Below are 115,343 nucleotides of genomic sequence, written 5' to 3' on the forward strand. Positions count from 1 at the left end.
GGTGTCGGCCATGGCCTCGACCTCGGTGTACAGCTCGGCGTCGGCGCGCAGTCGTGCGGGCCAGGAGCGGATCCGGTCCTCGAACTCGGGGTCGGGTCCGGTCCAGGAGGTGCCCAGACGGGCCTCGCGGGCCGCCTTGATCAGGTAGGAGACCAGGCGTTCGTCCTCGATGGGCCAGGCGCCCAGGAGGGTCTGCCAGCCGAGCAGGTCGAGGGCGGGTTCGGGCAGGGGTTCGCGGGCGCTCCAGCGGCGTACCGCGTCGGCGAGGTCGTCGGGGATCTCGGACAGGACGGCCAGGCGGGCGCGCACGTCCTCGGAGCGTTTGGTGTCGTGGGTGGACAGGGTGGTCATGGTGTGCGGTTCGGAGGCCTCCCTGCGCAGTTGCGCGGTGTGGAGTTCGGCGACGGTGCTCCCGAACGAGGCGGGGTCCCCGCCGACCTCGTTGAGGGCGATGAAACGGGTGCCCCGGTAGAAGGCGGTGTTCTCGGTGCCCATGGCCACGACCATGCCGCTGGTCTGTTGGATCCGGCGGGCGAGTTCGCCGTGGGGTTCCTCGCGGACGGAGAGGTCGATGGTCTTGAGGACGGGTTGCAGGTCGGGGCGGCGTTCGACGGCGACCCCCACGGCCCTGGTCCAGGCGGGTTCGGCCTCGGGCAGGTAGGAGCGGTACACGTCGAAGGAGCACAGGAGCTCGGCCACGGCCTCCTCTGTGGTCCAGGGGTCGTTCGCCCCGTCGTCGTGGGGCGGGACGAGCGCGGCGATCCTGCGTACCTCGGCGCGCAGGAGGTCGGCGGCGGCGTGGCCCCGAGCCCTCAGGTCGATCTCGGCGACGTCGGTGGCCACCCCGTGTTCGCGGGCCAGTGCGGTGAGCGCGGGCTCGGCCTCGGGGTCGACGAACACCCCGCAGATCTCGCGCAGGGCGTCGTAACCGGTGGTGCCGGCGACCGGCCAGGAGGAGGGGAGGGTCTCGTCGGGGGCGAGGATCTTCTCCACGACGATCCACCCGTCGAAGCGTTCGGAGAGGCGGCGCAGGTAGCCTCCGGGGTCGCTGAGTCCGTCGACGTGGTCCACGCGCAGTCCGTCGACGACCCCCTCCCGCCCCCAGCTCAGGATCTCGGCGTGGGAGGCGTCGAAGACGGCCGGGTCCTCGACCCTGACGGCGGCGAGGTGGTCGACGTCGAAGAAGCGGCGGTAGGTGAGTTCGGCGTCGCCGCGCCGCCAGGACACCAGCCGGTAGTGTTGGCGCTCGTGCACGTCGAGGACGTCGTCGCCCGGGGAGTGGGTGCCCGGGGCCAGGGGAAGGCGCAGGTCGAAGTGGACGAGGTGACCGTCCGCGATGGTGAGCCCCTCGAGCGCGGCGCGCCCGCCGTCCCCGTCGTCGGCCAGGACCGGGATGGGGATCGGGCCCGCGTCGAAGTCGATGTCGAAGCAGCGCGCGTGGACGGAGTCGCGTCCGTGCTCCAAGACGTCCCACCACCAGGGGTCGGCGTCGGGTCGGGCCACCGACATGTGGTTGGGGACGATGTCGACGACCACGGAGAGGCCGAGGGCGTGGGCTCGTTCGGAGAGTTCGACGAGGGCCTTTCGACCGCCCAGGACGGAGGAGACCCGTGTGGGATCGACCACGTCGTAGCCGTGGTCGGATCCGGGGGTCGCGGTGAGCACCGGCGAGAGGTAGACGGCTCCCACGCCGAGCCGTTCCAGGTGTTCCAGGAGGGCGGTCGCGTCGGCCAGGGTCAGGCCCTGGTTCAACTGCACGCGGTAGGTCGACGTCGGGGTCGCCGGACCGTTCGGGGACGTTCTGTGCTCGCTCATCACAGAGTTCACTGCCCCTGCCCCGGGCGTGTCATGCGCCCGGGATCGACGCTGGTCACAAGGGTGTCGGAACGGCATGAAACGTTCCGATCCCGCCAACTTTCACCGCCCGAAAACCCCTTGTTCACCTTTTGTCCATCCACAGTCCCCCAAGGCGCCACGGATACGTCCGGTTCGGCACACACCCGCGTTGGGGAAGGTGGTCGGACAATGGTTAAATTCTTCGGCGGTGTTCCATTACCAGCGACAACGCGCCGGTGACCGGCTGCGAACGGTGAAGACAATGAGGACCACCGACACCGACGAAGGGGATAGAGGCAGCGTGCTCCCGTCCAACAAGCGCACCCGTACCCAGGACGACCCCCGGCGCCGGGCCCACGCCTCCAGGGGCGTCGCTTCGGCCGCGCTGGCCGGGCTGATGCTGGCGACGACCGCCTGCGGCAGCGACGACGCCGTCCAGGGCGCGGCTCCCGCCGTCCCCGACGATCTGGAGTGCTTCTCGGGCAGCCTGCACGGTTCGGGTTCCAGCGCCCAGGAGAACGCGATGACGACGTGGATCGCGGGCTTCCAGTCGGCCTGCGAGGACGCGCGCATCTACTACGACTCGATCGGCTCCGGCGGCGGCCGTAACCAGTTCATCGACGGCGCGGTGTCCTTCGCCGGGACCGACGCGGCCCTGGACCCGGAGGAGAACGCCGACGCCATGGAACGGTGCGGCGGTTCCGACACCATCAACCTGCCCACCTACGTGGTGGCCATCGCCGTGGTGTTCAACCTGGAGGGCGTCGACTCGCTCGACCTGTCGCCGGACACGGTCGCCCGGATCTTCGACCAGGACATCACCCGCTGGAACGACCCGGCCATCGCGGCGGACAACCCGGACCTGGACCTGCCCGACCTGGCGATCACCCAGGTGACGAGGGCCGACGACTCCGGTACCACGGAGAACTTCACGAACTACCTGTCGCAGGCCGCGCCGGATTCCTGGCCGCACGAGCCGGGCGGCCAGTGGCCCATCACGCCGCGCGAGTCCGCCCAGGGCAACAGTGGTATCGCCGACACGGTCTCCCGGGCCGACGGCGCCATCGGCTACGTGGAGATGTCGCACCTGCACGGACTGCCGGCGGCGAACATCGGCGTGGGCGACGAGTTCGTGCCGATCTCGCCCGAGGCGGCGGCCAAGGTCGTGGCCGACTCCCCGCGCCGCGAGGACAACACCAGCGAGTTCGACCTGGCCCTGGACCTGGACTACGGGACCACCGAGGCGGGAAGCTACCCGTTGGTCCTGGTCAGCTACGAGACGGTCTGCCGGGACTACCCGGACGAGGGCGAGGCCGACCGGGTCAAGGCGTTCCTGCGGTACGTGGTGAGCCCCGAGGGTCAGGAGGAGGCCTCCGCCGAGACCGATTCCACCCCGGTCAACGACGATCTGCGGGCCGAGCTCCTGAGGTCCATCGAGGCGATCGGTTCCTGACCTCGCACGTTCCGTGTCCCGGCCGGGCCGGGACACGGGGCTTCCGGGCGCGTGGGCCCACCGCGCGCCCGTTGTCGTATAGGGATCCGGTACCTTGAGTGCGGACCGTAGCGTTCTCGGTCACTCGTGTGACGGACGGCCGTGCGGTGGGCGACGGGGTCCGTCCCCGTCCGGGTCGGTGTCTTCCCCCATCGACCCGGCCGAGGTCGGGCCTCCGGCCCCCGCCCCGAGGTCCTCGTCGTCATCGGGCATCTCCCGCCCCGACGCGCGGCAGGCCCGGTACCAGAGTGAGCGGATCCGCGCGCGAAGCGTGCGGCGCGGTCTCCGCTCCTCCACCGGCTCCTCCTCGACCGGTGCGGGCTTCGCCGGGGTCTCGACGACCTCGCGGGGCTCCACCGGTTCGGGGACCCGTTCCGCCTCGGGCACCGGCCTGGGGATCGGAGGGACCGAACGGTGCAGGGTCAGGTCGGTGAGCGTGCCCTGGCCCCCGTGGATCCGGTAGCGGCCGTGCAGTTCGTCGACCACCTCGGACAGTTCCTCGCCGGGGCCGTGGACCCGCATGGCGCGGGCCAGGGCGCGGGTCCGCCACAGGCGCACGCCGGTGTCCTCCCAGGAGGGCGGCGCCGCGGGCAGGAGTTCGGTGAGCCCCGATCGGGAGCGCTCGGCGCCGGCCAGCAATCGGGACAGCGCCAGCTCGCCCAACCCCCAGGCCACGGGCACCTGGAGGAGGAAGGGCGAGGGGAAGCCGGTCCTCGGCGCGGTCGAGGCGAAGGAGATCCTGGGTTCTCTCAGGTAGTTGGCCTGGATCAGGCGCAGGTCCAGGTCGATGGGCTGGGTCCGGACCCCCTCCCAGTCGGCGACCAGGGTGATCGCCAGGTCCGTCTCGGTTCCGCGGAGGAGACGGTCCACGCACCCCCGCACCAGGTCGTAGGAGGCCCCGGTGACGTCGACGACGGCGTGCACGAGCGGGATGCGGCGGCGCGGGTCGGGGACGCGTTCTCGGTAGGCGTGCGGGTGCGGCATGAGTTCGGCCAGGATCTCCGTGCGGAAGCGCTCGGAGGGCAGCCGGGTGCGCGCGGTGGAGGCGACGCCGACGTGCCAGGCGGTGGCGGAGCGTTCGGGCACCATGACCGCTCCGGCCTGCCAGAGCCGGTAGCCGAACTCGGTGTCCTGCCCCAGGTCGAGGTCGGGGTCGACGCCGCCCGCGGCCTCGTAGAGGCTGCGCCGGACGGCGGAGGCGGCGCCGACGTGGGCGTGGAAGCCCAGGTGGTCGGCGTCGCGCAGCAGGTCGCTGCTCTCGATGAGGTGTTCCACCCACTCGTGCCGTCGGTCCCCGGTCAGGACACGGGTGAGATCGTCGGAGCGGATCGCGTCCAGAAGGTCCTCGGGGCTCCGCGGTTCGGTGTCACTGAAGCGGATCCGGCCGAGGGTGACGCATTCGGCGTGCGCGTGGTGCCAGCGGGCCTGGGCCTCGACGAACTCGGGGCAGGCGATCATGTCGGCGTCCATCCACAGCAGGATGTCGCCGGTGCTGGCGTGGGCTCCGTAGGCGCGGGCGTAGCCGGCGCCCCAGCCGCCGTCGGGCGGTGAGACGATCTGGCAGCGGCGTGGACGATGTTCGGGCAGACGCAGGGGCGGTGAGGAGTGGTCGTCGACGACCACGACCTCCAGGAGGTGGTCGGGATAGGTCTGGACGGACAGGGAGGCCAGGGCAAGGTCGAGACCGTCCTGACCACCTCGGGCGGGGATGACGACACTGACCCCGAGCTCCGGCGTCCAGTGGCCGGTCACGGGGGGCGTCAGCGCGCTCCAGTCGTTGCGGAAGACCCGGGCCTCGACCCGTTCCACCCGACCACGGTGTGACACACCGTCTACATGGGACCCTACGTGCTTATTCAGTGACACAGAGTCACTATATCCGTGTTCCCCTACAGAGCGTGAGTGCCGACCCTCGCGAAGTGTCGGATTCCCACCGAATCTTCCGACGGGGCCTCAACGACGGGCCTCGGTCCGCAGCATCCTGATGCCCAGGAAGACCACGCCGATCACCAGAGCGATCATCACCAACCACACCAACAGGCCCACCAGCATCGACAGGATCCAGAACACCGCGATAACGGCGGCGATACCCGCGACGACCTTGAGAAGAAGACGACCCATGCGGGGAAGGATACGCGTCGGCCTCCGCCGGAGACACGTCGGTCCGCCCCGAACGGATCGGGGCGGACCGGACGGGAGGGGTCAGCCCACGCGGACGGCACCGGTGAAGACGCCGTCCCAGTAGGCGGCCAGGGAGACCTCCTCCAGGGGCTTGGAGGGGTTGGAGCCGTGGATCATCTTGCCGTTGCCGGAGTAGATGCCCACGTGGCTCGGCGCCGAGGCACTGTAGAAGAACAGCAGGTCACCCGGCTGGACCTGGTCGCGGGAGACCGGGGTACCCACGTTGACCTGGTCATAGGTGGTCCGGGGCAGGCTCACGCCCGCCTGGGCCCAGGCGGCCTGGGTCAGACCGGAGCAGTCGTAGCCGTCCGGGCCGGTACCGCCCCAGACGTAGGGCTTGCCGATCTGGGCGCGGGCGAAGTCGAGGACGGCCTGGACGTCGCCGGACACGGCGGCCGAGCCACCGTCGGCGGAGCCGCCCGTCGCGCTGTCGGCCGCGGCGCCCTCGTCCACGGTCGGGTCGACCCCGCCCAGGCTCTCCAGGACCTCGGCCTGCTCGTCCAGCGCGCTCTCGCCCTGGGCCTGGGCGTCCTCGGCCTCGCTCAGGGCCTCCGCCGCGCTCTCCTCGGCCTCCTGGGCCTCGTTGTACAGGTTCTCGGCGTGCTCGGCGTCGACGATGTAGTCGGCGAGCATGTCCTGCTGTCCCTGGGAGATGTGGTCCAGGTCGGCGATGTTCTGCAACGCGTTGTCCGCGTCGCCGCCGAAGAAGATCTCGAAACTGTCGCCGGAGGTGCCGGTGTAGGCGCTCTGCACGATGGTGGAGATCCGGCCCGAGCGCTCGTCGAGCTCGTCCCGGGCCTCCTCCCACTGCTCCTTGAGGTCGTCCCTGCGGGCCTCGGCCGCGGCGTGGTCCTCCTTGGCCGTGTTGTAGGCCTCGTTCAGTTCGGACAGCTCCTGCTGGAGCTCCTCGTAGCGCTGCCGGGCCTCGGACTCGGAGGGGTCGGCCAACGCCACACCGGAGGAGAGCACCACGGCGCCCAGGGCGACGAAGCCGACCGTCGTGAGGCGACGGGTGGATTCGGGGTTGCGGGTCAAAGCACCGACCGCCTTTCTCCCATGCCCGTTTACCGTCACAGGGCACCCCGAGGACACGCCGATGGACGGCGTCGGGATGCGCGAGAGGGGATCCGGCGGGCGGGGGTGAAGGTTCCGCGAGGGGTCGCCGGGTGTCGCGACGGCCTCTGCTCCTGGGAAAGGACGGCTGTAGCACGAGACGAGCAGAGTGCGACGGGCGGACGGAACGCTGTCACCTGGTGGTGACGAACCGGGGCGTACCGACCTGGGGGAACACTAATTCATCCGGCGCACTCGACGCGACCCTTTCGTGACCTTCCCTTGGTCGACCACGATGACCTGCGAAGGGAGTCTTCTTCCCCGGGAAGGCCCACGAGTGCGCGAATGAGGGCGCATTCTTCCCGAGGAGAGCGGGTCAAAACCGGACCAAGCCCCGAGTTGACCGTGACACGTATCACAATAATCTCGGGAAGGGGGTCCCCCGAACGCCGGCGGAGCCGGACACGAGCGTGTCCGACCCCACTACGGTCACCGGTCGGAACCGGATCACAGGTGACGGTCCCACCAATCGAGGATCGCCTCGAAACGGGCCACCCGGTGGCTCGGCAGCCCCGAACGCGACAACTCGTGGCCCTCGCCCGGGAACACCAGCATCTCGGTCTCGTGCCCGCGCTTCTTGAGCTCCACGAACAGACGCTGCGCCTGTTCCAGCGGGCAACGCCAGTCCTGCTCGGAGTGGATGATCAGGAACGGCACGTCGATCCGGTCCGCGTAGGTGATCGGACTCTGCTCGACCCAGTTCTCCCTCGGCCCGTACAGCGGTTCGACGAAGTGCGCCCCGATGTCGGAGGAGCCGCGGAAGCTGTCGATGGCGTTGACCGCCCGCTCGCTGATCGCCGCCCGGAAACGCTCGCCGTGGTTCCCCGCCAGCCAGGTCGTCATGAACCCGCCGTGCGAACCGCCCAGCACGCCGACCCTGGAGGAGTCCAGACGCTCGTCCTGGAGCACCTCGTCCAGGAAGGCCAGCAGGTCGGTGGAGGAGGAGGCCCCCACCGAACCGATGATCGCCCGTCCGTGTTCCTGTCCGTAGCCGGAGGAACCGCGCGGGTTGCAGAAGGCCACCGCGTAGCCCGCGGCCGCGTACACCTGGGTCTCGTCGAAGAGCCAGTGCCCGTACTGGGCGAAGGGGCCGCCGTGGATCATCAGCAGCACCGGGTGCGGCCCCTCCCCCTCGGGCACCGTCAGCCAACCGTGGACCGGATATCCGTCCGGCGCCTGGGCCGTGACCTCGGCGACCGGCAACGGGTCGACGCCCTCGAAGAAGGAGGTCAGGGCCCGGGGTCCGTCCTCGGAGACGAGGTACAGCTCACCGCTGTCGCGCTCGCCCGCGGCCACCGCGACGGTGACGCCTCCGGCGTGGTCGAACGACTGCACCTGCCGTTTTCCGCCCAGCAGAGTGGTGCGCTCCCCATCGGAGGAGACCAGGTACAGCTCGACCGCGCCGCGGTTCTCGCCCAGGACCAGGGCGCCCCGGTCGATGCCCTGGGCCCTCTCCCCGGTCATCCTCGGGTCCTCGGTACCGGTCAGACGCGCGGGCGCCTCGGAACCGTCGAGCGGCACCGACCACAGACCGCTCTGCCGGCCGACGAAGTCCCGTCCGGTCGAACCGATCTCGTCACCGACGAAGTAGACGGTGGCGCCGTCCTCGGAGAAGCCGATCGACCGGGCGTTGAGGTCGCCCCGGGTGACCCTGCGAAGCTCGGCCCCGGCCTCGGGGGCACAGGCCCACACGTCCTGGTACAGGTCGAGGTCGCGGTCCTCGTGGAGGGAGGCGCCGAAGACCAGGGTCGTACCGTCGGGGGTCCAGATCGGGTTCCCGTGGTCGGCCTCGGCCGTGGTGACCCGTGTCGGTTCCCCCGCCTCACCCGAGGGGTCGATGGGGGCACCGACGAAGATGTGCTGCCACCGGTCGGTGTAATACCCCAGGCCGTCGAACTGGTACTTGAGGGTGCTGATCCGGCGCGGCGGCTCCTTGCCCGGGACGACGTCCACGTAACGGCCGTCCTCGGGGATCCGGGCGTTGTAGGCGAGCCGGGTGGAGTCGGGGCTCCAGGCGTGTCCGCTCACTCCGAGGGGGTGATCGGTGATCCGCCACGGATCGCCGCCCTCGGTGGGCAGGACGTGGAGCTGAGGCCGCTCGTTCTCGTCGGGGCGCAGGAAGGCGATCCAGCGCCCGTCCGGGGAGTGGAGCGGGGCACGGTCGCGGTCGCCCCGGGTGAGCCTTCGGGGTTCCTCGGAGCCGTCGGTGGCCACGGTCCACAGGGAGCCGAGGTAGGCGTCCTCCTCCAGGTCCGGTCGGACGACGGAGAAGACGGCACGGGAGCCGTCGGGTGACAGGGACGGTGCGCCGATGCCGTGCAGGTGAGCGATGTCAGCGGGTTTCATACATGGTGGCGGGCGGAGTGGGGGCCGCCCGCCGTCTCCTTCCCTAGGTCACGGGGGTCCCGTCTCCCGGATGGGTGCCGGTCGAGGGGCGTCCTTTCGGGACCTTATCGACGCTCAATACGGAAAATCCATGACTATTCCACCTTTTTCATCAGCGCTTCGATGACCTATGGACCCGCACTGCACCGACCGACGGGCTCCGCTCAGCGACGACCTCGGTCGGTCTCCAGACGGGTACAGACCCAGCCGCCCTCCTCCCTCCGCAACCGGAAGGCGAACACCCGGGCACGACCCCCGCAGTCGATCACCGCGCTGGCCTCCATGCCCCCTTCGCCCAAGGGCTGGTGGAAGACCCGGGTCAGACGAGGCGCCATCGCGCAGACCATGCTGCCGCGCAGCCGACGCAGCTCCTCGCGCACCGGCACGGTCACGTGGCCGCGCAGCACCTCGGGGGCCCTACGGCCCACCAGGACCTCCGCCATGTGCTGGGCGAGACGATGCACCTCCGCCGGGGTCCGATGGCCGGCCAACAGCGGAGCCCCGCACCGCCCCACCGACATCCTTCGCATCGGGGTCCGGGCCGGGGTGCGCACCGGACGTCGAGGGGTACGGGCCGGGGCCACGCGATCACAGGCGGCGCGACGGCAGCGACGGGGTTCGTAGGCGTGTGACATGAACGGACCACTTCCTTTCGATAAACGGTTCTCCCTCCATCTACAAAGAGGGCGCTCGCGCCTTCCCGTGACACCCGGCATTCCAGGTTTCTCCGGCCGTCGACCCGCCCGTCCACCACGAAGCCCCCGGGCCGCGCAGCCGTCATACTGGCTGACGTGACACACGCGTACCTTTCCTCCCCCGCGCCCGTGGCCCTCGCGCACCGGGGCGGGTGGCTCATCGACGACCAAGGCGTGCGCAGCACCGATCTGGAGAACACGGCCGTCGCCTTCCAGCACGCCGTCGACCTCGGCTACACCTATCTGGAGACGGACGTGCACGCCACGGCCGACGGTGTGCTGACGGCCTTCCACGACAAGACCCTGGACCGCACCACCGACCGCACCGGCGCCATCGCCTCGCTCCCCTACTCCGAGGTCTCCCGTGCCCGGGTCGCGGGCAAGGAGCCGATCCCCCTCCTGGAGGATCTCCTCGGAAGCTGGCCCGAGGTCCGTTTCAACATCGACCTGAAGACGGACCGGGCCGTCCTGCCCCTGTTGAGGGTCCTGCGACGCACCGACGCCTGGGACCGGGTGTGCGTGGGCTCCTTCGACCAGAACCGGCTGAACCGGGCCCGCCGACTCTATGGTCCGCGCGTGGCCACCTCCTGCGGCCCGATCGAGGTGGCCCGGCTCCGGCTCTCCTCCCTGTCCCCGGTCCTGCGCCCGATCGCCGGCCGGACCCCCGTCTGCGCGCAGATCCCGCTCTCCCAGGGAGGCTTCCCCGTCCTGAGCCGGGACATGATCCGCACCGCGCACCGGCTCGGTATCCAGGTGCACGTGTGGACCGTCAACGAACCCGCGGTGATGGAGCGTCTGCTCGACGCCGGGGTGGACGGCATCATCACGGACAACACCGTGGGCCTGCGCGACCTGCTCGTCCGACGCGGCCGATGGAACCGGGAGCTCCCCGAGACCTCGAAGAACGGATAGTCCCCTCCATGCCCACCCCACCCTCTCCCCCGGCGGCGGACAACTCGCCGTCGACCGATCCCCGACAGCGCAGACGCGAACAGCGCGGCTGGTACACCTACGACTGGGCCAACCAGGTGTTCATCACCTCGGTGGTGACGGTGCTCATCGGCCCTTACCTGTCCGGGCTGGCCTGCTCCGAGGCGGGGGCCGGCGGCGACTGCTCGACACCGGGGCTGACGATCCACCCGCTCGGGTTCGAATGGTTCGGCCTGCACCCGAACTCGTTCCACCCCCTGGTGACCACGGTCGCCGGGCTGATCCTCCTGGTGATGCTGCCCATCGTGGGCGCCCTGGCCGACCACACCCGGCACAAGAAGCGGTGGCTGCTCTGGCTGGCCGCTGCGGGGTCGCTGTGCGTGAGCTCGCTGTACTTCACCGACGACTACCGCACAGCGGCGCTGATGTTCATCCTGGGCAACACCTTCTACGGCATGTCCCTGGTGGTGTTCAACGCCTTCCTGCCCGAGATCTCCACCTCCGACGAACGCAACCGCGTCTCCGTCACCGGATGGGCTCTGGCCTATCTGGGCGGCGGGCTCCTCCTCGCGGCCCACATGGGCCTGCTGGCCTCCGCCGAGAGCCTCGGGGTGTCGGAGGGACACGCGGTGCGCATCGCCTTCGCCTCGGTGGGCGTGTGGTGGCTGCTGTTCTCCATCGTCGGCATCCGACTGCTGCGTAACAGGTACGGCGCCCTGGCCGCCGAGAGCGGAGCGCCCCGCCTCGGCGCCTCGCTGAAGCAGTACTGGCGGACGCTGCGCGAGATGCGGAGCTTCCCGAACACGCTGCTGTTCCTGATCGCGTTCGTGCTGTTCAACAACGGCATCCAGGCTGTGATCTACTTCGCGGGCAGCTTCGCGAGCCAGGACCTGGGCCTGTCGCTGGCGATCCTGAGCGCCACCATCCTGCTCATCCAGTTCGTGGCCTTCGCCGGAGCCCTGATCATGGGCTGGATCGGCCGGCGCTTCGGCACGAAGAACACCGTGCTCGGCAGCCTGGTCGTCTGGTGCGGGCTGGTCACCTGCGGCTACTACCTGCCGCCCGGGGACCCGGTGCTGTTCCTCCTGCTGGGCGCGGGCATCGGCATGGTCCTGGGCGGGACCCAGTCGCTCGCGCGGGCCCTGTACTCCCTGCTCATCCCGCGCGGCCGCGAAGCGGAGTACTTCAGCCTCTTCCAGCTCGCCGACCGCGGATCGGTGCTGCTGGGCGCGGCCTCGATCACCCTGGTCGTCAACCTGACCGGCGGTTTCCGCACGGCCATCTTCTCCCTGGTGATCTTCTTCATCATCGGCGGTCTCCTGCTGTGGCGCGCCGACCTGAAGGCGGGGATCGAAGCGGCCGGGAACAAGGTGCCCGACAACCTCTGAAACGGTCCGGAACGTCCTCGGCCCCGGCGATACTGACGTGGTATCGCGGGGCCGACGGCGTTCCGAGGACACGACAGACGCGGGGGGGAGTTCGGTGCGGGTACTGCACGGCGTGTGGTCCGGGGGCACGTTGACGATCTGGGCCGAGGGCGAGGCCCACGCCGACCGTCCCCCGGGTGTCCATCCCTTCACCGCCGGCCTTCCGGACCTGCGCGACCTGGTCGACCGCCTCGGCATCGATCCCTCTTCTCCGGCCGCCACCGAGCCGACCCTGTTCCTGCCCGGCGGCGCGGAGGCCCCCGCGCGCTCCGACTCGACCGACACCACGCCCTCGGAACCCCGCCCCTGGCGTGTCCCGGCCCTGGAACTGTCCCCGGCCGACGCCGACCTCCTCCTGTGCGCGCTCGCGAACCCGTCGTCCGTCGCCCTCGGCCCCGCGCTCGCCCACCTGGGCGCCGTCCACGCCTTCGCCGAACGACTGGTCGGGGCCGGCTGCGTCCTCCCCGACCTGGTCGGCGCCCCGCCCCGGGCCCGATGGCGACCCGCCCCCTCGGACACCGCCGAGGAGCACCTGGCCGCGCTGTCCGCGACGCTTCCCCCCGCCGCCACCGCCCACCTGACGGCGCGGGATCGGGCCGACGCCGACCGGCTCTGTGTTCTGGCGCCGTTGGAACTGCTCACCGACGCGGTCGCGCGCCGGCTGTCCACCGGACGAGGCCGACCTTCCGAGACCGAGGACGTCCCTCCCTCACCGGAGGCCCGCCTCGCCGCCGCGCTCACCGGGTCGCGTACCCGCGTGGACGAGGAGACCGCCGCCGCCCTGCGCGGCCCGTTGCGGGAATGGCGCTCCCGGGTCCGGGGCGCCGGTCGGGCGCGACTGCTGTTCGTCCTGCGCGAGCCCGAACCCGAGGGTCCCCGTCACGGCCCCCGCCCCTGGACCCTGGAGTTCTGGGTGCGCTCGACCACCGACCCCGGTCTGCGACTGCCCCTGGAACAGGTGTGGTCGGGCGAGGGCGGCGCCTGGCTACCCGAGGACGTGGCCTCCACCGCCCTGGCCGACCTGCGTCGGGCCGCGCGCCACTACCCCGCCCTGGGCCGGGTGCTCGGCGCCCTGGCCCCGGACCGGCTCACCATGGACACCCTCGGAGCGCAGGACTTCGTCGGGACCCACGCCGCCCGGTTGGCCGCCGCGGGTTTCTCCGTGGTGCTGCCCGAGTGGAGCGGACGCGACGGTCTCGGGCTGCGCATGACCGTCGACGAACCGCCGAAGCGGCGGGGGCGTGGCGGGGTGAGCCCCTCGGACCTGGTGGACGTCTCCTTCGAGGCGTTGTTGAACGGTCCCGAGAACGAGGCCCCGCTGACCGGGGAGGAGCTCGCCGAACTGGCGGAACTGGCCCGGCTCAAACGTTCCCTGGTGCGGGTGCGCGGACGGTGGATGGAGGTGGACCCCGAGAGTGTCGCCTCCGCCCTGGAACTGATGCGCCGTTCCGGGCGAGGGCGGATGCGCCGCGATGAGGCGCTCCGCACGGCGATCGGCGTCGCCGAGACCGCCCCGCTCCCGGTGACCGACGTGGTGGCCGACGGACCGCTGGGGGCCCTGCTCGACGGCGGGGCCAAGGCCGAACCCCGACCGATGGGCACCCCGGCCGGCTTCGAGGGGAGTCTGCGCCCCTACCAGGACCGCGGCGCCTCCTGGCTCCGGTTCCTGGGGGAGCTGGGCCTGGGCGCGGTGCTCGCCGACGACATGGGGTTGGGCAAGACCGTTCAGCTTCTGGCCCTGCTCACCGACGAACGCGCCGACGGCCCCGCGCCGGGGCCGACCCTGCTGGTGTGCCCGGTCTCCCTCGTCGGCAACTGGCGGCGCGAGGCCGAGAGGTTCGCCCCCGGGCTTCGCGTGCACGTCCAACACGGGCCCGATCGGCCTTCGGGGAACGCGTTGGCGCGGATCGTGGGCCACTGCGATCTGGTGGTGACCACCTACGGCGTGGTGGCGCGTGACGCCGAGGAACTGTCGGGGATGCCCTGGCACCGGGTGGTGTGCGACGAGGCGCAGGCGTTGAAGAACCACGACACCCGCCAGGCGCGGGCGGTGCGTTCCCTGCCCGCCGCGACCCGGATCGCGCTCACCGGCACCCCGGTCGAGAACAACCTGGGCGAGTTGTGGTCGGTGATGGAGTTCGCCAACCCCGGGCTCCTCGGCACCTCCGCCGACTTCCAGCGAACGGTGGCCGGCCGCGCCGAGGCCGAGGGCGGCGAAGGGGAGGGCACCGACCTGGTGCGCCGGTTGACCGGGCCGTTCGTGCTGCGCCGTTTGAAGACCGACCGGTCGATCATCGCCGACCTGCCGGACAAGCACCAGATGCGCACCTGGTGCACGCTCACCCCCGAACAGGCCTCGCTGTACAAGGCCGTGGTGGACGAGATGGGCGAACGCATGGCCGAGGCCGACGAGAAGGAGCGCAAGGGGCTGGTGCTGGCGACCATGTCCCGCCTCAAGCAGATCTGCAACCATCCGGCACAGTTCCTGGGCGACGGTTCGGCGTTGGCCGGGCGGTCCGGCAAGCTGGAGCGACTGGAGGCGATCCTCGGCGAGGCGGTGGCCGAGGGCGATAAGGCCCTGTGCTTCACCCAGTACGCGCGTTGGGGCGAACGTCTGACGCCCTACCTGCGCTCCCGACTCGGGGTACCGGTGCTGTGGTTGCACGGCGGCACCTCCAGGGCCGACCGGGAACGCATGACCGAGCGTTTCCAGACCATGGCCGGCCCCGCGGTCTTCCTGCTCTCGCTCAAGGCGGCCGGGACCGGACTGAACCTGACGGCGGCCAACCACGTGGTGCACGTGGACCGCTGGTGGAACCCGGCCGTGGAGAACCAGGCCACCGACCGGGCCTTCCGGATCGGCCAACGCCGGGACGTGCAGGTGCGCAAGATGGTGTGTGTGGGCACCGTGGAGGAACGGGTGGACGAGATGATCGAACGCAAGAGCGCGCTGGCCGACGGCGCGGTGACCACCGGCGAACAGTGGCTGAGCGGGCTGTCGGTGGAGGACCTGCGCGAGGTCGTGCGGTTGGCGCCCGAGGCGGTGGCGGGATGAGCTGGTCGGAACTGGTCGCCGAGGCCCTCGGCGCCTCCGGTGGGCCACCGGTGGAGCGGCTGCGCGTCCGGCCGGGCGAGGCGCTGGCCCGGGTCGGTGAACACGAGGTGAGCCTCATCCGGACCGTGTGGCCGGATACGGAGTGGTCGCGGGTCTGCGCGGCGCTGGCCTCCCAGCCGATGTTCCGGGCCCGGGTGCTGGCCGGGGAGCTGCCCGAGGCGACGGAGCGGGTGTTCGCCCTGCTGGGTCTGGACCTGGTGCCCGAGGGGTGGGGCGGCCTGGTCGCCACGTGTTCGTGCGACCGGTGGAGCGGCCGCTGTCACCATCTCTCGGCGGTGGTCCGCGCCCTGGGCGAGGAGGCCGACCGGGACCCCTTCGTATTGACGCGGTGGGCCGGCCTGGAGAAACGGTCGGTGATCGAACTGGTCGAGGGGATCGCGGCCGGAACGAAATCCCCCGAGGCCCCCGACCGTAAGAGCGGGGACGAAGACGATTCCCCGCTTTCCCACGAAGGGGAAGATGTTTCCCCGGATGTTTTCGCCTCGCGAGCACGAACGTCGTCCCCGCTTTCACCGCACGCCTTTTGGGGCACTCTCGCCCCACCCCCTCCCCCGGCACTTCCCGAGGGCTCGGGAGATCGCGTCAAGGCCGCAGCCCCAGGGCATGTCGCCGACGAGCTGCCAGGTTTCACCTCTTCTTCCAGGCCCCTTTCCCGGTCGAAGTGAGAGGCGGGAGAACCCGATCGACTTTCTTTCGTGAAACGGCACCGGGACGGGCGGAACACGGTTACGATTCGCCTGACGGCGACCCGCACCACGAGCCCTGATTGGTACCTCTCCTATGGCCGATCTCTTCCCCCCTCGCATCGACATGAAAACTCCCAGCATCGCGAGGATGTACGACTACCTACTCGGTGGGAAGGACAACTTCGAGTCGGACCGGAAGGCCTGCGAAGAGCTCGCCGCGGGTATCCCCGAACTCGTCTCCTTCGCCAACGACAACCGGGCCTTCCTCGGTCGAGCCGTCGAGTACGTGTGCTCGCGCAGGGTGGACCAGTTCCTCGACCTGGGCGCGGGGCTGCCCACCACCGACAACACCCACCAGGTGGCCCAGCGGGCCGATCCCGGGGCACGGGTGCTCTACGTCGACCACGACCCCATCGTGCTCGCCCACGGCCGCGCCCTCCTGGGCGAGAACGGCACGACCGCCTTCCTGCTGGCCGACATCCGCGACCCCGGCCCCATCCTGAGCTCCCCCGAGGCCATCGACCTGCTCGACTTCGACCGGCCGGTCTGCGTCATGCTGGTCTCCCTGCTGCACTGCCTGCCCGACGACAGCGACCCCTTCGGCATGGTGCGCTCGCTCATGAAGCGGCTGGCCCCCGGCTCCGCCGTCATCTACTCGCACATCGTCTCCGACGATCACGAGGCCGCCGCCTGGATGACCGAGAAGATCCTGGGCTTCGGCACCCCCTGGGGCCGCGTCCGCAGCCCCGAGGAGGCCTCCCGGGCCTTCGAGGGCCTGGAGTTGGTCAGCCCCTGGCTCGACGACCGTGACGAGGGCCCCCGGACCGTGGACTGCTCGACCTGGCGTCATGAGGACCGGCCGCCGGTCTTCCGCCCCGAGGCCCCCTCCGTCAAGCGTTGGGAACTGGCCGGGGTCGCCTTCAAGCCATGACCGAGCGGGCCCGGCGCGTCTCGCCGGGCCCGTCCCGTGTCCCTAGGCTCCGTGTCCCATCAGCCGGTCGAGCTCCGATCCGGACAGGGACTCCGTCAGCCCGTCCAGACGCCCGTGCTCGGCGATCTCCCGGGCCGAACGCAACGCGTGGGTCAGCGCGATCTTCGACAGCCCCGACCCCAGGCTCACCCTGCGGGCCCCCAGGGCACCCAGTTCCGCCACCGTCGACCGGGCCGCGGCACCGGCCGCCAGGACGTTCACCGGGGCCTCCACCGAGGCGCACACGCGCCGGATCGCCTCCGTGTCCGGCAGGCCGGGAGCGTACAGCACGTCCGCTCCGGCTCGCTCGAACTCCCGAAGCCGGGCGATGGTGTCCTCCAGATCCGGCCGCCCGTACAGGAAGTTCTCCGCCCGCGCCGTCAGCGTGAACCGGAACGGCAGACGTCGTGCCGCCTCGACGGCGGCCTCGACCCGCTCCACCGCCTCCGCGAGGGGTCGGATCGGCGCTGCCGGGTCACCGGTGGCGTCCTCCACCGACCCGCCGACCGCCCCCGTCGCCCCGGTCAGGGTGATCGTGCGCGCCACCTCCGCCGGTTCCTCGCCGAAACCGCTCTCCAGGTCCACCGAGACCGGAAGGTCGGTGGCGACGGCGATCGCCTTGGCGTTGCCCAGGGTCTCGCCCCGGTCCACCAGCCCCGCCCCGTCGGCGCGGCCCAGGGAGTGCGCCAACCCGGCGCTGGTGGTGCCCAGCGCGACGAAGCCCGCCTCGGCCAGCAGGCGGGCCGAACCGGCGTCCCAGGCGTTGGCCAGGACGAAGGCGCCCGGCCCCCCGTGCAGTGCGTGGAAGCGTTCGCCCCGCTCGCGCAGGGTCTCCTCCAAGGTGTCCATGTTCCTCTTCTCGCGGTCAGGGGGCGGTGGCGGTCAGGTGCTCGACGAGGAGGGCGTTCGTCCGGTTCGAACGCTCCCAGGACAGCAGGTGGGCGGCGTTCTCCACCAGCGCGTTCCGGGCGCCGGGAATCTCCTCGGCGAGCACCGAACCGTGTTCCTCGAACGGGGTCGAGGGGTCCTCGGTCCCTGAGACCACCAGGGTGGGCGCGACGATCCGCCCCAGGTCGGCACGGGTGTCGTGGCCCTCGATGGCCCCGCAGCATCCGGCGTAGCCCCGATCGGAGGTGTCCGTGATCTGGGAGCGCAGCCGGGCGACGTCCTCGGGGTGTTCCTTCGCGTAGTCGGGCGTGAACCATCGCTCCACCACCCCGGGGGCCAGGGCACCGGTCCCCTGGTCCAGGGCCACGGCGGCGCGGTCGCGCCAGTTCCGCGCGGGCCCCATGTACGGGGAGGTGGACATCAGGACGAGACGGTCGATCCGCTCGGGGGCCTCGATCGCCAACCACTGGCCGATCATGCCGCCGAGGGAGAGCCCCGCGTAGTGGGCGCGTTCGATGCCCAGCCGATCCAGCAGGGCGAGGACGTCTCCGCCCAGGTCGGCCATGGTGTAGGGGCCCTCGGGGTCGGGTGAGCCGCCGTGGCCCCGGTGGTCGATCCGGATCAGACGGAAACGCGCGGACAACGCCTCGACCTGGGGTTCCCACATGTCGAGGGTGGAGCCGAGCGACCCTCCCAGCACCAGGGGCGGTGCGTCCGCCGGTCCGTGCACGGTGTGGTGGAGTTCGACGCTCATCCGTCCGCCTCTTTCGACTCTCGTTACGGTCCCCGGCCGGTCCTACCCGTGCCCCGTTCGGTGAACACCGTACGCCGGGGCGGAGACGTTCGAACGGGACGGCGCGGCCGGGTCAGCCGACCTCCTCCTCGATCTCGGTGGCGCGGGCCCTGTGGCGGCGGACTGCGTCCCGGTTCCCGCAGACGGGCGAGCAGTAGCGTCGACGGCCGTTGCGCGAGAAGTCGGCGTAGACGTTCGCGCAGCCGCGGGCGGCGCAACGTCCCAGACGCTCCATGCCCCGGCCGGTCAGGTGCAGGGCGGTGCCCACGGCGATCAGGGAGGCGACCTGCCGGTGGGCGGGCAGCAGGTCCGGGCGGTAGTGCAGATGCCATCCGGTGCCCGCGTGGTCGGTCAGCCGGGGCGGGCCGGAGAACTCCTCCAGCAGGAGGTTGAGCCGTTCGGCGCGGCTCGGGAGGTCGGGCGCCTCGATCACCCCCTCCCAGCGGCGCAGGAACCCTCGGACCGCCTCCAGGTCCTCGCCCGTGACGGCGCGCTCCAGGAGGAGACGGTGCTCCGAACAGCGTCGTTCCAGATCCTCGGGGTGTTCCGGGGGATGGTTGACCAGGTCCACGGCGAGGGTGAGCGGATCCTGACCGTAAGGGTTCAAGTGCATGGACCCATGACATCAGAGGGCGTTCTCACCCCCGCGCGAGGATCCCCCCTTCCAGGGTCCGGATCAGGGTGGGCGTCGGCCTTGCGCCCCCGCCTCACCACCTGCGATCCTGCTCCGACCCCGGCCGGAACGTGATCCGCGACACGACGCCCCGCACACGGGCTCCCCGCCGGGCACCCGGAACGATGGCACGCACCCGGCTCCGAGCCGTACTGGAAGGGACAACGTGACCGACGCACACACCACACCGCACATCGCCGAGCAGGCGGGCACACTCCTCCTGGGAGGTGATCTGCGCGTACACCGACTGGGCTTCGGCGCGATGCGGATCGTCGGCGAAGGGGTGTGGGGCCCGCCCCGCGACCGGGACGAGGCCCTCGCGGTGCTGCGCCGGACGGTCGAGCTGGGCATCGACTTCATCGACACCGCCGACTCCTACGGTCCGCAGATCAGCGAGCAGCTCATCAAGGAGGCCCTCTACCCCTATCCGGAGGGTCTGGTCATCGGCACCAAGGCCGGTTTCGCCCGGACCGGCCCCGCCCAGTGGCACAAGCTGGGGCGTCCTGAGTACCTCAAGCAGCAGGTGGAGCTGAGCCTGCGCAATCTGGGCGTGGAGCGCATCGACCTGATGCAGCTGCACCGGATCGACCCCGAGGTGCCGCTGGCCGACCAGCTCGGCGCCCTGGTGGAGCTCCGGCGCGAGGGCAAGATCCGACACATCGGGTTGAGCGAGGTGAGCGTGGACGAGCTGTCCGCGGCCCGCGCCATCGCCCCGATCGCCTCGGTACAGAACCGGTACGCCCCCTCGTTCCGCCAGTCGGAGGACGTGTTGGAACAGTGCGAGAAGGACGGGATCGCCTTCCTGCCCTGGGCGCCGGTGGATCGCGGGGAGATGGCCGCGCCCACCTCCCCGTTGGCCTCGATCGCCGCCGAACACGGGATCAGCCCCGTACAGCTCGCGCTGGCCTGGCTGCTGCACCGTTCCCCCGTGATGCTGCCGATCCCGGGGACCTCCCGGGTGGCGCACCTGGAGGAGAACACCGCGGCCGCGGCGGTGCGCCTGTCCGAGGACGAGGTCGAGCGCATCGGCCGTTTCCTGTCCTGACGCCCTCGGGCCGGGGCGTCCTCGCGCGCCCCGGCCCGGCCGCGCCTCAGGTGTCCTTCTCGTCCTTCTCCCGGGCGGAGCGGACCTCGGCGATGACCCGCGCCGCCGCCGCGTCCGGGTCCTCGTGCTCCCAGATCCGGACGACCCGCCACCCCTCGTCGAGGAGCCGTTCGGTGGTCTCCTTGTCACGGGCGCGGTTGGCCCGGACCTTCTCCGCCCAGTAGGCGGCGTTGGTCGCCGCCACCGTGTGGTGTTCGGGGCATCCGTGCCAGAAGCAGCCGTCGACGAACACGGCGACCCTGAGCCGGGTGAACACCAGATCGGCGGTGCGTCGGAAGCCCGGCAACGGCCGGGCCGAGACCCGGTAGCGCAGCCCCGCCGCGTGGACACGGCGTCGGATCGCCAGCTCGGGTCGGGTGTCGCGGCCCTTGTTCGACCGCATGCTCTTACGCGTGCCCTCGTTCGCCGCCCGCGTCGGTCTCCGTACGTCCACGGGTCGATCCTAGGCCCGACGTTCCCCGTTCGGTTCGCCGCTCCGATACACCTGATCTATCTTGAAACCCATGCTCACGGACGACTCGATCAACATCGTCGACCTGTTCGCGGGGTGCGGCGGGCTCACCACGGGCTTCCACTCCTTCCGCGCCCCGGGTCGCGACGGCTCCCCCTTCCGTACCGTGGGCGCGGTCGAGCACGACATCGCGGCGGCCTCGACCTACGCCGCCAATTTCGGGGCGCACACGGGGATCGAGCGGATCCACGCGGGCGACATCGAGGAGTGGGATCCGGCCGTGATCGAGGATCCGGTGGACGTGATCCTCGGCGGCCCTCCGTGCCAGGGGTTCTCCCTCCTCAACAAGAGGAATCTGATCAAGGACCTGAACGACGAACGCAACGTGCTCTGGCGCGAATATGTGCGGGTGGTGCGGGCGCTGCGGCCGAAGGTGTTCGTGATCGAGAACGTCGGCCGTTTCCTGGACTCCGACGAGTTCTCGCTCCTGCGGGGCGAGACCGAGAGGCCGGACGGGCTGCTGCGCGAGTACGAGCTGGCCGAGGCGAGGGTGCTGAACGCGGCCGACTACGGGGTTCCGCAGACCCGTCGTCGGGCGTTCGTCCTGGCCACGCGCCGTGATGTCCGCGCCGCCCATCCGTCGGGGCTCGGGCTCGGCTATCCCGACCCCACCCACGCCAAGGTGGTCGTGGACCGCAGGCGGGCGCGTCGCCCGGTGAACCCCGCCCCCGCGCTGCCGCCCTGGGAGAGCGTCCGGTCGATCTTCGCCGGCTCTCCGCCCACCACGCGGACGACCGAACTGCCGGCCCGCTTCTGCGCCCCTTTGGGGGTACGGCTTCCGGGAAGCTACCTGACCTCCGAACTGCACGTGGGTCGTAACCCCGAACCGTTGTCGTTGGAGCGTTACAAGGCGATCCCGCCGGGGGGTAACCGTAACGACCTGCCCGCGGAGCTGTCCACGAAGGCGTGGTTGCGGCACAAGAACGGCTCCGGGGACGTGATGGGGCGGTTGTACATCGACCGTCCCTCGGTCACCATCCGTACCGAGTTCTTCAAGCCGGAGAAGGGGCGCTACCTGCATCCCACGGCGCACCGTCCCATCACCCATCTGGAGGCGGCGCGGATCCAGGGGTTCCCCGACGACTTCCGCTGGTGCGGCGGCAAGTCGCAGATCGCCCGGCAGATCGGCAACGCGGTTCCGGTGGGGTTGGCGGCGGTGTTGGCGGGCGAGGTGTACCGCTATCTGGCAGAGGCGGGCGCGGTGTCCGTGCCCCCGCGCCGGGCGGCCGGCTGAACACCGGGGCGTGGGGATCTGCCGGGTACGGTCAGCCCGGACGCTGGCGGAACACCTGGAGACGCATGTCGTAGTACTTCTCGGTCTCGCCGACCCATTCCATGCCGAGTCTGCGCGCGACGGAGATGGCCCGTTCGTTGTTGGGGCGGGCGACCGCGAAGACCTCCTCGATCCCCTGGCTGAAGGCCCAGGAGATGATGGCCTGGCTCGCCTCGGTGGCATAGCCCTGGCCCCAGAGATCGGGGCGGACGGCCCAGCTCAGTTCGAAGTCCTCCTCGAAGGGCGGGAGCAGCCTCAAGGCGAGCCCTCCCACCAGTTCACCGTCCTCCTTCCGAACGATCGCCCAGCGCCCGGCGGGCGGGAGCAGGTTGGGCCCCGCCTCGATCCAGGCGTGGAGCACCGAGCGCATGGCGCGGATGTCGGTCACCGGGTGCCATTCCGGTGTCAGCCAGTGCGTGACCTCTTCGGCCCCGTAGACGCTCAGGGCCGCGTCGGCGTCGCCCAGCTCCCACTCCCTGATGAGGAGTCGGTCGGTCGGCAGCTGAAGGCTCATACTCACCACGTTAACCCGGACAAAAGGCCCCGAACAGGGGGTTCACGTCCTGTTTCCGGTCTTCCTTCGGCCATGGGCCTCGTCAGTAGGTGATGTCCCAGGCCATCACGCCGGAGACGGCGGCGGACCAGGCGAACCCGACCAGGGCCGCCAGGACGACGGCCCCGGCGAGGACCCGGAACCACCGCTCCCGGGCCCGCGGAGCACGGACGAGCGAGACGGCCGCGGGCAGGACCCCGAGGGCCCCCAGGAGCGTGAGCCCTTGGGCCGAGCGGGTGAGGCTCCAGGCCACGTCCCAGGTCCCGGTCGCCTCGGGAACGATCCAGGCCCACAGCGCCGTCGCCGCCAGGGCGCAGACCACCGCGCCCCTGGTCAGGACACGGGCGATCCGGCCGTCGCGGGCACGAGGCTCCCCTTTCAGGCTCCTGCGGACGAGGGCCGAGATCGGCCAGGACAGCGCGGTCAGGAGCAGGATCGCGAGGGAGACGCCGAGGACGGTCAGGGCCGTGGGGGCCTCACGTACGGTGTCGACCCTGGTCATCGTGAGCGCCGCGCCGAACCCGAGGTCCCGGACCTCCCGGTCGTCGGCGCGCATGACGAGGGTCCGGTCCCCCTCCATCTCGCGCCACACCCACGGCTCGATCTCCTCATAGGCGGCGGGGGCGCCGGTCGTGGGGTCCGGGGAGACGACGATGGTGCCGTCCGGGCGGGCCGTGACCCGGGTCTGTTCGAACAGGTCCCGGACGGCGAGGAAGGTGCTGTACGACGAACGCGAGGAGACATAGCGGCCCTCGGCCATCGCCGCGTGCTCCTCCCGGGTCGGACTGATGGAGATGTCCTCCGCGTCCTCTCCGGCCTCCTCTCCGGCCGGGAGGTAGCGGTCGGTGAACCCCTCGGTCACGGCGTCGAGGACCCGGGCGGCCGAGTACTCGTCGTGGCCGTTGCTGTTGAGGGAGACGAAGATCCCGGTGCCCTCGTCGGGGTGGAGACGGATACGGGAGTGGAAGAACGCGCTGTCCCCGTCGTAGCCGAGGATCCGTCGACCGCCGCGATCCTCCTCCAGGAGGCCGAGGGTCGCGCGGGGTCCTTCGGCCAGGGTGCCGAGGGTGTCGGCGTCCAGGCCTGGTTCGCGCATCAGGTCGAGGCTCTCGGAGGGCAGCGGCCCCGGTCCCTCGCCGTCCTCCAGGAGGGCGAGCATGAAGCGGGCCATGTCCACGGCCGTGGTGGACAGGGCCCCGGAGGGCGCCGAGGCGCTGCCCTCGAACCACGTCGGGCGTGAGTCGTCGGTCTCGTAGCCGTCGGAGGGCCAGGTGTCACCGTCGTAGAGGGTGTCCTGGTGGAAGTCGGAGTCGGACATGCCGATCGGGTCGAGGACGTTCTCGCGAACGTGGTCCTCGAAGGTGTCCCCGGTGACGCGTTCGATGATGTGGCCGACCAGGGCGTAGCCGTACTCGGAGCGGGAGGGGACGGTCCCGGGTTCGTGGACCTGCTCGGGAGGGTCGGTCGTCAGGCGGACGCGCAGGTCGACCTCGCCGTCGTCGAGCAGGGTCCGCCCCCGGTACCGCTCCTCGTAACCGCCGGTGTGGGTCAGCAGGTGGCGCAGGGTGACCGGGGTGTCGAAGGAGCTCGGCGGCGCGAAGTCGAGGTATTCGGTGACGTCGGTGTCCAGGTCCAGTTCGCCGGACTCGACGAGGAGCATCGCCGCGGTGGCGGTCACCGGTTCGGACAGCTCGCCCACCTGGAAGAGGTTCTCCTCCGGGTCCACCGGTGTGGCGACGACGTCTCCGGCGGCGGTCTCGCCGTACTCGTAGCCGGTGCCCGTCTCGGAGTAGCCGTAGCCGCGCGAGGTGAGGATCTCGCCGTCGGCGACCACGCTCACGGTGGCACCGGCGATCCCCTCGGTCTCCAGGGCGGCGGGCAGGGTTCCGTCGAGCCAGGCCTCGACGTCGTCCCGGGTGGGCTCTTCGGGCCCGGCCGGACGGGGCACCGGAGGCGCGGGCGAGGTGGAGGGCATGTGCGGGGCGCATCCCATGGCCAGCAGGGCCGTCGCGGTGACGGCCAGGACCGTTCGACGTATCCGGCCTCGGGCCCCGAGGGCGACCCGGCTCGATCTCGGCGAGCCGGGATCTCCGGTGTCGGGGGCGGTGGCGGGGTTCACTGATCACTCCTGTTCACGAACGGTCGTGGGGGATGTGCGCCCGTCTCTGATGTCGAAAGTCCGTTCTCGGTTCGTGTTCCTGTGGGGAGCCCCCTGTTCGCAAAGGGCTTACGTAAAAACTTTCGCCACAGCGACGTTTTCTTGCGACAATGCGTATCCCCTTACCCTCTAGGACCCTGGAGCGACCCGTATGCGTTTCCGCCACGACCCCCACCACGACGGCTCCCCCGACCACGTGACCCTCCACGAACACCACGCCCGTCTCCGGGTGCGGGTCCCCGGCGGCGCGGACGGGGTCTATCTGCGCGTGGTGGAGGACGGCGAGGCGCGTCTGGTGGAGACCGAGGTCGAGGCGGAGCGCGACGGCGTGGTCGTCTACGGCGTCGACCTGCCCCTGCTGCCGGTGGTCACCCCCTACCGGTTCGCGATCATCCGGGATCGGCGCTACACCTGGTTGAACCAGGAGGGCCCGCACGATCACGAGGTGACCGACGACGGCGACTTCCGGATCCTCGAGGCTCCGAACCCGCCCTCCTGGGTCACCGGAACCTCCGTCTACCAGGTCTTCCCCGACCGCTTCGCCCGGGACGACGACGGGGTGGAGCCGCCGACCGAACACCCCGAGTGGGCTCTGCCCCGCTCCTGGGACGACGAGCCCGCCGGGTTCGGGCCCCTGGCGCCCCGCGAGTACTTCGGCGGCACGTTGGAGGGGGTGCGCCGACACCTGGAGCACCTGGTCGAGTTGGGCGTCGAGGTCCTGTACATGACGCCCTTCTTCCCCGCCGGGTCCACCCACCGCTACGACGCCTCCTCCTTCGACGAGGTCGACCCGTGGTTGGGCGGCGACGCGGCCCTGTCCAGGCTGATCGAGCGGGCCCGCGAGCTGGGTCTGCGGGTGATGGGGGACCTCACCACCAACCACACCGGTGACCGGCACGAGTGGTTCCTCGCCGCACGAGCCGACGTGGACTCCCCCGAGGCCGGCTTCTACCACTTCGTCGACCACCCGGACGACTACGTGAGCTGGCTGGGCGTGCGTTCCCTGCCCAAGCTCGACCACACCGACCCCGGGCTGCGCGAGCGGATGTACGAGGCCGACGACTCGGTGCTGCTGGCGCGGTTGGTCGGCGAGGACGCGCTGGACGGCTGGCGGATCGACGTGGCCAACATGACCGGCCGGCTGGGCGCCCTGGACATCAACCACGAGGTGTCGGGCCGGATCGCGGAGCGCGTGCGCGAGGTCGCGCCGCAGGCCTGGCTGCTGGGCGAGCACTTCTACGACGCGGGCCCCGATACCCGGCACGACGGATGGCACGGGGTGATGAACTACGCGGGGTTCACCCGGCCGGTGTGGGCCTGGCTGAACACTGGCCCCGAAGGGGTGCGCTACGCGGCCACGCACACCTCGGCGCCGCTGCCCTCCCAGGGGGCCGTGGAGACGGTGCGGGCGCTGCGGGCGACCAACGCCGGAATGCCCTGGCGGGTGCGCACGCACAGCGTGAACGCGTTGAGCACCCATGACTCGGCGCGGTTCCGGACCGCGGTCGGCGATCCCCTGCTCCAGATCCTGGGCGTGGCCGCCCAGGCGACCCTGCCCGGCGTCCCGTTCGTCTTCGCGGGCGACGAGATCGGACTGACCGGCAGGGACGGGGAGAACTCGCGGACCCCGATGCCCTGGCACCGGCCCGAGACGTGGGACCGCGAGGTGTTCGAGGCCCACCGGCGCCTGCTGGCCCTGCGCCGTGAGCTGCCGGCCCTGAGCGAGGGCGGCCTGCGCTGGCTGGACGCGGGCGAGCACCACATGACCTTCCTGCGCACCCTGGGCGAGCAGGTGGTCCTGGCGCATCTGACCGACGGCGCGCACGGGCCCACGAGCGCCACGGCGACCGACCTGGGCCTGCGAGAGGCGACGGTGATGGAGAGCGTCGGGGAGGTCGAGGTCTCCTTCGACGACGGGGTGGAGCTGTCCGCCCGGGGGCCGGGTCTGGTGATCGCGGTGGGTTCACGCGACGGCCTCTGACCCGGGCCCCGCCCCGGCGGGGGCGTCACACCCTCCCCGGGGCCCTCCGCAGGACGCTCCGGATGTCCTCGGTGATCCGTTCGACCAGCGCTCCGGTGCGGCCGGTGAAGTAGAAGTGCCCGCCGGGCAGGGTGTGGTGGCGGATGTCGCCCTCGACGTGGTCGGCCCACCCGGAGAGGCGTTCGGGCGGCATCCCCTGGTCGTCGGCGCCGCCGAACACCGACACGGGGACGGTCAACGGCGCGGCCCGGGGGTCGGGGTTCCAGGTGTCGACCAGTTCGAGGTCGGCGCGCATCAGGGGCTCGACGTAGGACCACAGGTCGGGGTCCTCCAGGGCGCTCCTGGGGGTACCGCCCATACGGACGATCACCTCGCGGAGGCCCTCCGCGGAGAACAGGTGTCGGGGCCGGCGCCGTTCGGCCCCGGGGGTCGGACTCCAGGCGGAGGCGCCCAGCCAGATCGGCGGCGTGTCGGTGAGGCGCCGGGTCATCTCGTAGGCGACCAGAGCGCCCATACTGTGGCCGAAGAGGGCGTAGGGCCGGTCGAGTTCGGGGCGTACGACCTCGCACAGGTGATCGGCCAGGGCGCCGGCATCCCGGAGGGGTTCGGCCTCGATCCGGCGGGCCCGCCCCGGGGCGTCCAGGAGGCAGACCTCCCAGTCGGCGGGGAAGTGCCGTACCCATCCGCGATATCCCAGGTGGGATCCGCCCGCGTGGTGCAGGACGAAGATCCGGAGCGTGCTGTGGGGGACGGGTCTGATCCGGGTCAGGGCACCCTCGGGCACGGTTCCGACCACCTTCCTACTTGTGGGTAACAACGCGAACCTACCAGTGAGTAATAAACCTGGCGAAACCGATCACCTCCCTGGTCTCCGGCTTCCCGCCTCCGGCGCCTCCACCGGCGCTCGAGGGTAGGTACATCGCGAGCCCCGCCCCCACGGAAAGGCCCGCCATGGAGCGCACACACGTCGTCGAAGCACTCGACGCCCCGGTCGAGGTCGTCGTCGACCGCTGGGGCATTCCCCACATCAGGGCCCGGAGCGCCGGCGACGCCTTCGTCGCCCAGGGCTTCACCGCCGCCCGCGACCGTCTGTTCCAGTTGGACCTGTGGCGCCGTCGCGGCCTGGGACTGCTCTCCCAGGCGCTTGGTCGTGCTTTTGTGGATCATTCCGCGCTCGCGTGGCCAGGCTTCCTCTCACGGCGCCGACATCACTCGGACAGCCAAACCCGGGCTGCCCCTCGCTCGTCGTCTGGCGAGAGATCACCTGGCGGCCGCTCGCCACGGATCGGCTCCGCCGATGCCGAACGAAAGCATCCACAAAAACACTCCCTGGCCCCTCCCACGTGGAACGGGACCGGGCCGCCCGACTCTTCCTGTACCGGGGCGACATGGCCACCGAGTGGTCCTCCTACGGTGAAGGGGTACGCGAGGCCGCCGAACGCTTCACAGCCGGGATCAACGCCTACATCCGCCTCACCGAACTCGAACCCGATCTTTCGGGCCCCGACTTCGCCGCCCTGGGCACGACCCCGTCCCACTGGTCGCCCGAGGACCTGTGCCGGATCCGCTCCCACGGGCTGTACGCCAACGCCGAGAAGGAACTGGCCCGTGCCCTCACCCTGCGCGATCTCGGCCCCGAGGCCGAGGACCTGCGCGCGGTCCGCGAGCCGCGCCTCCCCCTCCGTCTCCCCGAGGGGTTCGACCCGGACGTACTACGGCCCGAGGTCCTGGACGTGTACCGCCTGGCCTGCGCTCCCGTCGACCTGTCCGGCGCCCGGCCCCGCCCCGCGCCGCTCGAACCCGACGGCAGCAACAACTGGGTGATCTCGGGCGAACGCACCGCCACCGGGCGCCCTCTCCTGGCCAACGATCCGCACCGGACCGTCGGCGCCCCGGCCCTGCGCCACATCACCCATCTGAGCTGCCCGGAGTTCGACGTGATCGGCGCGGGCGAACCGGCGCTGCCGGGGGTGTCCATCGGCCACAACGGTCATGTGGCCTTCGGGCTGACCATCTTCCCGATCGATCAGGAGGACCTGTACGTCCACGAGCTCCACCCCGACGATCCCGGGCTCTACCGCCACCACGGCTCTTGGCGCCCCTTCGAGAGGACGACCGAACGGATCCCGGTCCGGGGCGGCCCCGTCCACGAGGCCGAGCTGGTCTTCAGCCTCTACGGACCCGTGGTGTACACCGATCTCGAACGCCGCGCCGCCGTGGTCGTACGCGCCGCCTGGCTCGACCACGGCATGGCCCCCTACCTGGGCTCGGTCCGGTACATGCGGGCCCGCGACGGTCGAGGGTTCCGCGAGGCCCTGCGGGTGTGGGGCACGCCCGGGGAGAACCAGGTCTACGCCGACACCGAGGGTGACTTCGGCTGGATCGCCGCCGGGCGGGTGCCGGTCCGTGCCCGAGGCGACGGCTCCGTGCCGGTCCCCGGCGACGGCGGCCACGAGTGGGCGGGATCGCGCTCCGGATCGGACCTGCCGACCGCGCGCCGTCCCGCCTCGGGGTGGTTCGCCTCGGCCAACGAGAACAACCTCGGTCGAGCCCGGGCGTGGACGCCGTTCACCGTCACCCGCGACTGGGCCCCGCCCACCCGCTACGAGCGCATCGCCGAGGAGCTGTCCTCACGGACCGGATGGACGGTCGAGGACGCCTGCCGGCTCCAGTCCGACGTGGTGAGCCCGGTCGCGCGCGCGGCCCTGGCCTCGCTGGGCCGCCGCTCCGACGCCCTCGCATCGGCCGGGCCGGACACCCGGCGGGCCTGGCGGCTCCTGCGCGGCTGGGACGGCTCGATGGCCGTCGACCTCCCCCAGCCGACCTTGTTCGAGCACTGGTTCCGCCACCGCCTCCTGCCCGCCCTGCTGAGGGAACGACTCCTCCCCCTGGTCGGAGCCGACCGGGTCGAGGAGGCCGTCCGCGCCGTCTCCCCCGGTCGGGACACGGCGCTCGACCCCCGGATCGGCCTGAACCTGTTGGAGGAGGCGGTCGAGAGCGGCGAGATCGGCCCGGTGGCGCGTTCCCTGGCCCTGGCCCACCGGGACCTGGTCGACCGCTCGGGGCCTCTCGGGCCGACGTGGAACTGGGGAGAGCACCACTTCGCCCGGCTCGATCATCCTCTCGCCCGGGCCGAGGACCCGCCGGCCTGGGCGTTCGGACGCCGGGTCCCCCGCCCTGGCGGCGCCGACACCGTGAACCTGACCGCCTACGACTCCTCGGGGCGCCAGTACCACGGCGCCTCCTTCCGGATCGTGATCGACGTGGGCGGCTGGGATCATTCGGTGGCGATCAACGCCCCGGGGCAGAGCGGGGACCCTCGGAGCCCGCACTACGACGACCTGACCGATCCGTGGGCCCGGGACGCGTACTTTCCACTGCTGTACTCCCGGGAGGCGGTGGACCGCCATCGGACGGAGACCCTCCATCTGCTTCCTCCGGGGTGACCGCGCGGGCCAGACGGGCGGAGAGCTCCGCGATACGGTCGACGAACCCTTCGGGCCCCTCCACCGTGAAGTCCAGACCGGTCAGGGCCAGCACCATCGCCATCCACTCGTGGGAGTCGACCCGGGCCGTGTAGCGGGCCCGGTCCGCCCCGACCGGCTCCAGGGTCCCGTCCACCCGCACCAGCCGCGCGGCCACCTCGCCGGCCGAGGCGTGGAAGAGCACGGTCACGGTGTGCCGCTCCTCCGCGCGACCGAACCGGCGCTCCAGGTGGTCGGCCAGGTCCCGGGCCGGCGGCTCCCTGCGGGTGTAGGGGGCGTGGGTGGGGGTCGCCTCGACGATCCGGTCCAGCCGGAAGGACCGCCAGTCCTCGCGTTCGTGGTCCCAGCCGAACAGGTACCAGCGCCGCCGGAGCAGGATCAGCCGGTAGGGGTCGACCCGACGTCGTCGTTCGGCCCCGTCGCGGCCCCGGTGGAGCAGCCGCACCCGATGCCCGGCGGCCACCGCCTCGCCCAGGGTCGTGACCAGGTCCGCCGAGGGCCCCGGCCAGACCCTCCGCCCCGGGTCCACCGCCGCCGACAGGGAGGCGGCGCGTCGGGACAGCCGTGAGGGCAGGACCCGTTCGATCTTGCCCAGGGCACGCTCGGCACCCTCCTCCACGTCCTCGACCCCGCTGAGCCCGCCGGCCACCATACGCAGCCCCAGGGCGACGGTGACGACCTCGTCGTCCTCGAACATCAGCGGCGGAACGGCGTTGCCCGCCACCAGACGGTAGTGGCCGCCGGGGCCGCGCAGACTCTCCACCGGATAGCCGAGCTCGCGCAGGCGGTCGATGTCACGGCGCAGGGAGCGCGGGCTGGTGTCCAGGGCCTCGGCCAGGGCCGCCCCCGACCAGGAACGGCCGTTCTGGAGGAGCGAGAGCAGGCGGAGCATCCGCCGTCCGGTGTCGGCCATGGTCGACATTCTCCTCGAATTGTGGCCGGATTCCGACCACAACCTTTCCTAGCGTGGCGCCATGAGCACTCCAGACCTCGACCGCCCGGGGATCACCGTGGTCGGCGCGCGCGAGAACAACCTGCGGGACGTCGACGTGACCCTGCCCCGCGAACGGCTCATCGTGTTCACCGGGGTGTCCGGCTCGGGCAAGTCCTCCCTGGTGTACGACACGATCGCGGCCGAGTCGCGACGCCGGCTCGACGAGACCCACGACAGCTTCGCCCGGAGCAGGCTGGCCCGGCCGCGCACCCCCGACGTCGACCGGATCTCCCGACTGACGGTGACCCTGGCCGTGGATCAGCGCCGGTTCGGCGGCAACGCGCGTTCGACGGTGGGGACCGCCACCGACCTGGCCGCGCCGATGCGCTTGCTGTTCTCCCGGATCGGGACGCCCGCGGCCGGGTACTCGCCGGCGTTCTCGTTCAACGACCCGAGCGGGATGTGCCCGGGGTGCGAGGGCCTGGGCACCACCCGGCGCATCGACACCGACGAGCTGTTGGACCCGGCGCTGTCCCTGGACGAGGGCGCGATCCGCCTGCGCGCCTTCGCCCCCGGCACCTGGCGTTGGAAGCGCTACGTGCACTCGGGACTGTTCGACCGCTCCGCGCCCGTGGGCTCCTACACCCCCGAGCAGAGGGATCTGCTGTTGCACGCCGAGAACCTGCGCCCGCCCGACCCGGACCCGGAGTTCCCCGTCACCGGGGTGTTCGAGGGGGTCGTACCCCGGATCACCCGGAGCCTGCTGGACACCGAACGGCCGAACGAACGCGACCGGGCCGACCTGGAGCGGGTGGTACGACGGGGCATCTGCGACCTGTGCGGGGGCGCCCGGTTGAACCGGGCGGCGTTGGAGTGCCGGATCGGCCGGTACAACATCGCCGACCTGTGCGCGATGCCGATCGTCGAGCTCGCCGGGGTGGTGGCCGGGATCGAGGACCCCAGGGTCGCCCCGGTGACGGCCGCGCTGGCGGAGCGGCTGCGCGGCCTGGAGGAGGTGGGGCTGGGCTACCTCTCCCTGGACCGGGTCTCCTCGACCCTGTCCGGTGGCGAGGCCCAGCGGGTCCGTCTCGTCCGGCATCTGGGCGGATCGCTCACCGGGCTGACCTACGTGCTCGACGAGCCCGGCGCGGGGCTGCACCCCTCGGACGTGCGTCGGCTCATCTCGCTGCTCACCCGGCTGCGGGACGAGGGCAACACGGTGCTGGTGGTGGAGCACGATCCGACCATGATCGCCGCCGCCGACCACGTCGTGGACCTGGGGCCGGGCGCGGGGAGCGCGGGCGGACGGATCGTGTACCAGGGGTCGGTGAAGGGGTTGCGCGAGGCCGACACCCCCACGGGACGCCTCCTGCGCGCGGAACGACGGCTGCGCGAAGAGCCGCGGACGCCCGACGGCCACGTGGAGATCCGCGACGCGCGGCTGCACAACCTGCGCGGGATCGACGTGTCCCTGCCCACCGGGGTGCTGACCGTGGTCACCGGTGTGGCGGGGTCGGGCAAGAGTTCGCTGGTGCACGGAGAGCTGCCCCGGGTCCGCCCGGACGCGGTGGTGCTCGACCAGGGGCCGCTGCGTGGAGGACCGCGATCCACCCTGATCACGGCGTTGGGGATCCAGAACGCGGTGCGGGAGGCGTTCGCCCGCGCGCACGGGGTGGCACCGGGATGGTTCAGCGCCAACTCCACCGGGGCCTGCCCGACCTGCCGTGGGCGCGGCGTGATCATCACCGACCTCGCCTTCCTGGAGGAGGTGGAGACCGTCTGCGAGGACTGCGACGGGTTGCGTTTCAACCGGCGCGCCCTGTCCTACACCCTGGCGGGGCACAGCGTCGCCGACGTGTCGGCGATGTCGGCCGCCCGGGCGCGGGCGTTCTTCGACGGTGTGGCCGGGGTCGAGGTCACGGGGGCGTTGGAACGGCTGGAGCGGGTCGGGCTGGGGTATCTGCCGCTGGGCCGTTCCCTGGACACGCTCTCCGGCGGAGAACGTCAACGGCTCGCCTTGGCCCGGGAGCTCGCCGCTCCGGCACGCCTGTACGTGCTGGACGAACCCACGAGCGGTCTGCACGGCGGGGACGTCGCCGGGCTGGTGGCGCTGTTCCATCGCATGGTGGACGAGGGGGCGACCGTGGTGGTGGTCGAGCACCGCATGGACGTGGTGGCCGCCGCCGATCACGTCGTGGACCTGGGGCCCGGGGCCGGCCATGAGGGAGGTCGGGTGGTGTTCGAGGGGACGCCGGAGCGTCTGGCCCGTGCGGGCGAGGGTGCGACCGCGCACGCCCTGCGCGCCCATCTGTCCATGACGGGACCGCAGGGGTGACCGTCTAGGGAGTGTTTTTGTGGATGCTTTCGTTCGGCATCGGCGGAGCCGATCCGTGGCGAGCGGCCGCCGGGCGATCTCTCGCCAGACGACGAGCGAGGGGCAGCCCGGGTTCGGCTGTCCGAGCGACGTCGGCGCCGCGAGAGGAAGCCCGGCCCCGTGTGAAGCACCGCGCGCGTCAGCGCGACCGGTGAAGGGTGGTGGCGGGTGACGGTGTGGGAGGAATGATCCACAAAAGCACGACCTAACGCAGGTCGGCCTCGTGGTCCAGGACCCACCGGTCCAGGCCCAGGGGCGGGTGTCCGGTGATCCGTTCCACGGTGTCCCACACGGGCTGTTCGGCCTCGACCATCGCGGCGTAGGCGGTGATCATCCCCTCGATGTCGGCGTCCTCCCAACCCTCGGACCGCATGTGCGAGCGCAGTTCGTCGAGGGGGACCTCTTCGAAGCGCACCCGCGTGCCGAGGGTGTCGGCGATGATCCGCACCTGCTCCACCTGGGTGAGCGGGGTCGGTCCGCTGAGCAGGAGGCGCTCTCCCCGATGGGCGCCCTCGCCCAGGACCCGGACCGCGACCTCGGCGATGTCGCGTTCGTGCAGCAGGGTGCGGCGGGCCTCGCCGAAGACGTCGCGGACCAGCCCCTCGCGGATCTGGTCGGCCCATTCGAGCAGGGAGGCGGCGAAGCTCGTGCAGCGCAGGTGGGTCGCCTTCGCCCCGCTCTCGTCCAGGGCCCGCTCCACCTCGGCGTGCATGGCGTTGATGGGGTCGGCCTGCTCGTCCCGTCCGTCGTCGATCCCGGCCGAGGACAGGTAGGCCACGTGCGCGTCCCGTTCGGCGAGGATCCCGGCGACCTCCCGCGCGTGTTCGGTGTCCAGGCCGGGCCACACCAGGAAGACGGCGCCCACCCCGTCCAGGGTCGGGATCAGGGTCTCGGGGGCGGTGAGGTCCCCGCGGACCCACTCCACCCCGGCCTCCTCGGGGTGGACGTCTCGGCTCAACGCCCGGACCGGCCGGCCCGCCTCGACGAGAAGACGTCTCACCTGCGCGCCCACGTTGCCGGTGGCGCCCACCACCAGGGTCGTGTCCTTCACGGTTCCTCCTTCGTCACGGGCCCCTCCTCGCGAGAGGCCCGGATCAGACTCGCGTTCCGTCTCCGGCCCCGGCAACCGGTTTTCGAACCGCCCGACCCGCCGGGAACTCTTCGCCTCCCCAGGACGACGTGAGTGGTCGAGATCGAGGAAGAGGAGGACCGTGTGGAGACGACCGACGAACGGGCCGGAGGGCCGCCGAGCCCGGACCGGGAACGGCGACGCGGGGTGTGGGCGGCGCTGCGGCCGCTGATCCTGCGGGCGCACTTCTACGCGGGGGTGCTGATCGCCCCCTTCGTCCTGGTGGCGGCGGTCTCGGGGCTGCTGTACGTGTGGACCCCGCAGGTGGAGCGGGCGCTCTACGACGACCTGTTGCGGGTGCCGGCCTCCGAGCACTCCCTGAGCCTGAGCGAGCAGGTACGGCTGGCAGAGGACGAGGTCCCCGGGGCCCGGGCCACCTCGGTGCGACCGGCCACCGGCCCCGAGGACTCCACCCGCGTGCTGCTCGACCGCTCGGTCGAGGGCGTCCCCTACCGGGAGGGGCCGCAGACCGCCGTGTTCGTCGACCCCCATCGCGGCGAGGTCCTGGGGATCTCCGAGAGCTACGGCACCAGCGGCGCCCTACCGGCACGGACCTGGATCGATCTGCTCCACCGTGAGCTGCACCTGGGCGAGGTGGGCCGCCTGTACAGCGAGTTGGCGGCGAGCTGGCTGGCCCCGGTGGCCCTGGGCGGCTGTCTGCTGTGGCTGGCGCGGGCCCGACGGCGGGGAGCGCGGCGGACGCTGCTGCCCTGGAGCGGACGCGGGGAGGGTTCCGCGCGTTCCCGCACGGTGTCGGCGCACGCGACCGTGGGAGTGTGGCTGCTGGTGGGCCTGCTGTTCCTGTCGGCGACCGGGCTGACCTGGTCGAAGTACGCGGGCGCCAACGTCACCGATCTGCGTGCGGCGTTGTCGTGGACCACACCGACCGTGGCGACCGGACCCTCGTCGGACAGCCCCGGCGTGGACGCGGGGATCGACCGGGTGATGGACCGGGCGCGCGACGCGGGGCTGGACGGCCCCGTCGCGGTCGACCTCCCCCGCGACCACGTCTCCCCCTACGTGGTCACGCAGATCGAACGGTCCTGGCCCACCAAGGCCGACTCCGCCGCCCTGGCCCAGGACACCGGCGAGGTGGTCGACGTGGTGCGCTTCGCCGACCATCCGTTCATGGCCAAACTCAGCCGATGGGGTGTGGACGCGCACATGGGCGTGCTGTTCGGGATCCCCAACCAGATCGCGTTGACGGCGCTGTGCCTCGGCCTGGTGTACGTGATCGCGATGGGCTACCGGTCGTGGTGGCTGCGCCGTCCGGACCGGGAGCGGATGGCGGGGGTGGGACGGCCCCACCCCCGCGGATCCTTCCTCGCCCTGTCGCCACCGCTCAAGACGGCCGTGGTGGTGTTCCTGGCCGCCCTGGGGTGGGCGATGCCGGTCCTGGGCGTGTCCTTGGCGGTGTTCCTGCTGGTGGACACGGTGATCGGCCTGCGGGCGGGCGACCTCAGTGGTGGCCGTCGTGCTCCCCGGCGTCCTCGCCCCCGCTCGGACCTCCGGTCATCTCCAGCACCGGAACGTCCAGCTCGACCTCGGTCCGACTCGCGAAACCGAGGGTGACGGCGACGGTGTCCCCGACCTCCAACGGGTCGGGGATGTCGTTGACCATGATGTGGTAGCCGCCGTCCACGAACGTGGTGGTGCCGCCCGCGGGGACCGGGATCTCCTCGACGGTGCGCATCGTGGAGGCGCCCGACTCGGTGGTCTCGGTACGGCACAGTTCGGCGTCCTCGGAGGCGTCGGTGCTCACCGAGACCACGGCGTCGTCCTCCGCGGCGTCGTTGGAGACCTCCAGGTAGACCACGCCCACGGCCGGGTTGGCGGGCTCCGGCATCCAGGCGCCCGTGATGAGCAGGTCGCCGGCCTCGGCCCCGGCCCCCGGTTCCTCCTCGACGGCCGCCCGCTCCGGTTCGGGCTCCCCGTCGGTCCCGCAGGCGCTCCCCAGGAGCACCAGGGCCAGGGCGGCCGGAATGACCCCGCCGAGTCCGCGTACCCGCTCGTGACGCATGTCGTTCCTCCGTCTTTCGTGTTCGTCCGTCGTCTTCGGGAGTCGCCGTCCGACCCTCCCGGGTTCCCACCGCCCGCCGTCTCCTCGCGTGAGGCCCCTCACGGCGGGGCGGTGCCGCCCGTTCACGTCCACAGCCCGTGGGAGACGAACGGTTCGTCGTCCCGGAGCGGGGGCACCGCGAACACGGCGCTCCCCTCGTGGCGGACGTACCTGTTGAGCGCGTCGCCACCCTCGTCCAGCCGCCGCTGCACCGCCGTGAAGCCGGTGTTCGGATCGCCCTGCCAGGCGGTGAACAGCAGCCCCGTATCGGGCTCACCGTCCGCGTCCAGGCCCAGGTCGTAGTTGAAGCCGCGGCGGAGCATGCGCGCGCCCATGGTGCTCTCGGAGCCGGCCAGCCGGATGTGGGCGTCGGCGGGGATCACCGGCTCACCGTCCTCGTCACGGGCGGACAGATCGGGCAGGTCCTCCTCCCGTTCCCCGCCCAGCGGAGCCCCGTCGTCGAGGCGCCGCCCCACCACGCGTTCGCGTTCCCCCTTCGACAGGTCGAACCAGTCGTCCAGGAGCATGCGGATGCGGCGCACCACCACGTAGGTACCGCCGTCCATCCACTCCTCGACGGGGTCGGTGTGGGAGGCCAGCACCTGTGGGGAGAACACCGCCTCCCCCGGGGACGGGTTGACCGTTCCATCGATCTGCCCCATGAGGTTGCGCGGCGTCGCGGAGGGGTCCTCGGCGGCCGCCGCCGAACGTTGGAAGCCCGGCAGTGACCAGCGGACACGGGTGTGCTCTCGTACCCGACCGAGCAGGTGGCGCACGGCGGAGCCGACCACCACCGGATCCTCGGCGCCCACGTGCAGCATCAGGTCGCCGCCGCACAGGGCCGGGTCGAGCCGGTCGGTGTCGAAGGCGGGTGGATCGGCCAGGGCCTCGGGCCGACGATCCTCCAGCCCCGCGCGTTCCAACAGACTCGGCCCCAGACCGAGGGTGACGCCCAGGGAGGCCGGACGCAGCCCCTGGGTGGGCGCTCCCTCGACGACCGACGCGAGACCGCTCTCGTGCAGTTCCCGGGCCCGATCGTGCCATTCCTCCAGAACCGTCCGGGCCTGCGCGGCCACGGCGGAGGGGGTGTCGGCGGTCAGGTCGACGGCGACCACGTGCACGTGAGCGGGGGTCGGGGTCCGCAGCGCGGGCACGAGGCCCTCGGCGGGCCCGCCCGCGGCGAGCATCAGTTCCCGCGCGGGGTCGGGCTCGGAGGAACCCCTGATCGCGCCCGCGCCGAACAGCCCTCCGGCGACCAGACCCACCGCCCCGGCCGCCCCCGCGCCGGCGAACAGTCCACGTCGGGAGGGCCCCTCGGTCACAGCAGTTCCCCGCTCAGGACCGGCAGCAGTTCGGCGATGTCGTCGGCCTCGACGCCCTCCTCGAACAGCCCCGCGGCCTCACCGTCGGGGGTCAGCACGACGATCCGGCCGCCGTGGGAGACCAGGTACTCGCCGTCGGTCTCCTGAGGCGCCTCGATGGGCACGCCGTAGTCCAGGGCCGCCTCTACGGTGACGTCGATGTCGCCGCGCACCCCCTGGAAGTCGGGGTCGAACCGGTCCAGCCAGGAGCGGAGCTGCTCGCCGGTGTCGCGCGCGGGGTCGCTGGTGACCATCACCACGTCGAAGTCGTCGGCGTCGGCCTCCGCGTTCTCCAGGGCCAGGGAGATCTCGGCCATGGTCATGGGGCACACGTCCGGGCAGCTCGTGTAGCCGAAGAAGAGCAGGGTGAGCCGGTCGTCGGCGACGTCGGTGAACCGCCAGGGGTCGCCCTCCAGCGTGGACAGCTCCATGTCCGAGGCGGGCATCGGGTCGTCGGACAGGTCGAGGTAGTAGTCGACGTCGGCGAGGTCGGTGCCCGACGAGCAGGCGGTGGCGGCCAGCAGGACGGCGGTGGCGGCCAGGGCCGCTCGGGTCGTGAGTGCGGTCACGGAGGTTCTCCTCGGGTTCGCGGCCGACGTTCGGCCGTGGGCGGTTCGGGAGGTCACGCGGCCTCCCGGAGCAGACGGATCAGGTCCCGGCGTCCACGCGCCACACGGGAGCGGACGGTGCCGACCGGGACCCCGGTGAGCGCCGCGGTCTCGGCGTAGGACAGGCGACGCACCTGGGTGAGGACGAAGGCGGTGCGCCGGTCCTCGGGCAGTTCGTCCACCAGGTCGAGCAGGGCGATGTACTCGTCGAAACGGTCCGGGGCTGCCGCCGTCGTGCCGAGCGACCGCTCCCAGTCGTCGACCGGGTCGGTGCGGGGCGTGCGCCCCACGGCCCGGTAGCGGTCGACCACGGTGTGCCGGGCCACCGAGAGCAGCCAGGCGCGGACGGGGGAACGGCCCGCGTAGCGGGGCAGGGAGCGCACGGCCCGGGAGAAGGTCTCCTGGGTCAGGTCCTCCACCCAGCCGGGGTCCACCCGTCGGGCGATATAGCGGGTCACGTCGTCGCGGGTGAGCGTGAACAGGGTGTCCATCGCACCCGGGGCTCCCCTGCCGGCGTTGAGCGCGAGCCGGCTCAGATCGGTGTGCTCCTCGTTCGGGGCACGACCGACGTCGATGCCGTCGATCATCTTCACGGTCCTTCTGTCACCGCGCGCGACCGTCCGGAGGAGGGACGCCGATGGTCCTCGCTCCGGGATCGCGGTTCTGTGGGCTGCGGTGCGCGACGCACCGCGGGGACGCGGGAGGCGACCGGCCGAGGGGGCGGATCCGCCCGGGTGCGGAGACACCCGGCGACCGCACGAGGGCGCCGAAGAGGGCGCACGGGTGCGGGAGCGGTCTCGGACCGCCCCTGGTCAGGCCGCGAGCACCGGAGGCGGTCCTCTCAGAACACGGGTGTGCCGCAGACAGAAGGTGTCGGGACGACGGGGCTCGTCGACCGGGGCCGGCGCCGTGGAGGACGGTGTCCTCGGCGCGGGGACGGCCCCCACCACCAGGAGCAGCGGCACCAGGGACAGCGCCATGAAGTGGAGGAAGGCGAAGAGGGCGTTCTCGCCCAGACGCAGCCACCAGGAGCTGACCAGGGCCATGACCACGTGCATCGTGATCATCGCCCAGGCCGACATCGGTTCCTGTTGGAGGGAGGCGCCGAGATGGTCCTGGTGACCGACGCCCCAGCCCTGGGCGGCGCTGAAGGTCACGTGCAGGGCGAACTGGCCCCACAGCATCCAGGCGGTCAACTCCCACAGACCCAGTCGGCGCGCGGAGGCCGCCCAGGCGGTGGCCAGGACGACGGCGCCGCCGAGCAGAAGACCGAGGAGGGGGACGTCGTGCCCCGACCCGACCGCGTGTCCGATCGCGGACAGGCTCGCGCACACCAGGGTGAACACCCCGGAGCGCAGCGGTCGGCACGGTCGGTTCTCGGACATCGTCCTCACATCGTCGCACTTCCCGACGGGTCCGGCGCACGGGGGTGGGATTCACGCCCTCCTACGGGGTCCGCTCCTTCTCGCGGCCGCGCCTCCACTAGACTCGGGACCCTTTCCGGTAGTGAGATGAGGTTCTCGTGTCCGTCTCTCCGCTCGCCCTTCTGCGCGAGTGGTCCTCCCGTACCGACGGGGCCGCCCTGCGCGGGTTCCTGCTGATCGGCTCCGAACCCGACCTTCCCGAAGTGGAGCGGAACGTCGTTCCGGCCGCGCGGGAGATGGAGGCCTCGGTGGCCGTGCTCGGCGCCGCCGCCCCCGGGACCGAACCCGCGGCCGTCTTCCGCCCCGAACGCTCCCTCGCCCTGATCGAACGCTCCGGCCCCGACCCGCTGCCCGAGCTCGTGCTGCTGGTGGGCGACGAACACGTCGTGGCCGCCTTCGGCGGCGGCGCCCCGGGCCTGGACCTGGACCGTCGACCGTGGTCGGTGCTGCGCGGCGGGCCCGAAGGGGTGCCGTGGGCCTTCGCCGACCTGGGCTCCTGGCTGCGCGAGCGCGCCGCCACCGGCCCGGTCCCCGCCCCGATGGCCGCCCACTTGAACGGGTTCGCCGACCGGCTGGAGGACCTTGTGCTGTCCTGCCCGTTGGAGGACCCGACCCGAGTGGCGCACAACATCGACGGCCCCTTGATCGACCGGTTGCCCGAGGGGCCGGTGGACGAGCTGTGCCTGTACGCGCCGCTGCGCGGCGCCGATCCCGAGGCCCTGCGCGCCCTGACCGGACGCCTGTCGCCGACCTCGGTGGTGCTCGGTGCTCCCGACGACTGGCCCGTGGAGGACGTCGAGGCGGCCCTGCGGAGCCTGGAGGAGATCGGGATCCGGGCCGAGCCGCGCCGGGTGCCCGACGGGGTCCCCCGACACGGCGGTCTCGTCGAGTGGGCGGTGGACGGAAGGCGTTCGGCGCTGACCATCGGCTCCCACCCGCGTTCCCTGGTCCGTCCGGCCGAGGCCGGGCTCGTCCTGGGGGCGATCGTCGCCGCCGATCCGCCGCCGGCCCCCGTCACTCCGGTAACGGAGGAGGGTCGGGAATCCGAGGTGGCCGCGGAGGTGGAGGCGTCGGGCTGGACCCTGGAGTTCGACTCCGGGATCCACCGTGTGCGCGGGAACTTCACCAACCCGGTTCCGGTGGCCGCCCGGATCGCCGAGCTCGTGGCGGAGGGCGACGCGCCGGTCATGGTCCACGCCCAGGGCCCCAAGGCGTGGGCGCTGTTGGTGTGGAGCAGACCGACGATGCTGCTCGCCTCGGCCCCCCGAGGCAGCGCGTGGCGCCTGTACAGCGTCCGCCCGCCCGCCACCCCCTCCTCCCGTCTGGGCGGCGAGGGCCTGTCCCAGGTGGGGCTGGTGCGCACCAGCGCGCCGCTGCACCGGGCCCCGCATCGGGACGTCATCGCCTTCCTGGACACCCTGGGGACCGATCACATCACCCTGTTGGAGAAGGTCGGGTTCCTGGGCAGGACGCTCTGACCGGACCGGTGCCGCGCCTCACCCGCGCCGTCGGGGATCGATCCGACGGAGCAGGCGGCCGATACCGGCCACCGGAGGCGTCCTCGCGGCCCGGGTCCGAAGCGTCTCCCGACGCTCTCGAAGGGGCCCGGCGCCGCCGCGCGCGACGGGGGCGGCCCCGGCGCCCTCCGTGTCCGCTCCGGCCGCGCGGGCCAGAGCCACGCGTTCGTGCAGACGTTCCCTGACCTGGTCGGGGGTGTAGGCACGGCGTCGGCGCTCGGCCCGGGCGATCGCCGCTCCGGTGGCCGCCACACCCACGAACGCGGCCAGCCCCAGGGTCTTCCACCACTTCCTCATGCCCCCACGCTAACCGGCGTGAGCGCTCTTCGCCCTCGGAGGGCGCGGGGGTACGGTGGGCGCTATGAGCCTGTCCCTGGATGAGGCGGTCGAGCTGACGCGGACCGGTGATCTGTGGGTGTTCCGGGGTACCGCCGTACCCGACCGGGCCATCCAGATCACCACGAACAGCCCGGTCAACCATGTCGGCATGTCCGTGGTCATCGACGACCTGCCGCCCTTGATGTGGCACGCGGAGCTGGGCCGCTCCCTCGTCGACATGTGGTCCGGCGTCCATCAACGCGGGGTCCAGCTGCACGATCTGCGCGACGCCGTCCTGGTGTGGGGGCGCCGCTACGGGCAGCGGGGGTGGCTGCGCCAACTCGACCCGGTGGCCGATCGCTCGATGGAGGACGCCGCGCTGCGCACGGTGGCCCGCCTGGACGGGACCCCCTTCCCCTCCACCGCCCGGTTGGCCGGACGGTGGGCTCTGGGCCGGCTCCCCTTCCGCGGACGGGCCCGGGAGCGGAGGTTGGAGACCGCCTACTGCGCCGAGGTGGTGGCCCTGACCTACGAGGAGATGGGGCTGCTCCCCAAGGGGAACCGGCCGGGCTACTACGATCCGGGCCGGTTCTGGAGCGGCGACTCCCTGGAGCTGGAGGACGGCGCCCGGCTCGGCGGGGAGATCCCCGTGGAGCTTCCCGACGCCACCTCCTGATCACCCTCCGTCTCCCGCGTTCCCCCTCGTGGGAGGGGGTCGGGACGTTTCATCTCGCGAGGGAACGGGCAGGCGCCGTGTGTGCCGCCTCCGGCGGTGTGAGGGGGGCAGATGTCAGAACAGTCTCTGGACGCGGAGGCGACCGCGGAGTCCGATCTGGTCCTGCGCAGCGCGCGGTTCCGCTGTGTCGCCTTTCGGGATCCGATCGACCGGTGTGAACACATGGCCCTGGTGCTGGGCCGGATCGGCGACGGCGCCCGGGTGCTCGTGCGGGTGCACTCCGAGTGCGTGACGGGGGACGTCTTCGGCGCGTTGCGATGCGAGTGCGGAGACCAGCTCCAGGCGGCCTTGGACGCGATCGTGGCCGAGGGCCGAGGCGTCCTCGTGTACCTGCGCGGCCAGGAGGGGCGCGGGATCGGTCTGGTGGACAAGGTCCGCACCCAGGTGCTCCAGGACGAACGGGGGCTGGACACGGTGGACTCGGCCACGGCCCTGGGGCTGCCCGTGGACGTCCGCGACTACGGCCCCGCGGCCCGGGTGCTGCGCCATCGAGGGGTGCGTTCGGTCCGGTTGTTGTCCAACAACCCGGACAAGGTGCGCGCTCTGGAGGGCTACGGGGTGAAGGTGGCCGAGCGGGTCCCGCTGCCGGCCCCCGTACGCGAGGAGAACCTCGGCTACCTGACCGCCAAGCGGGACCGGTTGGGTCACGTCCTGCCCCACCTGAACGGGTCCCCTCACCACGGGCCCGGGAACGGCCGTGTCTGATCCGGCCCTACGGCAGGTGGGCGCGGCCCTGTGCGGGCAGGCGGCCCTGCTCGCCGTGCTCGCCGCCGCGCCGGGCCTGGGTCCATGGGGGTGGACGGTCGGGGCACTGTACGCTCTCAGCGCGGTGGGACTGCTCGTGGCCGCGATGCGCCGACACCGACGGTGGACCCTGGGCCCGGCCGACCTGGTGACGTTGACCAGGCTCGTGCTCATCGGCGGGGTGACGGCCCTGGTCGTCGACGGAGGACCGGCCTGGGCCCTGGTGACGTTGGCCGTACCCGCTCTGGCCCTGGACCTGGTGGACGGCCTGGTCGCCAGGAGGACGGGGACGGCCTCCGCGTTCGGGGCCCGGTTCGACATGGAGGCGGACGCCTTCCTGATCCTGGTGCTCAGTGTGCGGGTGGCGTCGTTCCTGGGCCCGTGGGTACTGGTGATCGGAGCGATGCGCTACCTGTTCGGGGTCGCCTCGTGGGCGGCCCCGTGGCTGCGAGGCCCCTTGCCGCCGAGCCGGGCCCGTAAGGCGGTGGCCGCGGCGCAGGGGATCGTGTTGACCGCGGTGGCCTCCGGGGTGCTCCCGGGGTCGGTGTCGGTGGTCGTGGTGGCGGTGGCGGCGGCCGCGCTGTCGTGGTCGTTCGGCCGCGACGTGGTGGGACTGTGGCGGGAGCGTTCACATCGAACGGTCCCGGTCGGAAGGAGCTGAGGATGAGACGGACCGCGCGTGCCTTCTGGGTGCGTTCCCCCGGTGTGGGCGAGGTCCGGGAGGTGGATCTTCCTGCGCCCGGCCCCGACGAGGTGCTGGTGCGCAGCGTGTACTCGGGGATCAGCCGGGGCACCGAGACCCTGGTGTTCGGCGGTGGGGTGCCGCCCAACCAGTACGAGGTGATGCGGGCCCCCTTCCAGGAGGGCGACTTCCCCGGCCCGCTCAAGTACGGCTATCTGAACGTGGGCGTGGTGGAGGAGGGCCCCGACTCCCTGGTGGGGCGGACGGTGTTCACCCTCTACCCGCACCAGACCCGTTTCGTGGTGCCCGCCTCGGCGGTGTCGGTCGTGCCCGAGGACGTACCGGCCGGCCGCGCGGTGTTGGCGGGTGTCGTGGAGACCGCGGTGAACGCGCTCTGGGACGCGGCCCCGCTGGTCGGGGACCGGGTGACGGTGGTCGGCGCGGGCATGGTGGGGTGCTGCGTGGCGCGGCTGGTGTCGCGGACGCCCGGCGCCCGGGTCCAGTTGATCGACGTGGACCCCGAACGCGCGGAGGTCGCCGAACGGCTGGGGGTGGACTTCGCTCTGCCCGAGGCGGCCGAGGGCGGCCGGGACCTGGTCTTCCACACCAGCGCGAGCGAGGCCGGCCTGATCCGTTCCCTGGAGCTGCTCCATCCGGAGGGCGAGGTGGTGGAGCTGAGCTGGTACGGGGACCGCCAGGTGATCCTGCCGTTGGGCGAGGACTTCCACTCGCACCGGCTGGCCGTGCGCGCCAGCCAGGTCGGGATGATCTCGCCGGCCCGACGGTCGCGTTACGACCACTCCGAACGGCTGGCGCTGGCCCTGCGGCTGCTCGCCGATCCGGCCTTCGACGCCCTGCTCAGCGGCCGGAGCGGCTTCGAGGAGCTGCCCGAGGTGCTGCCGGCGTTGGCCGAGGGCCGTCTGTCCGCGTTGTGCCATCGCGTCGTCTACGAACCGGAGAGCGACGGTTCTCTCGTGTGAGGAGGATCTTTTGTTCGGCGTCACCGTCCGCGACCACCTGATGGTCGCGCACAGCTTCAGGGGCGAGGTCTTCGGTCCCGCCCAGGCCCTGCACGGAGCCACCTTCGTGGTGGACGCGACCCTGCGCCGCCCCGATCTGGACCCCGACGGGATCGTGGTCGACATCGGCGCGGCCACCCGTGTGCTGGGCGAGATCGTGGGCGAACTGAACTATCGCAACCTCGACGAGGTCCCCGAGTTCGCCGGGGTGAACACCTCCACCGAGTTCCTGGCCAAGGTGATCGCCGATCGGTTGGCGGAACGGATCCACGCGGGCGGGCTGGGCCAGAACGCCCGGGGGCTGGCCTCGCTCTCGATCACCCTGCACGAGTCGCACGTGGCCTGGGCCTCCTACGAACGGGAGCTGTGACGGTCCCGTTCGTGGTGCCGGAGACGGGGGTGCCCAGTGGGGGCACCCTCTACGATCTGCGTCTCTCGCGGGCCTCGTCCGTGTTGGAGACGGTGGCGGTCCCGGGTCCTTGGCCCTCTCCGGGGCCGGAGGGGGCCCGGGCGCTCGCCGCCGTCCTGGACGGGCTCCCCGACGGAGCCCGGGTGGTGGTCGACGGGCTGGTGGCCTGCGGGGTGCCCGAGATCGTCGTTCCGCGCGCCGAACGGCTGCGTCCGGTGGTACTGGTGCACCTGCCGTTGGCCGACGAGACCGGCCTGTCCCCGGAGACCGCCCGGGAACTGGACCTGCGTGAGCGCGCGGTGCTGCGCTCCGGCGCGGCGGTGGTGGCCACCGGCGGGTACGCGGCGCGGCGGCTGCGCGAGCACCATGGGCTGCCTCGGGTCGAGGTGGTGCCGCCGGGGGTCGATCCGGCGCCGCTCGCGCGGGGCCGCGGTTTCGAGGAGGGCCGCGTCGTGGAGGGGGCCGTGCCGCGTCTGCTGTGCGTGGCCTCTCTGACCCCGCGCAAGGGGCACGCGGTGCTGTTCGAGGCCCTTCGGGGGCTGTCGGACCTGGGCTGGGAGTGCGTCTGCGCCGGCCCGGGGACCCCTCTCCCGAACGCCGGGGAGCGGGTGCGTTTCGTCGGACCTCTGGCCGGGGCCGCCTTGGAGGCGGCCTACGACGGCGCCGACCTGGTCGTGCTGCCCTCGCTGATGGAGACCTACGGGATGGTCGTCACCGAGGCGCTGGCCCGGGGGCTGCCGGTGGTGGCCAGTGGGGTGGGCGGGATCCCCGAGGCCTTGGGCCGTTCCCCTGACGGGAGCGTTCCCGGCCTGACGGTACCGCCCGGGGATCCGGCCGCGTTGGCGAGCGCCCTGCGCGCCTGGCTCACCGATCCAGGGCTGCGGCGAGAGCTGCGCGCCTCGGCCCGATCACGTCGTTCGACGCTCACCGGTTGGGCGCACGCGGCCCGGGCGCTGGAGGGCGTTCTGGAGCGGATCTGAGCCCCTCACGCCCCCGCTTTCCCTTTGTTCACCCCCTTCTCCACGCCCAGGAGTGATGTGTCCCAGTTCTCCGGGCTCGCTCGCCTATGCCGTCACCCGGGGTGATATCGTGCAGGGGCTGCAAAAATGCCTACTCTGTATTTTTGCCCCACCAGCAGGTTTTCTCCTTCTGCACGTTCTTCTCTCTCCAGAGGTCAGCCCTTGAGTACTCCTCAGTCACAGGGCACCGAACGTTCGACGGTCAAGCGCAGCCTCACCGGGCTCCTGATCGTGCTGGGCGTGACGATGCTCAGCGGAACGATCGTCTCGGTCGCCCTCCCCCAGATCGTGGGTTCCCTCCAAGGAACCCAGTCCCAGTACACCTGGGTGGTCACCGCGACCCTCCTGGCGTCCACCTCCTCCACCCCGATCTGGGGCAAGCTCGCCGACCTGTTCGACAAGAAGCGCCTGCTCCAGATCTCCATCGTGCTGTTCATCGTGGCCTCCCTGCTGTGCGGCTTCGCGCAGACCACCGGACAGCTCATCGCCTTCCGCGCGATCCAGGGACTGGGCATGGGCGCCTCCCAGGTCCTGGTCCAGGTGATCATCGGCGCGCTGGTCAGCCCCAAGGAACGCGGTCGCCTCAACGGCCTCATCGGCTCGGTCATGGCCGTGGCCACCGTCGGCGGCCCTCTCATCGGCGGCGCCCTCACCGACGCCTCGTGGCTGGGCTGGCGCTGGTGCTTCTTCATCGGCGTTCCCTTCATGCTGGTCGCGATGGTCGTGATCACCCGCACCCTGCACCTGGCCGACGTGCGCCGCCACGACACCCGCGTCGACTACGTGGGCGCCACCCTCATCGCCGCCGGTGTCAGCACCCTGCTGCTGTGGGTCACCTTCGTGGGCGGCTCCTTCGACTGGATCTCCTGGCAGAGCGGCGCGATGGTCGCGGGCGGCCTCGTCCTGCTGGCCCTGGCCGTGTGGGTGGAGAACCGGGTCTCCCAGCCGGTCATCCCACTGCACCTGGTGGTGCGCCGCGAGACCGCCATCGCCATCCTCGCCAGCGTCGCCGTGGGCATGGCGATGTTCGGCGGAGCGGTCTTCCTCGGCCAGTACTTCCAGCTCTCCCGCGGCTACTCCCCCACCGCGGCCGGCCTGCTCACCACCCCGCTCATGCTCGGCACCATGGGCGCCTCCACCGTCGCCGGATGGATGGTCTCCCGTTCGGGCCGGGTCAAGCCCTACGTGCTCACCGGTCTGACCACGCTGACGCTCGGCTTCCTGCTGCTGTCCACCATCGACGCCTCCACCTCGCTGCTCGTGGTCTCCCTCGGGATGCTCGCCGTCGGCCTGGGCGTGGGCATGTCGATGCAGAACCTGGTCCTGGTCGTCCAGAACTCGGTCCCGCTGAGCGAGCTCGGCGCGGCCAGCGGCGCGATCACGTTCTTCCGCTCCCTGGGCGGCACCATCGGGGTGTCGGTGCTCGGCGCGATCCTCGCCTCACGGGTGAGCTCGAACATCACCTCGCGGCTGGACGAGATGGGCGTCCCCACCGACGGGGGCGGGGCCGACGCCGGAACCCTCGATCTGGCGGGCATGCCTCCGTTCCTGAGGCAGATCGTGGAGAACGCCTATGGTTCGGCCACCGGCGACCTCTTCCTCGTCGCCGCCGGGATCGCCGTCTTCGGGCTGATCGTGGCGTTCTTCCTGCCCGACGTGCGACTCCGCGACACCATCGACCTCCCCGGTGAGGAAGAGGAGCCGGTTTCGAGCACGACCGATACCGATGTTCCTCCAGGTCCGGAAGAGCGGAACATGCGGCGTGCGACGCACCGTGACGAGAAGGGTCCGGTGCGCGACGAGACGGACCCTCTGCCCTCCTGACCTGGTAGCCCGTCTCTCGAAGGGGGACCGGGTCCCTTCGAGAGACGGAAAGCCCGGCGGCGCCGGGCTTTCCGGGTTGCGCGGGAGGCCGGGGGCCATCAGACTTCGGATGCCGCCCGGTTTCGCACGAACCGGCCCCCGATTCGAAAGGCCCCCATGACGGACACCCCCATCGACACCACCGTCGCCCACACCGCCCGCGTGTGGAACTACTGGCTCGGGGGCAAGGACAACTACCCCGTCGACCGAGAGATCGGCGACCGGGTCAAGGAGCTCTTCCCCGAGATCACCGAGATCGCCGTCGGCGACCGGCTGTTCCTGCGGCGCGCGGTGACGTACGCGATCCAGGAGGAGGGCATCCGCCAGTTCCTGGACGTCGGCACGGGTCTTCCCACCGCGAACAACACCCACGAGGTGGCCCAGGCCCTGGCCCCCGAGTCGCACGTGGTCTACGTCGACAACGACCCCCTGGTCCTGACCCACGCGCGCGCCCTGCTGGTGGGCCACGAGGAGGGCCGGACCCAGTTCGTCGGCGAGGACCTGCGCGACACCGAGGCCGTCCTGAAGGCCGCGCGCGAGACCCTGGACTTCGACAAGCCGATCCTGCTCACCCTCATGGGCACCATGGGCCACTTCGAGCCCGAGGCGGCGATCGAACTCGTCAAGACCTACGTGGACGCCCTTCCGGCGGGCAGCCTGCTGGCCGTGTGCGACGGCGTCTACTCCGGCGAGGAGGGCGACGCCCCGGACGAGAACGCCCGCGCGGGCATGAGCCTGTGGCAGGAGCACGTCGCCCAGCCCTACATCATGCGCACGCTTCCGGAGTTCAGCGCCTACTTCGACGGCCTCGACCTGGTGGACCCCGGCGTGGTGTCGGTGTTCCGCTGGCGCCCCGAGCCCTCCGAGCTGGGTTCCATCCGCGACCTGCCCCAGTACGCCGGTCTGGCCAAGAAGCCCTGACCCTCGAGACCCCCGGGAGGGGCCGGGCCCGCACGGGCCCGGCCCCTCCCCCGTTCCACGATCCACAGGTGAGCGACGGGGCTTCACGGGGAACGAGTACCGACGGTACCGGGATCATCAGGGGGAGATGTCGAGTGACGGACCTGTACGACCTTCACGCGCGGCTCGTGGCCCGGCTCGACACGACCGAGGCGATCCGGGCCGCGTTCGCCGACCACCCACGCCACCGGTACGTGCCCGATCTGATCTGGCCCGACGCGAACGGGCTGCCGCTGCGGCGCACGGCCGATCCCGAGCGGTGGGTCTCCTGTGTCTACGCCTTCGCGCCGGTCACCACGCAGGCCGACGACGGGGGCTCCGGGCCGGTAAACACCCCTTCCTCGTCCTCGTCCCATCCCCAGGTGATGGCGGACATGATCCGCGCGGCCCGGGTGGGCCCCGGCGACCGTGTGCTGGAGATCGGTACGGGCACCGGCTGGAACGCGGCGATCCTGTCCTCGCTGGTCGGCCCCACCGGCTCGGTCACCTCGGTGGAGATCGATCCGGACGTCGCCGCCCACGCGCGGGGGCGACTCGACGCGACCGGGGTCCGGGTCGTCCACGGCGCCGAGATCCCCGAGGGCGGATACGACGCGATCATCGCCACCTGCGCGGTGAGCCGGGTGCCCGAGGAGTGGATCGCGAGTGTCCCGGTCGGCGCGCCGATCGTCGTCCCCTGGGCGCCCTCCTCCGAACACGAATCCACACCCGTGGCGGCCCTGCGGGTGCGGGACGACGGGAGCGCCTACGGGCCCTTCGTCCGCGACGCCGTGTTCATGCACGACCGGACCCAGCGCGTCTCCGAGTCCCCCTTCCCCGGAATCGGGGCGGAGCCCGAGTACGAACGGCGACTCTCGGCGACCTCGGACGCGCTGATCGACGACCGTCTGCTCACCCGGCTCATGCTCATGCTCCCCGGCGTGCGCCCGGGCGTGGGCGCACGCCCCTTCGAGGGGGACATCGGACGGATCGTCCATCTCGGCACCGCGGACGCCTCCTGGGCCTACGTGTGGCCCGACGGTACCGTCACCGGCGGCGGAGAACGCGACCTGTTCGGGGAACTGGCCGCCGCCTACGATGCCCTGACCGAGGCGGGCCGGCCGCCCCTGGAGACGTTCTCCCTGGAGGTGGACCCGAAGAACGGGGTCCGGCGGGTCCGCGCCCCGGACCTGGGCGTATGGGAACACCGCTGAGCCGCCCAGGACTCGGTACTCCGTTGAAGCCGGCCTCTCTCGGGTAGGACCCCGAGGACACACCCGATCGTGTCCGCCCCGAAGGGGAGCGCGCTCGGGCGTTCGGCCCATCCGGGCCGACCCGAGCCGGCAGGCTGGGGGAAAGACGCCCGTCCGCGGCCGCGTCCCGCTCGGAGGAGCCCCGTTGAACCCACCATCCGACCACCTCTCCTCGACCTTCGCCCCGGAGTGGTTGTCCCTGCGCGAGGAGGCCGACGCCGAGGCCCGTTCCACCGCCCCGTTGGACCCGCTCCGGGTCCATCTCACCGGGCGGGGGTCGCGGGCCGACCGTCCTCCGTTGAGGATCGCCGACCTGGGGTGCGGGACCGGCTCTCAGGGGCGCTGGCTGGCCCCTCGGCTGCACGGCCCGCAGAGCTGGAGCCTCTACGACCTGGACTCGAACCTGTTGGACCTGGCCGGGGCGTCCATGCCGGTGGCCGGCGCGGACGGGTCCGAGGTCGGTGCCCGCATGTACCGACGGGATCTGCGTTCCCTCACCGCGCGGGATCTGGCCGAGGTCGACCTGGTGACCGGCTCGGCGTTGCTGGACCTGTTGTCCTTCGACGAGGTGGCGGCGCTGGTGCGGGCCGTGACGGGGGCCGGGGGCGCGGCGCTGTTCACCCTGTCCGTCACCGGGCGGGTGGAGCTGTTCCCGAGCGATCCGGCCGACGCGGCGGTGAACTCCGCCTTCAACGACCACCAGCGTCGCCATGGGGCGTTGGGGCCGGACGCGGTCGTGGTGATGACCGAGCTCTTCGAGAGGTCCGGGTACCGGGTGTCGGCCTCCCCCTCACCGTGGCGGTTGTGTCCCGAACGCGTCCCGCTGACCCTGGCCTGGTTGTCCGGTCGTGTGGAGGCGGCCGTCGAGATGAGGCCGGAGCGGGTGCCAGGGGACTACCTGCACCGTCGGCTGGCCCAGTGCGAACGCGGCGAGCTGGGCGCGGTCGTGCACCACACCGACCTGTTGGCCCTTCCACCGAGGGGGCCGGAGGGCCGGTGAGACCCCGGCCGACCGTTCCGGGGGCGTGGTGGCCGCGCCCCTTGATCGGGCTGCTGCTCCTGGCCGGGGTGGTGTGGTGGTCTCCGTTGGACGCCCTCACCGACGCCTTCGAGGCGATCGACGTCGGCCTCGCGCTCTCGGCGTTGGGGATCGGCCTGGCCACCACCGTCCTGTGCGCGGCCCGGTGGTGGACGGTGGCGCGTGGAACGGGGCTGTGTCTTCCCTGGTCGCGGGCGGTGGGCGACTACTACCGGGCCGTCTTCCTGAACGCGGTGCTGCCCTCCGGGGTGCTCGGCGACGTGCACCGGGCGATCGATCATGGTCGTGACGCGGGCGACGTGCCCCGAGGGGTGCGCGCGGTGGTCCTGGAGCGGATGGCCGGTCAGGTGGTGTTGGCGGCGGCCGGGGCGGTCGCGTTGTTCGTCCTGCCCGCCGCGTCGACGGGCCCGGGCGTGGTCACGGTGGCGGTCTGGGCCGGGGTGGCGGGGCTGGTGGCGGCGGTGGCCGTAGGCGCGCCCCGGCTCGGGCGGCGGCGCGACGCGCTCTGGTGGCGGGTCCTGACGGAGACGGCCCGGGACGTGCGGAACGGGCTGTGCACCAGGACCACCGGTCCGGCGGTCCTGGTGCTGTCGGTGGCGGCCCTGGCCGGCCACGTGACCCTGTTCGTGCTGGCCGCCCGGGCTGCCGGGGTCACCGAGCCCGTGGGGATGCTGCTGCCTCCGGCCGTGGCCGCTCTGATCGCGATGAGCGTCCCCGCCGGGGTGGGCGGTTGGGGTCCGCGTGAGGCGGTGACCGCGTTGGTCTTCGGTGCCGTGGGGCTGGGGGCGTCCGTCGGGTTGACGGTGTCCGTGGTCTACGGGCTGCTCGCGCTGGTGGCCTCACTGCCCGGCGGGGTGGTGTTCCTGTGGCGCCTACTTCGGGTCGAGGACCGCCAGGTAGGCGGAGAACCCCTTGACCAGGGCCGAGAGCAGGTCCCGCCCCTTGACGGCCGTGGCGCGTGAGGGCTGTCCGACGACCCCGGAACGGGTGTAGCGGGCCAGGCCGGTGGTGAGCATCAGGTCGCGCCGGTCGGCGAGGTGGTCGGCCTCCTGGTAGCCGGTGCGGACCAGGTCGGGGCGCGCGTGCAGCAGGACCGAGGTCTCCAGCTCCCCCGCGTGCATGTCGCGGTCGTTGGTGGTGCGCATGCCCGCGCTCTTGCGCGCGGCCTCCCAGTCGTTCGGGCCGGGGAAGAGCGCCATGTCCCCTCCGGAGGCCTGCACCAGGTTGGCCAGGACGTGGTTGCCCCCGTGGCCGTTGACCACGACCAGTTTGGGCGTCCCGGCGGCCCGGAGGGAGTCGGCCACGTCGGAGACCATGGCGTGCAGGGTGGGCGCCGAGACGCTGACCGTGCCGGGCCAGGAGGCGTGCTCGTGCGAGCAGCCGAAGGTGATGGGGGGCAGGAGGCGCAGCCCCGGGTTGGCGTCGGCCAGGGACTGCGCCAGCGCGGAGGCCACGATGGTGTCCGTGGTCAACGGCAGGTGGGGGCCGTGCTGTTCGAGGCTTCCGACGGGCAGCAGCGCCACCCGGGAGGAGGCGCGGCCCTCGTCCTCACTGGTGGTCGACGGTAGGGGATCGGAGAAGTCCATGGGGGACATTCTCCCCATCTCCCCCAGGAGGAGACAACGACCCCCGACCGTGGCGAAGCCCTTGACCTCGACTCGACTTGAGGTGTTCGACTGAACGTCGACCGTGTCCGTTCGGATGAAGGAGCAGGATGTCCCACTCGGGAGAAGGGGCCCGTCGGTTCTCCGCGAAGGAGGTCGAGGGTTGGCAGGACCTGGGCGATCACGGAATCCGGATCGGCCCCGTGGTCACGAAGGAGGAGGGCGGCCCGCTGAGCGCCTACTACGCCCGGTTCGATCGTGGAGAGGTCGCGACGTTGCCCGCACACTACGAGGAGGTGTGGGTCGTCGTCTCCGGAGCCATGACACTGCGCACCCCCGACCGCGTCGTGACGGCGGGCCCCGGCGACCTCCTGCACGTCCCGGAGCACTCCCCGGGCGAGCTGCGCGCGGAGGAGGACACCGAGCTCGCCTGCGTGTCGGTCCCCGCCCACTGAACGAGGAATCCGTACGAGCGCGACCCCCTCGCCGACCGGCGGTGGGGGTCCGCGTCGTCAGTGGCCCAGGCGCCCGCGCCAGGCGGTGAGTTCGTGGGAGGTGCGCACGGCCCGGTCCGGGTGGACGGTGGTCACCGCCTGGACGAGGGCGTCGGCGACGATGATGCCGGTCAGCGCCTCGGCGGTCATGCCGGTGGGGGTGTGCGGGGCGGACAGGACGATGTCGACTCCGTCCCGGAGCTCATCGGCGAGTTCGTCGGTCACCAGGATCGATCGGGCGCCCACCGCGCGGGCCCGTTCGAAGAGCACCTCGACCTCGGGCAGGACGCGTCCGGGCGCGAAGACGACGACGGCGTCGCCCCTGTGGACGCCCAGCAGGTCGTCGGCCAGGCGGAAGCCGTCCGTGTCGATGGGGCGGGCGCGGGCGCCGATCCGGTTGAGTTTGAGGGCCAGGTGTTCGGCGGCGATGTTGGAGGAGCCGACTCCGTAGGCGAGGGTCTGTTCGGCCTCGGCCAGGACCTCCACGGCCCGGGTGAGTTCTTCGGAGGAGGTGGCCGTGCGGACGTGTTCGACGCGGTCGCGCGCCTCGTCGACGACCCGCCCCCACAGGGAGGTGAAGTCCCGGCCCATGCGGTCGATCCGTTCGCGCAGCCGTACCTCCGGGGCGACCTCGGAGGTGAAGGGGGCGGCGATCTCCTGTTTGAGGGCGGGCAGTCCGGTGTACCCGAGTCGGCGCAGGGTCCGGATGACGCTGGCGTTGCTGGTGCCGCTGGCGGAACCGAGCTCTTGGGCGTTGGAGTAGAGGATCTGTTCGACCGGCGAGGCCGTGAGCAGGCGACACACGGATCGTTCGGCCGGGGAGAGGTCGTCCCAGTGGGTGCGCACCAGGGTGTGGAGCCGTTCCAGGCCCGGGTTCGAAGAACTATTCATTACAGCTCTTGACTGTGGCGTATCACTCATTACACTCCTGAAGAAACGTTCGTTTCAACTATTCATGTCCTCGTAATGAATGTTACAGGACGTGTTCGGGGGAGCACCACCATGACCGAACCCACGCCGCGAACGGCATCGGGCCTGCCGCTCGTCGAGATCTCCGGCGGTCCGCGCGAACGCGGCATCGCCTACGGAGAGGCCGCGCGGGAGCAGATCGTCGCCGCCATGGGCTTCTACGAGCGCGCCTTCACCCAGCAGACCGGGCTGAGCTGGGGCGGCGTCCTCGACCGCGCCCGCGGCTGGCTCGACCCCTGCCGCGCCTTCGACGCCGACATGGTCACCGAGATGGAGGGCATCGCCGAGGGCGCCGGGGTCGACCTCCTCGACATCATGGCGCTCAACGTGCGCGGAGAGATCATCTACGACTCCTCCTTCCGCACCATGCCCGCGGCCACCGAGACCGACGACCGGGACGCCTCGGACGGCTGCACCTCGTTCGCCCTGGCCGAGGGCGCCTCGGGCGACGGCCACGTCTACGCCGGACAGAACTGGGACTGGCGGCACGGCACCACCGACACCATCCTGATGCTCCGCGTGGTCCAGCCGCCCAAGCCCACGCTCATCATGCAGGTCGAGGCCGGACAGGTCGGCCGGCACGGGGCCAACTCCGCCGGTATCGCGCTCAACGCCAACGGCCTCGGGGGACGCTTCGGCTCGGCCGTCGGCGTGCCCCAGACCCTCATCCGCCGCCGTGTCCTGGACTCCGCCCGACTCTCCGACGCCCTGAACGTGCTGGTCAAGACGCGCGCCCACATCGCCAGCAACGCGCTGCTGACCCACGAATCCGGTTTCGCGATCGACGTCGAGACCACCCCTGGCCCCTGCCAGTGGATGTACCCCGACGGCGAGGGTCTGCTCGTGCACGGCAACCACTACCAGGCCGGTATCCCGCCCCAGCTCGCCGAGGCCTACCGCCCGCTGGCCACCGACTCGCTCATCCGTGTGCCCCGGGCCCGACGCGGGCTGGACGCCGTCCGCGACGCCCGAAGCCCCGAACAGGTGCGGGCCGCCGTCCACGCGGCCATGTCCGACCACCTCGGCCACCCCGAGTCCCTGTGCACCCACCCCGACCCCGCCGCCCCCGAGGTACGCCGCTGGTCCACCCTGCTCTCCAGCCTCGTCGACCTCACCAGCGGCGAATACCGCGTCACCGCCGGAAACCCCTGCGAGAACGCCTACGAGCTCATGCCCTGGAACCTCTACGACGGCCCGGGCCCACGGAGCTGACCCCATCATTCGTATCCCCCTTTCCCTGGAGAAGACCGTTGTGAAGGACAGAGCACCACGCCGCTCCCGAGCGGTGATCCCCGCCGCCGTCCTCGCGCTCGCCGTGACCGCCTGTACGGCCCCGCCCGCGGGCACGGAGATCGACCTGACCACCACCACCGCCGCGCCCGCCGGAGAGCTGGACTCGGTGACCTGGATGCTCCCCTCCGAGCCCACGTCACTGGACCTGGACGCCAACGGCGGCACCGCGCAGAACACCGTCCTCGCCAACGTCTGCGAGCGGCTCATGCGGGTGGCGCCCGACCTCTCGATCGGCCCCGGCCTGGCCGAGTACGCCGAATGGGAGGACGACGACACCGTCGTCTTCCGGCTGAACCCCGACGCCGCCTTCCGCGACGGCGCCCCGATCACCGCGGACGACGTGGTGTGGAGCATGGAGCGCCACTCCGCGGAGGGCGCGGAGGAGTCCGACGAGTACACCAACGTCGAACGGATCGAGGCGACCGGGGAGCGCGAGGTCACCGTGACCATGACCCAGCGCGACGCCGTGTTCGTGCCCGCCATGGCCGGGAACGGCGGCATCGTCTACGACCGTCGCGCCCTGGAGGCCGACGGCGACGCCTACGGCACGCCCCAGGGCTCGGACGCCTGTACCGGCCCCTACCGGCTCGCCGAGTGGAGCTCGGGCAGCCGGGTCGTGTTGGAACGGGACGACGCCTACTGGAACCCCGAGAAGGCCGCGAACGTGGCCCGGGTCGAGTTCCGCTGGGCCGTCGAGAACGCCGTCGTCAACACCCTGAACACCGGGGAGTCCGACGGCGCCTACCTCGACACCGCCTCGGCGGCCGTCCCGCTGCTGCGCGACGAGACCGTCCAGGTGTACCAGGGGCCCTCCACCAACGTGTGGTCCCTGATCACCACCGAACGCGGCGGCCTGGCCGACCCGCGTCTGCGCCGCGCCCTGTCCCTGGCCCTGGAGCGCGACGGCATCTCGCGCTCGGCCTTCGGCGGGCTGGCCGAACCGTGGTCCACTCCCCTGGGCCCCGGCGGCTGGGGCTACGAGCGGGAACGTTTCGAGGAGGCCTACGAGGCACTCGACGCGGCCCCCTCCGACCCCGGCGAACGTGAACTGGAGGAGGCGCGCGCCCTGGTCGAGGAGGCCGGCGCCCCCGAGGAGCCGCTCGTCATCGCCAACGACGGCGAACCGGCGCGCACCATCATCGCCAACGCCACCGTCGACGCGGCGGCCAAGATCGGGTTGGAGATGCGGATCCTCACCGTGCCCCGACAGCAGTTCGGCAGCTACTACGTCGACCCCGAGCTGCGCGCCCAGGTGGACCTGTTCTCCGACGAGTACTGGATCTCCAAGAACGACCCCGTGGGTTTCTACAAGAACGGCGCCTCCGACGCCGGGGTGAACTACTCCGGTTTCGCCGACGAGGACTACGACCGCCTCGTCAAGGAGGCCCAGGCCGCCACCGACGACGCCGAGAGGGCCGAACTGGCCGTGGAGCTCCAGGAACGCTGGACCGAGGCCATGCCGTGGATCCCCGTCGTCCAGGTGCCCACGACCCTGGCCATGGGACCCGAGGTCACGGGCGCGCCCGCCTCCTCCGCGTTCCTCTTCTATCCGTGGGCCGCCGACCTGGGCGCCCGAGAGGACGAAGGACGATGATCGCGCACGTACTGCGCCGCCTCGGCGGCATGCTCCTGACCCTGGCGGTGGCCTCGGCGCTGATCTTCGGCGCCATGTACGCCGCCCCCGGCGACCCGGTGTCGTTCCTGGTGGGAGACCCCGAGAACGTCACCCCGGAACGGATCGCCGCGGTCCGCGCCGAGTACAACCTCGACCAGCCGCTGCTCGTGCAGTACTGGCTGTGGCTGACCGGAGCCGTCACCGGCGACCTGGGGACCTCGTTCCAGTACAACGCGGCGGTGGGCGACCTCATCCTCACCCGCCTTCCCACCACGGTGTCCCTGGTCGCCTACGCGGCGGTGCTCTTCACCGTCCTGGGCATCGCGTTGGGCGCCCTGTCGGCGGTACGACGGGGCCGTCGTACCGACTCCGCCGTCACCGCGGGCACCACTCTGGCCGCGTCGATCCCGTCGTTCGTCATGGCCATCGCGTTGATCTCCCTGTTCGGCGTCCGGCTGGGCTGGTTCCCGGTGACCGGGCTCGGCGAGGGGTTCATCGGCCGGATCCACCACCTCACCCTGCCCGCGATCGCCCTGGCCACCGGTGCCCTGGCCATCGTCTCCCGGGTCACCCGACAGACGATGGTGGAGCAGTTCGACCTGGAGCACGTCTCGGCGTCGCGGGCCTCGGGGGTCGCCGAGAGGCACGTGGTCCGCCGGCACGTCCTGCGCAACGCCCTGGGCCCCGTGGTGACCATGTGCGGCCTGGTCACCGCGAGCATGCTCAGCGGGACCGTGGTCATCGAGTCGGCGTTCGGTCTCAGCGGTATCGGGGCCCTGCTCGTCGACGCCATCAACAACCTCGACTTCCCCGTGGTGCAGGCCGTCCTGCTGTGCATGGTGGTCGCCTACATGGGGGTCACGACCCTGATCGACCTCGTGCACCCGTTGCTGGACCCGCGGGTCCGTCTCGAAAGGAACAGGGTATGACCGCGCAGTCTCCCACCGGCGCCGTCACCATGGGCGCCGGGATCCGCGACGTCCGAAGGAACGGAGGGCGCGGCGCGCTCTGGGTGAGCTCGGGCTTCCTCGTCGCCGTGGTCCTGGCCGCCCTGTTCGCCCCGGTGGTCGCCCCGGCCGATCCCAACGCCATCGACTTCGGGAACATCTGGGCGCCGCCCGGCGCCGACCACTGGCTGGGCACCGACCAGATGGGGCGCGACCTGCTCTCGCGGGTCGTCCATGGAGCGCGCGAGAGCCTGCTGGGCCCGCTGGCCCTGCTCGTGCTCGCCTCCGTCCTGGGCGTGGCGATGGGGACCCTGGCCGCCTGGCGGCGCGGCTGGGTGGACGTCCTCCTGGCCCGGGTCACCGACGTCATGTACGCCTTTCCCGGGCTCCTGTTCGTGGTGCTCGTGATCGCGGTGTTCGGCAGCGGCATGACCACCGCGGTCGTCGCCCTGGGCCTGGCGTTCACACCGATCATCGCCAAGTTCACCCGCAGCGTCGCGCTGGCCGAATGCTCCAAGCCCTATATCGACGCCTACCGGGTGCAGGGGGTGAGCGGCCTGGTCATCTGCCTGCGCTACCTCATCCCGAACATGGCCCCCGCGTTGCTCGGATATCTGGTCGTGCTCTTCGGCGAGGGGCTGATGAGCCTGGCCACGCTCAGCTTCCTCGGCTTCGGCGCGCAGCCGCCCAGCTCCGAGTGGGGCCTGATGGTCCAGGAGGGGCAGTCCGCGCTCATCCAGGGGGTCCTGTGGCCCGCCCTGGTCCCCGGCGCGGCCATCGCCCTGGTCGTGGTCGCGTTCAACATCGTCGGGGTGCGTGTCGCCGACCGACTGAACTCACGGAGGTAGACGCGTGCTGCTCGATATCGAGAACCTCACCGTCGCGTTGCCCGGCGCCGAGACGCGCCGGCCCGTCCTGGACGAGGTCGCTCTGACCGTGGAACCCGGGGAGGTCGTCGGCCTGGTCGGGGAGTCCGGTTCGGGGAAGTCCACGACGGCCCGCGCCGTCCTGCGGCTCCTGCCCGAGGGCGCCTCGGTCCGGGGACGCGCGAGCGTCGGCGGGACCGACGTGCTCGCCGCCTCCCCCGCCGAACTGACCGAACTCCGCTCCCGTCGGGTGTCCATGGTCTTCCAGGACCCGCGTTCGGTGCTCAACCCGGTCCGGCGCGTGGGCGACTTCCTCACCGAACGCCTGATCCTGGCCCTGGGCACGCCCAAGGCCGAGGCCCGCGCCAAGGCGTTGGACCTCATGACGGAGGTGGGGCTGAACCGGCCCGAGGAACGTTTCCGTCAGTACCCGCACGAGATGTCGGGGGGCATGCTGCAACGGGTCGTGCTCGCCGCGGCCCTGGCCACCGAACCCGAGCTCCTGCTCGCCGACGAGGCCACCAGCGCCCTGGACGCCACCACCCAGGCCGAGGTGCTCTCGGTCCTGCGCGACCTGCGGGAGAGCCGGGGCATGGGCGTCCTGTTCATCACCCACGACCTGCATCTGGCCGCCGCCTACTGTCACCGTGTGCACGTGATGTACGCGGGCCGGGTGGTGGAGTCCCGTGAGGCGTCGGCGCTGTTCGCCGACCCGCGCCACCCCTATACGCGGGGGTTGATCGCCTGCAACCCGGGCCTGGACTCCGACCTGGCCCCCGAGCCGATCCCCGGCTCGCCGCCCTCGTTGTCCACCGCCTTCGACGGCTGTCCGTTCGCCCCGCGCTGCCCCGAGGCGATCGACGCCTGTACGACCTGGCGACCGCGCACGCACGCGCTGCCCGACGGCGGTGTGGCCTGTCTGCGGGCGGAGAGGGAGGACGGCGGGACCGAGACCGTCGACGCCGGAACCGAAGGGGCGGACACCCTCCGCCGGGACGAGGAGACACGATGATCCCGAACGAACCGGCTCTGTCTGTGAGCGGACTGCGCAGGGCCTTCCCCATGGGCCGAGGCGTGCCGGACCTGGTGGCGGTGGACGACGTCTCGTTCGAACTCGCGCCCGGCGGCTCCCTGGGCGTGGTCGGCGAGTCCGGCTCCGGCAAGAGCACCGTGGCCCGGATGCTGGTGGGCCTGGAACGGCCCGACTCCGGGGAGATCCGGGTGGCGGGTCGGACCCGAGGGGTCCGTGAACGCGGCCGCGCCGCGCGCCTGCGGCGGGCCCGGGAGATCCAGCTGGTCTTCCAGAACCCCCTGGAGTCCCTGGACCGACGGCTCACCGCGGCCCAGTGTCTGCACCACGTGTTGCGGCTGCACGGGGCGGACCGCGCCGAGGCCGACCGGCGCGCCCTGGAGCTCCTCGAACAGGTGGGGTTGGGCGCCCGGGAGGCGGAGGCACGGCCGCACCGGCTCAGCGGCGGTCAACGTCAGCGGTTGGCGATCGCCCGCGCGTTGGCGGCGGGCCCCTCCGTGCTCGTCCTGGACGAGGCGGTCTCCGCGCTGGACGTGTCGGTACAGGCGCAGATCCTGCGCCTGCTGGCCCGGATCCGTGAGGAGTCCGGGGTGTCCCTGGTCTTCGTCTCGCACGACCTGGCCGTGGTCGGACAGGTCACCGACGAGGTCCTGGTCATGTACCGGGGGCGGGCGGTCGAGCACGGTCCGACCCGGCGGGTCCTGCGCGAGCCGGAGCACCCCTACACGCGCATGCTGGCCTCCAGCGTGCCGGGGCCGGGCTGGGACCCGGCCGAGGTGGTGCGTCTGCGCGCCGAGTTCGCCGCGACCGCACAGGCGTGACGGGCCGGCCCCGCGTGCGGGCGGGGCCGGTCCGGGTCCATGAGGGCGCGGGTCAGTCGGTGAGGGCCGTCAAGGCCTCCTCGGCCGCCCGACGGCCCTGACGCAGCGCGCCGTCCACGTGCTGGTAGCCCTCGGCCGCCAGGTCGGAGCAGGCCCAGCCGATGGGGCCCACGGGCGAGCGCTGCTCGGCCCCGTAGCGGTGCAGGCCGCCGAGGTCGTAGCTGGCGGCGTAGGCGCCCCGGGTCCATTCCTCGGAGGCGAAGTCCGACTCGAAGTAGACGTCGGGCTCCAGTGCCTCCTCCCCCAGGTAGTTCGCGAGGGAGCGCAGGATCGTGTCCCGACGTTCCTCGGCGGGACGGCGCAGCAGGTCGTCGGCGACCTCGTCGGAGACGAAGGCGACCAGGGTGCCGCGCGTGTCCCCGTGGTTGGTGTTGTCGTAGACCTCCTGGCAGGGCTCCTCGGCGCCGAAACCGGTGCCGGACAGGCCCTTGTCGCGCCAGAAGGGGCGCTCGTAGACCGCGTGGACCTTGATGACCAGGCCCATCGAGGTGTGCTGGTGCATCTGCTGCTGGAACCAGGGCAGCGCGGGTTCGAAGGAGATCCGCGAGTAGAGGGTGGGCGGCACGGCCACGATCACCCGGCGGGCCCGAACGGTGACGCGTTCGGAGACGACCGTGACGCGTTCCTCGGACGAGACGCCCTCCCCACCCCACCGGATGGTCCGGACCGGGGTCTCCAGGTGGACGGTGCCCTCCTCCAGGGCGCCCGCCATGGTCTGGGAGACCGACTGCATGCCTCCGACCACACGGCGGTCCAGGATGAAGTCCTCGTCCACGAGGTGGGAGAAGGATCCGGCCGAGGCGGCCATGAGCACGGCCTGGAGCGTGGAGAAGGCGTGGGCGGGTTTGGTGAGCATGCCGCCGGCCATGAAGATGCCGATGTTCTCCCGGGCGGCCTCGTCGTCGGTCTGGCGGCGCAGCCACTCGGTGAAGGTGACGGTGTCCAGTTCGCGGGCGAGCGGGTGGTCCCAGGGGCGTTCGGCGCCGATCTCCTCGACCAGGCCGTCCAGGGTCGCGATGATCCGGGCCATCTCCTTCTCGGTCCGCTCCCCCGCCGGGAACATGTCGCCGGTGTACTCGTGGCGGGAGCCGTCGGGGGCCAGGTAGACGTTGGCGCCCTCGCGGTGGCGCGGATAGGTGCTCATCCCGAGCTCGTCCAACAGGCCGAGCAGTGCGGTCTGGTCGGGCGAGACCCACTGTCCGCCCAGTTCCAGGAAGGCCCCGTCGACCTCGCGGGACCAGGTCCGTCCGCCCACCCGGTCGCGGGCCTCCAGGACGGCGACGGTCCGGCCGGCGGCCTGGAGGGTGCGTGCGGCCATCAGCCCGGCGGGGCCGGCGCCCACGATCACGACATCGCGTTCGAGGACCTCGTCGCTGCCGATGACGTGTGTGCCGCTCATGGGTGCGCTCCTTCGACAAATTAAATGAACAACATTCATTAATAGGTACGACGTCGCCCCTGTCAAGTACGAACGTCGAGAACGGGTCGGTCGGCCGCGCGGGTCGTCGATCCCGCACGCGCCGCTTCTAGACTGGTCGGGGAACCGTGTCGACACCCCCACAGGAAGCAGGCGTCAGTGAGCCAGGGAACGCACAGCGGACGAGGCCGGGGCAGACCCTCCTCGCCGGTCCTGTCACGCGAACGCGTCACCCTGGCCGCGATCAGGATCGTGACCGAACAGGGCTACCGACACCTGACCATGGCCGCGCTGGCGCGCGAGCTCGGGGTCGCCGCCTCGGCGCTGTACAACCACGTCTCCTCCAAGCGCGACGTGCTCATCCTGTTGCAGGAACGCGTCAACGAGCGGATCGACGACTCCGCGTTCGGCACCGAACCCTGGGACCGGGCGCTGCGACAGTGGGCGCATTCCTACCGGCGGTGCTTCATGGAGCACACGGCGCTCATCCCGGTGATGGCGGTCCTGCCGGTCGCCGACTCCCCCCGCACCCTGCGCATGTACGAACGCGTCACCCGCGCGCTGAACGACGCCGGGATCGTCGGCGCGGACGCGGTGGACATCATCGTCGGCGTCGAGGCGCTGGTCTTCGGTGCCGCCTACGACGCCTCCGCCCCGGCCGGCATCTTCGATCCGGGCGATCTGGAGGACCTGGCCCCCACCTTCACCCGCTTCGCGGCCCAAAGGTCGGCCGACCCCCGGGCCGCCGCCGACCGGGCCTTCGAGCTCGCGCTCGACGCCCTGATCGACGGCCTGCGCCGGAAGTACGCCGCCTGAGCCTCGTCCCTCGGGTCAGATCTCCAGCGCGTGCATGACGTGCTTGACCCGGGTGTACTCCTCCACCGAGTACAGCGACAGGTCTTTGCCGTAGCCCGAGTGCTTGAAGCCGCCGTGCGGCATCTCGGCCGTGAGCAGCACGTGCGTGTTCACCCAGACGCAGCCGAAGTCCAGGTCGCGGGTCAGGCGCATCGCGGCGCCGTGATCCGAGGTCCAGACACTGGCGGCCAAGGCGTAGTCCACACCGTTGGCCAGCTCCACCGCCTCCTTCTCGGAGGTGAAGGTCTGCACGGTCAGGATCGGCCCGAAGGTCTCCTCCTGGACCAGCTCGTCGTCCTGGCGGACGCCGGTGATGACGGTGGGCTCCACGAAGAAGCCGTCGCCCTCGACCGCCTTGCCGCCGGTGACCACGGTGGCGTGCTCGGGGAGACGGTTCAGCTTGTCGGTGACCGAGGCGAAGTGCCGGGCGTTGTTCAGCGGACCGTAGTCGTTGCGGGATTCGTCGGCGTCCCCGGTGCGGGTGCCGCGCGCCGCCTCGGCCAGCAGCTCCACCAGCCGGTCGTGGGCGCTCTCCTCGACGAGCACCCGGGTGACGGCGGTGCAGTCCTGGCCCGCGTTGAACGTGCCGAACTCCACCAGGGCCTTGGCCGTGGCGGCCAGGTCGGCGTCGGCGAAGACCACCGCGGGGGCCTTGCCGCCCAGTTCCAGGTGGCCGCGCTTGAGCCCCTGGGCGGCCGAGGCCGCGACCTGTCGGCCGGCCCGGACCGAGCCGGTGATGGCGACCATGGCGGGTTCGGGGTGCTCCACCATGAGCCGGCCGGTCTCGGCGTCGCCCAGGACGACGTTGAAGACGCCCGCCGGCAGGATCTCGCCGATCAGGCGGGCCAGGACCAGGGTGGACTCGGGGGTGGTGTCCGAGGGCTTGAGCACGATGCAGTTGCCCGCCGCCAGCGCCGGTCCGATCTTCCACACGGCCATGAGCAGCGGATAGTTCCACGGCGTGACCTGGGCGACGACCCCGACGGGCTCGCGACGGACGTAGGAGGTGTGGCCCTCCATGTACTCGGCGGCGGCGCGCCCCTCCAGGGTGCGGGCGGCGCCGGCGAAGAAGCGCAGGTGGTCCACGCCCATGCCGACCTCCTCCTGGGAGATCATCCATCGAGGCTGGCCGGTGTCGCGGTGCTGCGCCTCGACGATCTCGTCGGTGTGGGCCTCCACCGCGTCCGCGATCTTGAGAAGCAGACGCTGGCGCTCCCCCGGGGTGACGTCGCGCCAGGAGGCGAAGGCGGCCCGCGCGGCGGTGAAGGCGGCGTCGACGTCGACGTCGTCGGAGATCGGCGACACCGCGACGGTGGTTCCGTTCGTGGGGTCGACGATGTCGATCGTCCCCTGCCCGTGGGCGTCGACGAAGGCGCCGTCGACGAAGTTCTGGAGGCGACTGCTCATGAGGGCTCCTGACCACCGAGTTAATGATTGTCATTCATTTTAAAGGCCGGGAGAGTGAGGGGCAACACATCCCCTCCCTCGGAGCGCCGCATCCGAGGCTCCGGGCGCGGACGACCGTGGAGCCTTCCCGGAACTGTCCGAACCGGTCCGTAGAGTGCGCGCATGGAGACCTCCGACCCGCGACGGGCCATCGCCGTCGAGCACGCGGCCCTCGTCGCCGACCTGCGGGACCTGACCGACGAGCAGTGGACACGGGAATCGCTCTGCGAGGGCTGGACCGTGCACGACGTGACCGCCCACCTGGGCGCGGGCCTGACCATCGGCGCGTTGGGGTGGATCGTGTCCATCCTGCGCGCGGGCCTGCGGCCCGACGTGCACAATCGCCGACAGATCGCGCGCTTCGCCCGCTCGACCCCGACCGAGACCCTGGAGCGGTTCGCCGCCCTGGGCACCGAAGGGGGCGACCCCGTGCGCCTGCCCTCGGGGGACTCCGCCGCCTGGCTCGGGGAGCTCATCGTGCACGGCGAGGACATCCGGCGCCCCCTGGGGCTGGAGTACGAACCCGCGCCCGAGGCACTGGCCGAGGTGGCGCGCTTCTTCGCCTCCCGCGACTTCGCGGTGAACAGCCGCTCCCAGGTGAAGGGGCTGTTCCTGCGGGCCACCGACGCCGGCTTCACCACGAACGACCCCGACCTGCCCACCGTGGAGGGGCCGCTGCTCGCGCTCGTCATGCTCATGGCCGGACGCCCCGCCCACCTGGACCGGGTGAGCGGTTCGGGGGTGCCCGAACTGCGTCACCGACTGGAGAGATGAGCACCACCCTCTCCATCGGACCGACGCGAGCCGTAAGTCTTCCCCGACCGGAGGGTGAGAGGCCCCTTCCCTCGCCGGAACGGTACGGGACCCCAGGTAGAGACCGCTTCCCGACGGACAACCCGGCCATATCGGACGGACATGGCGGCCGAGGAAACCCCGCCATGTCCTCTCACCGGGCGAGACTTCCCCTTCTTCCCTCGGAAAAACCACTTTTCTTTCCCACACCGACCTCGGAATACTGCTCTGACCGGCGCAGTTGGCTCTCCTGTCGGGTACGAGTCGGCCCCGCCGCCGCACACCCCCCGATCCGTCGATCCTCATCCACCCACGAGCGCACAAGGAAGTACGTGACCAGGAACAACACCCCGAACACCACTGACGAGGGCGCCGACGCGCGCGCCACTCGGCTCGTCATTCCGCTTCTCCTGGTCTCGGCGTTCGTCGTCATCCTGAACGAGACGATCATGGGTGTGGCCCTGCCCGCCCTCAACCGCGACCTGGGCATCTCGGTCTCCACCGGACAGTGGCTGACCTCCGCCTTCATGCTCGTGATGGCCGTGGTCATCCCCGTGACCGGTTTCCTGCTCCAGAGGTTCCACCTCAGACAGGTGTTCATCACCGCGATGACCCTGTTCAGCCTCGGAACCCTGATCTGTTTCCTCGCACCGAACTTCACCGTTCTGCTGATGGGCCGGATCGTGCAGGCCTCCGGTACGGCGATCATGATGCCGCTGCTCATGACCACCGTGCTGAACCTGATCCCCGCCGACCGCCGCGGCCGGACCATGGGCAACATCTCCATCGTCATGGCGGTGGCGCCCGCCGTCGGTCCGACCCTGTCCGGGCTCATCCTGAGCATGCTGGACTGGCGCTGGCTCTTCGGCCTGATCCTGCCGATCGCCCTGCTGGGCCTGGCACTGGGCGCCGCCTTCATCCGCAACATCACCGAGCCGCGCTCGGTGCGCATCGACGTGCTCTCGGTGATCCTGTCCGCCTTCGCCTTCGGCGGCCTGGTCTACGGCTTCTCCAGCCTGGGCAAGGCGGCCGACTCCAGCGCGCCGATCCCGCCGTGGGTCGCGATCGTCGTGGGCGTCGTGGCCCTGGTGCTGTTCGTGTGGCGTCAGATCCTGCTCCAGCGCGAGGACCGGGCCCTGCTGGACCTGCGGGTGTTCCGCTCCCGCCAGTTCTCGATCTCGATCAGCCTGGTGCTGGTCAGCTTCATGGCGCTGTTCGGCACGATCATCCTGCTGCCGATCTACATGCAGAACGTCCTGGGCCACGACACGCTCGCGACCGGGCTCGCCCTGCTGCCCGGCGGTCTGGTCATGGGTCTGTTGGCCCCGTTCGTCGGCCGCCTCTACGACCGGTTCGGCCCGCGTCCCCTCGTCACCCCGGGCGCCGCCCTGGTGACCCTGGTGATGTGGAGCATGACGCAGTTCGGCACCGAGACCCCGATCGGGGCCATCGTCGCCGCGCACATGGTCCTGAGCGTGGGCCTGGGCCTGATGTTCACGCCGCTGCTCACCGGAGCGCTCGGCTCCCTGCCCCAGCGGCTCTACTCCTACGGCAGCGCCGTGGTGGGCACCGTCCAGCAGGTGGCGGGCGCCGCGGGCACCGCGACCTTCATCGCGGTCATGTCCGCCGTGGCCGCGAGCCGGGCGGCCGAGGGCGCCGACACCGTCGTCGCCGAGGCCGGAGGCATCCACGTCGCCTTCATCCTGGGCGCGGTGATCACGACCCTGGCCTTCTTCGCGACCTTCCTGGTCCGCAGGTCGACCGCGCCCGCCGAGGAGGGCACCCCGGCGGCCCCGGCCGTGCACTGACCCGGATCCGACCCCGAGGGGGCGGTGGCCGCACACGCGGCCGCCGCCCCCTCTTCGCGTTCGGAGAGCCCCCACCCTGACCCCGATTTGAGACTTTTCCAGCAGATATCGAGGAGCGGTCGAGAAAAGTGTCTACGAGTGGTTCAACGATAACGTTGAGGTCTACGGGGCCGGGCGCGCGATCGGCCTTCGACCAGGGGAGGAACGACAGGGTGTCCTCCCCCTATGGGAGGAGGACCCATGAACGACCACGACCCCCGAGAATTCGCCTTGGGCGACGACGAACGTCGCGAGCTCGGCCGCTGGGCGGCCGAGGGGGCCGCGCGGGCACTGGCACTCTTCGAGTCCCGGGCACCGGACGAGGCCCGGCCTCGGAAGGCCTTCGAGGAACTGCGCGCCTACAACGCCGGGGGCCCCAGGACCGCCCGCCTGCGTTCGGCCATCTGGACGGCCCTGTCCTGCGCCGAGGAGACCGACGATCCGGTGGCCGAGGCCGCGGCGCGCTCGATCGGGGTGGCGGCGGGCACCCCCTTCGTGCACGCCCTGGCCACCCCGCACCAGTCCAAGCACCTGCTGGCGCCGACCGCCTACCGGATCCGCGCCCGATCCCTCCTGGCCACCGGTGGTACGGACGCGATCGCCGACGAGGAGATCCACTGGGCGACCGCGCACGCCTCACCGACCGTCCGACGAGTGCTGCGGCGCTTCCCCGCCCGTGCCGACGGCCGCAGGTGGATGAGCGCGCTGATGTACCGGCTCGACGTCGAGCTGCGGCGGACCGCTTAGGGCCTCAGGCGAACATGGTCGCGGCCCGGTCGAGGACCCCCTGGGGCAGGTAGTCGCTCCGCACCCGTACCGGCCACCCCTTGGCCCGGGCCAGACAGGCCAGGGCCAGGGCGTCGAGGTCGATCAGGCCGTCGGGGTCCTCGGCCCGCTCGCCGATGCCATGAGCGTCCCGGTGCTCCTCCAACACGTCGACCAGGGCCAGGTCGAACCCGTCCCGATCCTGCGCCACCAGCTGGGAGAGCAGGATGACCGGGGGCGGCGGGTAACCGGGCACGTCATAGGCGGTGAGCGCTTCGAGCGCCCGATCCAGCGCCTCCTCGACCCTCGGATTCGGAGGCACGTCCTCCTCGGGCCACCGGAGTCGATCCACCTCGGAGCCCAGATAGGCCAGGAACGCCTCCCTGTAGTGGGAGTAGACGGAAGGACCATCGCCCCCGCGCAGGTACTCGGCCCCGATGTGCGCGCGCAGCCTCTCCAAGAGCTCTCGCGAACCGGACATGAGAGCGTACTGAAGGGAGGTCCGCAACCGTCCTCCCGTGACACGGGAGTTCGGCTCGAAGGTACGCATCGGCGCGGTCGTCTCGCCGATGGTCACGTCGACGGTGTCGTCCTCGGCCGCCGCGCAGTCGAACAGCGCGACCATGTACTGGGCGGCGTGTTCGAGGGCGGCGAGCTGACGCGGATGCCGTGCCTCCGGATCCACGACCGAACAGAAGCGGAACCCGAGGATCTCCCCATCGCTCGCCCACTCCAGAGCGCGGGGGATCTGTCCCCGAAGGATCTGCGGCCTCCGGATCCTCTGGAGTTTCTCGTCCTCGTATTGGAACGTCTTCTCGAACGACCGCTCTGTCGAGAACCCCTCCGTGGGACGCTCGACCGTCAGAGTCCCACGCGAGAGCGCCGCCAGGGCCTCGGGGTCCTTGTCCTTTCCGTAGGGACCCACCCGACGGCCTCCGCTTCCGGCCCCTTCGACCAGGTGGCGGGGCAGATAGTCGGACTCGAACGGCATCTCCCAGCCCTCGACCCGCACCGCCAGTGCGGCGAAGGCGAGCTCGGTCAGCGGGAGCAGCCCCCTGAGGTTCCGTTCCCCGGAGTGGTCCCGCAACCAGGTCAGGCGCACGGCCATGGTCGCCCAGAACGCCTCCTGGTCGCGGGCGAGTAGAGCGCGCAGGAACAGCAGGTCGTGGTCGATCGACCCCGGCTCGACACGGTCGTCGTCGGAGTCCGGGGAGAGGGAGTCCAGAATCGGGCCCAGCGCGGACCACACGTACTTCTCCAACTGATCCCGCTCGGCGCCCAGGTGCGGATAGAGGTAGAAGGTCAGCGCCCGCTGCAGGACCTCGTCCTCTCCGAAGTCCGAGGCGAACCGGACGAAGGGATTCTCGTGGTTCTCGTACAGACCGGCGAGAACGCACAGGTACAGCGCCTCGGTCCAGTCGCCGACGGGGACCGCCCTCTCTCCCCGATCTTCGACGCCGGACTCCTCGTCGTGATCCTGGTAGAGGACACCGGTGCCGGTATAGGTGAGATTCACGGAGAACTCCGCCGAGCTGGGAGCCCCCTCCAACAGGAGCGCGCCGATCCGCGCCTCGGCCGCGGAGTACAGGGCGGCCCGGATGTCGGCCGTGGCGGAGGGTGCCCGGACCGAGCGCGCCGCCGCGTAGTCCCGCAGGTCGCGGGAGATCATCTCCCAGCCGAACCCGTCCCGGCCGCTGTGCTGTTGCGCACGGACGTCACCGCCGATCCGATCCGTGAAGTCCTCCGTGGCCTTCGCGATCGCCTTGTCGTCGACCTCGTGCCGTTCGATCCGCAGGGTCACCGGGCCCTCTCCCCATCACGTCGTCTTCCTGAACGGGACAGAGTCTGGCAGGGGGCGACGACAGACCGGAGCCGGCCGGGGACCGGCTGTGCCGGGGCGCCCCGTCGGCCTCGAACGACGGGGCGCCCCGCCCTCACACCGTGATCTTCCGCGCGGCCTCCAGGGACAGGCGCGGCCAGGACTCGACGTCCCGCAACAGCCCCCGATCGTGGGTGGAGACCACGACCGCCGCCTCGGTCGCCTCCAGGGCCTCGGTCATCTCGTCGACCAGCGCGATCGACAGGTGGTTGGTGGGCTCGTCCAACAGCAGCACGTGCGGGCGCGAGGCCAGCACCAGCGCCAGGTCCAGGCGACGCCGCTGTCCGGTGGAGAGCTCCTCGACCCTCTTGCCGATCTCCCGGGGACGCAGCAGCCCCAGCGAGGCCAGGCCCACGACCTCGTCCGGACGCAGCCTCCCCCGGGACACGAGCCGGTCCACGTGGGCCCGATAGAGGTCTCCGGCCCGCTGTTCGGACGAGGGCGCCGATTCCTGACGCAGCGCCACGACCCGGGCCTCGGACGATCCGTACACCCGGCCGCTCGAGGGTTGCAGGTCGCCCGCGAGCACCGACAGCAGCGTCGACTTGCCCGCGCCGTTGGGGCCGGTGACCACCAGCCTCGATCCGCCGCGCAGGGTGAGCGAGGTCGGTGCGTCCAGACGGCCGGCCACGGTCACCTCCTCGGCGACCAGCAGCGTGGTGCCCGACCGGGTGGGCAGGTCCGGGAAGCGGAACGGCCGCGGTGGTTCGGGCATCGTGACGGCGTGGGCCTCCAGGTCGGCCCGGCGGCGGTGGACGTTGGCCACCACTCCCCCGGCACGGGTGGCGCGCTGATGCTTGCTCGTCCCCTTCTCCGGACGCCACCCGGAGACCAGACGGTTCTGGGCGGCGCTGAGCAGGTCTTGGAGACGGGCCCGTTCGGCCTCTTGACGCAGGTACTCCTGTTCCCAGCGTTCCCTTTCGGCCCGGTGGCCCCGACGGTAGCCGGCGTAACCGCCGCCGTGGACCCGGGGACGGTCGTCGTCGGTCGGGTCCAGGTCCACCACGGTGCGGGCCACGTCCGAGAGCAGGGCGCGGTCGTGGCTGACCACGACCACCCCTCCGGAGCGTCCGCGCAGCCGTTCGGTGAGGAAGTCCAGACCCGCGCGGTCCAGGTGGTTGGTGGGCTCGTCCAACAGCAGGAAGTCGTCCTCCGACCCCAGCAGGCAGGCCAGCCCGACCCGGTAGCGCTGCCCGACGGACAGTTCCGTCAGCCGTCGCGAGTGGTCGGGTTCGGCCCCGAGCGCCTCCAGGGCGACCTGGACCCTGCGTTCGGCGTCCCAGGCCTCCAGGGCCTCGGCCCGTTCCAGTGCGCGGGCGTAGCGTTCGTCGGCCCCGGGTTCGCCCGCTCCCAGGGCGAGGCCGGCGGCGTCGAGTTCGGCGAGCGCCGCCAGGGAGTCGGCGACGGCGTCCGCGACGACCCGGCCGACGGTGCGCTCGTCCTCGGTGGACATCTCCTGTTCGGCCAGGCCGAGCGTGCCGACCAGGGTGACGGTGCCCTCGTCGGGCACGAGCGTTCCGGCCATGACGTGCAGGAGCGTGGACTTGCCCCGACCGTTCTCCCCCACGATCGCGATACGGGAGGTGGGGGTGACGGTCAGGTCGGTGTCGAAGAGGACCCGTCGGGAGCCCCGGGTGACGGAGACTCCGGACAGGACGAGTTGGGCGCGCGAACGCGCGGGAAGAGCGGTGGGCATGTGTTCCCTCTCTGAGGGCACGCCGAGGACACCCGAGTGGCGGGGTGGTGGGCGTGCCGGTAACGGCGCCCTCGATGGGGCGGGGTCGCCTGGGCCGTCACCGGGCTCGGATGACTCGACGAGCGCGGTGGGCCGGCGGTGCCGTTACAGATAGAGCTGGAAATGCATGCCCACAGGTTAACGCGGGACCGTCATCCCGCCCAAGGGGTTTTTCCGCACCCCTCACGTGTGCTCCACCACCCCGGGCCCTACCCGGAAGACCTCTTCCTCAAGGGTGTCCCTCGCGCTCGGCCCGGTACCCCTCCGTCACGGCGGTCGCCCCTCGCAGGAAACGGTCGACGATGGACAACTCCTCCGGGGAGAACCGCTCCATGACCTCGACGATCCGCTCGTCGAGGCCGCCCCAGTAGGTCGTATGAGCGCGTTCGGCCTCCTCGGTCGGGAGCAGGAGCACCTTTCTACGGTCTCCGGTGTCCCGCACCCGACGGAGGTGACCGCCCCGCTCCAGCCGGTCGACGACGGCCGTCACCGAGGCCGAGGGCAGCCGCAGCTCCCGCCCCAGCCGTCCCGGGGTGATCGGTTCCGGTTCCGTGACCCCGCTCCGCCCGTCGGCCCTGGACGCCTCCAAGACCAGGAGGAGCGCCTCCCCCTCCACGCCTTGGAGTCCACGTAGGCGGTCGAAGGTCTCGCCCGTCCTGGCCAGGGAGAGCGCCGAGGCGTAGAGGTGGTCGGCCGTCCGCCGCCGTCCGGGGTTGTGTCGTTCCATGCCCCCATCATATTATCTCCGAATCGGAGACATCTCGTTTTGGAGAGAGTCTGATGGTGAGAGACCACGCGCTGGATCGGTGGCGCTCCACCGGATCGGCGGGAGAGGCCGTCCTGTTCGACATGTTCGATGGCCTCCACCCGATACGGAACGTCTGGGGTCTCAGCGACCCGGACGTGCACTGGATCGACGGCCGCTGGACGATGTTCCTGGGCGGGGTCACCCCCCGTCTTCGGGTCCTGTTGTTCACCGCGGCCCTCCCCGCGGGAGCCCCGCTCTCCTGCGACGAGTGGTCACTGGTCACCGTTCCCGGGAACCCACGCCGAGCGGCCCCCGTGGCCCCCGCACCGCCCAAGGGTCTGTGGGACTCACGGGGGATGCACACCCCCTCCTACGTGCGCGGCCGTGTCCAGGGCGGGCCGGAGGAGGAGCGGATCTACTACGCGGGACAGTCCTCCCGCTCGGTCACCGGAAGGAAGAGCAGATACTCCATCGGTTTCCTGACCAGGACACCCGACGGTTGGAGACGGCACGGGGCGCCGGTGCACGTGGGCACGCACGAGCGTCCCAGCGTGATGGAACCCTTGGTCCGTTACGACGACGGCCTCTGGCGCATGTGGTACCTGTCCACCCCTCACGAGGTCGGTCGCGGTGAGATGCCCGACTACCGACTGGAGTACGTGGAGGGAACGGACGGCGTCACGTGGAGCACCCCACGTGTGCTGTTCTCCACCGAGGACGGATACTTCGACAACGCCGTCCTCAAGGTGGACGACCACTACGAGATGGTCGTGGCCCGGGGCACGAACCTCCATGGCACCCCCGACTTCCCCGCCCAAGGGCTGTGGTGGCTGCGCTCACCCCGCCCCTCGGGCTCTCGGGAGGAGTGGACGAGGACACCGGTACGGCTGTTGGACACCGACGTCGACCCCTCCCCGTGGTTCGGCGACGGAGGCTGCGGCCCCTCGTTCCACTACGGCGACACCGACGCGGACCGGAACACGATGTACGTCTTCTTCACCGGCACACGAGCACGGACTCCATGGTGGAAGGCCGCCCTCCATCGACTGTCGCTTCGGCGCGGTCTTCCCATGCCCACCCCCTTTCACCTGGCCACCGGCCGGATCTCCCTGCCCGGCTTCCGGCCTCGGACCGGGGAGGACCCTCCGCCCTCTCCATGACGCTTCCGTCGGAAAGGACACTCCTACCGCCCAGAGCCCGCACCCCCGTGTTCACAGGGCCTCCCGGCGCGTCGGATGATGGTCCGGACCGTCCCCCTTCCCCCTAACGGAGGCCACGATGATGGGAAGCTCGCACGCCGCCACCGGTCTGCTCACCGGAGCGGTCGTCGGCGCGCTGGCCGGAACGGAATGGACCGACGTCCTGGTGTGCGCCGCCGTCGGCGCGGGCGCCGCCCTCCTCCCCGATCTGGACGAGCCCGGGTCGACCGTCGGGCGCAGCCTCGGCTTCGTCTCGGAGAAGACCTCCGAGGGTCTGCGGGCCCTGTCCCGGCGGGTGTACGCGGCGACCTCGACCGAACGGGAGGGCAGAGGCGACGGCGGGCATCGGCATCTGACCCACACCCTTCCCGCCGTGCTGGTGTTCGGGGCCCTGGGCTGGCTGGTGGCGCTCTTCCAACCGGTCGGGACGGCGCTGGTGGTGCTGGCCATGGCGGCGTTGGGGGCCGGTACGGTCGCCCGTTCGTTGAAGGGGTGGGGGCCGCTGCGCACACGGCGGCGGGCGGCCCTGGTCGTGGCGATCGTCCTGGCCGTGGTGGCGGCGTTCGCCCCCGGAGGCGCGGCGTGGATGATCGGTCTGACCGTGGCGGTGGGCGCGCTCACGCACGTGCTCGGGGACTGGTTGACCCGGAGCGGCGTCCCCCTGGCCTGGCCGTTCGTGCACCGGGGCAAGCGGTGGTGGATGTTCCGCTCTCCGGTGGCCTTCCACACCGGCAAGAGTCCGGTGGAGGTGGCGATCCGATGGGTCTCCCTGGCGGGGACCCCGGTGGTGGCGTTCCTGGCGGTCCCCACCGTCCCCGTGGGCTGAGCCCCTTCCGCTCGGGGCCTCAGGGACTCCTGTCGAAGCGGGCGAACCGGACCAGGGACCACACGGCGACGCCGCACAGGGCCGCCCAGGCGACCCACAGCACCCAGATGAGGGGGGTGAGGCCGATGATCAACGTCGCGCTCGCCGTGGCGAGAAGGAACATGACGTTGGTGATGACGGTCCACTCGACCGCCTTGCGGGCCCTGTCCTCGGCTTCCACGCCGCCTCCTCGTCATCGTGAACGGGGTCGTGTTCGGGGAAGCGGCACCGCCGGCGGTGCCCTGTCGCCCCTTCCCCGTCCTCGTACCCGCGGGCCCTCGTGGAGCGGGGGCGGTGGCCGGTTCCGGTCTCGGGCCGCGTGAACCGGGGCGCGCGAGGGCGGGCGTCCCCTCATATGGAAGGGGACGCCCGCCCGAGGAGGAACGGTCCGGGTCAGTCCACCCCGGCCGCCTCCAGGGTGCGCGGGTCCGGAGCCTTGGTGAGGAGGCTGGCGGCCACCAGCGCGATCACGGCGGCGGGCAGCGCCACGATCACCCCGTTGAAGCCGCCGGGCGCCCCGACCAGTTCCCAGCCGATGGTGACCGCCGATCCGACGATCAGGGCGGCCACCGCCCCGGCGGTCGTGGCCCGCTTCCAGAACAGGACGGCCAGCACCGCGGGGGTGATCGCCGCTCCGTAGACCGTGTACGAGTACATCTGCAGGTCCAGGACGGTCGGGAAGTACAGGCCCAGGGCGATCGCGATGAGGGCGATGGCCACGATGGACAGGCGCTGCACGACCAGGGTGCCCCGGTCGCCCACCTTGTTCCCGCCGAACCTGGCGAACAGGTCGAAGGCGACGTTGGAGGCGGCCGAGAGCATGAACGAGGAGCCGGTCGTGATGACGAAGGCGACCGCGCCGGCCAGCAGCAGTCCGCCGATCAGGGTGGGCACGTGGCCTTCGGAGGCCAGGCGCAGCACGGACTCGTCGCCGTTGATCCCGGGCATGAGCACGGCGGCCGAGGTGGCCAGCAGGATCACGGGGATGAAGACGAAGAAGCTCGCGCCGAGCATGCCCAGGGTGGAGGTGCGCGCGGAGCGCTCGTCCTTGGCGGCGGCCAGGCGCTGGTAGAGGTTCTGGTCGGCGAGCAGGAGCAGGAACAGGGGCAGGAAGTAGCCGAGGAGCTGGAGCGGGCTCAGGCCTCCGCTCGGGGTGGTGGCGACCTCGGGCAGCCCCTCCCAGTAGGCGGCCGGGCCGCCGATCACCATCAGGACCAGGGGCACCGACGCCACCAGCGCGCCCAGGACGAGGATGGCCGAGACGAAGTCGGTGTAGGCGACGGAGAACAGTCCGCCGGTGACGGTAAGGACGGTGACGACGAGGGCGGTGAGCAGGGCGCCCTGGGTCGGGGTGAGCGGTGTGATGAGCGCGATCACGTAGCCGCCGCCGACGAACTGCGAGGCGACCAGACCGATGTAGGCGACGGTGGTGACGATCGCGGCGACCGTGCGCACGCCGGTGCCGAAGCGGGCTTCGAGCAGTTCGGGGATGGTGTGGCGGGCCGCCCGGCGGATCCGGCGGGCGGCGAACAGCAGGACGAGGATCCCCAGCGGGGTGCCCGCGAAGAAGACCATCCCGGCGATGGGCCCGTGGGTGTACGCGAAGTTGGCGCCACCGATGATGGTGCCCGATCCGACCCAGGTGACCAGGAGGGTCGCGATCATCACGGGGGTGGACAGGCTCCGGCCGGCGAAGAGGAAGTCCTCGCCGCCGCGGACCTTGGAGGGTCGGGAGAAGTACAGGCCGATCCCGACCATCACCAAGAGGTAGAGGGCGAGGATGACCAGGTGGGTCGTTTGCATGGGCTGCCTCGGGAGATACGCGCACGAAGGGGTGAACAGCGGGTGAGGCCAGATGTAACCAGCAACGACGACTGTGATGCAATACTTATTGCATCTTGTGTGACTTGAATCACTCAGAAGAGTTCGGCGTCCCGCCAGAGCCGTTCCGCCGTACGCACCGATTCCAGGGCGTTCTCGCCCCCGACCCGGGCCAACTCCGCCAGGATCGCGTGGACGACCGTCATCGCCGCCGTCAGCGACGGGAACATCCCGGCACCCTCGCTGGGAACGACCACCACCTCGTCGGCCGAGGACACCAGCGGCGACTCGCGCCGGTCGGTGATCAGGGCGACGCGCACCGAACGTTCGGCCGCGATCTCCACCGCCCTGCGCAGCGCCAACGGGAGCATCCACAGATCGCAGACCACGACGAGGTCGCCCTCGCCCATCCGGGCCAGGGCGTTGGTCAACACGGTCCCGGCCGAATCGTGGATGCGCACGTCATAGCCCATGATCACGGCGGCGTGGGAGAGCTGCACGCCCGGAGCGGCGAAGGTCCCCGACCCCAGGACCAGCGTGCGCCGGGACCGGTGGATCGCCGCCGCGATCGCCTCGATCCGTTCGGGTTCGAGCGTCCTCTCCAACAACCTGAGGTTCTCCCGGTCCGCGCGCACGGCGGCCCGCACCGGATCGGCCCCGGACTCCGAATGCTCGGCCAGCACCTCCCCCGCACTGAGCGAGGACAGGTAGCGCGAGCGCAGCTCCACCCGGAGCGCCGGCCAACCGGAGAAGCCCAGGTGCTGGGCGGCGCGCACCACGGTCGCGACGTTGACCTCGGCGCGTTCGGCCACCTCGGCGGCGGTCGCGTAGGAGGCGAAGCGCGGCTCGTCGCGCAGGACGCCCAGCACCCGCTCGGTGGCCCTACCCGGCCGCCCGCGCGCCGACGTCTCCTCGATCCAGTCCGCCATCGATCCCCGATCCTCCCGTTCCGGCGGTCCGGTTCCTCCGGGCCACGCCGTTCTCAGCGATACCACCCCCGTGCGAGAACACGAAGCCGATGCAACGTATATTGCATCTTGTTGTTCCCCGTCCCCCGACACCGCACGCTCGTCCGAACCAGGAGGCTCCCCGTGCCCGACCACCCCCGGCCCACCGTCCTCACGAACACCACCCTGCTCGACCCCGAGGACGGCGCCCTCGCCCCCGGCTCCTGGCTCCTGATCGAGGACGGCGTCATCGCCGCCCGCGACACCGGCGACGTCCCCGCCGGGATCACCGACCGGGCCGAGACCGTCGACCTGGCCGGCGCCACCCTCATGCCCGGACTCATCGACGCCCACGTGCACGTCACCGCCCTCAGTGCCGACCTGGGCTCGGTCTCCGACCACTCGCCCTTCTACGTCGCCGCCTACGCGGCCGGTTCCCTGTCGGCCATGCTCGGACGCGGCTTCACCACCGTGCGCGACGTCGGCGGCGCCGACTGGGGCCTGGCCCTGGCCGTGGAGGAAGGGCTCCTGGAGGGCCCCCGACTGATCTTCGGCGGCAAGGCCCTGTCCCAGACCGGCGGCCACGGCGACTTCCGACCGCGTGGACGCCACGGCAAGGACGGGGACGGCTGCTGCCCCGGGGCCGGCCTGGTCTGCGACGGCCCGATCGAGTTCCGCCGCGCCGCGCGTGAACAGCTGCGGACCGGTGCCCACCACGTCAAGGTGATGCTGTCGGGCGGGGTGGCCTCGCCCACCGACCGGATCGACTCCACCCAGTCCTCCGAGGACGAGCTCCGCGCCGTCGTGGAGGAGGCCGAGGCCGCCAACCGCTACGTCACCGGCCACGCCTACACCGCACGCGCCGTCAACCGGGGCCTGCGTCTGGGGGTCCGCTGCATCGAGCACGGCAACCTCATCGACCAGAGCAGCGTCGAGCTGTTCGTGGAGCACGGAGCGTTCCTGGTCCCGACCCTGGTCACCTACCGCGAACTGTCCCGACAGGGGGCGGAGAACGGGCTGCCCGCCGAGAGCCAGGCCAAGGTCGACACGGTGCTGCACCGGGGTCTGGAGGCACTGCGCATGGCCCATGAGGGGGGTGTGCGCCTGGCCTTCGGAACCGACCTTCTGGGCGGTATGCAGGAACACCAGAGCGGCGAGTTCGCCATCCGCGGTCAGGTCCAGCCCGCCGCGGACGTGATCCGCTCGGCCACCACCGAGGCCGCGGCGCTGCTCGGCCTGGAGGGGGAGATCGGAACGCTGCGCGCCGGGGCCCGCGCCGACCTGCTCATCGTCGACGGCGACCCGATCGCCGACCTGTCCCTGCTGGCCGAGCCCGAGCGCGGTGTCCGCGCGGTCCTCCAGGGCGGCTCTCTGCGACGCGGACGTCTCTGACCTCGAAGACCTCCCGCTCTTCGGCCGGCCCTGCTCGTCGCGGGCCGGCCGACGGTTGTGGGCCCCGCCCCCGCTTCCCGTAGGGTGAGCTTGCTGAACCGGGATACTCCGGACGAAGCGAGATACAGAGAGTTCCGAGAACCGCACCGTGAAGCGTCGAGGACCCGAGTGGGCGACCATCTTCCCTGATCGGGAGGTCCTCGCCGTCGTGCGCAGTGTCCCCGCCGCCGGCCGACTGCTGGACGTGACCTCCCTGCTGGCCGACGATCGGATCGGCGTCACCTTCACCGTCACCCCGGGTTCGGCCTCCGAGTCCGGTGTCGAACCCCTGCTGCGCGCCGCCGGGGTCGAGGACATCGTCCCCTGGGAGGAGGCGGTCGAGGAGCCCCGTCACCTGGCCCTGGCCGCCAGCGGCAAGGGCGACCTGCACCGTCTCGACACTCCGCTGGTGCTCATGCCGCACGGGGCCGGCCACAACCGGCGGGTGGGCGAAAGCCCCGGCTCGCTGGAGGCCGCGTCGGGGCTGGACCCGGCCGAACTCTCCCACGAGGGCGAGCCCATCGCCGCGCGCTTCCTGTTCTCCCACCGGGAACAGCTCGAACGCCTCCACCGCTCCTTTCCCGCCGCGCGCGGACGCGGGGTGGTGGTGGGCGACCCCGCCTTCGACCGCATGCTCGCCGCCGCGGGTCGCCGCGACCGTTACCGGGAGGCGCTCGACGTGGGCGGACGTCGGCTGGTGGTGGTCTCCTCCACCTGGAACCGGGGCTCGCTGTTGGGCGCCCGCCGCGATCTGATCCGCGACCTGTTGGCCGAACTCCCCTACGACGAGTACCGGGTGGCGCTGGTGGCCCACCCCAACGTCTGGCAGTCCCGTGGACGCTCCCAGCTGGAGCTGTGGCTCTCGGAGGAGATCGAGGCGGGGCTGGTGCTGATCCCTCCGTCCGAGGGGTGGCGCGCGGCGTTGACCGCCTCGGACGTGGTCGTGGGCGACGTGGGCTCGGTGACCTACTACGCCGCCGCCCTGGGGCGTCCGGTGCTGCTCGCCGCCTTCGACACCGACGACATCGACCCGGGCTCCCCACTGCTGGAGTTCGGGGCGGCGCTGCCCCGACTGACATCGGTCGGGGTCGCCGACCAGGTCGACCGGGTGCTGCGCTCCCCCATCGCCCCGGTGGCGGATCTGCTCATCGAACACCACGGGGGTTCGGCCGCCCGGCTCCGGTCGGTGCTGTACTCCCTGCTCTCGCTGCCCGAACCCGGACGCGCGGCCTACTATCCGCCCCTGCCCGACCTCGAACCGTGCCCCGACGACGTCACCGCCTGGCGTGTGGCCGCCGAGATCACGACCGTCGGCCCCGAGGCCGAACTCCACCTGCGCCGCCACCCCTCGGCGGCCCCCGGACGCGCGCCCGCACGGGCGGCCACCCGCCCTCTGGTGGTGGACGCCGAGGATACGGTGGTGCCCCGCTGGGACGCGGCCGACGCCTGGTCCCGACGGCGGGCGCGCACCGAACGCGACGCCGGCGCCTGGGCCAAGGAGCGGGTGAACGCCCACCCGCGCGCCCGTGTGGCCGTCGCCTCGACCGGCCCGCGTTCGGCCCTGCTGGTGCACCGTCGCGGAGCGGCGATGCGCGTCCACGACGAGCGGGCCCAAGAGGACGAACGTCCCTTGGACGCCTCGCTGGTGGCCGCCGCCGCGGTGGTCTGGGCGCGCCGGGAGGAGACGTGGCGGGCCTGGCACCGAGGGGTCACGGTCCATGTGGGCGACCGCGTCCTCCGGTTGAGGGGCTCGCGCCCCTCCCCCGAGTTCGACCTTCTCGAAGAGCCCTAGGTCGTGTAGCGGGCGAAGTCGCGCTCGATCCGCCCCGCCTCCTCCTCAAACCTGGATCTGTGTGTTGAGCCGCTCCAGAACGGCTACAGGTGCAAGCTCATCGAGCGTCTGCTCCCCGTTCATGGCAAGGTCACACTGCGGAACCGGGGAGGGAAGGCGCATCCACACCCTCGAGCATCAAACTCCGAGCAGCCCCGCACCGAAACGGTGGACCAGAAACACGATGGCCCCGGTAGCGATAACGAGGCCGCCCACCAAACCCCATCGGAAATAATTCCACCGCTGCGGATCCTCGATGAAGACGTTCTGCGGGGCCGAGTCCCTCAACTCTGCGGCCGCCTGTTCGATCCTGTCGGTGATCTCGTTCAGAGCCGAGGAGGAGCGCGGAAGTCGATCAATGGCCGTACTGATGGCCTGCGCCTCCCCCGGAACCCGATCCAGGACCGCCCAGTCCACACCATCGAACGTAGAGTGAAGTTTGTTCGAGAAGACTTCAAGGTCTTCGAGTCGGCATGCCGCCTTGTTCAAGGCATGCGCGTCATCGGTCAGATTGGAGAGCCTGCGAGCCGAACGTTCCAATGATTCCACGGCGTCGTAATCCAAGGTGGGGCGATAAGGGCGGTCGAAGGCCTCCAGAGCGAGCGACCTGATCGTGTCAACGGTCTCCCGACTCAAGGAACTCAACCCATCGGCGACCTCATCGATACCCTCCCGAACCTCGACCACCGCATCGGCCATGAGCTCCTGCAACCTCTCCTCGTTGAGCACATCGAGCCCATTGAGTTGCGAGGAGCAGTCGCCCTCCCGCTCCTTCTTCCACTTTTGCAAGAGGGACACCGGGTACTCGTGTGCCGTCGCCATACGATCGATCATGGTGTGGTGCGGCTTGCAGAGCAGTATGAGGTTCTCGAAGCTCCGGCGCCCCTCCCTGGTCATCGAGGGGTCATAGCGCGGCCCACCTTCCTCTTCTGCACATATGTGGGCGATCTGAACATTGATGAAAGGTTCGCCCTTGATCACCTGCAACACCGGAACCCGACAGTTCTCTTCGTAGCAGTGGCCACGACTGAGAAGGAAAAGAGCCTTCTCGACACCGGCGAAAATACGATCCTTGCTCATCCGCCACCCCAAGGGGAAGGGGGCATGTTCATGCCCGAAGGTGTAAACGACACTCGGATCGTAGACAGGAGCTCCGACAATCCAAGGCAGCAGAAGATGAGCCCTCTTTCCCCTGGCATCGACCTTCGAACAGCAAAAGCACGAAAGCCGACAATGAGCAGAAAATAGAAAATTCAGGCAATCATGAAATTTTCATCAGGCGCACCCCAGGCATCACCCGTCACACTGATCAACATGCCTTCGTGACCCGAGCCGAAGCCTCAAGACGAACCGCCCCTGGTCGCCTTCGTCCAATCCTCCCTGCGGCGGAGACGGTCACGAGACCTGGTCTTCGACCTTCTCGAAGAGCCCTAGGTCGTGTAGCGGGCGAAGTCGCGCTCGATCCGCCCCGCCTCCTCCTCCAGGTGGTGGTGTCCGGCGACGGTGCCGGCCCAGCGCAGCCGTTCCAGGGCCCGGCCGACCGCGCCGCGCTCGTGTTCCAGTTCGGCGAGGAAACGTGCGGTCTCCACCTGTTTGACCGGTTCGGCCATGACGATGAAGACCTCCAGGGCGCTCTCGGCCTTGACCTCGGCCTCCTCGCCCTGTCCGCTCCGCGCCAGGACCCGGGCCAGGGACAGCCTGATCCGGGCGCGCAGGAGCCTCCAGTCCTCGGCGATCCAGCGGCTCTCACGCGTGGGTTCGGCGCTCTCCAGCTCCCCCAGGCGGCGGTCGGCGATCCGCTCGGCCCGGCACAGTTCTCGGGAGGCCTTCGTCAGGTCGCCGCTCCGGCGGGCCTGGTCGCCGAGCTGGTAGGTCTGCACGGCCTCGCCTCGGGGCAGCCCGACGTCGCGGTGGATGTCGCGGGCTCGGGCGAACAGTTCCGTCGACTCCTCCTCGGGCAGGCCCTCCAGGTGGGGGAAGCGCCCCTTGAGCAGACCCAGGGTCTCCAGCAGGACCGCCCGGTGGCGTTCGTCGTCGGAGCGTTCGGCCGCCCGTTCGGCTTCCTGCACCAGGGGCAGGGCCCGCTCTGCCATCCCGTGCGCGACGTACATTCGGGCCAGGTAGTTGGCGCAGCGTACGATCGCGCCGTCGTGACGCAGGTGGCGGGACACCTCCAGGGCTCGGTGGTAGATCCACAGCCCCAGGGTCAGGCGGCGCCGTCCGTAGCAGGTGGGCCAGACCGCGTCGGCCAGGAGCGGCACCGCCGTGGGCTCGCCCAGTTCCAGGGCCATGGTCATCAGGTCCGGAACGTGGAAGAGCTGGGCGTCCTGCCACTCCATGGCCTCGCCGCGGGTGGAGAAGGGCGCCCGATAGTCCCGCTGGGGGAGGGTGAGTTCGGCCGTGGCGAGTTCCCCGGCGAGCCGGTAGCGCTCTCCGAGCATGGCGCGGTCGGCCAGGTGGTGGGTGACGGTGTAGAAGCGCAGGATCGCGGCCGCGTCCAGACTCCGGTGCTCGTTGTCGCCGTCGCGGACCCGTTCCCGGACCAGTTCCACGAGCCTGCGGTCGCCCCGGGTCCCGGTGTGCAGCAGGCTGGCGTCGGACAGCCGCTCGAGTGTCCGGGGGGCCTGTTCTCCCAGTAGGGTCCGGGCCAGTTCCTCGGAGAAGTCCCGTCCCGGGTGGGTCGAGAGCAGCTCCAGCAGACGGCGTTCGTCGGGTCCCACTCCGGACAGGACGATGTCGACGACGATCTCCGCGCCCGAGAGCGGACGGACGGCGGCGCGGCGGCGTTCGTCGATGGCCTCGACCAGTTCGGCGACGCCGATCTCCTGGACCTCCAGTTGCGCGGCGGCCATCCGCACGACCCCGGGCAGGTGGCCGCACAGTTCCACGAGGCGTTCGGCGGCGGCGTACTCGTCGGGGTCGGTCATCCGCCGTCCCACCCGGCGGAAGGAGCGTAGGAGCGCGAGGGAGTCCCGGGGGTGGAAGACGTCCAGGGGCAGGTGTTCGGCGCCCCGGCTCACCCACGCGCCCAGGGAGTCGAGTCCGGGCTCGCAGGCGGCCACGACCAGGTGCGGGCCGGCCCCGAGCGTGAGGGCGTCGAGTTCGGTGTCGTCGGCGACCCCGTCCAGGAGCAGAAGGAGGCGTTTGCTGCCGGTGACGCCGCGCAGCCGGTCGCGCAGGAGCGCCACGTCGGTCTCCTCCCGCAGGTCGTGGACGTGCAGGTCCCGTAGGAGGGAGCGCAGCACCCCGGCCAGGTCGAGGATGCCCTCCTGGTCGCGCCATCGACGCAGGTCGACGTAGAGGCTGCCCTCTTCGAACCGGTCCAGGACACGGTGGGCGGCCTCGGCCAGGGTGGCGCTCTTGCCGATGCCCTCGCGTCCGCTGAGCAGGGCCAGGGCGCCCTTGCGGTGTTGGAGGACCTGTCCGGCGAGGGTCTCCACGAAGGTGAGTTCCTCGAACCGGTTGACGTGTTTGAGGTCGGCCTCGGGGACCCGGCGCGGGGGCGGTGGCGGTTCGGGCGGGGCGAGGTGGAGGTGTGCGATGTCGCGGGCCTGGATCGCGTTGCCCTGGTTGTCCCGCATCCGGTTGTGGTGTTGGGGGTCCGACACCGTTGGCCTCCTGGGTGTTCTCGCGAGCGCGCCTCGTGGTCACGGCCACCGACGATCCTAGCCCTCGCGCCCTCTCCCGGTCCCGACGACGGTTCCCTCTCCTTCGCCGCCCCCATAGAATGAACAAACGTTCATTCATAGGAGGACGGATGCCGAGAACCCCCGAACAGCATCGGGCCATGAGGGCCGCCACCCGGGAGCGGGTGCGCACGGCCGCGATCCGACTCTTCTGCCACCGCGGATACGCCGGGGTGGACATGCGCGCCATCGCCGCCGAGGCCGGGATCAGCACCGGCTCGATCTACCGCCACTTCGCCACCAAGGACGAGCTCTACGACGACCTGGTCGCCGAGGCCGCCACCGGCCTGCGGGCCCTGGCCCGGAGCTTCACCGACACCGACCTGGTCGTGGAACCCCTGCGCGGGTTCGTCGAGGTGTTCCTGTCCGACCTGTCCCGGGACACCGGAGCCGTGGAGTTCTACCTGCTGATGAACCAAGTCTTCGCCTCCGGCGTCGAGGCCGGGCCGGAGCGGGGCGCGGCCGTGGAGGATCTGCTGCGGGCCCACCGCGAGGTGACCGGGGCGGTCGTGACGTTGATCGAACGCGGCCGGGGCCGGGGTCTGACCCGACCCGCGCCCGCCGCGGAACTGGCCACCTGCTTCTTCGCCACCCTCGGCGGGCTGGCCATGACCCGCTCGGCCCTGGGCGAGGCCTTCGTCGCCCCTTCCGTCGCCACCGTGACGGGGACCCTGCTGGTCGAGGAGACGACGGTATGAGCGAGACGACGAGGATCCGGGTCGTACGCGGCGACGAACTGGGCGAGGAGGGGAGCGCGTGGATCGCCCGCCTGTACGTGGAGGGATTCGGCGACGACCTGGCCTTCTTCTCCAAGGACCCCGAACGGTTGACGGCCGCCCTCGAGCACGCCCTGGTGGCGCGCCACGCCCACGTGGCGCTGGTCGACGGCGAACCGGCGGCCCTGGCCTTCCTGGTCCAGGGGGAGCGACTCTGCTTCGAGCACAACGCCGCCGAGCTGCGCCGCCACCTGGGGTGGTACAAGGGCACCATCGCCGACCTGGTGTTCCGCTCCCAGTTCCAGAAGGTGATGCCCGACGCCGGGCCGGGCATCGGCGAGATCGCCTTCGTGGCCTCGGCCCGACGCTTCCGGGGACGCGGCGCGGCCAAGGCCGTGCTGGAGCACATCCTGACCCTGCCCGGCTATCGCGAGTTCCGGCTGGAGGACATCTCCGACGTCAACGAGTCCGCTCTGGGCCTCTACGAGCGGGTGGGTTTTCACGAGTACCGCCGAAGGCGGGTCCGGCACACCCGGTGGAGCGGTATCAACGCCTACGTGTCGATGCGGCTCGTCCGAGAGTGAGGACCCGCCCTCGGGTCAGGAGGTGACGGCGACCTGGCCCCGGTCGGTGGCGACCGGCCCCGCGCCTCCGGGGCGGATGTCGTCGTGGAAGATCTCGGTGGGCAGGTACAGGGCGCAGCAGGCGTTGGGCACGTCGACCACGCCGCCGATCCGCCCCTCGACCGGCGAGGTGCCCAGGATCAGGTAGGCCTGCTCGTCGGTGTACCCCCACTTCTTGAGGTAGGAGATGGCGTTGAGGCAGGCGTTGCGGTAGGCCTCGGTGGCGTCCAGGTACAGGTTGGTGTCGTCGCGGTGGTCCACCGAGATGCCGATGAAGGTGAGGAACTCCGAGTACAGCGGGGCGACCCGGCCCGGTTGGAAGACGGGGTTGCGATGGACGCCGTAGGTGTCCATCCCGCCCTTGATGAGGTCGACGCGCAGGTCGATGAAGCCGCCCATCTCGATGGCGCCGCAGAAGTTGATCTCGCCGTCGCCCTGACTGAAGTGCAGGTCGCCCACGGACAGCAGCGCTCCGGGGACGTGCACGGGGTAGAAGATCCGGGAGCCCCGGGTGAAGTTCTTGATGTCGTGGTTGCCGCCGTTCTCCCGGGGCGGGACGGTGCGGGCCCCGGATTCGGCGATGCGCGCCAGCAGGTCGCCGTCGGCGTTGCCGGCCAGGGCGCCCCGGGCCAGGGGCGGTAGGGCCAGCGGCGGCACCCGTTCGGGGTCGGTGGCGATGAGGGCCCGCTCGCGCCGGTTCCAGCTGTCGAGCAACTCGTGCGAGGGCGCCACGCCCATCAGGCCGGGGTGGGTGATGCCGGTGTACTCGACCCCGGGTACGTGGCGGGAGGTGGCGGCCTGGCCGTGGAAGTCCCAGATGGCCTTGTAGGCGTCGGGGTAGTAGTCGGTCAGGAAGCCGCCGCCGTTGACCTTGGCGAAGATGCCGCTGTAGCCCCAGCCCTGGCCGCAGACGGGTCCGCGTTCTCCGGGGATGGGGCCCAGGTCGAGGATGTCGACGATCAGCAGGTCGCCGGGCTCGGCCCCTTCGACGCGGAAGGGGCCGCTGAGCATGTGGCAGCGGTCCAGGTCGACGTCGCGGACGTCGTCGGCGGAGTCGTTGTCGCCGATCTGGCCGTCGGTCCATTCGCGGCTCTCGACGCGGAACTCCTGTCCCGGGCGTACGGTGGCCGCCGCCGGGACCTCGGGGTGGAAGCGGTTGTGTCCGGGGACCGCCTGCTGGGCCATGGTCTTGGACGGATCGTGGCTGAAGATGACCTCGGGCATGGTGTGGCTCCTGGTGGTGTCCGTTCGAGCGTGGCCGGTGATGAACGTCGAGCTCAGGCCCGGGGCAGTAGGGCGTGACGGGGGTCGGTGAAGGACGTGGGGGCGGGATCGGGCGCCGGGCGGGTGACGACGGCGGGCCGGTCCGTGCTCTGTTCGGCGGCCTCCATCACCCGGCCTCGGGCCGCGGGGACGGCGCGCACCATCGGTGCGGTGAAGGCACGGCGGGCGCTCCGGCCGCAGGAGCAGTCCGTCTCTCGCGGCGCTCGCCCCATGGGGGCGTCCAGGTCGGTCTCGTGGCGGTCCGGACAGCGGTAGAGGTAGGTGACCATGATCACTCCTTCCAAATGAAAATAAGCCAGTTGGAAGTAAGTGGCAAGGGTCACCCCCGGCGACACCGGAGACGGATGTGACCGAACACCGTCACAGCCGGGCGAGGATCTCGAAACCCAACCCGTCGGCCCTGGCCATGTACACGCGCTGATGGATATGGCCCGACCTCAACCGCATCGGCCCGCGCGGACCGTCGTAGCCCACCGAATCGGCCACCCTCGACAACCGCTCGGGCCGGGCCGTGCCCGCGCGCCGCACCAGCGCCTCCAACGCCATCAGCCCCTCGTAACAGGACTCGGCCATGTTGTTCAGCGGAGGCGCCTCCGGGCCGTGCATGGCGGCGTAGGCGCCCGACAGCTCCAACGCCGACTCGGTCGGCAACGACCGGAAGTAGGCGGCGGCCACGAACAGATCCTCGGTACTGTCCGCCCCGCTGCCCAACAGCATGTTCTCCTCCATCAACGGGGTCAGCCGACGGACCCGGGACTGCAGGTCGGCCTCGGCGAAGGCCCGATTGAAGGCCACCGCGTCCTGACCCACCAACAGCATCAGGACGGTGTCGGCGCCACTGACGCGCACGCGCTCCAACACCCCGCCGAAGTCCTCCGCGCCCAGCTCGACGAAGGCCTCCCCCACCACCCGCATCCCCAAATCGTGGGCGTAGCCACGACAGGAACGGGCCGTACTGCGCGGCCACACGTAGTCGTCACCGACCACGAACAGATCCCGCGCCCCCTGCTCATCACGCATCCAACGCATGGCCGGAGCGACCTGATCGGGCGGGGTCTCCCCCGAACAGAACACCCCCGTCGCGCTCTCCCCTCCCTCGTAGAGCGAGGTGTAGACGTAGGGCACGTGCCCGCCCACCACCGGCACCAGATGCTGTCGCACCCGCGAGATGTGCCAACCGGTCACCGCGTGGATCCGCCCGGCCCCGACCAACGCCCCCACGTCGGCGGCCACCTCCGACGCCGGACGGCCCCCGTCGATCACCACCGGCCGCACCCGACGCCCCAACAGACCCCCCTCGGCGTTGATCCGGGCCAGCGCGGTCTCGGTGACCGCCTCACAAGAGGGCCCGAAGATGCCCGCCGAACCCCGCAACGGGATCACGACCCCCACCGGAAAGTCCTCACCGCGGGGTCTCGGGTCGTGTTCGGGACAATGACACGGCATGGCGCCCCCTCGGCTCACGCCACCGGTCCACGTCACCGAGCGTCACCACCGGTTTCGGGCGTGCTAGATTCACCACCGAGTAAGAATGTTCTCGAACGAACATGTTCTGGGCAAGGCTCGGCGCGAGCCCCGGAGTGGCGCTCTCGACCGGACCCGAGATGTGGGATCGATGAGCGAAACGAACGTCGGGAACGCCCTGCACCCCCTCCTGCTGCGCAAGGTCGTCGCCGCGCTGGACACCGCCGCCGCCGACCTGGTCGGCGCGCACGACCTGACCGCCGACCGCTGGCGGATGCTGGAGGTCCTGGTCCTGGCCGGGCCGATGTCCATGGCCCGCCTGTCCGAGGAACTGAGCCTGGCCGGCGCCACCGCCACCCGGGTCGCGGACCGCCTGGTGGGCGACGCCCTCGCCTACCGCGACGTCGACCCCGACGACCGGCGCCGCGTGGTCCTGCGCGCCGCCGAACGCGGACGCGCCCTGCACGCCGAACTCTCCCCCGAGGTCACCCGAGCCCAGGAGCACGTCCTGGCCGGACTGGGCGAGGCCGAACGCGCGGGCCTGGCCCGGCTGGCGCACGCCCTGGCCGGCGCCCCGCCCCTCACCTGAACCCCTCCCCCACCACGGCGAAGGGCCCGACCGGGCCGGTCCATGACCGGCCACGATCGGGCCCTCGACCACTACGGCGGGGTCAGCCGCGTCCTCCGGAGGCCGCCTCGGCGCCCTCCTCGGGAACCTCCACCCAGGAGCCGCCCACCTCGGCCTCGGGCTCCGAGACCGAGGCGTGGCCGCGCTCCAGCGCCGACCCCTCGACGTCGATGTCGGGCAGGATCCGCTCCAGCCATCGGGGCAGCCACCAGGCGGCGTCCCCGGCCAGGTGCATCACGGCCGGGATCAGCAGCATCCGCACCACGAACGCGTCGATGAGGACACCGAAGGCCAGCGCGAAGCCCACCGAGCTGATCATCATCATCTCGGAGAAGACGAACCCGCCGAACACCGAGATCATGATGATCGCGGCGGCGGTGACCACCGCGCGACCGGCACGGAAGCCCCGCACCACCGCGAGCCGGGCCGGGGTGCCGTGCACGTAGGCCTCGCGCATACCCGTACCGATGAAGAGCATGTAGTCCATGGCCAGACCGAACAGGATGCCCACCAACAGCGTGGGCAGGAAGTTCAGCACCGGCCCCGGGTTCTCCAGACCGATGAGCCCGCCGAGCCAACCCCACTGGTAGACGGCGACCACCCCGCCCAGCGCGGCGAAGTAGGACAGGATGAACCCGAGCGTGGCCACCACCGGCACGAAGATCGACCGGAACACCAGCAGCAGGATCACCAGGGACAGGCCCACCACCACCGACAGATAGGTCGGCAGCGCGTCCGAGAGCGTCTCGGAGATGTCGATGTTGCCGCTGGCCATACCCGCCACGCCCAAGGGCGCGGTGCCGTGGATCGGCTCCATGCCGCGCAGGGTGTGCACCAGCTCCTCGGTGGACTCGCTGGAGGGCCCGTCGACCGGGATCACCTGGAAGATGGCCAGCGTCCCGTTCTCCGACACCCCGATCGGCGCCACCGCGGCCACGTCGCCCAGGATCGAGATCGCGTGCGCCACCTCGTACTGGTAACGCTCGGCGTTGGCCTCGGCCGACTCCTCGTCCGGGCCGCCCGGCAGATCGGCGGTGACCAGCAGGGGCCCGTTCTGTCCGTCGCCGAAGTTCTCCGCGATGGCGGTGTAGGCCCGGTACTGGGTGGAGTCGACCGGCTGCGAGGAACCGTCGGGCATCCCCGTGCGCAGGTCCAGGGCGGGCAGGGCGATGACGCCCAACAGGACGATCGCCACGGCCGCCCGGCCCAGCGCGCCGAGGTTGGACATCGGCGCGGCCCCGCCACCGTGCCTGGCGCCGGCGGCGGCCTTACCGTCGCCGTTCTCGCCCGACAGACGGCCGCGCTCACGCCGCGACAGGATCTTGACCCCCACCAGGGAGAGCAGGGCGGGCACCAGGGTGACCGCGATCAGGACGGCCACGGTGATGGCGATCGCGCCGATACTGCCCATCAGCCCCAGGAAACCGATCCCGGTCAGGTTCAGTCCCAGCAGGGCGATGAGGACGGTGGCGCCGGCGAAGACCACGGCGTTACCGGCCGTACCGTTGGCCAGCCCGATGGACTCGGCCGGGTCGACGCCCTCCTTGAGCTGGCGACGGTGCCGGTTGATGATGAACAGCGCGTAGTCGATACCGACCGCCAGGCCCAGCATCAGACCCAGGATCGGGGTGACGGTGGCGATCTCCAGAACCCCAGACAGCGACATCGCGATCAGGGTGGCGATACCGACACCGATCAGCGCGGTCAGGATGGGCAGCCCGGCGCCGATGAGGGTGCCGAGCATGACCACCAGCACGATCCCGGCGACGACCACACCGATCACCTCGGCCTTGCTGACCAGGCCGGGCAGTTCCATGGAGATGTCGTCGGCGAAGTCGATGCTGGTGCCGGGGACCGGGTCGTCGGCGAACACCGAGATGACGGCGTCGCGGGTCTGCTGGGAGACCTCCTCCTGGCTGTCGGTGAAGGCGACGGTCACCAGGGCGGTGGACTCGTCCTCGGAGACCATGACGATGCCCGAGGACATCTCCAACAGGGCCTCACCGCGTTCGAGACGCTCCTCCTCGGAGTCGAGGGTCTCGGCCACCTGGTCGAGTACCCCGGCGGCCTCGGCCTCGGCCTTGCCCTCCTCGAATTGCGCGCGCCCGTCGGCGAGGAGTTCACGCTGTTCGTCGCGTTCCTCCTCGGTCGCGAAGGGGTCGACGACGTCCTGGACGCCCTCGACCTCGGCGGCGCGTTCGACGCGGTCGGCGATCTCCTCACGCTGGGTCTGGGTGAGGGCCTCTCCGTCCTCGCTCTGGTAGACGACGGTGCCCATACCGCCGCCCATACCGGAGAACTCGTCCTTGAGACGTTGGTTCACCTGGTCGGTGGGGGTCCCGGGGATGGAGAAGCTGTCCTCCAACTCTCCCGAGAAGAGGGCGAAGGCGGCGCCGGCGGCCAACATGAGCGCCAACCAGAGCGCGATGACGGTTCCGGCGCGGCGTGCCGAGGCACGCCCGAGTCTGTAGAGGAGTTCAGCCATGGTTTCCCGCAGAGGAAGAGGAGGTGGGCAGGTCGAGGATTCGGGTGACTCAAGGGGTGTCGGAGCCGACGGCCAGGGCGCCGAACCCGTCGCGGTAGGTGTGGATCATGCGGCTCAACAGCCGATCCCAGAGAAGGCGCGACTCGGCGGTGTCCACACCGCCGGTGGCCTCCTCCCAATGACGGACCACGGCCAGGGCCCCGCCCACCAGCGCGCCGCACATCAGGTCGACCTCCAAGGGGTCGGCCCGGGGATGGTGGCGCAGGGTGGTGATCGCGATCCGGGTGCCCAGGTCGGTGATGGTGCGTTCCAACAGCACCGCCCGACGCGGGTCGGTCCTTCCCCCTCCCGAGTCGAAGAGCCTCGTGAGCTCTCGGATCGGGGTGACCAGGTCGGTGGCGCGCAGAGCGGCCGCCACCCGGTCGAACATCGCGGTCTCGGTGTCCCCTTCGCCGGCCGAGGCGGCCAGGTTGGCGTCGACGTTGTCCAGGACCACTCCGAGCATGCGCCCGAACACCTCGACGATGATGTCGTCGACCGTCTTGAAGTGGTTGAACACCGTCCGACGGGAGACGTCGGCGCGTTCGGCGAGACGGTCCACGGTGAAGTCGGTGCCGCCGATCTCCAGGATCAGCTCCCAGGCCGCGTCGATGATGGCGCGCCGATGCCGTGCCTTGAGGGCCTCACGCCGATCGGGCGCGGAGGAACGGTGCCGAGATGCCATATGTCCAGACTAGAGAGGTTGGTGCACTGAGTGCAACGACGCACTGAGTGCACCCGATCACAACGATCGTGCTCCCCCTCTCACCCGAACGTCACCGACCCCTCCCCCGAGACACCCCGACCGCTTCCACCTGGGCGGGTAGTGTGTCCCAGGACCCCGACGGGGAGGCACCGCCGCCCCGCACCACGAGAACGGCCCCTCCTCCAAGGCCCCGCAAGGGCGGGTTGTGGGAACACCACAGACCACCCCGACCTCCAGGCCCGAACGGAACCGTCTCCATCGGGGTCCGAGCGCTCCACCGCGTCCGAGGCGGGACCCTTTTTGGTCATTTCCCACAAGCCAACCCCCTCAAGATGCGTTGGGTGCGGCATGGCGCACGGGGTCCACAGGCGAGAAGGTGGATACTGCCGGGGCCGTCGTGTCGCCGCGTGCACATCATTGGTCTTACGAGAAGGGCTCATTCGGGTGTTCAGTCGTGTCGCCATCGTGAACCGTGGTGAGGCCGCCATGCGGCTCATCCACGCAGTCCGGGACATCGCCGCCGAGAGCGGAACACCGATCGAGACCGTCGCACTGCACACCGACGTCGACCGCACGGCCGCGTTCGTGCGCGAGGCCGACCTGGCCTACGATCTCGGTCCCGCCTCCGCCCGCCCCTACCTGAACCTGGAGACGCTCGAGCGCGCCCTGGTCGAGACCGGGGCCGACGCCGCCTGGGTCGGTTGGGGCTTCGTCGCCGAGGACCCCGCCTTCGCCGACATGTGCGAACGCATCGGGGTCACCTTCGTCGGCCCCAGCGGCGAGGCCATGCGCAAACTCGGCGACAAGATCGGCGCCAAACTCATCGCCGAGGAGGTCGGCGTCCCCGTCGCCCCCTGGAGCCGCGGCGCCGTCGAGAACCTGGACGCCGCCCTCGAGGCCGGTGAGAAGATCGGCTACCCGCTGATGCTCAAGGCCACCGCCGGCGGCGGCGGACGCGGCATCCGCGTCATCAACAACGGCGAAGAACTCGCCGACGCCTACGAACGCACCAGCCAGGAGGCCCAGCGCGCCTTCGGCAGCGGCGTCGTCTTCCTCGAGCGCCTGGTCACCGGCGCCCGCCACGTCGAGGTCCAGGTCATCGCCGACGGCCAGGGCACCGCCTGGGCCCTGGGCGTACGCGACTGCTCGGTCCAACGACGCAACCAGAAGGTCATCGAGGAGTCCGCCTCCCCCCTCCTGGACGCCGAACAGACCGACGAGCTCAAGACCTCCGCCGAACGCCTGGCCATCGCCGTGGGCTACCGCGGCGCCGCCACCGTCGAATTCCTCTACCACCCCGGCGAGCGACTCTTCGCCTTCCTGGAGGTCAACACCCGACTCCAGGTCGAACACCCCATCACCGAATCCACCACCGGATTCGACCTGGTCCGCGCCCAACTGCACGTGGCCGCCGGCGGCCGCCTGGAGGGCGAACCCCCCGCCGAACGCGGACACGCCGTCGAGGCCCGCCTCAACGCCGAGGACCCCGACCGCGACTTCGCCCCCTCCCCCGGCCGCATCGCCCGCCTGGACCTGCCCGCCGGCCCCGGCATCCGCGTCGACACCGGTGTCGCCGAAGGCGACACCATCCCCGCCGACTTCGACTCGATGATCGCCAAGATCATCGCCTACGGCCGCGACCGCGACCAGGCCATGGCCCGCCTGCGCCGCGCCATGCGCGAGACCACCGTCATCATCGAGGGCGGCGCCACCAACAAGAGCTTCGTCCTGGACCTGCTGGACCAGCCCGAGGTCATCGACGCCACCGCCGACACCGGCTGGATCGACCGGGTCCGCGCCGAAGGCGGCCTGGTCTCGCACCGCCACTCCGCCGTGGCCCTGACCGCCGCCGCCATCGAGGCCTACGAAGAGGAGGAACGCGTCGAACTCGACCGTCTCCTCTCCACCGCCTTCGGCGGCCGCCCCCAGGTCCAGCACGAGAGCGGCCGCCCCCTGGACCTCAAACTCCGCGGCGTCGGCTACCGCGTACGCGTGGCCCGCGTGGGCGCCCACCGCTTCCGCGTCGGCCTCGAAGCCGGAGAGACCACCCGCACCGCCGACGTCGAACTCGAACGCTTCGACGACCACAGCGGCCGGATCACCGTCAACGGCACCCGCTACCACCTGCTCATCGGCACCCACGGCCCCGTCCACCTGGTCGAGATCGACGGCGTCGCCCACCGGGTCAGCCTGGACGAGGGCGGCGTACTGCGCTCGCCCACGCCCGCCCTGGTCGTGGCCACCCCGCTGGAGGTCGGCGCCGAGGTCGAGGCCGGAGCCCCCGTCCTGGTGCTGGAGAGCATGAAGATGGAGACGGTGCTGCGCGCACCCTTCAAGGCACGTCTGAAGGAATGCGCCGTCACCGTGGGAGCCCAGGTCGAGACCGGCGCCCCCCTGCTGCGCCTGGAGCCCATCGCCGACGGCGACGAGGAGACCGCACAGAGCACCGAGCCGGTCGAACTCGACCTGCCCGAACAGCCTTCCGACGTACCCCTGCCCACCCGCGTCGAACGCGGCGGCGAGGACCTGCGCAGCCTCCTGCTGGGCTTCGACACCGACCCGAACGACGAACGCCGCCTGCTCCAGGACCACCTGGCCGCCCGCGCCGACGTCATCCGGTCCGGCCACAGCCCACTGGCCCACGAGCTCCCGCTCATCGAGGTCTTCGCCGACCTGGCCGAACTCAGCCGCAACCGGCCCGCCGGAGCCGACGACGTCGACGGCACCGTGCACAGCCCCCGCGAATACCTGCACACCTACCTCCAGAGCCTGGACGTGGAGCGCGCCGGACTGCCCGCCTCCTTCCAGAACAAGCTCTCCCAGGCCCTGGCCCACTACGGCGTCACCGACCTGGAGCGCACCCCCGCCCTGGAGTCCGCGCTCTTCCGTATCTTCCTGGCCCAGCAGCGCGCCGCCACCGACGTCACCATCGTCACCACCCTGCTGCGCTCCTGGCTGGAGGAGGCCCCGCCCTCCGCCGAACTGCGCGAACCCGCCGGCCTGGCCCTGGAACGCCTCGTGGCCGCCACCCAGGTCCGCTTCCCCGCCGTCGCCGACCTGGCGCGCGGCGTGGTCTTCGCCTGGTTCGGCCAGCCCCTGCTGCGCCGCAACCGCGCCCGCGTCTACGCCGAGGTACGCCGCCACCTGCGCCACCTGGACGAGCACCCCGACGCACCCGACCGCGCCGAGCGCATCGCCTCGATGGTGCGCACCACCGAACCGCTCGTCCGCGTCCTGGGCCAGCGCCTGGTCCGCTCCGACCTGGACAACTCGGTGATGCTCGAGGTCCTGACCCGCCGCTACTACGGCAACAAGGGCCTGACCGACGTACGCACCGTCGACTCCGCCGGCTGCTCCTACGTGGTCGCCGAACGTCGCGGCTCGCGCCTGATCTCCACCGCCGTGGCCTTCGAACGCCTGGGCGAGGCCCTGCGCGGCCTGGCCGACCTGACCGAGGGCTCCGCCGACGTCGACGCCGACATCTACCTGTCCTGGGAAAAGCAGCCCGAGGACTTCGACGCCATGGCCGACGCGCTGCACCAGGCGCTCGCCCTGCTGCCCACCCCCGAACGGGTCCGCCGCCTGACCACCACCGTCGCCGGCCGCGACGGCGCGGTCATGCACCACCACTTCACCTTCCACCCCACCGCCCAGGGGATGGTCGAGGACCGTCTCATCCGCGGCCTGCACCCCTACATCGCCGAGCGCATGCAGATGCAGCGGTGGAACCGCTTCGACCTGACCCGCCTGCCGTCCCTGGACGAAGAGGTCAACCTGTTCCGGGCCGTGGCTCAGGACAACCCCTCCGACGACCGTCTGGTGGCCTTCGCCCAGATCCGCGACCTCACCGAACTGCGCGACCAGGAGGGCAGGCTCATCTCCCTGCCCACCGCCGAGAACACCATCGCCACCTGCCTGGACTCCATCCGTCGAGCCCTGTCCGGACGGCCCGCGCGCAAGCGTTTCAACACCAACCGGATCGTGCTCTACGTCTGGCCGCCCATCGACATCACCCGCGAGGAACTCAAGGCGATCGGGCGACGCGTCCTGCCCACCGTCGCCGGCACCGGCCTGGAGGAGCTCCTCTTCATCGGCCGACAGCGCGACACTGAGACGGGCGAGCTGACCAAGACCGCCGTACGCGTCACCTTCGACGCCACCGGCGCCCCGGGCCTGACCATCGAGGCCCCCTCCACCGAGCCGGTCGAGCCCATCGACGACTACCGGCAGAAGGTGCTGCGCGCCAGTGCCCGCAACACCGTCTACCCCTACGAGCTCGTCGACCTGCTCGGCGACTTCGCCGAATACGACCTGGACGAGAACCACGCCCTGGTCCCGGTCCGCCGCCCCAAGGGCCGCAACGGCGCCGCCATCGTCGCCGGCGTGGTCACCACCACCACCGAACTCCACCCCGAGGGCCTGTCCCGCGTGGTGCTGCTGGGCGACCCCACCAAGTCGCTGGGCGCGCTCTCCGAAGGCGAATGCCGCCGCGTCATCGCCGCCCTGGACCTGGCCGAACGGATGGAGGTGCCACTGGAGTGGTACGCCCTGTCCGCCGGCGCCCGCATCTCCATGGAATCGGGCACCGAGAACATGGACTGGGTGGCCGCCGCCCTCAAGCGCATCGTGGAGTTCACCCAGGACGGCGGCGAGATCAACATCGTCGTCGCCGGTATCAACGTCGGCGCCCAGCCGTACTGGAACGCCGAGGCGACGATGCTCATGCACACCAAGGGCATCCTGGTGATGACCCCCGACTCGGCGATGGTGCTCACCGGCAAGCAGTCCCTGGACTTCTCCGGCGGCGTCTCGGCCGAGGACAACCACGGCATCGGCGGCCACGACCGGGTCATGGGCCCCAACGGCCAGGCCCAGTACTGGGCCCCCGACCTGCTCACCGCCCGCGACATCCTCATGTCGCACTACGACCACACCTACATCGCCCCGGGCGAGAGCGCGCCCCGACGGGCCGCCACCGCAGACCCGATCGACCGCGACATCTCCGACTACCCGCACGTGGTCGAGGGCAGCGACTTCACCACCGTCGGCGAGATCTTCTCCGTCGAGGCCAATCCCGACCGCAAGAAGCCCTTCGACATCCGCACCGTGATGAAGGCCCTGGCCGACCAGGACCACCCGGTCCTGGAACGCTGGGCCGGCATGGCCGACGCCGACACCGCCGCGGTCCAGGACGTGCACCTGGGCGGCATCCCCGTCTGCCTGGTCGGTATCGAATCGCGTTCGGTGCCCCGGCGCGGCTTCCCGCCGGCCGACGGCCCCGACACCTACACCGCCGGAACCCTGTTCCCGCAGTCGTCGAAGAAGGTCGCCCGCGCCATCAACACCGCCAGCGGCAACCGCCCGCTCGTGGTCCTGGCCAACCTGTCCGGCTTCGACGGATCACCCGAATCCCTGCGCAAGCTCCAGCTGGAGTACGGCGCCGAGATCGGCCGCGCGATCGTCAACTTCCAGGGCCCGATCGTGTTCTGCGTGATCTCGCGCTACCACGGCGGCGCGTTCGTGGTCTTCTCCAAGGCCCTGAACCCGAACATGACCGTCCTGGCCCTGGAGGGCTCCTTCGCCTCCGTGCTGGGCGGCGCCCCGGCCGCCGCCGTGGTCTTCTCCGGCGAGGTGAACGCCCGCACCGCCGCCGACCCGCGCGTCAAGGAACTCGAGGGCCGCGTCTCGGCCGCCTCGGGCGCCGAACGCGCCGCCGCCTCGGCCGAACTCGACGACGTACGCTCCTCGGTGCGCGCCGAGAAGCTGGGCGAGGTCGCCGCCGAGTTCGACGCCGTCCACAGCATCCGCCGCGCCGTCGAGGTCGGCTCGGTGGACGCGGTCATCGAAGCCGCCCAGATGCGTCCGCGCATCATCCAGGCCATCGAGAACCACGGCGACAAGTAGCCCGAACACGACGAAGGCCCGCCGAGCGATGCTCGGCGGGCCTTCTCACGCTTTGAGCGGGCCGGCACGGCGGTCGCCTCACGGCGGATGGCACAACAGGGCTCCTGCCACCTTGCGGTGCGGTATTCCCTGAAGGCTTTGTGTAGAGCCCGGGGGACACTTTCTACCGCGCCGACCCGCACCGTGTAACGACCCTCCCCCCGGGGCTATTCCGGGCCCATCCGATTTTTCTTCGCGCTCTTTCGCCCACCTGAGGAGACCGCCCCCGAATCCCCTCCCGAAACCCCCACACGGCCCGCCCGGACCTGGCACTGTTACCCCAGGTGACCGACACCGGACCGAAGGTGTCCACGCGCGGACGATCCGCGCCACCGACCGACCCCCGGCCCCGAACGGGACCGGGAACCGACCTGGAAAGAGGCGACGTGGTGGTGGAATTGCGAGGGACCGAGGTCCCACCGGAAGAGGACGACACCGCGCTGACCGGCATCGTCTCCTCGGCGATGCTCATGCACGCGGTCTCGGCGCTGGTCGGCCTGGGCGTGATCGACGCCCTCGCCGACGGCCCCCTCACCCTCACCGACCTGGCCCGCCGACTCCAAGTGGAGGAGGACCGTCTGCTCATCGTCGTGCGCCCCGCCACCGTCGCCGGACTGCTCCGCGAGAACGGACCCGATCTGTTCACCCTGAGCCCCTCGGGAGAACGGTTGCGCGCCGACGACCCCTCCGGGTTGCGCGACCTGTTCCACATGTGCACCTACGGCGACTTCCTCCAGGCCTGGACCCACCTGGAAGAGGCGATACGCACCGGCCGCACCGCCTTCGAACTCCACACCGGCCGAGAACTCTTCGGCTACCTCGGCGACAACCGCGAGGAGGCGACCATCTTCCACCGGGCCATGAACGCCTCCGCCCCCGTCCCCGCCCTCCTGGAACGCGCCGACCTACCCCACGAAGGGACCGTGGCCGACCTCGGCGGCGGCGAGGGCGCCGCCCTGGCCACCATCCTGCGCGCACGCCCCCACCTCGAAGGGATCCTCTTCGACCTGCCCGAGGTCGTGGAGGGCGCCGCCCCACTCCTGCGCGCCGAAGACGTCGACCGACGCTGCACCATCGTGGGCGGCAGCTTCTTCGACCGGGTCCCCCCGGGCGCGGACGTCTACCTCATGACCCGCGTGATGCAGAACTGGTCCGACGCCGACGCGCTCCGGATCCTGCGCAACGTCCGCGAGGCCATGCACGACACCTCACGGCTGCTCATCACCGGCCACCTCCCCGAACGCGAACGCCCCAGCCGCTACCTGGAGGCCATGAGCCTGAGCATGTTCGTCCTGTACGGGGCGCCCCTGCGCACCTCCGAACGCTACGAGGAACTCTTTCACCGGGCCGGACTCACCCTGCGAGCCGTACACCGCGTCCCCGAAGGGGAATCGATCATGGACGTACGCCGCGCGCCCTGACCCCCGTGAGACGACGAAGTGGGGCGCCGACCCGGCCGGCACCCCACTCGGTCAGGACACCTCGGCGTCCTCATAGGTCCCGTCCGGCCGCAACGGCCTCAGGACCAGATGCCCTTGACGCGGATGGAAACAGGACGCCTCCCCGCGCAGCCGGGGCAGCACCGGCATCAGCACGTGATAGCAGCACACCGAGGAGGCCACGTCCAACACCTCCGGGCTACTGAGCAGAAAGGGCAGCTCGGCGCGCAGATAGTCCATCCCCGCCCGGAACCGGGCCCCCTCCGGATCCTCGACCGGACCCAGCACATGCCGGACGTGATCCTCACAGGCGGCCCGCAACAGCGGATTCTGCTCGATCTCCCGATCGATCCTCCGCGAGGCCGTACGGTAGCCGGGCAACTCGGCGATCTCCGACAACGCCACCGTACTGACCCGGGCCGGCACGTCCCCGGCCGACTCCACCGCCCGACGGATACGACGCCGCACGTCCCGCAACGCACGATGGGTCCGCCGGGCCGCGTGCTCGGCATCCATCCCCGAGGCGCGGAACGCCGACTCCACGTGCAGATCGGCGTAGAGGACGTCCACCGAGGCGAAACGCCGCCCCGTCCAGTCCAACAGTTGAGCGATCCGATACTGGCTGAAGTAGCCGTTACCGACGCTCACCCCGACCAGGGCGTGCTCGCCCTTCTCCACCAGACGCTCACAATTGGTGGTGAAGGGCCGCGCCTCGAACACCGCCCCCTCCCCGCCGACCTCGAAATCAGGCTGAGATGGCACCGGGCTCCTCCACAACGGCCGCCAGACGATCGCACAGATCGTCCAACAGGACATCGAGCTCCCGATCGGTCATCGCACCGCACATGACGTCGTCCATGCTCGCCCGCAGATCGGCCAACGCCGGACTCTCCTCGCCCCCGAGCCCGTCCCGCAAGGCCAGCACCCGACGCGCCGCGTCCAGACAGCGCAACGGACCGTACGAGGGCGGCTCCTGAAGCAGCCCGCGGCCACTACTGAGCAGGTAGGCGGCGAGCAACAAGAGCTCCTCGCGCATGTGGCGGTCGTCAGTTGCCCCAGCACTCATGGCTGATCACCTCGTTACGATCACGTCGGGGAGCGGCTTCGAGCGGACGGGCCGGATGGCCGATCGACACCAACAGCAGCGGCTCCAGATGTTCGGGCAACCCCAGGAACCTGCGCACCGGCGCCTTGCGGAAACTGGCCGAAGGACAGCCCCCCAACCCCAGGGCGTGCGCCGCGAGCAGCAGGTTCTCCACCGCCATCGCCACGCACAACATGCCCTCGTCCCAGGCCCCGCCACCGCCCACCGCGCGAGAACGGTCGAAACAGGCCGCCACCACCAGGGGAGGGCGTTCGATGATGCCCGGAGAGAAGGCGTGCACCATCCGCAACGTCCGCGTCCGACGGACCATCACGAAACCCCACGCCTGCTTATTGGAGGCCGAGGGGGCCGCCACCATCGCATCCGCCAGATGCTCCAGGGTCTCGTCGTCCACCGGTCTGTCGCTGAAGGACCGTACGACCCTTCTCGAGGTCAAGACCCGCAACATGTGCGGGTTCGGGCCGTCGTCCCGGTGTCCCGGTTCCGCGACCTCCACAGCGAGACCCACTCTCCGTGTCGAGTAAAATACCGAGTGCAATATAGCGTGGACGGCGTACCACCGGACCGACATTCACAGCTTCCGGTAGCCATCGGATGAAGGACTTCACCGAAAGGTCGTCAACACCCGTGTCGAGCCCTCTCTCCCCCACACCCGTCAACGATTCCGCGCTGCGCCTCTTCGAACTCATCACCACCAGCTGGGTCTCGGCCGCCGTCGGCGCCGCCGCCGAACTCGGCATCGCCGACGCCATGTCCGAGACCCCCACCCCCGTGGACCAGATCGCCAAACGCGTCGGCGCCGACACCGACGCCCTGGACCGCCTCCTACGCGCCTGCGCCGACCTGGACCTGGTCGCCGAGACCTCCACCGGCGTCTTCACCCTCACCGAACTCGGCGCCGCCCTGCGCACCGACTCCCCCCACTCCATGCGCGGCTACGCCCGCTGGCTGAACTCCCCCGCCGAACGCTCCACCATGGGCCACCTCGCCGAGGCCGTCCGCACCGGCGGCCCCGTCTTCGAAGCCGTCCACGGCGTCCCCGTCTGGACCTACATGGGCGAACACCCCGAGAGCGCCGCCCTGTTCGACCAGGGCATGACCGACATCTCCGCCCAGCTCACCCGCACCCTGAGCCGGGAGTACGACTTCGGCGACAGCCGACTCCTCATCGACATCGGCGGCGGCAAGGGCCGCCTCATCTCCCTACTCCTGGAGACCCACCCCCACCTGCGGGGCGTGCTCTACGACCGCCCCGAGGTCGTCGACGACGTCGACCCCGCCCTCACCACCGGCGCACTCGCCGAACGCTGCCGCGTCGAGGGCGGCGACTTCCTCACCTCCGTCCCCACCGGAGGCGACACCTACCTGCTCGCCAGCGTCATCCACAACTGGAACGACGAGGACTCCACCCGGATCCTCACCCACTGCCGCCACGCCATGGCCCCCCAAGGCCGCGTCCTACTCGCCGAGATCCTCATGCCCGAGGAACCCGCAGCGGCCCGGACCGCCAAGTTCATGGACCTGAGCATGCTCGTCCACTGCGACGGCAGGCAGCGCACCCGCGCCGAGTTCACCGCACTCCTCGACCGCTCCGGCCTGCGCCTGAACCGGATCGTGCCCTGTAGCGGAGTGAGCGTCGTCGAGGCCGTGGCCGCCTGAGACACCGAAGAACGCACGGCGCGGGCCCCACCGGGGACCCGCGCCGCACGTGAACCGGGAGGGATCAGCAGCCGGTGCTGCTGGTGATGGTGGTGTTGCCGTAGTAACGGATCGCCACCCCGTTGAGCACCGCGCGGACCACGGTGCCGTTGACACGCTGCTCGTAGTGCAGGTGCGGACCGGTCGAACCACCGGTGCTGCCCACCTTGCCGATCACGGTCCCGGTGCTCACCCGGGTGCCCACCGACACCGACTGCGAGTTCAGGTGCGCGTAGAGGGTCGTGACACCACTGCCGTGGTCGACGATGATGTACTTGCCATAGCTGGTGTTACCCCGATCGGCGACCGTGGTCACGGTACCGGCCGCACTGGAGCGCACGTTCTGGTTCAGCGCGTTGGAACGCTGGAAGTCCACCGCGAGCTGCGGGTTGTGGTTGGAACGGGTGTTGGCGTTCCAGGTCTGACCACAGTCGAAGGGTGTACGCAGGTTGATCGCGGCGACCGCCTGCTCGCTCGCCACGGCGTTCACCGGGACCAGCACGGCCGTGAACAGGGCCGCGGCCAGGAGGATGCCCAGACGCCTGAACAGGCCTCCGGAACGGGGGATCTTCATAGGGGGTCCTTTCCTCGCGGAAACGGGGGTGCGAGAACTACGCAGGCTCGATACCCACATGAACGACCACGATCACGAAAGACGCCCACTTTTCTTTTCTCCTTCGCCTTCCCGCCGATAATCGGACGAGATCCCCGACCGCGCAGGCGAACACGGTCCCCCGGGAAACACCGGACCACCTGCGAGGAACCACCCTCCCGACATCTAAGCCCCCTTCTCCATTATCAAGAACGAATCACCCGAACAACCCCCTTACCCACCACCATCCGACCATTTCCGGAACACGGAACTCCATCCTCAGGACTTCCCCCGACAGAGAACACGAACGCGCCCGCCCGAACGACCGGAACACCCCGGACACACGAAGCGGGCCCCGACCCGAAGACCGGAGCCCGCCTCGAAGATGAGAACGTCAGGGGGCCGGCGTGGTCTCCACGACCTCGTCCGGACACTCCGCCGCCACCGCGTTGAGCGCCTCACGCTCGACCTCGTCCACCGACAGACCCCACCGGGTCTTCACCGTGGTCCACTCGGTCACATAGCGGCAGTGCGCGTCGGCCGACGGCGGCATCCACTCCGACGGATCCTTGTCGGCCTTGGACCGGTTGGAGGCGGCGCTGACCGCCACCAACGCGACCGGCTCGTCCAGATCGTTGGCGTAGGCCTGACGACGCTGCGTACTCCACTCCGAAGCACCCGAATCCCAGGCCTCGGCCAACGGGACCATGTGGTCGATGTCCAACCCACGGGCGTCGTCGAAGGTGCGATCGTCGTAGTAGGAGTACCACTCACCGCCGGTCAGACGGCAACGCTCACCCTGCTCGGGGGCCACGACCGCCTCCTCCAAAAGCACCTCCGCCCGGGTGTTGCAGCCGTCGCGGTCGGCGTCGATCCAGTGCGGGAAGAGGCTTCGGTCATAGCCATCACGGGACTCCTCGGCCACCTCCAAGGCCTCGATCGCATCGGCCAGAGGGACGGGGGCGGCATAGGCGGGGGACGGGGCCAACAGAAGTGCGGCGGCGAACGGGAGAACGGCGAGGGCGGCCGAACGTCGGCTCATGCGGGGTGGCCTTTCCATGGACATCACTGAAAGTGATGATCCAGGCCCCGCAGTACACGGAGCAACCCGACACCCCGACGACCGAGACCGGTCTGAAAGCCAAGGCCGACAGCGAGAACAGGACATTCAGCGCAACAAAGATCAAGCGCTATTCCGGCCCCGTCCGTTACCCTGAGTGGATGATCGTCCGGAACGCCACCGGCCTCGACGGACCCGCCATCAGCGATCTCATGGTCCGCGCGGCCCCGCACTTCGACACCAAGTGCTACCCGGACCAGCTACTACCACCCGGAATGACCGTCCTCGTCGCGATGGAGAACGGACGCGTGGTCGGCTGGCTCGAAGGCGTGCTCGACTGGGACTACACCGAACCCGGAGCACCCACTCCCCCACCCCACGGATACATCCTCGCGGTCGTCGTCGACCCCGAATCACGCAGACGAGGCATCGGACGCGCCCTACTGGACCTGTTCGTCGCCGAGGCCCGCGAGGCCGACGTCCGCTGGGTCTACCTGATCCCCGAAGGAGGCGAAGGGACCGCCGGACGACTGGCGTTCTTCCACGCCGCCGGCTTCACCGAACTCCCGCCCACCGACGACCCACTGCCGCCCATGGGCCGCTGGACCGACGTCGAGGCCATGGCCCACCACTAGAGGGCGACAAAGGGCGGGCACCCGCGGCCCGCCCCGGAAACCCCTAGCCCGCGGCCACCTGGGCGATGAGCTGAGCCTGGATCCGCAGATCGTTACGGACGATCCACCGCACGAAACGATCGGCGATACGACCCCGCCAGGCACTGTGGACACCCTTGCGCAGATACAGCCTCGCATGACCCCCGACCGGCTCGATCACGATCTCGAACACGCGGTGAGGATCCTCGTTCCCCTCAAAGGCATGACTCCAGGTGACCGCACGCCCCGGAACGGAGTGCGTGATCCACTCCCGCTCCCTCCTGCCGTCATCACGGGTCAACTCCACCGAACCATCGCCGAGAAGCCGCGAGGACACCGCACCCCGATCCCACTCGCCCCGACGCTCCACCGACCCCACCAGCGCCCAGAGCCGCTCGGCCGACACCGGCACCTCCGACTCATAGACGTCATACTTCCACCCCTTACCCCGCGACCCCACCGCGAGGTCACCCTCGCCCCAAGGCGAAAGCGAGCCCTCCCGATCGGCGATCGGCTCATCCAGCGCCCCACGAACCCGATCGGTGTCCACGCCCAGGCGGTCCAACAGCCGCCGGATCCGCCCGCCCTCATCGTCGATCAACGCGGCGAGCAACGCCTGATCACCACCGGCCACCGGGCACTCGTCCACCAGCTCACGCAGCCGCGGCGCCAACGGCAACAGCCCCGCCGTGATCACCTCCGGCCTCCCCTCCGCCGCGGCCGAAGGCACATCGACCCCCAACAGCGCCAGATCCTCACCCAGAAGCCCGGCGATCGCCGCACGCGCCTCGACCAGCCCCACACCGGCGTCCATGAGCAGCCGGGCCGCCGGACCACCGTTGACCAGCAACCCCAGGAACAGATGCTCGAAGCCGACATCGGGATGGCCCGTGCGCACGGCCTCGTTGCCTCCCGCCCCCTCGATCACCGTGCGGTCGTATCCCCTGCCACGAGCGGCGGGCTCGGCGGACACGTTCGTCATCACTGACCTCTCCCAGTAGGGGCGATGTGACTCAGTCGTTTCGCGTACTTCTTGTGGACGGCCTGCCGGGTCACCCCGAGCGCGGCGGCGATGGAGGACCAGGACTCACCCGAACGCAGCGCCTCCTCCACCTGGCGCAACTCCAGAGCGTCGACCAACGCGCGCAGCGAGGCCACGGCGCGCAGGCCGTCCATGGGCGTCGAGGTGTCCGACGCGGCCGCCGCGAGTTGAACAGCATCCATGCCGTCAACCTAGGTTGCACACCATCGCCATGTCAACCCAGGTTGCTACAAGCGAGGGAAACATCCCCCGTTCCCATGACCACATACGGCCGAAGACCCCCACCACGTCTGATCCCACCCCACCCGGGGAATGCCCTCCACCGACCCTCCACGAAGCGACGAGCCATTCCCTCCCTTTCGAGCCACGAGAGAATCCGTGCCACCCGAAATCGCTCTCATTCTCTGGACCGAGAAGAACACCGCCTCCACCCCGGACCATGACGAACTCGACATTCCCCACGAAGTCGACCACGCCTTATCAGAAGCCCCCGGAGAACACCCGGAACCCCTCCCAAGAACCACCCCGGAATACACGACGGAGCCCCCCTCACACCCCCGAGTCGACGACCGACCCCTGAACGAAACCCCGGGCCTCACCCTCGACCACACCACCGAGCGGCACACCGACGACCCCCTCGCCGAACTGAGATCGCTCCACCCCCACCTGCTCACCCCGGAGCAGAAGGAACTGCTGTGGTCGGAATCGGCCACCCCGGAACCCTGCCGCCACCACCTGGGAGAACCGGCCGAACCCTGCGGCTCCACACCCAGCCGGCTCTACCAGAGGGGCCGCCGCTGCCTCACCCACGCACCGGACCCCATCGCCGCCCCCGGCACGTGGACTCCACGTTCTGTCACCGGCCCCGACCAACCTTTCCCGTCCACCCACGAGGAGGCCTGATGGAGAACACGGTCGGGCATGGCGACGGAGAGTTCCCGATTCCTCGAATCGTCGACCGCGCGGAGTGGGAGGACGCCCGGCGGACACTGTTGGACCAGGAGAAGGCCCTGACACGGATGAGCGACGCCATCGCGGCACAGCGCCGACGCATGCCCGCCGTCGAGGTCCCCGGTGACTACGAATTCACCGGACCCGACGCAACGGTGACCCTACGAGATCTGTTCGACGGTCGACGGCGAGGAACGCCAGGCCATCAGCGTGTTCCTGCGCCGAGGGGACCGCGTCCTCCACACCTGGTCGACGTTCGCGCGTGGGGAAGAACCGTTCATGCAGGTCTTCGGCCTCCTGGATCTGACCCCGTACGGACGGCAGGAGACCTGGGAGAACTCACCGGCCGGTTGGCCGCAGGACCGGCCCTATGAGTGGATGAGGCTCCACGACGACTACGGTGCCGCGTCATCCGGATGTGCTCACCACGCCGACCGGTGAGGTGTCCCGGATCCACATACGTCACCCGACCGGCGGGGCCGGTTCCGTGGGAAGGTCGCGGGTGAGCGCCTTGCCGAGGTGGACCACCCCGTCCTCCTCGGCGTCGATCACGAACCCTTCACTCCGATAGAGGGCGATGTTGCGGGTGCTCTTGGCGCCCGTGCTCAACTCGACCCGGTCGCATTCGGCGGCCAGATCCGCCTCCGCGCGGCGCAGGAGTCGGCGTCCGATACCGACTCCGCGCATGTCCGGGGCCACGGCGAGGCGACCGATCCGCCCGATTCGGCCCTCATGACGGACACGGACCATGGCGATCAGGCGCCCGTCCCGCCACAGCCCCGTGGTCCTCCACTGTGACAGCCAGCGAGCGACATCGTCCACGCTCTCTCGCAGCGGCGCGAGGGCGAGCGAGTCGTTGTCGAGGGCCTCATCCACCCAGCAGCAACGTTGCAGCACGGTCACCTCGCCCGCGTCGTCCGGGGTCATGACACGGGTGTGACTTCCGGGCACCGGACCTTCGGCGTCGTCCTGCCCCAACGCCTCACGCAGGGGGCGCAGCGCCCGCGAGACGCGGACGGCCTCACGGAGCACCCCCTCGGCCGCCGCGTCGTGGCGCGGGCTCCGCCGGACCCGCCCGTCCACGATCGCGTCGTGGATACGAAGGGCGACCGTCGCACCGAGCGGAACGAGGCGCAGAGTGGTCGCGACCTCCTTGGTGTGCTGCACCGACCGGGTTCCCGCCGAGGTGTTGCCGTAACTGATGAATCCCATCGGCTTCCAGGCCCACTCCTTACCGAGATAGTCGAGGGCGTTCTTCAAGGGGGCGGGCATCCCGTAGTTGTACTCGGGTGTCACGACGATGAAGCCGTCGACCGCGTCGACCAGTTCACTCCAGCGTTTCGTATGCGGCCGGCGGTAGATCCCGCTGGAGGGGTGCTCCTCCTCATCGAGGAACGGCAGAGCGAGTTCGGCCAGGGAGAGCGGCTGCAACCGCACTCCGAGCCGCGCCGCCAACGGCGAGACGGTGGTGGTGAACCAGTCGGCGATCGCGGGACCGAGCGAGCCGGGGCGAGTACTACAGGTGAGGACCATGACCCGGGTCGGCGAAGTCGTAAACATGTAAACGAACCTAAGGGATAGGATGTTTACATGTCAACGAAAAAGCCCGGTTCCGCCGCACCATGGCTCGACGAGCACGAGGAAAGGGCGTGGCGCGCCTTCCGCCGGATGATGATCGCCGTACGGACCGCCACCGTTCGCGACCTCGCCGAGACAGACCTCTCCGAACCGGACTACGAGGTCCTCAGCACCCTGGCCGAATGCCCCGAGGTCACGAGCACGCTTCACGAACAGGCCACGAAGATGGGATGGTCCCGAAGCCGACTGTCCCGCCACGCCGGCCGCATGGAGACGCGAGGGCTGATCCGTCGAGCACCGGACCCCGCCGACGGACGCGGCTGCCTCCTGATCCTCACCGAGCTCGGCCGGGACACCTTGCGCTCGGCCACCCCCGTCCACCTGGAATCCGTGCGACGACACTTCGCCGACCCGCTCGATACCGACGACCTCACCGACCTGATCCGCATCGGCGACAAGATCATGTCGGCCGGAAGGCCACCGGAGAACGGAGCGGACGGCGCGCAGGGCTGACCCCACCCGTCCTTGCGCGTCTCATCGAGACGGACCGCCGACCGACCCGTACGCCGGTGGAGGCGAACCCGAGCCGGGTGGTGCCGGTTACGCCACCGGGACCAGCCGACCTCGGGCGCTCCCCGACGTTCGCCCCCATCGTGCCCAGTGCCGTCACCGATCCACGGCGCGGGGTCCTGATCGGGTCTCCTCAGGCGGGCCCCGATCGTCTTTCGAGGGGTTTCCCTCGCGCGAAGGTGCGTGAACCAGAGTGCGAACCTTGACAATGTAGATCATAAACGCCCATATCGGACCGGCGAACTCGAACCGAACGCCTCACCCCACCTCGCCCGGCCTTCCCACCACCCCACCCTTCAACCAGAACCCCTCACCTCCATCGATTTGCCTGCCTACCTATCGGTAGGTAGGTTGACGTCCATGCCTGAACACACCTCGGTCTCCGTGACCGACCTCCGCAAGTCCTACGGAAAGCGCACGGTCCTCGACGGCCTCTCCCTCCAGGTCCGACGCGGGAGCCGCACCGTCGTCCTCGGACCCAATGGCGCCGGCAAGTCCACCCTGTTGGAGATCGTCTCGACGCTGCGCGCGCCGACCTCGGGAACGGTCGTGGTGGAGGGCCACGACGTCGTGGCGCACACTCGCGAGGCCCGGCGTCTGATCGGTCTGGTGCCCCAGGCCAACGCCCTGGACCCGCTGGCCACGCCTCGGGAGGTACTCGATTTCCAGGGAACGGTCCTGGGCCTGGGCTCCCGGACCACCGGGCGCCGCTCACACGAGCTGCTGGAACTCTTCGGCCTCGGGGAACACCGGGACAGCCGGATCTCGAAGCTGTCCGGCGGCACGCGCCGCAAGGTCGACCTCGCCGTCGCCCTGGTGGACTCGCCCTCGCTGGTCGTGCTCGACGAGCCCACGACCGGCCTCGACCCGCTCGCCCGCATGGACCTGTGGAGGGAGCTCGAACGACTGACCTCCGAAGACGAGGTCGGCACCCTGCTGATCTCCACCCAGGACCTGCACGAGGCCGAGGTGCTGGCGAGCGACATCGTCGTCCTGCGCGAGGGGACGGTGGTCGCGCACGATACGCCCGACGCGCTCAAGAACCTCGTGGGCGAACGCACCCTGACGCTGACCCTGGACTCCCCGGAGACGACCGACGGCCTGGTCGCGACCGGCCGCGCCGGGTTCCGGACCGAGGCCGAGCACCCGACCACGGTGTGCCTGGCCCTGCCTCGCGACCCCGCCGTGCTCCGCGCGGCCCTCGACGACATCGGCGCCGTCGCCGCCTCGGTCGAGGGGATCCGACTGGCCGACCCCTCGCTCGACGACGTGTTCGCGGCCCTGGCCACCGGCTGACCGCGAACGCCCTCCTTCCGAAAGGATCCGTCATGACCCTGACCATCGACCCCGCCCCGACCATCGGAGCCGTACGCCGCGGCGCCGCGTTCTCCGTGACCGCGGCGGCCACCCGCCGCTCCCTGCGCGCCGTCTTCCGCTCCCCCGCCCTGCTGATCAGCCCGCTCGCCCAGTCGCTGTTCTTCCTGCTGGTCTACTCCGGGCAGCTGAGCAACGTCGGAAGCGCCTACCTCGGTGGCCAGACCTTCATCGCGTTCCTGCTCCCACTGATCCTGCTCACCGGCGTCGCCACCGGGGCCGGTGCCGCCGGAACCCTGGTCCTGGCCGACATCACCAGCGGCTACCTGGACCGGCTCCGCATGGCCCACGGAACGGTCACTCCCTTCCTCACCGGAACGGTGATCGCCGTCCTGGCCGCCGTCGCCGTGCAGGCCCTGTTCACGACCGGTGGGGCGATGCTCGTCGGCTATCGGCCCGCCGACTGGGGCGCGACCCTCGGGATGGTCGCGATCATGCTGGTCCTCGGTGTCGCGGTCGCCCTGTTCAGCGTCGCCCTGGCGATCCGCACCGGGTCGTCGTCGAGCACCGGTCTGGTCACGCTGACCTTCTTCGGGCTCTCGTTCTTCACCGGTGTCTTCGCCCCGGTGGAGGAGCTCTCCGGATGGATGCGGGCGATCGCCACCGTCAACCCGCTGACCTCCATCATCGACGCCGCCCGACAGGTGGAGAGCGGAGGCGACCTCACCTCCGGTCCCCTGGCGGCCGCGCTGCTGATTACGCTTATCGTCGCCGGGTTCATCTCCTGTGTCCTGGCGCTGGCCCACGCACGGAGGAACCGATGAGCACCGATACCGACACCCGCGCGCAGATCATGGACGCCTTCGGCGAGCAGTTCTCCGCCACCGGCTACCCGGGCATCTCCCTGCTGGGCGTGGCGCGCACGGTCGGCATCCGCAAGCCCTCGATCTACCACCACTTCCCCGGGGGCAAGGAGGACCTCTACACGGCCGTGGCGATCCGGTTCATCGAGACGACGCACGAGCGGATCACCGAGGCTCTGGCCGAGGGCGAGACCTTCGAGGATCGGCTGAAGGCGCTGGTGCGGGTCAGTGTGGAGCACACGGGGGCGACGGTCTCGTTCGAGCAGCGCGTCTACGACGCCCTCGACCTGGTGAGTGACGAGACCAGGGAGCGGGTCTCCGGGCTCTACGTGGGCCAGGTCCTCGACCCGGTGGTCACCCTCTTCACCGAGGCGGTGGAGGACGGGCACGTCGAGGGGGATCCGCACTTCCTCACCAACGCGTTCCTGCACCTGGCGCGCGGCGCGAGCCTGGAGAACGCGGGCGTGACCGTCGACCTGTTCCTCAACGGGGCCCGCGCGAGGTAGGGCGGGGATCGCCGGGCGGTGTGCTCTGAGAACCACATCGCCCCGCCCGTTTCCCGTGTCCTTCCGCACGAAAAAACCTTACTTTCCCGATAGGTTTTACCGGGTGGACCTTCTCCTCGCCGTCCTGGCCGGCTTCACCGTCGCCGCGGTCACCACCCCGGTCGGGATCTCCGGGGCCGTGCTGCTCCTGCCCGTGCAGTTGAGCGCGCTGGGCATGCACGGCCCCGCGGTCAGCGCCACCAATCTGCTCTACAACGTGGTCGCCACCCCGTTGGGGCTGCGCCGCCTGGTCCGCGCGGCCCGTGGGCACGGCGCCGAGATGGCGGTGGCGGCCGCCGTGCCGTGTTCGATCGTCGGCGCGGCTGTGCGGGTGACCTGGCTGTCCGACCCCGACCTGTTCCGCGCCCTACTGGCGGTGCTCATGTTCGGGATGGGACTGCGCCTGCTCATCGTGCGCTCCCGAAAACGACCCGAACCCGCACCGAACGCCCCGGCCCGTGAACGTGGAGTGCTCGCCCTGGCCGCCGGCGGCGCCGCTCTCTTCGGCGCCGCCGTGGGCATCGGCGGCGGATCCCTCCTGGCCCCGCTGCTGGTCGGGGTGGGCGGATGGCTCACCTCACGGGCCGCGGTGGTGGCGCTGTCCACCACCCTGACCACCTCGGTGGCGGGCCTGACCGCCTACGCGGTCTTCGACCTGGTCGGCTTCGGCGCCGCCCCGGCCGCCCCGGACTGGGGTGTGGGACTGGCGTTGGGGGTGGGCGGCATGGCGGGGTCCCTGGTGGGGATCGGTCTGAGCCGGCGCCTGGGAGAGCAGCCGCTCCGGTTCCTGTTGGGCGGGCTCATCCTCCTCACCGGGGCCTCCTATCTGGTGGGCCTGGTCCGCTGACCCCGTCGGTCCACCCGGCATCGAAACGGTCCCCCGGACAGAAAAACCTCTCCTCTCTCACCGGGATCACCGATAGATTCTTCGCCGATGAACGACGATCCGCCCCGGCGATCCCGGGAAGCACTGAACCGTCTGGTCGCGGCCGCGGGCCTGCCCTCCGTGACCTCGGTCCGGCCGATCAACGGCGACGGGGACGGGCTGGACAACCACCTCGTCAAAGCGGAACTGACGGACGGCCGCGCGGTCGTGCTGCGCCGGAGCCGCGTCGAGTCCGCCTCCCCCGAGAGCCGAATCGGGTTCCTACGGGCCAACGGCGTCACCACACCCGAGCTGTACGCGGCCGACGGCGAGGGCGCCTCGCTCTGGGAGTTCGTGCCGGGACGCACCCTGGCGGAGGCGGTCGAGACGGGCACCGCCACCGACACGGTCTGGCGCCGCACCGGCGAGGCTCTGGCCGAGGTCCACGGCGTCGTCTTCCCGGTTCCCCTCCAAGGGCCCATCGATGTGGACGCCCTGACCTTACGACCGGTCGATCCGGTCGAGGAGCTGCACACGTCCCTTCACGAGAGCGCCGCGTGGGTCGAACGAGAACACCCCCACCTGTTGGAGGCTCTGCGTCGGGTGGAGGGCTTCGTCGCCGAACGCGCGGCCGAGATCCGGGCCGAGCGGCCCACGGTCACCCATGGGGACATCAACCTGCTCAATATCGTCGTCACCGACGACGAAGCGGTGCGGTTGATCGACTGGGACTTCCCGACGGTGCGGTACCCCCTGGCCGAGCTCGCCGCCTTCGACGAACACGCCTACCTCCATGGCTTGGAGGGTCTCCCCCGCGCCTTCTTCGAGGGCTATGGCCGTGCCGTGCCCGCGGACCTGCTGCTCGCGTACCGCGTCGTCGGCTGTCTGGGCTGGTTGTCCAGTGATGACTGGCGGGAATGGGACGAGACCCCGGATCTGCCCGGACCCGCGCGGGCCCGTCTGCGGGCGTGGCACGAACGTCTGCTCGCCTGGGCGGACCGGCTGCCCGACCTGGTGAAGGCCCTCGGGTAGAGGAACGGCACGAGAACCTCCCCCGGCCCCGTGCGTGGTGTCGGTACACGGGGATCGATGACCGGTTCAGAGCAGGCCGCAGGCCCTGCGCGCGTGGGCGCGCTGCACCCCGATGGCCTGGAGGCTCGAGGCGCATTGCCCGGGGTTCGTGGCGCTGAGTCGGCAGGCCTGCCGGACCTTCGTGCCGATGACGTACCTGCCCAGGTTTTCGAGATAGAGCATGCAGCGGCCGGTATCCATGGCCTCGGTTTCGAGGGAATGCTCGGACGCGGAGGCCGGAGTGGCCGTGAGCCCCATGGAGAGAAAACATACGGCGAGCAATGTCGCGATTTTCTTCGCCACAACATATCCTCACATTTCTCGAGTTCGAGAGTGCCGTCAGTCTGGCATGAGGAGTACACGCGGCGCGAGTGGAGTTTGTCGCCCGATCACGTTCGGTGATATTCACGGAGAAATCGGTGGCGTCCCGGGTACGCGGGGTTCCGAGAGTCACTCTCCGAAGGCGGACGACCCCGCCGGTGAGCCTCATGGGGATGACGGGGTCTTCGACTGCCAGCGTGACCGGTGAGGTGCTCGGGGCCTGTCGGACGCCGTGTCCCTGGTCGACGGTGGTCGGTCGTCGAAGAAGCTCGAGCCCTGAATATCGAGGAGACCCTTCATACCCCCATCGCCACTCATGGTGAGCCGGTCACCGCGGCGGTGAAATTCCACCTGGAACGCCAGAGGAGTTTCGGTATCGAGGGACGTGCCATAAGCGGAATATCAGGAACCCTCGTGGGGGCGTCGTTCTCAGAGCGAAAGTCCCCACCTTCTCGGTTCCATGGCGAGAGCGACGGAAAGGGCGTCAAGGGCAGCCGCCGCACACTGTTCCTCGACGCCCTTCGCCGTGCTCGCAGCGGGTTCGGAGAGCTCCCATCGATGATCTAGCCCTTGTAACGTTCGGCGAATTCCGCACCCCAGGAATCCATGGCCTTCACGATCGGTTCGAGGCTCCGACCCGATTCGGTAAGGGAGTACTCGACCCGTGGCGGCACCTCGGGGTAGGACGTGCGTCGAACGATCCCGTCCTCTTCGAGTTCACGCAACTGACGGGTCAGGGTCTTGGTGTTCGCCAGAGGCACCAGACGCCCGAGCTCGTTGAACCGCCGGGTACCCGCGAGGAGATGCTTGACCAGGGTCAGTTTCCACGTCCCTCCGAGCACCGAAACGGCGACCTCGACGGGGCACACCTCCATGGCTCGTTCCACCGGCAATCGCATCGCGCCTCCTAGGGGACATAAATGTCCGTACTGGAAAAATGTACCCTGGATCGAGACCATGGGCCCATGAGGCAGACCACGACGAAGCCCGCGACGATCCTCTGGGTCAGCGCCCACCCCGAGCCCCTCTCCTTGAACGGCGGCCTGCGACGCGACGCCATCGCACATCTGCGCGAATCGGGGCATACGGTCCTCGAATCCGACCTGTACGCCATGGATTGGGACCCCGTCCTCCGGGCTCCGGACGGC

101 protein-coding genes and 4 pseudogenes (2 of these 105 cut by a window edge) are annotated in these 115,343 nt (G+C 70.8%); 56 read left to right on the forward strand and 49 right to left on the reverse strand.

Annotated features, from left to right (window positions below):
* Positions 1–1,815: the 5' portion of a malto-oligosyltrehalose synthase gene (gene treY / locus TR33_RS04955; protein WP_026125033.1), read on the reverse strand. It extends 564 nt beyond the left edge of the window; 1,815 of the gene's 2,379 nt are visible here — the first part of the coding sequence; it begins with the start codon at positions 1,813–1,815; its stop codon lies beyond the left edge, outside the window.
* A 322-nt stretch (positions 1,816–2,137) separates the two neighbouring features.
* On the opposite strand from treY, the gene pstS reads away from it, so the two are divergent.
* On the forward strand, positions 2,138–3,289 hold the full coding sequence (gene pstS / locus TR33_RS04960) for a phosphate ABC transporter substrate-binding protein PstS (RefSeq protein ID WP_026125032.1): 1,152 nt from the start codon (positions 2,138–2,140) through the stop codon (positions 3,287–3,289).
* A gap of 120 nt (positions 3,290–3,409) precedes the next feature.
* On the opposite strand, the gene TR33_RS04965 is transcribed toward pstS, so the two are convergent.
* From TR33_RS04965 to TR33_RS04985, 5 genes are all read right to left on the reverse strand, one after another.
* Positions 3,410–5,155, reverse strand: coding sequence for a glycosyltransferase family 2 protein (locus TR33_RS04965; protein WP_042281741.1), 1,746 nt, complete (start codon positions 5,153–5,155; stop codon positions 3,410–3,412).
* Positions 5,156–5,281: 126 nt separating this feature from the next.
* On the reverse strand, positions 5,282–5,449 hold the full coding sequence (locus tag TR33_RS26850; RefSeq protein ID WP_014909191.1) for a hypothetical protein: 168 nt from the start codon (positions 5,447–5,449) through the stop codon (positions 5,282–5,284).
* An 81-nt stretch (positions 5,450–5,530) separates the two neighbouring features.
* A complete protein-coding gene (locus TR33_RS04975; RefSeq protein WP_014912620.1) occupies positions 5,531–6,544 on the reverse strand; it encodes a C40 family peptidase in 1,014 nt (337 codons plus the stop codon).
* 525 nt (positions 6,545–7,069) lie between these two features.
* The gene (locus tag TR33_RS04980) at positions 7,070–8,968 is read right to left on the reverse strand and encodes a S9 family peptidase (protein ID WP_017534750.1); all 1,899 of its coding nucleotides are present in this window, start codon (positions 8,966–8,968) and stop codon (positions 7,070–7,072) included.
* 203 nt (positions 8,969–9,171) lie between these two features.
* Positions 9,172–9,642, reverse strand: a complete 471-nt coding sequence (locus TR33_RS04985; protein WP_017534749.1) for an Rv3235 family protein — start codon at positions 9,640–9,642, stop codon at positions 9,172–9,174.
* 156 nt (positions 9,643–9,798) lie between these two features.
* Between TR33_RS04985 and TR33_RS04990 the strand changes: the two genes are divergently transcribed.
* The 5 genes from TR33_RS04990 (at position 9,799) to TR33_RS05010 (ending at position 16,791) form a co-directional block, all read left to right on the forward strand.
* On the forward strand, positions 9,799–10,614 hold the full coding sequence (locus tag TR33_RS04990) for a glycerophosphodiester phosphodiesterase family protein (protein WP_199806103.1): 816 nt from the start codon (positions 9,799–9,801) through the stop codon (positions 10,612–10,614).
* Positions 10,615–10,622: 8 nt separating this feature from the next.
* Positions 10,623–12,020 (forward strand): MFS transporter, encoded by a 1,398-nt coding sequence (locus TR33_RS04995; RefSeq protein ID WP_042281746.1) that lies wholly within the window; start codon positions 10,623–10,625, stop codon positions 12,018–12,020.
* A gap of 94 nt (positions 12,021–12,114) precedes the next feature.
* On the forward strand, positions 12,115–15,114 hold the full coding sequence (locus tag TR33_RS05000) for a DEAD/DEAH box helicase (protein ID WP_017534747.1): 3,000 nt from the start codon (positions 12,115–12,117) through the stop codon (positions 15,112–15,114).
* Positions 15,111–15,839 (forward strand): SWIM zinc finger family protein, encoded by a 729-nt coding sequence (locus TR33_RS05005; protein WP_017534746.1) that lies wholly within the window; start codon positions 15,111–15,113, stop codon positions 15,837–15,839. Before TR33_RS05000 ends, TR33_RS05005 begins: the two co-directional genes overlap by 4 nt.
* Positions 15,840–15,954: 115 nt before the next feature.
* On the forward strand, positions 15,955–16,791 hold the full coding sequence (locus TR33_RS05010) for an SAM-dependent methyltransferase (RefSeq protein ID WP_017534745.1): 837 nt from the start codon (positions 15,955–15,957) through the stop codon (positions 16,789–16,791).
* 42 nt (positions 16,792–16,833) lie between these two features.
* Here TR33_RS05010 and TR33_RS05015 read toward each other — a convergent pair whose 3' ends face one another.
* The 3 genes from TR33_RS05015 to TR33_RS05025 all read right to left on the reverse strand — a co-directional run bounded on the left by TR33_RS05015 (position 16,834) and on the right by TR33_RS05025 (position 19,124).
* The gene (locus TR33_RS05015; RefSeq protein ID WP_014909840.1) at positions 16,834–17,679 is read right to left on the reverse strand and encodes an isocitrate lyase/PEP mutase family protein; all 846 of its coding nucleotides are present in this window, start codon (positions 17,677–17,679) and stop codon (positions 16,834–16,836) included.
* Positions 17,680–17,695: 16 nt separating this feature from the next.
* On the reverse strand, positions 17,696–18,472 hold the full coding sequence (gene pcaD / locus TR33_RS05020; protein ID WP_014911676.1) for a 3-oxoadipate enol-lactonase: 777 nt from the start codon (positions 18,470–18,472) through the stop codon (positions 17,696–17,698).
* Between the two features lie 112 nt (positions 18,473–18,584).
* The gene (locus TR33_RS05025) at positions 18,585–19,124 is read right to left on the reverse strand and encodes a CGNR zinc finger domain-containing protein (RefSeq protein ID WP_017534744.1); all 540 of its coding nucleotides are present in this window, start codon (positions 19,122–19,124) and stop codon (positions 18,585–18,587) included.
* 226 nt (positions 19,125–19,350) lie between these two features.
* Between TR33_RS05025 and TR33_RS05030 the strand changes: the two genes are divergently transcribed.
* Positions 19,351–20,229 (forward strand): aldo/keto reductase, encoded by an 879-nt coding sequence (locus TR33_RS05030; protein ID WP_017534743.1) that lies wholly within the window; start codon positions 19,351–19,353, stop codon positions 20,227–20,229.
* A gap of 46 nt (positions 20,230–20,275) precedes the next feature.
* Here TR33_RS05030 and TR33_RS05035 read toward each other — a convergent pair whose 3' ends face one another.
* Entirely contained in the window at positions 20,276–20,722 is a 447-nt protein-coding gene (locus tag TR33_RS05035; protein WP_085994769.1) for a very short patch repair endonuclease, read from the reverse strand.
* 70 nt (positions 20,723–20,792) lie between these two features.
* Here TR33_RS05035 and TR33_RS05040 point away from each other — a divergent pair, with 70 nt between their 5' ends.
* Positions 20,793–22,034, forward strand: a complete 1,242-nt coding sequence (locus tag TR33_RS05040) for a DNA cytosine methyltransferase (RefSeq protein WP_042281748.1) — start codon at positions 20,793–20,795, stop codon at positions 22,032–22,034.
* A gap of 31 nt (positions 22,035–22,065) precedes the next feature.
* Here TR33_RS05040 and TR33_RS05045 read toward each other — a convergent pair whose 3' ends face one another.
* Both TR33_RS05045 and TR33_RS05050 read right to left on the reverse strand, forming a co-directional pair.
* Positions 22,066–22,587 (reverse strand): GNAT family N-acetyltransferase, encoded by a 522-nt coding sequence (locus tag TR33_RS05045; protein ID WP_014909991.1) that lies wholly within the window; start codon positions 22,585–22,587, stop codon positions 22,066–22,068.
* A gap of 82 nt (positions 22,588–22,669) precedes the next feature.
* A complete protein-coding gene (locus TR33_RS05050; protein WP_042281750.1) occupies positions 22,670–24,745 on the reverse strand; it encodes a serine hydrolase domain-containing protein in 2,076 nt (691 codons plus the stop codon).
* Between the two features lie 190 nt (positions 24,746–24,935).
* Between TR33_RS05050 and TR33_RS05055 the strand changes: the two genes are divergently transcribed.
* The gene (locus TR33_RS05055; RefSeq protein WP_042281752.1) at positions 24,936–26,765 is read left to right on the forward strand and encodes a glycoside hydrolase family 13 protein; all 1,830 of its coding nucleotides are present in this window, start codon (positions 24,936–24,938) and stop codon (positions 26,763–26,765) included.
* Positions 26,766–26,790: 25 nt separating this feature from the next.
* Here TR33_RS05055 and TR33_RS05060 read toward each other — a convergent pair whose 3' ends face one another.
* Positions 26,791–27,549: a thioesterase II family protein gene (locus TR33_RS05060; RefSeq protein ID WP_026125029.1), complete on the reverse strand. Its 759-nt coding sequence runs from the start codon at positions 27,547–27,549 to the stop codon at positions 26,791–26,793.
* Positions 27,550–27,716: 167 nt separating this feature from the next.
* Between TR33_RS05060 and TR33_RS27150 the strand changes: the two are divergent.
* Together TR33_RS27150 and TR33_RS27155 are read left to right on the forward strand one after the other, a co-directional pair.
* Positions 27,717–27,842 (forward strand): annotated as a pseudogene (locus TR33_RS27150) (penicillin acylase family protein); the annotation flags it as partial.
* A gap of 266 nt (positions 27,843–28,108) precedes the next feature.
* A pseudogene (locus tag TR33_RS27155) lies at positions 28,109–30,109 on the forward strand (penicillin acylase family protein); the annotation flags it as partial.
* On the opposite strand, the gene TR33_RS25875 reads toward TR33_RS27155, so the two are convergent.
* The gene (locus tag TR33_RS25875) at positions 30,057–31,163 is read right to left on the reverse strand and encodes a helix-turn-helix transcriptional regulator (RefSeq protein WP_084570200.1); all 1,107 of its coding nucleotides are present in this window, start codon (positions 31,161–31,163) and stop codon (positions 30,057–30,059) included. The pseudogene TR33_RS27155 and the gene TR33_RS25875 overlap by 53 nt on opposite strands.
* 61 nt (positions 31,164–31,224) lie before the next feature.
* Between TR33_RS25875 and TR33_RS05075 the strand changes: the two genes are divergently transcribed.
* Positions 31,225–33,519, forward strand: coding sequence for an ATP-binding cassette domain-containing protein (locus TR33_RS05075; RefSeq protein WP_042281759.1), 2,295 nt, complete (start codon positions 31,225–31,227; stop codon positions 33,517–33,519).
* 244 nt (positions 33,520–33,763) lie between these two features.
* Here the strand turns inward: TR33_RS05075 and TR33_RS05080 are convergent, their stop codons facing one another.
* Positions 33,764–34,609 carry an NmrA family NAD(P)-binding protein gene (locus TR33_RS05080; RefSeq protein WP_042281761.1) on the reverse strand — a complete coding sequence of 282 codons (846 nt, stop codon included), beginning with the start codon at positions 34,607–34,609 and terminating at the stop codon, positions 33,764–33,766.
* Between the two features lie 132 nt (positions 34,610–34,741).
* Between TR33_RS05080 and TR33_RS05085 the strand changes: the two genes are divergently transcribed.
* Entirely contained in the window at positions 34,742–36,259 is a 1,518-nt protein-coding gene (locus TR33_RS05085) for a PepSY-associated TM helix domain-containing protein (protein WP_017534732.1), read from the forward strand.
* On the opposite strand, the gene TR33_RS05090 is transcribed toward TR33_RS05085, so the two are convergent.
* The 5 genes from TR33_RS05090 to TR33_RS05110 all read right to left on the reverse strand — a co-directional run bounded on the left by TR33_RS05090 (position 36,147) and on the right by TR33_RS05110 (position 40,100).
* Positions 36,147–36,707, reverse strand: a complete 561-nt coding sequence (locus TR33_RS05090) for a copper chaperone PCu(A)C (protein WP_017534731.1) — start codon at positions 36,705–36,707, stop codon at positions 36,147–36,149. The genes TR33_RS05085 and TR33_RS05090 overlap by 113 nt on opposite strands.
* A gap of 122 nt (positions 36,708–36,829) precedes the next feature.
* Positions 36,830–38,068, reverse strand: a complete 1,239-nt coding sequence (locus TR33_RS05095; RefSeq protein ID WP_042281764.1) for a Dyp-type peroxidase — start codon at positions 38,066–38,068, stop codon at positions 36,830–36,832.
* Positions 38,065–38,676: an SCO family protein gene (locus TR33_RS05100; protein ID WP_017534729.1), complete on the reverse strand. Its 612-nt coding sequence runs from the start codon at positions 38,674–38,676 to the stop codon at positions 38,065–38,067. The genes TR33_RS05095 and TR33_RS05100 overlap by 4 nt, the downstream gene beginning before the upstream one ends.
* A 53-nt stretch (positions 38,677–38,729) precedes the next feature.
* Complete coding sequence (locus TR33_RS05105; RefSeq protein ID WP_017534728.1) at positions 38,730–39,302, reverse strand: sigma-70 family RNA polymerase sigma factor; 573 nt, start codon at positions 39,300–39,302, stop codon at positions 38,730–38,732.
* A 225-nt stretch (positions 39,303–39,527) separates the two neighbouring features.
* Complete coding sequence (locus tag TR33_RS05110) at positions 39,528–40,100, reverse strand: hypothetical protein (RefSeq protein ID WP_202421766.1); 573 nt, start codon at positions 40,098–40,100, stop codon at positions 39,528–39,530.
* A gap of 137 nt (positions 40,101–40,237) precedes the next feature.
* On the opposite strand from TR33_RS05110, the gene TR33_RS05115 reads away from it, so the two are divergent.
* Positions 40,238–41,617, forward strand: coding sequence for a VOC family protein (locus tag TR33_RS05115; RefSeq protein WP_017534727.1), 1,380 nt, complete (start codon positions 40,238–40,240; stop codon positions 41,615–41,617).
* An 18-nt stretch (positions 41,618–41,635) separates the two neighbouring features.
* Here TR33_RS05115 and TR33_RS05120 read toward each other — a convergent pair whose 3' ends face one another.
* Positions 41,636–41,953, reverse strand: a complete 318-nt coding sequence (locus TR33_RS05120; protein ID WP_017534726.1) for a hypothetical protein — start codon at positions 41,951–41,953, stop codon at positions 41,636–41,638.
* A gap of 64 nt (positions 41,954–42,017) precedes the next feature.
* Here TR33_RS05120 and TR33_RS05125 point away from each other — a divergent pair, with 64 nt between their 5' ends.
* The 11 genes from TR33_RS05125 to TR33_RS05175 all read left to right on the forward strand — a co-directional run bounded on the left by TR33_RS05125 (position 42,018) and on the right by TR33_RS05175 (position 52,639).
* Positions 42,018–42,650, forward strand: a complete 633-nt coding sequence (locus TR33_RS05125) for a hypothetical protein (RefSeq protein ID WP_017534725.1) — start codon at positions 42,018–42,020, stop codon at positions 42,648–42,650.
* A gap of 111 nt (positions 42,651–42,761) precedes the next feature.
* Complete coding sequence (locus TR33_RS05130; protein WP_017534724.1) at positions 42,762–43,415, forward strand: GTP cyclohydrolase II; 654 nt, start codon at positions 42,762–42,764, stop codon at positions 43,413–43,415.
* Positions 43,408–44,115: a CDP-alcohol phosphatidyltransferase family protein gene (locus tag TR33_RS05135; protein WP_026125028.1), complete on the forward strand. Its 708-nt coding sequence runs from the start codon at positions 43,408–43,410 to the stop codon at positions 44,113–44,115. The genes TR33_RS05130 and TR33_RS05135 overlap by 8 nt, the downstream gene beginning before the upstream one ends.
* A 2-nt stretch (positions 44,116–44,117) precedes the next feature.
* Positions 44,118–45,116: a zinc-dependent alcohol dehydrogenase gene (locus TR33_RS05140; RefSeq protein ID WP_017534722.1), complete on the forward strand. Its 999-nt coding sequence runs from the start codon at positions 44,118–44,120 to the stop codon at positions 45,114–45,116.
* A 10-nt stretch (positions 45,117–45,126) separates the two neighbouring features.
* Positions 45,127–45,525, forward strand: a complete 399-nt coding sequence (locus TR33_RS05145) for a 6-pyruvoyl trahydropterin synthase family protein (protein WP_014913493.1) — start codon at positions 45,127–45,129, stop codon at positions 45,523–45,525.
* On the forward strand, positions 45,522–46,544 hold the full coding sequence (locus TR33_RS05150; RefSeq protein WP_017534721.1) for a glycosyltransferase family 4 protein: 1,023 nt from the start codon (positions 45,522–45,524) through the stop codon (positions 46,542–46,544). The genes TR33_RS05145 and TR33_RS05150 overlap by 4 nt, the downstream gene beginning before the upstream one ends.
* 201 nt (positions 46,545–46,745) lie before the next feature.
* Positions 46,746–48,407: an MDR family MFS transporter gene (locus TR33_RS05155; protein ID WP_017534720.1), complete on the forward strand. Its 1,662-nt coding sequence runs from the start codon at positions 46,746–46,748 to the stop codon at positions 48,405–48,407.
* A gap of 156 nt (positions 48,408–48,563) precedes the next feature.
* Complete coding sequence (locus TR33_RS05160) at positions 48,564–49,367, forward strand: SAM-dependent methyltransferase (protein ID WP_014910886.1); 804 nt, start codon at positions 48,564–48,566, stop codon at positions 49,365–49,367.
* A gap of 134 nt (positions 49,368–49,501) precedes the next feature.
* Positions 49,502–50,599 (forward strand): methyltransferase domain-containing protein, encoded by a 1,098-nt coding sequence (locus tag TR33_RS05165; protein WP_017534719.1) that lies wholly within the window; start codon positions 49,502–49,504, stop codon positions 50,597–50,599.
* Positions 50,600–50,783: 184 nt separating this feature from the next.
* Positions 50,784–51,638 (forward strand): class I SAM-dependent methyltransferase, encoded by an 855-nt coding sequence (locus tag TR33_RS05170; RefSeq protein WP_042281768.1) that lies wholly within the window; start codon positions 50,784–50,786, stop codon positions 51,636–51,638.
* On the forward strand, positions 51,635–52,639 hold the full coding sequence (locus tag TR33_RS05175; protein WP_052358097.1) for a lysylphosphatidylglycerol synthase transmembrane domain-containing protein: 1,005 nt from the start codon (positions 51,635–51,637) through the stop codon (positions 52,637–52,639). Before TR33_RS05170 ends, TR33_RS05175 begins: the two co-directional genes overlap by 4 nt.
* On the opposite strand, the gene TR33_RS05180 is transcribed toward TR33_RS05175, so the two are convergent.
* A complete protein-coding gene (locus TR33_RS05180) occupies positions 52,550–53,263 on the reverse strand; it encodes a creatininase family protein (RefSeq protein ID WP_014910762.1) in 714 nt (237 codons plus the stop codon). The two genes, TR33_RS05175 and TR33_RS05180, sit on opposite strands and share 90 nt — an antisense overlap.
* A 128-nt stretch (positions 53,264–53,391) precedes the next feature.
* On the opposite strand from TR33_RS05180, the gene TR33_RS05185 reads away from it, so the two are divergent.
* Positions 53,392–53,736, forward strand: coding sequence for a cupin domain-containing protein (locus TR33_RS05185; RefSeq protein ID WP_042281770.1), 345 nt, complete (start codon positions 53,392–53,394; stop codon positions 53,734–53,736).
* A gap of 57 nt (positions 53,737–53,793) precedes the next feature.
* Here the strand turns inward: TR33_RS05185 and TR33_RS05190 are convergent, their stop codons facing one another.
* The gene (locus tag TR33_RS05190; protein WP_014910646.1) at positions 53,794–54,666 is read right to left on the reverse strand and encodes a MurR/RpiR family transcriptional regulator; all 873 of its coding nucleotides are present in this window, start codon (positions 54,664–54,666) and stop codon (positions 53,794–53,796) included.
* Positions 54,667–54,777: 111 nt separating this feature from the next.
* On the opposite strand from TR33_RS05190, the gene TR33_RS05195 reads away from it, so the two are divergent.
* The 6 genes from TR33_RS05195 to TR33_RS05220 are packed head-to-tail and all read left to right on the forward strand — an operon-like array spanning position 54,778 to position 61,316.
* Positions 54,778–55,956: a C45 family autoproteolytic acyltransferase/hydrolase gene (locus TR33_RS05195; protein ID WP_014912560.1), complete on the forward strand. Its 1,179-nt coding sequence runs from the start codon at positions 54,778–54,780 to the stop codon at positions 55,954–55,956.
* Between the two features lie 40 nt (positions 55,957–55,996).
* The gene (locus TR33_RS05200) at positions 55,997–57,631 is read left to right on the forward strand and encodes an ABC transporter substrate-binding protein (protein WP_026125027.1); all 1,635 of its coding nucleotides are present in this window, start codon (positions 55,997–55,999) and stop codon (positions 57,629–57,631) included.
* Positions 57,628–58,581, forward strand: a complete 954-nt coding sequence (locus TR33_RS05205) for an ABC transporter permease (protein ID WP_017534715.1) — start codon at positions 57,628–57,630, stop codon at positions 58,579–58,581. The genes TR33_RS05200 and TR33_RS05205 overlap by 4 nt, the downstream gene beginning before the upstream one ends.
* Positions 58,578–59,447 carry an ABC transporter permease gene (locus TR33_RS05210; protein WP_042281772.1) on the forward strand — a complete coding sequence of 290 codons (870 nt, stop codon included), beginning with the start codon at positions 58,578–58,580 and terminating at the stop codon, positions 59,445–59,447. The genes TR33_RS05205 and TR33_RS05210 overlap by 4 nt, the downstream gene beginning before the upstream one ends.
* A gap of 4 nt (positions 59,448–59,451) precedes the next feature.
* Positions 59,452–60,477, forward strand: coding sequence for an ABC transporter ATP-binding protein (locus TR33_RS05215; RefSeq protein ID WP_084570201.1), 1,026 nt, complete (start codon positions 59,452–59,454; stop codon positions 60,475–60,477).
* Entirely contained in the window at positions 60,474–61,316 is an 843-nt protein-coding gene (locus TR33_RS05220; protein WP_042281775.1) for an ABC transporter ATP-binding protein, read from the forward strand. The genes TR33_RS05215 and TR33_RS05220 overlap by 4 nt, the downstream gene beginning before the upstream one ends.
* A gap of 52 nt (positions 61,317–61,368) precedes the next feature.
* Here TR33_RS05220 and TR33_RS05225 read toward each other — a convergent pair whose 3' ends face one another.
* Positions 61,369–62,775, reverse strand: coding sequence for a flavin monoamine oxidase family protein (locus tag TR33_RS05225; protein WP_042281777.1), 1,407 nt, complete (start codon positions 62,773–62,775; stop codon positions 61,369–61,371).
* Between the two features lie 177 nt (positions 62,776–62,952).
* Here TR33_RS05225 and TR33_RS05230 point away from each other — a divergent pair, with 177 nt between their 5' ends.
* On the forward strand, positions 62,953–63,609 hold the full coding sequence (locus TR33_RS05230; RefSeq protein WP_017534712.1) for a TetR/AcrR family transcriptional regulator: 657 nt from the start codon (positions 62,953–62,955) through the stop codon (positions 63,607–63,609).
* A gap of 15 nt (positions 63,610–63,624) precedes the next feature.
* Here the strand turns inward: TR33_RS05230 and TR33_RS05235 are convergent, their stop codons facing one another.
* Positions 63,625–65,055, reverse strand: coding sequence for a gamma-aminobutyraldehyde dehydrogenase (locus TR33_RS05235; RefSeq protein ID WP_017534711.1), 1,431 nt, complete (start codon positions 65,053–65,055; stop codon positions 63,625–63,627).
* 162 nt (positions 65,056–65,217) lie between these two features.
* Between TR33_RS05235 and TR33_RS05240 the strand changes: the two genes are divergently transcribed.
* The 3 genes from TR33_RS05240 to TR33_RS05250 all read left to right on the forward strand — a co-directional run bounded on the left by TR33_RS05240 (position 65,218) and on the right by TR33_RS05250 (position 68,480).
* Complete coding sequence (locus TR33_RS05240) at positions 65,218–65,868, forward strand: maleylpyruvate isomerase family mycothiol-dependent enzyme (RefSeq protein WP_017534710.1); 651 nt, start codon at positions 65,218–65,220, stop codon at positions 65,866–65,868.
* A 350-nt stretch (positions 65,869–66,218) separates the two neighbouring features.
* Complete coding sequence (locus TR33_RS05245; protein ID WP_042281779.1) at positions 66,219–67,694, forward strand: MDR family MFS transporter; 1,476 nt, start codon at positions 66,219–66,221, stop codon at positions 67,692–67,694.
* Between the two features lie 240 nt (positions 67,695–67,934).
* The gene (locus tag TR33_RS05250) at positions 67,935–68,480 is read left to right on the forward strand and encodes a putative immunity protein (RefSeq protein WP_042281781.1); all 546 of its coding nucleotides are present in this window, start codon (positions 67,935–67,937) and stop codon (positions 68,478–68,480) included.
* Positions 68,481–68,484: 4 nt separating this feature from the next.
* On the opposite strand, the gene TR33_RS05255 is transcribed toward TR33_RS05250, so the two are convergent.
* From TR33_RS05255 to TR33_RS05265, 3 genes are all read right to left on the reverse strand, one after another.
* Positions 68,485–70,299: an immunity 49 family protein gene (locus TR33_RS05255; RefSeq protein ID WP_042281784.1), complete on the reverse strand. Its 1,815-nt coding sequence runs from the start codon at positions 70,297–70,299 to the stop codon at positions 68,485–68,487.
* 133 nt (positions 70,300–70,432) lie between these two features.
* Positions 70,433–72,073 (reverse strand): ABC-F family ATP-binding cassette domain-containing protein, encoded by a 1,641-nt coding sequence (locus tag TR33_RS05260; RefSeq protein ID WP_042281786.1) that lies wholly within the window; start codon positions 72,071–72,073, stop codon positions 70,433–70,435.
* Between the two features lie 268 nt (positions 72,074–72,341).
* Positions 72,342–72,839 (reverse strand): MarR family winged helix-turn-helix transcriptional regulator, encoded by a 498-nt coding sequence (locus TR33_RS05265; RefSeq protein ID WP_042281787.1) that lies wholly within the window; start codon positions 72,837–72,839, stop codon positions 72,342–72,344.
* A gap of 53 nt (positions 72,840–72,892) precedes the next feature.
* On the opposite strand from TR33_RS05265, the gene TR33_RS05270 reads away from it, so the two are divergent.
* Together TR33_RS05270 and TR33_RS05275 are read left to right on the forward strand one after the other, a co-directional pair.
* Complete coding sequence (locus TR33_RS05270) at positions 72,893–74,020, forward strand: hypothetical protein (RefSeq protein WP_052358099.1); 1,128 nt, start codon at positions 72,893–72,895, stop codon at positions 74,018–74,020.
* A 118-nt stretch (positions 74,021–74,138) separates the two neighbouring features.
* Entirely contained in the window at positions 74,139–74,885 is a 747-nt protein-coding gene (locus TR33_RS05275) for a metal-dependent hydrolase (protein ID WP_014910092.1), read from the forward strand.
* 19 nt (positions 74,886–74,904) lie between these two features.
* Here TR33_RS05275 and TR33_RS05280 read toward each other — a convergent pair whose 3' ends face one another.
* From TR33_RS05280 to TR33_RS05290, 3 genes are all read right to left on the reverse strand, one after another.
* Positions 74,905–75,105: a hypothetical protein gene (locus TR33_RS05280; RefSeq protein ID WP_042281789.1), complete on the reverse strand. Its 201-nt coding sequence runs from the start codon at positions 75,103–75,105 to the stop codon at positions 74,905–74,907.
* A gap of 212 nt (positions 75,106–75,317) precedes the next feature.
* Positions 75,318–76,727, reverse strand: a complete 1,410-nt coding sequence (locus TR33_RS05285; protein ID WP_017534702.1) for a sodium:solute symporter family protein — start codon at positions 76,725–76,727, stop codon at positions 75,318–75,320.
* Between the two features lie 113 nt (positions 76,728–76,840).
* Positions 76,841–77,674: a MurR/RpiR family transcriptional regulator gene (locus TR33_RS05290; protein WP_014911232.1), complete on the reverse strand. Its 834-nt coding sequence runs from the start codon at positions 77,672–77,674 to the stop codon at positions 76,841–76,843.
* Positions 77,675–77,836: 162 nt separating this feature from the next.
* Between TR33_RS05290 and TR33_RS05295 the strand changes: the two genes are divergently transcribed.
* Together TR33_RS05295 and TR33_RS05300 are read left to right on the forward strand one after the other, a co-directional pair.
* On the forward strand, positions 77,837–79,084 hold the full coding sequence (locus TR33_RS05295; RefSeq protein WP_042281792.1) for a metal-dependent hydrolase family protein: 1,248 nt from the start codon (positions 77,837–77,839) through the stop codon (positions 79,082–79,084).
* A 148-nt stretch (positions 79,085–79,232) separates the two neighbouring features.
* Positions 79,233–80,915 carry a hypothetical protein gene (locus TR33_RS05300; protein ID WP_042281794.1) on the forward strand — a complete coding sequence of 561 codons (1,683 nt, stop codon included), beginning with the start codon at positions 79,233–79,235 and terminating at the stop codon, positions 80,913–80,915.
* A 177-nt stretch (positions 80,916–81,092) separates the two neighbouring features.
* Here TR33_RS05300 and TR33_RS05305 read toward each other — a convergent pair whose 3' ends face one another.
* Positions 81,093–82,034, reverse strand: coding sequence for an HNH endonuclease (locus TR33_RS05305; RefSeq protein ID WP_159068771.1), 942 nt, complete (start codon positions 82,032–82,034; stop codon positions 81,093–81,095).
* Between the two features lie 350 nt (positions 82,035–82,384).
* Positions 82,385–84,562 (reverse strand): type 1 glutamine amidotransferase family protein, encoded by a 2,178-nt coding sequence (locus TR33_RS05310; RefSeq protein WP_042281798.1) that lies wholly within the window; start codon positions 84,560–84,562, stop codon positions 82,385–82,387.
* Positions 84,563–84,711: 149 nt separating this feature from the next.
* Here TR33_RS05310 and TR33_RS05315 point away from each other — a divergent pair, with 149 nt between their 5' ends.
* Together TR33_RS05315 and TR33_RS05320 are read left to right on the forward strand one after the other, a co-directional pair.
* Positions 84,712–85,338 carry a TetR/AcrR family transcriptional regulator gene (locus TR33_RS05315; protein WP_084570202.1) on the forward strand — a complete coding sequence of 209 codons (627 nt, stop codon included), beginning with the start codon at positions 84,712–84,714 and terminating at the stop codon, positions 85,336–85,338.
* On the forward strand, positions 85,335–85,940 hold the full coding sequence (locus tag TR33_RS05320) for a GNAT family N-acetyltransferase (RefSeq protein ID WP_042281801.1): 606 nt from the start codon (positions 85,335–85,337) through the stop codon (positions 85,938–85,940). The genes TR33_RS05315 and TR33_RS05320 overlap by 4 nt, the downstream gene beginning before the upstream one ends.
* A gap of 15 nt (positions 85,941–85,955) precedes the next feature.
* On the opposite strand, the gene fmdA is transcribed toward TR33_RS05320, so the two are convergent.
* The 3 genes from fmdA to TR33_RS05335 form a co-directional block, all read right to left on the reverse strand.
* Complete coding sequence (gene fmdA / locus TR33_RS05325; RefSeq protein WP_017534696.1) at positions 85,956–87,203, reverse strand: formamidase; 1,248 nt, start codon at positions 87,201–87,203, stop codon at positions 85,956–85,958.
* A gap of 53 nt (positions 87,204–87,256) precedes the next feature.
* Positions 87,257–87,532: a regulatory protein, FmdB family gene (locus TR33_RS05330; protein WP_026125023.1), complete on the reverse strand. Its 276-nt coding sequence runs from the start codon at positions 87,530–87,532 to the stop codon at positions 87,257–87,259.
* A 91-nt stretch (positions 87,533–87,623) separates the two neighbouring features.
* Entirely contained in the window at positions 87,624–88,655 is a 1,032-nt protein-coding gene (locus tag TR33_RS05335) for a substrate-binding domain-containing protein (protein ID WP_042281803.1), read from the reverse strand.
* Positions 88,656–88,878: 223 nt separating this feature from the next.
* Here TR33_RS05335 and TR33_RS05340 point away from each other — a divergent pair, with 223 nt between their 5' ends.
* Positions 88,879–89,316 carry a MarR family winged helix-turn-helix transcriptional regulator gene (locus TR33_RS05340; protein WP_017534693.1) on the forward strand — a complete coding sequence of 146 codons (438 nt, stop codon included), beginning with the start codon at positions 88,879–88,881 and terminating at the stop codon, positions 89,314–89,316.
* An 82-nt stretch (positions 89,317–89,398) separates the two neighbouring features.
* On the opposite strand, the gene TR33_RS05345 is transcribed toward TR33_RS05340, so the two are convergent.
* Positions 89,399–91,840 carry an MMPL family transporter gene (locus tag TR33_RS05345; protein ID WP_042281805.1) on the reverse strand — a complete coding sequence of 814 codons (2,442 nt, stop codon included), beginning with the start codon at positions 91,838–91,840 and terminating at the stop codon, positions 89,399–89,401.
* Between the two features lie 49 nt (positions 91,841–91,889).
* Positions 91,890–92,564, reverse strand: coding sequence for a TetR/AcrR family transcriptional regulator (locus TR33_RS05350; protein ID WP_017534691.1), 675 nt, complete (start codon positions 92,562–92,564; stop codon positions 91,890–91,892).
* Between the two features lie 465 nt (positions 92,565–93,029).
* Here TR33_RS05350 and TR33_RS05355 point away from each other — a divergent pair, with 465 nt between their 5' ends.
* On the forward strand, positions 93,030–98,489 hold the full coding sequence (locus TR33_RS05355) for an ATP-binding protein (RefSeq protein ID WP_042281808.1): 5,460 nt from the start codon (positions 93,030–93,032) through the stop codon (positions 98,487–98,489).
* A gap of 323 nt (positions 98,490–98,812) precedes the next feature.
* Positions 98,813–99,949: a methyltransferase gene (locus TR33_RS05360; RefSeq protein WP_042281809.1), complete on the forward strand. Its 1,137-nt coding sequence runs from the start codon at positions 98,813–98,815 to the stop codon at positions 99,947–99,949.
* Between the two features lie 51 nt (positions 99,950–100,000).
* On the opposite strand, the gene TR33_RS05365 is transcribed toward TR33_RS05360, so the two are convergent.
* From TR33_RS05365 to TR33_RS05375, 3 genes are read right to left on the reverse strand one after another with little or no spacing between them, the layout of a single operon-like run.
* Positions 100,001–100,729: a tRNA-dependent cyclodipeptide synthase gene (locus TR33_RS05365; protein WP_017534688.1), complete on the reverse strand. Its 729-nt coding sequence runs from the start codon at positions 100,727–100,729 to the stop codon at positions 100,001–100,003.
* Positions 100,713–101,003: a DUF6092 family protein gene (locus tag TR33_RS05370; protein WP_017534687.1), complete on the reverse strand. Its 291-nt coding sequence runs from the start codon at positions 101,001–101,003 to the stop codon at positions 100,713–100,715. Before TR33_RS05370 ends, TR33_RS05365 begins: the two co-directional genes overlap by 17 nt.
* A gap of 10 nt (positions 101,004–101,013) precedes the next feature.
* Entirely contained in the window at positions 101,014–101,520 is a 507-nt protein-coding gene (locus TR33_RS05375) for a nitroreductase family protein (protein WP_042281961.1), read from the reverse strand.
* 146 nt (positions 101,521–101,666) lie between these two features.
* On the opposite strand from TR33_RS05375, the gene TR33_RS05380 reads away from it, so the two are divergent.
* The gene (locus TR33_RS05380; RefSeq protein ID WP_017534685.1) at positions 101,667–102,731 is read left to right on the forward strand and encodes a methyltransferase; all 1,065 of its coding nucleotides are present in this window, start codon (positions 101,667–101,669) and stop codon (positions 102,729–102,731) included.
* A gap of 64 nt (positions 102,732–102,795) precedes the next feature.
* Here TR33_RS05380 and TR33_RS05385 read toward each other — a convergent pair whose 3' ends face one another.
* Both TR33_RS05385 and TR33_RS05390 read right to left on the reverse strand, forming a co-directional pair.
* Entirely contained in the window at positions 102,796–103,344 is a 549-nt protein-coding gene (locus TR33_RS05385) for a M23 family metallopeptidase (protein ID WP_042281810.1), read from the reverse strand.
* Between the two features lie 412 nt (positions 103,345–103,756).
* On the reverse strand, positions 103,757–104,404 hold the full coding sequence (locus TR33_RS05390; RefSeq protein ID WP_042281813.1) for an HNH endonuclease family protein: 648 nt from the start codon (positions 104,402–104,404) through the stop codon (positions 103,757–103,759).
* A gap of 35 nt (positions 104,405–104,439) precedes the next feature.
* Here TR33_RS05390 and TR33_RS05395 point away from each other — a divergent pair, with 35 nt between their 5' ends.
* Positions 104,440–105,057 carry a GNAT family N-acetyltransferase gene (locus tag TR33_RS05395; RefSeq protein ID WP_234305755.1) on the forward strand — a complete coding sequence of 206 codons (618 nt, stop codon included), beginning with the start codon at positions 104,440–104,442 and terminating at the stop codon, positions 105,055–105,057.
* A 43-nt stretch (positions 105,058–105,100) separates the two neighbouring features.
* Here the strand turns inward: TR33_RS05395 and TR33_RS05400 are convergent, their stop codons facing one another.
* Both TR33_RS05400 and TR33_RS05405 read right to left on the reverse strand, forming a co-directional pair.
* Complete coding sequence (locus TR33_RS05400) at positions 105,101–106,057, reverse strand: Clp protease N-terminal domain-containing protein (RefSeq protein ID WP_042281815.1); 957 nt, start codon at positions 106,055–106,057, stop codon at positions 105,101–105,103.
* Positions 106,057–106,299 carry a hypothetical protein gene (locus TR33_RS05405; RefSeq protein ID WP_014909727.1) on the reverse strand — a complete coding sequence of 81 codons (243 nt, stop codon included), beginning with the start codon at positions 106,297–106,299 and terminating at the stop codon, positions 106,057–106,059. The genes TR33_RS05400 and TR33_RS05405 overlap by 1 nt, the downstream gene beginning before the upstream one ends.
* A 720-nt stretch (positions 106,300–107,019) precedes the next feature.
* Here TR33_RS05405 and TR33_RS27165 point away from each other — a divergent pair.
* Both TR33_RS27165 and TR33_RS27170 read left to right on the forward strand, forming a co-directional pair.
* Positions 107,020–107,236 (forward strand): annotated as a pseudogene (locus TR33_RS27165) (DUF899 family protein); the annotation flags it as partial.
* 42 nt (positions 107,237–107,278) lie between these two features.
* Positions 107,279–107,509, forward strand: coding sequence for a DUF899 family protein (locus tag TR33_RS27170; protein WP_052358101.1), 231 nt, complete (start codon positions 107,279–107,281; stop codon positions 107,507–107,509).
* A 21-nt stretch (positions 107,510–107,530) separates the two neighbouring features.
* On the opposite strand, the gene TR33_RS05420 is transcribed toward TR33_RS27170, so the two are convergent.
* Complete coding sequence (locus tag TR33_RS05420; protein ID WP_042281822.1) at positions 107,531–108,628, reverse strand: bifunctional NAD(P)H-dependent oxidoreductase/GNAT family N-acetyltransferase; 1,098 nt, start codon at positions 108,626–108,628, stop codon at positions 107,531–107,533.
* Positions 108,629–108,658: 30 nt separating this feature from the next.
* Between TR33_RS05420 and TR33_RS05425 the strand changes: the two genes are divergently transcribed.
* Positions 108,659–109,159, forward strand: coding sequence for a MarR family winged helix-turn-helix transcriptional regulator (locus TR33_RS05425; protein WP_026125020.1), 501 nt, complete (start codon positions 108,659–108,661; stop codon positions 109,157–109,159).
* 92 nt (positions 109,160–109,251) lie between these two features.
* Here TR33_RS05425 and TR33_RS27545 read toward each other — a convergent pair.
* Positions 109,252–109,425: pseudogene (locus tag TR33_RS27545) on the reverse strand (DUF5701 family protein); the annotation flags it as partial.
* Positions 109,426–109,576: 151 nt separating this feature from the next.
* Between TR33_RS27545 and TR33_RS05430 the strand changes: the two are divergent.
* The 5 genes from TR33_RS05430 to TR33_RS05450 all read left to right on the forward strand — a co-directional run bounded on the left by TR33_RS05430 (position 109,577) and on the right by TR33_RS05450 (position 113,835).
* Positions 109,577–110,512, forward strand: a complete 936-nt coding sequence (locus tag TR33_RS05430; RefSeq protein ID WP_042281824.1) for an ABC transporter ATP-binding protein — start codon at positions 109,577–109,579, stop codon at positions 110,510–110,512.
* 32 nt (positions 110,513–110,544) lie between these two features.
* Positions 110,545–111,354: an ABC transporter permease gene (locus tag TR33_RS05435; protein ID WP_199806104.1), complete on the forward strand. Its 810-nt coding sequence runs from the start codon at positions 110,545–110,547 to the stop codon at positions 111,352–111,354.
* Positions 111,351–111,899: a TetR/AcrR family transcriptional regulator gene (locus TR33_RS05440; protein WP_042281827.1), complete on the forward strand. Its 549-nt coding sequence runs from the start codon at positions 111,351–111,353 to the stop codon at positions 111,897–111,899. Before TR33_RS05435 ends, TR33_RS05440 begins: the two co-directional genes overlap by 4 nt.
* A 103-nt stretch (positions 111,900–112,002) precedes the next feature.
* Entirely contained in the window at positions 112,003–112,785 is a 783-nt protein-coding gene (locus TR33_RS05445; RefSeq protein WP_042281829.1) for a sulfite exporter TauE/SafE family protein, read from the forward strand.
* Positions 112,786–112,872: 87 nt separating this feature from the next.
* Positions 112,873–113,835 carry a phosphotransferase family protein gene (locus TR33_RS05450; protein ID WP_017534672.1) on the forward strand — a complete coding sequence of 321 codons (963 nt, stop codon included), beginning with the start codon at positions 112,873–112,875 and terminating at the stop codon, positions 113,833–113,835.
* Positions 113,836–113,901: 66 nt separating this feature from the next.
* Here the strand turns inward: TR33_RS05450 and TR33_RS05455 are convergent, their stop codons facing one another.
* Positions 113,902–114,177: a hypothetical protein gene (locus TR33_RS05455; protein ID WP_017534671.1), complete on the reverse strand. Its 276-nt coding sequence runs from the start codon at positions 114,175–114,177 to the stop codon at positions 113,902–113,904.
* Positions 114,178–114,758: 581 nt separating this feature from the next.
* Positions 114,759–115,094 carry a winged helix-turn-helix transcriptional regulator gene (locus TR33_RS05460; protein WP_026125019.1) on the reverse strand — a complete coding sequence of 112 codons (336 nt, stop codon included), beginning with the start codon at positions 115,092–115,094 and terminating at the stop codon, positions 114,759–114,761.
* Between the two features lie 66 nt (positions 115,095–115,160).
* Here TR33_RS05460 and TR33_RS05465 point away from each other — a divergent pair, with 66 nt between their 5' ends.
* Positions 115,161–115,343 carry the start of an NAD(P)H-dependent oxidoreductase gene (locus TR33_RS05465; protein ID WP_084570203.1) on the forward strand. It continues 624 nt past the right edge of the window, so the window shows 183 of its 807 coding nt (coding positions 1–183); its start codon is at positions 115,161–115,163; the stop codon falls past the right edge of the window.

Origin of the sequence: Nocardiopsis alba (genome assembly GCF_000710955.1) — a bacterium.
GTDB classification, from domain to species: Bacteria; Actinomycetota; Actinomycetes; order Streptosporangiales; family Streptosporangiaceae; genus Nocardiopsis; species Nocardiopsis alba.

Coding starts and splice junctions, on each gene's coding strand:
- TR33_RS05385 (WP_042281810.1), bottom strand. CDS start 103,344: ATGAAGATCCCCCGTTCCGGAGGCCTGTTCAGGCGTCTGGGCATCCTC.
- TR33_RS26850 (WP_014909191.1), bottom strand. CDS start 5,449: ATGGGTCGTCTTCTTCTCAAGGTCGTCGCGGGTATCGCCGCCGTTATC.
- TR33_RS05290 (WP_014911232.1), bottom strand. CDS start 77,674: ATGGCGGACTGGATCGAGGAGACGTCGGCGCGCGGGCGGCCGGGTAGG.
- TR33_RS05265 (WP_042281787.1), bottom strand. CDS start 72,839: ATGGAACGACACAACCCCGGACGGCGGCGGACGGCCGACCACCTCTAC.
- TR33_RS05375 (WP_042281961.1), bottom strand. CDS start 101,520: ATGTTGCGGGTCTTGACCTCGAGAAGGGTCGTACGGTCCTTCAGCGAC.
- TR33_RS05380 (WP_017534685.1), top strand. CDS start 101,667: ATGAAGGACTTCACCGAAAGGTCGTCAACACCCGTGTCGAGCCCTCTC.
- TR33_RS05405 (WP_014909727.1), bottom strand. CDS start 106,299: ATGGATGCTGTTCAACTCGCGGCGGCCGCGTCGGACACCTCGACGCCC.
- TR33_RS05205 (WP_017534715.1), top strand. CDS start 57,628: ATGATCGCGCACGTACTGCGCCGCCTCGGCGGCATGCTCCTGACCCTG.
- TR33_RS05055 (WP_042281752.1), top strand. CDS start 24,936: ATGCGTTTCCGCCACGACCCCCACCACGACGGCTCCCCCGACCACGTG.
- TR33_RS04980 (WP_017534750.1), bottom strand. CDS start 8,968: ATGAAACCCGCTGACATCGCTCACCTGCACGGCATCGGCGCACCGTCC.
- TR33_RS04995 (WP_042281746.1), top strand. CDS start 10,623: ATGCCCACCCCACCCTCTCCCCCGGCGGCGGACAACTCGCCGTCGACC.
- TR33_RS05185 (WP_042281770.1), top strand. CDS start 53,392: ATGTCCCACTCGGGAGAAGGGGCCCGTCGGTTCTCCGCGAAGGAGGTC.
- TR33_RS05235 (WP_017534711.1), bottom strand. CDS start 65,055: ATGAGCAGTCGCCTCCAGAACTTCGTCGACGGCGCCTTCGTCGACGCC.
- TR33_RS05195 (WP_014912560.1), top strand. CDS start 54,778: ATGACCGAACCCACGCCGCGAACGGCATCGGGCCTGCCGCTCGTCGAG.
- TR33_RS05345 (WP_042281805.1), bottom strand. CDS start 91,840: ATGGCTGAACTCCTCTACAGACTCGGGCGTGCCTCGGCACGCCGCGCC.
- TR33_RS05250 (WP_042281781.1), top strand. CDS start 67,935: ATGAACGACCACGACCCCCGAGAATTCGCCTTGGGCGACGACGAACGT.
- TR33_RS05275 (WP_014910092.1), top strand. CDS start 74,139: ATGATGGGAAGCTCGCACGCCGCCACCGGTCTGCTCACCGGAGCGGTC.
- TR33_RS25875 (WP_084570200.1), bottom strand. CDS start 31,163: ATGGCCGACACCGGACGGCGGATGCTCCGCCTGCTCTCGCTCCTCCAG.
- TR33_RS05435 (WP_199806104.1), top strand. CDS start 110,545: ATGACCCTGACCATCGACCCCGCCCCGACCATCGGAGCCGTACGCCGC.
- TR33_RS05140 (WP_017534722.1), top strand. CDS start 44,118: ATGAGACGGACCGCGCGTGCCTTCTGGGTGCGTTCCCCCGGTGTGGGC.
- TR33_RS05015 (WP_014909840.1), bottom strand. CDS start 17,679: ATGGACACCTTGGAGGAGACCCTGCGCGAGCGGGGCGAACGCTTCCAC.
- TR33_RS05425 (WP_026125020.1), top strand. CDS start 108,659: ATGTCAACGAAAAAGCCCGGTTCCGCCGCACCATGGCTCGACGAGCAC.
- TR33_RS05440 (WP_042281827.1), top strand. CDS start 111,351: ATGAGCACCGATACCGACACCCGCGCGCAGATCATGGACGCCTTCGGC.
- TR33_RS05125 (WP_017534725.1), top strand. CDS start 42,018: ATGAGCCTGTCCCTGGATGAGGCGGTCGAGCTGACGCGGACCGGTGAT.
- fmdA (WP_017534696.1), bottom strand. CDS start 87,203: ATGCCCGAGGTCATCTTCAGCCACGATCCGTCCAAGACCATGGCCCAG.
- pcaD (WP_014911676.1), bottom strand. CDS start 18,472: ATGAGCGTCGAACTCCACCACACCGTGCACGGACCGGCGGACGCACCG.
- TR33_RS05090 (WP_017534731.1), bottom strand. CDS start 36,707: ATGCGTCACGAGCGGGTACGCGGACTCGGCGGGGTCATTCCGGCCGCC.
- TR33_RS05340 (WP_017534693.1), top strand. CDS start 88,879: ATGAGCGAAACGAACGTCGGGAACGCCCTGCACCCCCTCCTGCTGCGC.
- TR33_RS05395 (WP_234305755.1), top strand. CDS start 104,440: ATGATCCAGGCCCCGCAGTACACGGAGCAACCCGACACCCCGACGACC.
- TR33_RS05450 (WP_017534672.1), top strand. CDS start 112,873: ATGAACGACGATCCGCCCCGGCGATCCCGGGAAGCACTGAACCGTCTG.
- TR33_RS05350 (WP_017534691.1), bottom strand. CDS start 92,564: ATGGCATCTCGGCACCGTTCCTCCGCGCCCGATCGGCGTGAGGCCCTC.
- TR33_RS05110 (WP_202421766.1), bottom strand. CDS start 40,100: ATGTCCGAGAACCGACCGTGCCGACCGCTGCGCTCCGGGGTGTTCACC.
- TR33_RS05260 (WP_042281786.1), bottom strand. CDS start 72,073: ATGCCCACCGCTCTTCCCGCGCGTTCGCGCGCCCAACTCGTCCTGTCC.
- TR33_RS05040 (WP_042281748.1), top strand. CDS start 20,793: ATGCTCACGGACGACTCGATCAACATCGTCGACCTGTTCGCGGGGTGC.
- TR33_RS05005 (WP_017534746.1), top strand. CDS start 15,111: ATGAGCTGGTCGGAACTGGTCGCCGAGGCCCTCGGCGCCTCCGGTGGG.
- TR33_RS05240 (WP_017534710.1), top strand. CDS start 65,218: ATGGAGACCTCCGACCCGCGACGGGCCATCGCCGTCGAGCACGCGGCC.
- TR33_RS05075 (WP_042281759.1), top strand. CDS start 31,225: ATGAGCACTCCAGACCTCGACCGCCCGGGGATCACCGTGGTCGGCGCG.
- TR33_RS05320 (WP_042281801.1), top strand. CDS start 85,335: ATGAGCGAGACGACGAGGATCCGGGTCGTACGCGGCGACGAACTGGGC.
- TR33_RS05370 (WP_017534687.1), bottom strand. CDS start 101,003: ATGCGCGAGGAGCTCTTGTTGCTCGCCGCCTACCTGCTCAGTAGTGGC.
- TR33_RS05420 (WP_042281822.1), bottom strand. CDS start 108,628: ATGTTTACGACTTCGCCGACCCGGGTCATGGTCCTCACCTGTAGTACT.
- TR33_RS05190 (WP_014910646.1), bottom strand. CDS start 54,666: ATGAATAGTTCTTCGAACCCGGGCCTGGAACGGCTCCACACCCTGGTG.
- TR33_RS05045 (WP_014909991.1), bottom strand. CDS start 22,587: ATGAGCCTTCAGCTGCCGACCGACCGACTCCTCATCAGGGAGTGGGAG.
- TR33_RS05210 (WP_042281772.1), top strand. CDS start 58,578: ATGACCGCGCAGTCTCCCACCGGCGCCGTCACCATGGGCGCCGGGATC.
- TR33_RS05120 (WP_017534726.1), bottom strand. CDS start 41,953: ATGAGGAAGTGGTGGAAGACCCTGGGGCTGGCCGCGTTCGTGGGTGTG.
- TR33_RS05430 (WP_042281824.1), top strand. CDS start 109,577: ATGCCTGAACACACCTCGGTCTCCGTGACCGACCTCCGCAAGTCCTAC.
- TR33_RS05010 (WP_017534745.1), top strand. CDS start 15,955: ATGGCCGATCTCTTCCCCCCTCGCATCGACATGAAAACTCCCAGCATC.
- TR33_RS05285 (WP_017534702.1), bottom strand. CDS start 76,727: ATGCAAACGACCCACCTGGTCATCCTCGCCCTCTACCTCTTGGTGATG.
- TR33_RS05460 (WP_026125019.1), bottom strand. CDS start 115,094: ATGCGATTGCCGGTGGAACGAGCCATGGAGGTGTGCCCCGTCGAGGTC.
- TR33_RS05220 (WP_042281775.1), top strand. CDS start 60,474: ATGATCCCGAACGAACCGGCTCTGTCTGTGAGCGGACTGCGCAGGGCC.
- TR33_RS05105 (WP_017534728.1), bottom strand. CDS start 39,302: ATGATCGACGGCATCGACGTCGGTCGTGCCCCGAACGAGGAGCACACC.
- TR33_RS05160 (WP_014910886.1), top strand. CDS start 48,564: ATGACGGACACCCCCATCGACACCACCGTCGCCCACACCGCCCGCGTG.
- TR33_RS05305 (WP_159068771.1), bottom strand. CDS start 82,034: ATGAGCAAGGATCGTATTTTCGCCGGTGTCGAGAAGGCTCTTTTCCTT.
- TR33_RS05330 (WP_026125023.1), bottom strand. CDS start 87,532: ATGGTCACCTACCTCTACCGCTGTCCGGACCGCCACGAGACCGACCTG.
- TR33_RS05315 (WP_084570202.1), top strand. CDS start 84,712: ATGCCGAGAACCCCCGAACAGCATCGGGCCATGAGGGCCGCCACCCGG.
- TR33_RS05025 (WP_017534744.1), bottom strand. CDS start 19,124: ATGCACTTGAACCCTTACGGTCAGGATCCGCTCACCCTCGCCGTGGAC.
- TR33_RS05180 (WP_014910762.1), bottom strand. CDS start 53,263: ATGGACTTCTCCGATCCCCTACCGTCGACCACCAGTGAGGACGAGGGC.
- TR33_RS05130 (WP_017534724.1), top strand. CDS start 42,762: ATGTCAGAACAGTCTCTGGACGCGGAGGCGACCGCGGAGTCCGATCTG.
- TR33_RS04985 (WP_017534749.1), bottom strand. CDS start 9,642: ATGTCACACGCCTACGAACCCCGTCGCTGCCGTCGCGCCGCCTGTGAT.
- TR33_RS05390 (WP_042281813.1), bottom strand. CDS start 104,404: ATGAGCCGACGTTCGGCCGCCCTCGCCGTTCTCCCGTTCGCCGCCGCA.
- TR33_RS05225 (WP_042281777.1), bottom strand. CDS start 62,775: ATGAGCGGCACACACGTCATCGGCAGCGACGAGGTCCTCGAACGCGAT.
- TR33_RS05270 (WP_052358099.1), top strand. CDS start 72,893: ATGGTGAGAGACCACGCGCTGGATCGGTGGCGCTCCACCGGATCGGCG.
- TR33_RS05400 (WP_042281815.1), bottom strand. CDS start 106,057: ATGACGAACGTGTCCGCCGAGCCCGCCGCTCGTGGCAGGGGATACGAC.